At 36.3% G+C, this 115,343-nt stretch carries 115 protein-coding genes, 2 pseudogenes and 4 riboswitches (1 of these 121 running past the window's edge); of the genes and pseudogenes, 74 read left to right on the plus strand and 43 right to left on the minus strand.

Annotation, left to right across the window (positions count from 1 at the left end):
* A pseudogene (locus tag B9N79_RS26770) lies at positions 1-2,289 on the minus strand (hypothetical protein); the annotation flags it as partial.
* A 241-nt stretch (positions 2,290-2,530) separates the two neighbouring features.
* Here B9N79_RS26770 and B9N79_RS13540 point away from each other — a divergent pair.
* Entirely contained in the window at positions 2,531-2,734 is a 204-nt protein-coding gene (locus tag B9N79_RS13540) for an alpha/beta-type small acid-soluble spore protein (protein ID WP_026009588.1), read from the plus strand.
* Positions 2,735-2,809: 75 nt separating this feature from the next.
* On the opposite strand, the gene B9N79_RS13545 is transcribed toward B9N79_RS13540, so the two are convergent.
* Positions 2,810-3,400, minus strand: a complete 591-nt coding sequence (locus B9N79_RS13545; protein ID WP_019392828.1) for a YdbC family protein — start codon at positions 3,398-3,400, stop codon at positions 2,810-2,812.
* 204 nt (positions 3,401-3,604) lie between these two features.
* Here B9N79_RS13545 and B9N79_RS13550 point away from each other — a divergent pair, with 204 nt between their 5' ends.
* The 4 genes and pseudogenes from B9N79_RS13550 to B9N79_RS13570 all read left to right on the plus strand — a co-directional run bounded on the left by B9N79_RS13550 (position 3,605) and on the right by B9N79_RS13570 (position 9,520).
* Positions 3,605-4,231 (plus strand): MHYT domain-containing protein, encoded by a 627-nt coding sequence (locus B9N79_RS13550; RefSeq protein ID WP_048896704.1) that lies wholly within the window; start codon positions 3,605-3,607, stop codon positions 4,229-4,231.
* Positions 4,232-4,359: 128 nt separating this feature from the next.
* Positions 4,360-6,383: pseudogene (locus B9N79_RS26900) on the plus strand (PAS domain-containing protein); the annotation flags it as partial.
* 472 nt (positions 6,384-6,855) lie between these two features.
* Entirely contained in the window at positions 6,856-8,154 is a 1,299-nt protein-coding gene (locus B9N79_RS13565) for a glycosyltransferase family 2 protein (protein ID WP_019392832.1), read from the plus strand.
* Between the two features lie 16 nt (positions 8,155-8,170).
* Positions 8,171-9,520: a nucleotide sugar dehydrogenase gene (locus B9N79_RS13570; RefSeq protein ID WP_019392833.1), complete on the plus strand. Its 1,350-nt coding sequence runs from the start codon at positions 8,171-8,173 to the stop codon at positions 9,518-9,520.
* A 371-nt stretch (positions 9,521-9,891) separates the two neighbouring features.
* Here B9N79_RS13570 and B9N79_RS13575 read toward each other — a convergent pair whose 3' ends face one another.
* Positions 9,892-10,359 carry a VanZ family protein gene (locus B9N79_RS13575; protein WP_040058521.1) on the minus strand — a complete coding sequence of 156 codons (468 nt, stop codon included), beginning with the start codon at positions 10,357-10,359 and terminating at the stop codon, positions 9,892-9,894.
* 172 nt (positions 10,360-10,531) lie between these two features.
* Here B9N79_RS13575 and B9N79_RS13580 point away from each other — a divergent pair, with 172 nt between their 5' ends.
* From B9N79_RS13580 to qoxD, 11 genes are all read left to right on the plus strand, one after another.
* Complete coding sequence (locus B9N79_RS13580; RefSeq protein WP_142927551.1) at positions 10,532-11,260, plus strand: CpsB/CapC family capsule biosynthesis tyrosine phosphatase; 729 nt, start codon at positions 10,532-10,534, stop codon at positions 11,258-11,260.
* A 354-nt stretch (positions 11,261-11,614) separates the two neighbouring features.
* Positions 11,615-12,505, plus strand: a complete 891-nt coding sequence (gene galU, locus B9N79_RS13585) for a UTP--glucose-1-phosphate uridylyltransferase GalU (protein ID WP_019392836.1) — start codon at positions 11,615-11,617, stop codon at positions 12,503-12,505.
* A gap of 485 nt (positions 12,506-12,990) precedes the next feature.
* On the plus strand, positions 12,991-13,719 hold the full coding sequence (locus B9N79_RS13590; protein ID WP_019392837.1) for a YveK family protein: 729 nt from the start codon (positions 12,991-12,993) through the stop codon (positions 13,717-13,719).
* A complete protein-coding gene (locus B9N79_RS13595; protein ID WP_040058339.1) occupies positions 13,712-14,410 on the plus strand; it encodes a CpsD/CapB family tyrosine-protein kinase in 699 nt (232 codons plus the stop codon). Before B9N79_RS13590 ends, B9N79_RS13595 begins: the two co-directional genes overlap by 8 nt.
* A 97-nt stretch (positions 14,411-14,507) precedes the next feature.
* Complete coding sequence (locus B9N79_RS13600) at positions 14,508-16,265, plus strand: sensor histidine kinase (protein ID WP_040058338.1); 1,758 nt, start codon at positions 14,508-14,510, stop codon at positions 16,263-16,265.
* Entirely contained in the window at positions 16,240-16,977 is a 738-nt protein-coding gene (locus B9N79_RS13605) for a LytR/AlgR family response regulator transcription factor (protein WP_040058337.1), read from the plus strand. The genes B9N79_RS13600 and B9N79_RS13605 overlap by 26 nt, the downstream gene beginning before the upstream one ends.
* Before the next feature lie 132 nt (positions 16,978-17,109).
* The gene (gene cstA, locus B9N79_RS13610; protein ID WP_040058336.1) at positions 17,110-18,906 is read left to right on the plus strand and encodes a carbon starvation protein CstA; all 1,797 of its coding nucleotides are present in this window, start codon (positions 17,110-17,112) and stop codon (positions 18,904-18,906) included.
* Positions 18,907-19,195: 289 nt separating this feature from the next.
* Positions 19,196-20,101 (plus strand): cytochrome aa3 quinol oxidase subunit II, encoded by a 906-nt coding sequence (qoxA, locus tag B9N79_RS13615; RefSeq protein ID WP_085118635.1) that lies wholly within the window; start codon positions 19,196-19,198, stop codon positions 20,099-20,101.
* Positions 20,102-20,157: 56 nt separating this feature from the next.
* Positions 20,158-22,110, plus strand: a complete 1,953-nt coding sequence (gene qoxB / locus B9N79_RS13620) for a cytochrome aa3 quinol oxidase subunit I (protein WP_019392843.1) — start codon at positions 20,158-20,160, stop codon at positions 22,108-22,110.
* Positions 22,111-22,113: 3 nt separating this feature from the next.
* On the plus strand, positions 22,114-22,731 hold the full coding sequence (gene qoxC, locus B9N79_RS13625) for a cytochrome aa3 quinol oxidase subunit III (RefSeq protein ID WP_019392844.1): 618 nt from the start codon (positions 22,114-22,116) through the stop codon (positions 22,729-22,731).
* Positions 22,732-22,733: 2 nt separating this feature from the next.
* The gene (gene qoxD, locus B9N79_RS13630) at positions 22,734-23,051 is read left to right on the plus strand and encodes a cytochrome aa3 quinol oxidase subunit IV (RefSeq protein ID WP_019392845.1); all 318 of its coding nucleotides are present in this window, start codon (positions 22,734-22,736) and stop codon (positions 23,049-23,051) included.
* 132 nt (positions 23,052-23,183) lie between these two features.
* Here qoxD and B9N79_RS13635 read toward each other — a convergent pair whose 3' ends face one another.
* Together B9N79_RS13635 and tagU are read right to left on the minus strand one after the other, a co-directional pair.
* On the minus strand, positions 23,184-23,657 hold the full coding sequence (locus tag B9N79_RS13635) for a MarR family winged helix-turn-helix transcriptional regulator (RefSeq protein WP_040058334.1): 474 nt from the start codon (positions 23,655-23,657) through the stop codon (positions 23,184-23,186).
* Between the two features lie 171 nt (positions 23,658-23,828).
* Entirely contained in the window at positions 23,829-24,767 is a 939-nt protein-coding gene (tagU, locus tag B9N79_RS13640) for a polyisoprenyl-teichoic acid--peptidoglycan teichoic acid transferase TagU (protein WP_040058333.1), read from the minus strand.
* Positions 24,768-25,091: 324 nt separating this feature from the next.
* Here tagU and B9N79_RS13645 point away from each other — a divergent pair, with 324 nt between their 5' ends.
* Both B9N79_RS13645 and B9N79_RS13650 read left to right on the plus strand, forming a co-directional pair.
* Positions 25,092-25,481, plus strand: coding sequence for a tautomerase family protein (locus B9N79_RS13645; protein WP_040058332.1), 390 nt, complete (start codon positions 25,092-25,094; stop codon positions 25,479-25,481).
* Positions 25,482-25,592: 111 nt separating this feature from the next.
* The gene (locus B9N79_RS13650) at positions 25,593-26,357 is read left to right on the plus strand and encodes a MerR family transcriptional regulator (protein ID WP_040058331.1); all 765 of its coding nucleotides are present in this window, start codon (positions 25,593-25,595) and stop codon (positions 26,355-26,357) included.
* Between the two features lie 39 nt (positions 26,358-26,396).
* On the opposite strand, the gene B9N79_RS13655 is transcribed toward B9N79_RS13650, so the two are convergent.
* The 4 genes from B9N79_RS13655 to kynU all read right to left on the minus strand — a co-directional run bounded on the left by B9N79_RS13655 (position 26,397) and on the right by kynU (position 30,974).
* On the minus strand, positions 26,397-27,797 hold the full coding sequence (locus B9N79_RS13655; protein ID WP_046216745.1) for a DUF1565 domain-containing protein: 1,401 nt from the start codon (positions 27,795-27,797) through the stop codon (positions 26,397-26,399).
* 373 nt (positions 27,798-28,170) lie between these two features.
* Complete coding sequence (kynB, locus tag B9N79_RS13660; protein WP_040058329.1) at positions 28,171-28,794, minus strand: arylformamidase; 624 nt, start codon at positions 28,792-28,794, stop codon at positions 28,171-28,173.
* Positions 28,795-28,811: 17 nt separating this feature from the next.
* On the minus strand, positions 28,812-29,651 hold the full coding sequence (kynA, locus tag B9N79_RS13665; RefSeq protein WP_019392852.1) for a tryptophan 2,3-dioxygenase: 840 nt from the start codon (positions 29,649-29,651) through the stop codon (positions 28,812-28,814).
* Between the two features lie 36 nt (positions 29,652-29,687).
* The gene (kynU, locus tag B9N79_RS13670; protein ID WP_040058328.1) at positions 29,688-30,974 is read right to left on the minus strand and encodes a kynureninase; all 1,287 of its coding nucleotides are present in this window, start codon (positions 30,972-30,974) and stop codon (positions 29,688-29,690) included.
* A gap of 159 nt (positions 30,975-31,133) precedes the next feature.
* Here kynU and B9N79_RS13675 point away from each other — a divergent pair, with 159 nt between their 5' ends.
* Both B9N79_RS13675 and B9N79_RS13680 read left to right on the plus strand, forming a co-directional pair.
* A complete protein-coding gene (locus B9N79_RS13675) occupies positions 31,134-31,766 on the plus strand; it encodes a TetR/AcrR family transcriptional regulator (RefSeq protein ID WP_019392854.1) in 633 nt (210 codons plus the stop codon).
* Positions 31,763-32,281 (plus strand): hypothetical protein, encoded by a 519-nt coding sequence (locus tag B9N79_RS13680; RefSeq protein WP_040058327.1) that lies wholly within the window; start codon positions 31,763-31,765, stop codon positions 32,279-32,281. The genes B9N79_RS13675 and B9N79_RS13680 overlap by 4 nt, the downstream gene beginning before the upstream one ends.
* Positions 32,282-32,303: 22 nt before the next feature.
* Here the strand turns inward: B9N79_RS13680 and B9N79_RS13685 are convergent, their stop codons facing one another.
* Positions 32,304-32,594 carry a sigma factor-like helix-turn-helix DNA-binding protein gene (locus B9N79_RS13685; protein WP_048896709.1) on the minus strand — a complete coding sequence of 97 codons (291 nt, stop codon included), beginning with the start codon at positions 32,592-32,594 and terminating at the stop codon, positions 32,304-32,306.
* Positions 32,588-32,791: a sigma factor gene (locus B9N79_RS13690; protein ID WP_048896710.1), complete on the minus strand. Its 204-nt coding sequence runs from the start codon at positions 32,789-32,791 to the stop codon at positions 32,588-32,590. The genes B9N79_RS13685 and B9N79_RS13690 overlap by 7 nt, the downstream gene beginning before the upstream one ends.
* Before the next feature lie 490 nt (positions 32,792-33,281).
* On the opposite strand from B9N79_RS13690, the gene B9N79_RS13695 reads away from it, so the two are divergent.
* Both B9N79_RS13695 and B9N79_RS13700 read left to right on the plus strand, forming a co-directional pair.
* Positions 33,282-33,836, plus strand: coding sequence for an ion channel (locus tag B9N79_RS13695; protein WP_019392858.1), 555 nt, complete (start codon positions 33,282-33,284; stop codon positions 33,834-33,836).
* Between the two features lie 99 nt (positions 33,837-33,935).
* On the plus strand, positions 33,936-34,754 hold the full coding sequence (locus B9N79_RS13700; RefSeq protein ID WP_040058324.1) for a squalene/phytoene synthase family protein: 819 nt from the start codon (positions 33,936-33,938) through the stop codon (positions 34,752-34,754).
* Between the two features lie 30 nt (positions 34,755-34,784).
* Here B9N79_RS13700 and B9N79_RS13705 read toward each other — a convergent pair whose 3' ends face one another.
* From B9N79_RS13705 to B9N79_RS13730, 6 genes are all read right to left on the minus strand, one after another.
* A complete protein-coding gene (locus tag B9N79_RS13705) occupies positions 34,785-36,089 on the minus strand; it encodes an MFS transporter (RefSeq protein WP_046216747.1) in 1,305 nt (434 codons plus the stop codon).
* A gap of 110 nt (positions 36,090-36,199) precedes the next feature.
* Positions 36,200-36,478: a PilZ domain-containing protein gene (locus tag B9N79_RS13710; RefSeq protein ID WP_040058323.1), complete on the minus strand. Its 279-nt coding sequence runs from the start codon at positions 36,476-36,478 to the stop codon at positions 36,200-36,202.
* 164 nt (positions 36,479-36,642) lie between these two features.
* The gene (locus B9N79_RS13715) at positions 36,643-37,224 is read right to left on the minus strand and encodes a YiiX/YebB-like N1pC/P60 family cysteine hydrolase (protein WP_019392862.1); all 582 of its coding nucleotides are present in this window, start codon (positions 37,222-37,224) and stop codon (positions 36,643-36,645) included.
* 333 nt (positions 37,225-37,557) lie between these two features.
* Positions 37,558-38,121: a signal peptidase I gene (gene lepB, locus B9N79_RS13720; protein WP_040058322.1), complete on the minus strand. Its 564-nt coding sequence runs from the start codon at positions 38,119-38,121 to the stop codon at positions 37,558-37,560.
* 90 nt (positions 38,122-38,211) lie between these two features.
* Positions 38,212-38,568 (minus strand): LapA family protein, encoded by a 357-nt coding sequence (locus B9N79_RS13725; RefSeq protein ID WP_040058321.1) that lies wholly within the window; start codon positions 38,566-38,568, stop codon positions 38,212-38,214.
* 98 nt (positions 38,569-38,666) lie between these two features.
* A complete protein-coding gene (locus tag B9N79_RS13730; protein WP_040058320.1) occupies positions 38,667-39,392 on the minus strand; it encodes a YgjP-like metallopeptidase domain-containing protein in 726 nt (241 codons plus the stop codon).
* 237 nt (positions 39,393-39,629) lie between these two features.
* Positions 39,630-39,731: riboswitch (SAM riboswitch) on the plus strand.
* A gap of 86 nt (positions 39,732-39,817) precedes the next feature.
* On the opposite strand from B9N79_RS13730, the gene B9N79_RS13735 reads away from it, so the two are divergent.
* The 4 genes from B9N79_RS13735 (at position 39,818) to hpaB (ending at position 44,109) form a co-directional block, all read left to right on the plus strand.
* On the plus strand, positions 39,818-40,063 hold the full coding sequence (locus B9N79_RS13735) for a hypothetical protein (protein ID WP_019392866.1): 246 nt from the start codon (positions 39,818-39,820) through the stop codon (positions 40,061-40,063).
* A 426-nt stretch (positions 40,064-40,489) separates the two neighbouring features.
* Positions 40,490-42,115 carry a M20/M25/M40 family metallo-hydrolase gene (locus B9N79_RS13740; protein WP_040058319.1) on the plus strand — a complete coding sequence of 542 codons (1,626 nt, stop codon included), beginning with the start codon at positions 40,490-40,492 and terminating at the stop codon, positions 42,113-42,115.
* Between the two features lie 62 nt (positions 42,116-42,177).
* On the plus strand, positions 42,178-42,420 hold the full coding sequence (locus B9N79_RS13745; protein ID WP_019392868.1) for a DUF2164 domain-containing protein: 243 nt from the start codon (positions 42,178-42,180) through the stop codon (positions 42,418-42,420).
* A 255-nt stretch (positions 42,421-42,675) separates the two neighbouring features.
* Complete coding sequence (gene hpaB / locus B9N79_RS13750) at positions 42,676-44,109, plus strand: 4-hydroxyphenylacetate 3-monooxygenase, oxygenase component (protein ID WP_040058318.1); 1,434 nt, start codon at positions 42,676-42,678, stop codon at positions 44,107-44,109.
* A gap of 159 nt (positions 44,110-44,268) precedes the next feature.
* On the opposite strand, the gene B9N79_RS13755 is transcribed toward hpaB, so the two are convergent.
* The gene (locus tag B9N79_RS13755; protein ID WP_040058317.1) at positions 44,269-45,564 is read right to left on the minus strand and encodes an NCS2 family permease; all 1,296 of its coding nucleotides are present in this window, start codon (positions 45,562-45,564) and stop codon (positions 44,269-44,271) included.
* A gap of 451 nt (positions 45,565-46,015) precedes the next feature.
* On the opposite strand from B9N79_RS13755, the gene B9N79_RS13760 reads away from it, so the two are divergent.
* The 4 genes from B9N79_RS13760 to msrB all read left to right on the plus strand — a co-directional run bounded on the left by B9N79_RS13760 (position 46,016) and on the right by msrB (position 49,580).
* Positions 46,016-47,215, plus strand: coding sequence for a hypothetical protein (locus tag B9N79_RS13760; RefSeq protein ID WP_139814838.1), 1,200 nt, complete (start codon positions 46,016-46,018; stop codon positions 47,213-47,215).
* Between the two features lie 154 nt (positions 47,216-47,369).
* Positions 47,370-47,858 (plus strand): MerR family transcriptional regulator, encoded by a 489-nt coding sequence (locus B9N79_RS13765; RefSeq protein WP_040058315.1) that lies wholly within the window; start codon positions 47,370-47,372, stop codon positions 47,856-47,858.
* A gap of 191 nt (positions 47,859-48,049) precedes the next feature.
* Positions 48,050-48,475, plus strand: coding sequence for a MarR family winged helix-turn-helix transcriptional regulator (locus B9N79_RS13770; protein WP_019392873.1), 426 nt, complete (start codon positions 48,050-48,052; stop codon positions 48,473-48,475).
* Between the two features lie 145 nt (positions 48,476-48,620).
* Positions 48,621-49,580: a peptide-methionine (R)-S-oxide reductase MsrB gene (gene msrB / locus B9N79_RS13775; RefSeq protein ID WP_040058314.1), complete on the plus strand. Its 960-nt coding sequence runs from the start codon at positions 48,621-48,623 to the stop codon at positions 49,578-49,580.
* 16 nt (positions 49,581-49,596) lie between these two features.
* Here msrB and B9N79_RS13780 read toward each other — a convergent pair whose 3' ends face one another.
* From B9N79_RS13780 to B9N79_RS13790, 3 genes are read right to left on the minus strand one after another with little or no spacing between them, the layout of a single operon-like run.
* Positions 49,597-50,706 carry a GerAB/ArcD/ProY family transporter gene (locus B9N79_RS13780; protein WP_040058313.1) on the minus strand — a complete coding sequence of 370 codons (1,110 nt, stop codon included), beginning with the start codon at positions 50,704-50,706 and terminating at the stop codon, positions 49,597-49,599.
* A gap of 19 nt (positions 50,707-50,725) precedes the next feature.
* Complete coding sequence (locus B9N79_RS13785) at positions 50,726-51,808, minus strand: Ger(x)C family spore germination protein (protein WP_046217449.1); 1,083 nt, start codon at positions 51,806-51,808, stop codon at positions 50,726-50,728.
* 5 nt (positions 51,809-51,813) lie between these two features.
* On the minus strand, positions 51,814-53,322 hold the full coding sequence (locus B9N79_RS13790) for a spore germination protein (protein ID WP_019392877.1): 1,509 nt from the start codon (positions 53,320-53,322) through the stop codon (positions 51,814-51,816).
* Between the two features lie 216 nt (positions 53,323-53,538).
* On the opposite strand from B9N79_RS13790, the gene B9N79_RS13795 reads away from it, so the two are divergent.
* The 4 genes from B9N79_RS13795 (at position 53,539) to B9N79_RS13810 (ending at position 57,349) form a co-directional block, all read left to right on the plus strand.
* Positions 53,539-54,177 (plus strand): DedA family protein, encoded by a 639-nt coding sequence (locus tag B9N79_RS13795; RefSeq protein ID WP_040058312.1) that lies wholly within the window; start codon positions 53,539-53,541, stop codon positions 54,175-54,177.
* 279 nt (positions 54,178-54,456) lie between these two features.
* A complete protein-coding gene (locus B9N79_RS13800; protein ID WP_019392879.1) occupies positions 54,457-55,263 on the plus strand; it encodes a TerC family protein in 807 nt (268 codons plus the stop codon).
* 218 nt (positions 55,264-55,481) lie between these two features.
* Positions 55,482-56,213, plus strand: coding sequence for an RNA polymerase sigma factor SigI (gene sigI / locus B9N79_RS13805; RefSeq protein ID WP_026009593.1), 732 nt, complete (start codon positions 55,482-55,484; stop codon positions 56,211-56,213).
* Complete coding sequence (locus tag B9N79_RS13810; RefSeq protein ID WP_040058310.1) at positions 56,210-57,349, plus strand: anti-sigma factor domain-containing protein; 1,140 nt, start codon at positions 56,210-56,212, stop codon at positions 57,347-57,349. The genes sigI and B9N79_RS13810 overlap by 4 nt, the downstream gene beginning before the upstream one ends.
* A 55-nt stretch (positions 57,350-57,404) precedes the next feature.
* Here B9N79_RS13810 and B9N79_RS13815 read toward each other — a convergent pair whose 3' ends face one another.
* The 3 genes from B9N79_RS13815 to phaQ form a co-directional block, all read right to left on the minus strand.
* Positions 57,405-57,590, minus strand: a complete 186-nt coding sequence (locus B9N79_RS13815; RefSeq protein WP_019392882.1) for an alpha/beta-type small acid-soluble spore protein — start codon at positions 57,588-57,590, stop codon at positions 57,405-57,407.
* 106 nt (positions 57,591-57,696) lie between these two features.
* Entirely contained in the window at positions 57,697-58,209 is a 513-nt protein-coding gene (gene phaP / locus B9N79_RS13820; protein WP_040058309.1) for a polyhydroxyalkanoic acid inclusion protein PhaP, read from the minus strand.
* A gap of 115 nt (positions 58,210-58,324) precedes the next feature.
* On the minus strand, positions 58,325-58,771 hold the full coding sequence (phaQ, locus tag B9N79_RS13825; protein ID WP_040058308.1) for a poly-beta-hydroxybutyrate-responsive repressor: 447 nt from the start codon (positions 58,769-58,771) through the stop codon (positions 58,325-58,327).
* Between the two features lie 297 nt (positions 58,772-59,068).
* Here phaQ and phaR point away from each other — a divergent pair, with 297 nt between their 5' ends.
* The 3 genes from phaR to phaC all read left to right on the plus strand — a co-directional run bounded on the left by phaR (position 59,069) and on the right by phaC (position 61,772).
* Positions 59,069-59,785 carry a polyhydroxyalkanoic acid synthase subunit PhaR gene (gene phaR / locus B9N79_RS13830; RefSeq protein WP_019392885.1) on the plus strand — a complete coding sequence of 239 codons (717 nt, stop codon included), beginning with the start codon at positions 59,069-59,071 and terminating at the stop codon, positions 59,783-59,785.
* Positions 59,786-59,853: 68 nt separating this feature from the next.
* Positions 59,854-60,597 carry an acetoacetyl-CoA reductase gene (phbB, locus tag B9N79_RS13835; RefSeq protein ID WP_026009594.1) on the plus strand — a complete coding sequence of 248 codons (744 nt, stop codon included), beginning with the start codon at positions 59,854-59,856 and terminating at the stop codon, positions 60,595-60,597.
* 113 nt (positions 60,598-60,710) lie between these two features.
* Complete coding sequence (gene phaC, locus B9N79_RS13840; RefSeq protein WP_040058519.1) at positions 60,711-61,772, plus strand: class III poly(R)-hydroxyalkanoic acid synthase subunit PhaC; 1,062 nt, start codon at positions 60,711-60,713, stop codon at positions 61,770-61,772.
* Between the two features lie 17 nt (positions 61,773-61,789).
* On the opposite strand, the gene B9N79_RS13845 is transcribed toward phaC, so the two are convergent.
* Entirely contained in the window at positions 61,790-63,127 is a 1,338-nt protein-coding gene (locus B9N79_RS13845; protein ID WP_019392888.1) for a (Fe-S)-binding protein, read from the minus strand.
* The gene (glcD, locus tag B9N79_RS13850; RefSeq protein WP_046216749.1) at positions 63,124-64,536 is read right to left on the minus strand and encodes a glycolate oxidase subunit GlcD; all 1,413 of its coding nucleotides are present in this window, start codon (positions 64,534-64,536) and stop codon (positions 63,124-63,126) included. Before glcD ends, B9N79_RS13845 begins: the two co-directional genes overlap by 4 nt.
* A 187-nt stretch (positions 64,537-64,723) precedes the next feature.
* Between glcD and B9N79_RS13855 the strand changes: the two genes are divergently transcribed.
* From B9N79_RS13855 to B9N79_RS26155, 3 genes are all read left to right on the plus strand, one after another.
* Positions 64,724-66,085: a TrkH family potassium uptake protein gene (locus tag B9N79_RS13855; protein WP_019392890.1), complete on the plus strand. Its 1,362-nt coding sequence runs from the start codon at positions 64,724-64,726 to the stop codon at positions 66,083-66,085.
* Positions 66,086-66,199: 114 nt separating this feature from the next.
* Positions 66,200-66,376, plus strand: a complete 177-nt coding sequence (locus B9N79_RS26150; RefSeq protein WP_019392891.1) for a hypothetical protein — start codon at positions 66,200-66,202, stop codon at positions 66,374-66,376.
* Positions 66,369-66,515: a hypothetical protein gene (locus B9N79_RS26155; RefSeq protein ID WP_167555128.1), complete on the plus strand. Its 147-nt coding sequence runs from the start codon at positions 66,369-66,371 to the stop codon at positions 66,513-66,515. The genes B9N79_RS26150 and B9N79_RS26155 overlap by 8 nt, the downstream gene beginning before the upstream one ends.
* A 27-nt stretch (positions 66,516-66,542) precedes the next feature.
* Here the strand turns inward: B9N79_RS26155 and B9N79_RS13860 are convergent, their stop codons facing one another.
* On the minus strand, positions 66,543-68,312 hold the full coding sequence (locus tag B9N79_RS13860; protein WP_046216750.1) for a B12-binding domain-containing radical SAM protein: 1,770 nt from the start codon (positions 68,310-68,312) through the stop codon (positions 66,543-66,545).
* 210 nt (positions 68,313-68,522) lie between these two features.
* Here B9N79_RS13860 and B9N79_RS13865 point away from each other — a divergent pair, with 210 nt between their 5' ends.
* From B9N79_RS13865 to nadE, 3 genes are all read left to right on the plus strand, one after another.
* Positions 68,523-69,242 carry a FadR/GntR family transcriptional regulator gene (locus B9N79_RS13865; protein ID WP_040058304.1) on the plus strand — a complete coding sequence of 240 codons (720 nt, stop codon included), beginning with the start codon at positions 68,523-68,525 and terminating at the stop codon, positions 69,240-69,242.
* Positions 69,243-69,405: 163 nt separating this feature from the next.
* Positions 69,406-70,926, plus strand: coding sequence for a nicotinate phosphoribosyltransferase (locus tag B9N79_RS13870; protein WP_019392895.1), 1,521 nt, complete (start codon positions 69,406-69,408; stop codon positions 70,924-70,926).
* 92 nt (positions 70,927-71,018) lie between these two features.
* Positions 71,019-71,852 (plus strand): ammonia-dependent NAD(+) synthetase, encoded by an 834-nt coding sequence (nadE, locus tag B9N79_RS13875; protein WP_019392896.1) that lies wholly within the window; start codon positions 71,019-71,021, stop codon positions 71,850-71,852.
* Positions 71,853-71,888: 36 nt separating this feature from the next.
* On the opposite strand, the gene ytvA is transcribed toward nadE, so the two are convergent.
* Positions 71,889-72,668, minus strand: coding sequence for a YtvA family blue-light photoreceptor (ytvA, locus tag B9N79_RS13880; RefSeq protein ID WP_040058303.1), 780 nt, complete (start codon positions 72,666-72,668; stop codon positions 71,889-71,891).
* Positions 72,669-72,958: 290 nt separating this feature from the next.
* Here ytvA and B9N79_RS13885 point away from each other — a divergent pair, with 290 nt between their 5' ends.
* The 6 genes from B9N79_RS13885 (at position 72,959) to B9N79_RS13910 (ending at position 80,557) form a co-directional block, all read left to right on the plus strand.
* Positions 72,959-74,740, plus strand: coding sequence for an L-lactate permease (locus tag B9N79_RS13885; protein WP_085118638.1), 1,782 nt, complete (start codon positions 72,959-72,961; stop codon positions 74,738-74,740).
* 123 nt (positions 74,741-74,863) lie between these two features.
* Entirely contained in the window at positions 74,864-75,580 is a 717-nt protein-coding gene (locus B9N79_RS13890) for a (Fe-S)-binding protein (RefSeq protein WP_046216752.1), read from the plus strand.
* Between the two features lie 15 nt (positions 75,581-75,595).
* Positions 75,596-77,020 (plus strand): LutB/LldF family L-lactate oxidation iron-sulfur protein, encoded by a 1,425-nt coding sequence (locus tag B9N79_RS13895; protein WP_019392900.1) that lies wholly within the window; start codon positions 75,596-75,598, stop codon positions 77,018-77,020.
* Positions 77,017-77,718 carry a LutC/YkgG family protein gene (locus tag B9N79_RS13900; protein ID WP_048896713.1) on the plus strand — a complete coding sequence of 234 codons (702 nt, stop codon included), beginning with the start codon at positions 77,017-77,019 and terminating at the stop codon, positions 77,716-77,718. Before B9N79_RS13895 ends, B9N79_RS13900 begins: the two co-directional genes overlap by 4 nt.
* Before the next feature lie 143 nt (positions 77,719-77,861).
* Positions 77,862-80,060 (plus strand): PAS domain-containing sensor histidine kinase, encoded by a 2,199-nt coding sequence (locus B9N79_RS13905; RefSeq protein WP_019392902.1) that lies wholly within the window; start codon positions 77,862-77,864, stop codon positions 80,058-80,060.
* The gene (locus B9N79_RS13910) at positions 80,057-80,557 is read left to right on the plus strand and encodes a methylated-DNA--[protein]-cysteine S-methyltransferase (protein WP_085118641.1); all 501 of its coding nucleotides are present in this window, start codon (positions 80,057-80,059) and stop codon (positions 80,555-80,557) included. The genes B9N79_RS13905 and B9N79_RS13910 overlap by 4 nt, the downstream gene beginning before the upstream one ends.
* 25 nt (positions 80,558-80,582) lie before the next feature.
* Here the strand turns inward: B9N79_RS13910 and B9N79_RS26775 are convergent, their stop codons facing one another.
* From B9N79_RS26775 to mtnK, 3 genes are all read right to left on the minus strand, one after another.
* Positions 80,583-80,705, minus strand: a complete 123-nt coding sequence (locus tag B9N79_RS26775; protein WP_019392904.1) for a hypothetical protein — start codon at positions 80,703-80,705, stop codon at positions 80,583-80,585.
* A gap of 132 nt (positions 80,706-80,837) precedes the next feature.
* Positions 80,838-81,884: an S-methyl-5-thioribose-1-phosphate isomerase gene (gene mtnA, locus B9N79_RS13915; protein ID WP_046216754.1), complete on the minus strand. Its 1,047-nt coding sequence runs from the start codon at positions 81,882-81,884 to the stop codon at positions 80,838-80,840.
* Between the two features lie 16 nt (positions 81,885-81,900).
* On the minus strand, positions 81,901-83,112 hold the full coding sequence (gene mtnK, locus B9N79_RS13920; RefSeq protein ID WP_019392906.1) for an S-methyl-5-thioribose kinase: 1,212 nt from the start codon (positions 83,110-83,112) through the stop codon (positions 81,901-81,903).
* Positions 83,113-83,239: 127 nt separating this feature from the next.
* Positions 83,240-83,377, minus strand: a riboswitch (SAM riboswitch).
* Positions 83,378-83,582: 205 nt separating this feature from the next.
* Here mtnK and B9N79_RS13925 point away from each other — a divergent pair.
* From B9N79_RS13925 to B9N79_RS13950, 6 genes are all read left to right on the plus strand, one after another.
* Positions 83,583-84,755 carry a pyridoxal phosphate-dependent aminotransferase gene (locus tag B9N79_RS13925; protein ID WP_040058517.1) on the plus strand — a complete coding sequence of 391 codons (1,173 nt, stop codon included), beginning with the start codon at positions 83,583-83,585 and terminating at the stop codon, positions 84,753-84,755.
* A 76-nt stretch (positions 84,756-84,831) separates the two neighbouring features.
* Positions 84,832-84,930: riboswitch (SAM riboswitch) on the plus strand.
* Between the two features lie 71 nt (positions 84,931-85,001).
* Positions 85,002-86,219, plus strand: coding sequence for a 2,3-diketo-5-methylthiopentyl-1-phosphate enolase (locus tag B9N79_RS13930; protein WP_019392908.1), 1,218 nt, complete (start codon positions 85,002-85,004; stop codon positions 86,217-86,219).
* Positions 86,216-86,878 (plus strand): 2-hydroxy-3-keto-5-methylthiopentenyl-1-phosphate phosphatase, encoded by a 663-nt coding sequence (locus tag B9N79_RS13935; protein ID WP_040058296.1) that lies wholly within the window; start codon positions 86,216-86,218, stop codon positions 86,876-86,878. The genes B9N79_RS13930 and B9N79_RS13935 overlap by 4 nt, the downstream gene beginning before the upstream one ends.
* On the plus strand, positions 86,875-87,507 hold the full coding sequence (locus B9N79_RS13940) for a methylthioribulose 1-phosphate dehydratase (protein WP_019392910.1): 633 nt from the start codon (positions 86,875-86,877) through the stop codon (positions 87,505-87,507). The genes B9N79_RS13935 and B9N79_RS13940 overlap by 4 nt, the downstream gene beginning before the upstream one ends.
* A gap of 12 nt (positions 87,508-87,519) precedes the next feature.
* Positions 87,520-88,044 carry a cupin domain-containing protein gene (locus tag B9N79_RS13945; RefSeq protein ID WP_085118643.1) on the plus strand — a complete coding sequence of 175 codons (525 nt, stop codon included), beginning with the start codon at positions 87,520-87,522 and terminating at the stop codon, positions 88,042-88,044.
* 369 nt (positions 88,045-88,413) lie between these two features.
* On the plus strand, positions 88,414-88,668 hold the full coding sequence (locus B9N79_RS13950; RefSeq protein ID WP_019392912.1) for an aspartyl-phosphate phosphatase Spo0E family protein: 255 nt from the start codon (positions 88,414-88,416) through the stop codon (positions 88,666-88,668).
* A 154-nt stretch (positions 88,669-88,822) separates the two neighbouring features.
* Here the strand turns inward: B9N79_RS13950 and B9N79_RS13955 are convergent, their stop codons facing one another.
* From B9N79_RS13955 to B9N79_RS13965, 3 genes are all read right to left on the minus strand, one after another.
* The gene (locus B9N79_RS13955) at positions 88,823-89,554 is read right to left on the minus strand and encodes a ZIP family metal transporter (RefSeq protein WP_040058294.1); all 732 of its coding nucleotides are present in this window, start codon (positions 89,552-89,554) and stop codon (positions 88,823-88,825) included.
* Between the two features lie 133 nt (positions 89,555-89,687).
* Complete coding sequence (locus B9N79_RS13960) at positions 89,688-90,461, minus strand: DUF4931 domain-containing protein (RefSeq protein ID WP_040058293.1); 774 nt, start codon at positions 90,459-90,461, stop codon at positions 89,688-89,690.
* Positions 90,462-90,537: 76 nt separating this feature from the next.
* Positions 90,538-92,064, minus strand: coding sequence for a PAS domain-containing sensor histidine kinase (locus B9N79_RS13965; RefSeq protein WP_019392915.1), 1,527 nt, complete (start codon positions 92,062-92,064; stop codon positions 90,538-90,540).
* 247 nt (positions 92,065-92,311) lie between these two features.
* On the opposite strand from B9N79_RS13965, the gene B9N79_RS13970 reads away from it, so the two are divergent.
* Positions 92,312-92,770, plus strand: a complete 459-nt coding sequence (locus B9N79_RS13970; protein WP_019392916.1) for a MarR family winged helix-turn-helix transcriptional regulator — start codon at positions 92,312-92,314, stop codon at positions 92,768-92,770.
* 27 nt (positions 92,771-92,797) lie between these two features.
* Here B9N79_RS13970 and B9N79_RS13975 read toward each other — a convergent pair whose 3' ends face one another.
* A complete protein-coding gene (locus B9N79_RS13975; RefSeq protein WP_158512789.1) occupies positions 92,798-94,387 on the minus strand; it encodes a PAS domain S-box protein in 1,590 nt (529 codons plus the stop codon).
* A gap of 332 nt (positions 94,388-94,719) precedes the next feature.
* On the opposite strand from B9N79_RS13975, the gene B9N79_RS13980 reads away from it, so the two are divergent.
* Positions 94,720-95,088 carry a hypothetical protein gene (locus B9N79_RS13980; RefSeq protein WP_046216756.1) on the plus strand — a complete coding sequence of 123 codons (369 nt, stop codon included), beginning with the start codon at positions 94,720-94,722 and terminating at the stop codon, positions 95,086-95,088.
* Positions 95,089-95,129: 41 nt separating this feature from the next.
* On the opposite strand, the gene B9N79_RS13985 is transcribed toward B9N79_RS13980, so the two are convergent.
* On the minus strand, positions 95,130-97,247 hold the full coding sequence (locus B9N79_RS13985; protein WP_040058514.1) for an ATP-dependent Clp protease ATP-binding subunit: 2,118 nt from the start codon (positions 97,245-97,247) through the stop codon (positions 95,130-95,132).
* A gap of 414 nt (positions 97,248-97,661) precedes the next feature.
* Here B9N79_RS13985 and nhaC point away from each other — a divergent pair, with 414 nt between their 5' ends.
* Positions 97,662-99,041, plus strand: coding sequence for a Na+/H+ antiporter NhaC (gene nhaC, locus B9N79_RS13990; RefSeq protein ID WP_040058290.1), 1,380 nt, complete (start codon positions 97,662-97,664; stop codon positions 99,039-99,041).
* Positions 99,042-99,193: 152 nt separating this feature from the next.
* Entirely contained in the window at positions 99,194-100,069 is an 876-nt protein-coding gene (locus B9N79_RS13995) for an alpha/beta hydrolase family protein (RefSeq protein WP_019392921.1), read from the plus strand.
* Between the two features lie 23 nt (positions 100,070-100,092).
* Here the strand turns inward: B9N79_RS13995 and B9N79_RS14000 are convergent, their stop codons facing one another.
* Positions 100,093-100,515, minus strand: a complete 423-nt coding sequence (locus tag B9N79_RS14000) for a YkvA family protein (RefSeq protein ID WP_019392922.1) — start codon at positions 100,513-100,515, stop codon at positions 100,093-100,095.
* Positions 100,516-100,706: 191 nt separating this feature from the next.
* Here B9N79_RS14000 and B9N79_RS26595 point away from each other — a divergent pair, with 191 nt between their 5' ends.
* From B9N79_RS26595 to B9N79_RS14025, 6 genes are all read left to right on the plus strand, one after another.
* The gene (locus B9N79_RS26595) at positions 100,707-100,841 is read left to right on the plus strand and encodes a DUF6254 family protein (RefSeq protein WP_239695483.1); all 135 of its coding nucleotides are present in this window, start codon (positions 100,707-100,709) and stop codon (positions 100,839-100,841) included.
* 125 nt (positions 100,842-100,966) lie between these two features.
* Positions 100,967-101,010, plus strand: a riboswitch (PreQ1 riboswitch).
* Between the two features lie 154 nt (positions 101,011-101,164).
* The gene (gene queC / locus B9N79_RS14005) at positions 101,165-101,857 is read left to right on the plus strand and encodes a 7-cyano-7-deazaguanine synthase QueC (RefSeq protein WP_046216757.1); all 693 of its coding nucleotides are present in this window, start codon (positions 101,165-101,167) and stop codon (positions 101,855-101,857) included.
* Positions 101,823-102,266, plus strand: coding sequence for a 6-carboxytetrahydropterin synthase QueD (gene queD / locus B9N79_RS14010; protein ID WP_019392925.1), 444 nt, complete (start codon positions 101,823-101,825; stop codon positions 102,264-102,266). Before queC ends, queD begins: the two co-directional genes overlap by 35 nt.
* On the plus strand, positions 102,256-102,987 hold the full coding sequence (queE, locus tag B9N79_RS14015; protein ID WP_019392926.1) for a 7-carboxy-7-deazaguanine synthase QueE: 732 nt from the start codon (positions 102,256-102,258) through the stop codon (positions 102,985-102,987). Before queD ends, queE begins: the two co-directional genes overlap by 11 nt.
* A 96-nt stretch (positions 102,988-103,083) precedes the next feature.
* Positions 103,084-103,581 (plus strand): preQ(1) synthase, encoded by a 498-nt coding sequence (gene queF / locus B9N79_RS14020; protein WP_019392927.1) that lies wholly within the window; start codon positions 103,084-103,086, stop codon positions 103,579-103,581.
* 73 nt (positions 103,582-103,654) lie between these two features.
* A complete protein-coding gene (locus B9N79_RS14025) occupies positions 103,655-104,353 on the plus strand; it encodes an NAD-dependent epimerase/dehydratase family protein (protein ID WP_019392928.1) in 699 nt (232 codons plus the stop codon).
* Positions 104,354-104,599: 246 nt separating this feature from the next.
* On the opposite strand, the gene B9N79_RS14030 is transcribed toward B9N79_RS14025, so the two are convergent.
* A complete protein-coding gene (locus tag B9N79_RS14030) occupies positions 104,600-104,785 on the minus strand; it encodes a YkvS family protein (protein WP_019392930.1) in 186 nt (61 codons plus the stop codon).
* A gap of 285 nt (positions 104,786-105,070) precedes the next feature.
* Here B9N79_RS14030 and B9N79_RS14035 point away from each other — a divergent pair, with 285 nt between their 5' ends.
* The 4 genes from B9N79_RS14035 (at position 105,071) to B9N79_RS14050 (ending at position 107,530) form a co-directional block, all read left to right on the plus strand.
* Entirely contained in the window at positions 105,071-105,880 is an 810-nt protein-coding gene (locus B9N79_RS14035; protein WP_040058289.1) for an EcsC family protein, read from the plus strand.
* Between the two features lie 20 nt (positions 105,881-105,900).
* Positions 105,901-106,095, plus strand: coding sequence for a hypothetical protein (locus B9N79_RS14040; RefSeq protein ID WP_040058288.1), 195 nt, complete (start codon positions 105,901-105,903; stop codon positions 106,093-106,095).
* A gap of 66 nt (positions 106,096-106,161) precedes the next feature.
* Positions 106,162-106,476 (plus strand): hypothetical protein, encoded by a 315-nt coding sequence (locus B9N79_RS14045; protein ID WP_019392933.1) that lies wholly within the window; start codon positions 106,162-106,164, stop codon positions 106,474-106,476.
* Positions 106,477-106,666: 190 nt separating this feature from the next.
* Positions 106,667-107,530 (plus strand): cell wall hydrolase, encoded by an 864-nt coding sequence (locus B9N79_RS14050; protein ID WP_019392934.1) that lies wholly within the window; start codon positions 106,667-106,669, stop codon positions 107,528-107,530.
* A 44-nt stretch (positions 107,531-107,574) separates the two neighbouring features.
* Here B9N79_RS14050 and B9N79_RS14055 read toward each other — a convergent pair whose 3' ends face one another.
* Complete coding sequence (locus B9N79_RS14055; protein WP_019392935.1) at positions 107,575-107,943, minus strand: YueI family protein; 369 nt, start codon at positions 107,941-107,943, stop codon at positions 107,575-107,577.
* A gap of 56 nt (positions 107,944-107,999) precedes the next feature.
* Complete coding sequence (locus tag B9N79_RS14060; protein WP_048896714.1) at positions 108,000-109,067, minus strand: iron-containing alcohol dehydrogenase family protein; 1,068 nt, start codon at positions 109,065-109,067, stop codon at positions 108,000-108,002.
* A 195-nt stretch (positions 109,068-109,262) separates the two neighbouring features.
* On the opposite strand from B9N79_RS14060, the gene B9N79_RS14065 reads away from it, so the two are divergent.
* Positions 109,263-110,708 carry a bifunctional metallophosphatase/5'-nucleotidase gene (locus B9N79_RS14065; RefSeq protein ID WP_048896715.1) on the plus strand — a complete coding sequence of 482 codons (1,446 nt, stop codon included), beginning with the start codon at positions 109,263-109,265 and terminating at the stop codon, positions 110,706-110,708.
* A 34-nt stretch (positions 110,709-110,742) separates the two neighbouring features.
* On the opposite strand, the gene B9N79_RS14070 is transcribed toward B9N79_RS14065, so the two are convergent.
* Positions 110,743-111,519 (minus strand): 3-hydroxybutyrate dehydrogenase, encoded by a 777-nt coding sequence (locus B9N79_RS14070; protein WP_019392938.1) that lies wholly within the window; start codon positions 111,517-111,519, stop codon positions 110,743-110,745.
* A gap of 268 nt (positions 111,520-111,787) precedes the next feature.
* On the opposite strand from B9N79_RS14070, the gene B9N79_RS14075 reads away from it, so the two are divergent.
* The 4 genes from B9N79_RS14075 (at position 111,788) to B9N79_RS14090 (ending at position 114,032) form a co-directional block, all read left to right on the plus strand.
* Entirely contained in the window at positions 111,788-111,994 is a 207-nt protein-coding gene (locus tag B9N79_RS14075; RefSeq protein ID WP_420874882.1) for a hypothetical protein, read from the plus strand.
* A gap of 134 nt (positions 111,995-112,128) precedes the next feature.
* Positions 112,129-112,335, plus strand: a complete 207-nt coding sequence (locus tag B9N79_RS14080) for a hypothetical protein (RefSeq protein ID WP_019392940.1) — start codon at positions 112,129-112,131, stop codon at positions 112,333-112,335.
* Positions 112,332-113,651, plus strand: coding sequence for a short-chain fatty acid transporter (locus tag B9N79_RS14085; protein WP_040058285.1), 1,320 nt, complete (start codon positions 112,332-112,334; stop codon positions 113,649-113,651). The genes B9N79_RS14080 and B9N79_RS14085 overlap by 4 nt, the downstream gene beginning before the upstream one ends.
* Positions 113,652-113,771: 120 nt before the next feature.
* Positions 113,772-114,032: a hypothetical protein gene (locus B9N79_RS14090; RefSeq protein WP_019392942.1), complete on the plus strand. Its 261-nt coding sequence runs from the start codon at positions 113,772-113,774 to the stop codon at positions 114,030-114,032.
* A gap of 31 nt (positions 114,033-114,063) precedes the next feature.
* On the opposite strand, the gene B9N79_RS14095 is transcribed toward B9N79_RS14090, so the two are convergent.
* Positions 114,064-114,867: a Cof-type HAD-IIB family hydrolase gene (locus tag B9N79_RS14095; RefSeq protein WP_019392943.1), complete on the minus strand. Its 804-nt coding sequence runs from the start codon at positions 114,865-114,867 to the stop codon at positions 114,064-114,066.
* 111 nt (positions 114,868-114,978) lie between these two features.
* A protein-coding gene (gene metH, locus B9N79_RS14100; RefSeq protein ID WP_046216759.1) for a methionine synthase crosses the window boundary here: on the minus strand, positions 114,979-115,343 show its 3' portion. It continues 3,079 nt past the right edge of the window; 365 of the gene's 3,444 nt are visible here — the last part of the coding sequence; its start codon lies beyond the right edge, outside the window — the gene reads right to left on this strand; its stop codon occupies positions 114,979-114,981.

Genomic DNA, 115,343 nt, shown 5'->3' on the forward strand with positions numbered 1-115,343 from the left:
CGCAAGTCCCGTTGGCCCAGTAACACCTGTGACCCCCGTAAGACCCGTTGGTCCAGTAACACCTGTGACTCCCGCAAGTCCCGTTGGCCCAGTAACACCTGTGTCGCCCGTAAGACCTGTTGGCCCAGTAACGCCTGTGAGCCCTGTAAGTCCTGTTGGTCCGGTAACGCCTGTGACCCCTGTAAGTCCTATTGGTCCGGTAACGCCTGTGGCACCCGTAAGACCTGTTGGCCCGGTAACGCCTGTGAGCCCTGTAAGTCCTGTTGGTCCAGTAACACCTGTGACCCCCGCTGCAGCTAAAAGAGTATAGTCAGGGGACGTATCCGGTGTACCCGTCGGTCCGGCAATATCAGCAATATAAAGACTGCCGTTATAGGTAACAACTTGCCCCGCAGGATAAGAAGGAGAAGCCGCTAGATCGAACGGAACAACGCCGTCAAGCCCAATGCCCGTGGCGCCCGTAACCCCTGCAAGCCCTGTCGGTCCAGTAATACCCGTGGCGCCGCCTGCAGCTAAAAGAGTATAGTCCGGCGATGTATCCGGTGTACCCGTTGGTCCGGCAATATCAGCGATATAAAGACTGCCGTTATAGGTAACAACTTGCCCCGCAGGATAAGAAGGAGAAGCCACTGGATCGAACGGAACAACGCCGTCAAGCCCAATGCCCGTCGCACCTGTGACTCCCGCAAGTCCCGTTGGTCCGGTCACGCCCGTAACACCCGCAAGCCCTGTCGGTCCCGGAACCCCTGTCACGCCACTAGGTCCTTGAATGCCGGTCGGTCCAGTCACGCCTGTGGAGCCCGCTGCGGCTAAAAGAGTATAGTCCGGCGACGTATCCGGTATACCTGTAGGACCCTCGACCTCAGCAATATAAAGGCTGCCGTTGTAGGTAACAAGCTGTCCGGCAGGATAAGAAGGAGCAGCTGCTGGGTCGAACGGAACGACACCGTCAAGTCCAATGCCTGTGGCTCCAGTTGGTCCCGGAACCCCTGCCACGCCACTAGGTCCCTGAATGCCGGTCGGTCCAGTCACGCCCGCTGCGGCTAAAAGAGTATAGTCCGGCGATGTATCTGGTGTACCTGTAGGACCTGCAACCTCAGCAATATAAAGGCTGCCATTATAGGTAACAAGCTGTCCGGCAGGATAAGAAGGAGCAGCTGCTGGGTCGAACGGAATGACGCCGTCAAGTCCAATGCCCGTAGTCCCAGTTGGTCCAGGGCTGCCACTAGGTCCTTGAATGCCTGTTGGTCCGGTAACACCGGCTGCGGCTAAAAGAGTATAGTCCGGCGACGTATCTGGTGTACCTGTAGGACCCTCGACCTCAGCAATATAAAGGCTGCCGTTGTAGGTAACAAGCTGTCCGGCAGGATAAGAAGGAGCAGCTGCTGGGTCGAACGGAACGACACCGTCAAGTCCAATGCCTGTGGCTCCAGTTGGTCCCGGAACCCCTGTCACGCCACTAGGTCCCTGAATGCCGGTCGGTCCAGTCACGCCCGCTGCGGCTAAAAGAGTATAGTCCGGCGATGTATCTGGTGTACCTGTAGGACCTGCAACCTCAGCAATATAAAGGCTGCCATTATAGATAACAAGCTGTCCGGCAGGATAAGAAGGAGCAGCTGCTGGGTCGAACGGAATGACGCCGTCAAGTCCAATGCCCGTAGTCCCAGTTGGTCCAGGGCTGCCACTAGGTCCTTGAATGCCTGTTGGTCCGGTAACACCGGCTGCGGCTAAAAGAGTATAGTCCGGCGACGTATTCGGTGTACCTGTAGGACCTGCAACCTCAGCGATATAAAGGCTGCCATTATAGGTAACAACTTGCCCAGCTGGGTAGAAAGGTGCGCCAGTTACACTAAAAGGAATAACGCCGTCAAGTCCAATACCTGTTGTCCCGGTTGGCCCAGGTGCACCTGTATTTCCTGTTGGTCCATCTGAACCAGCTGAGGCAAGGAGCGTATAGTCTGAGGAAGTACTTGGTACACCGCTCGGTGAAGCAGTATCAGTAATATAAAGGCTTCCCATATAAGTAACAATTTGTCCTACTGGATAGAAGGTTGCTTCAGCCGGATCGAAAGGGACTACACCTTGTAGCCCAATCCCTTGAGGTCCTTGAGGTCCCCTAGAACCTGGTGGACCAGCCTCTCCTTGAGGTCCTCTAGGTCCTCTAGGTCCAGGTACTCCATTGACATCCTCACATCTAGGTTTACACTTATCTTTACCTCTTTGATTTCTTGGTTTGTAACATCCGCAAAATTCTTTTCTTCGTCTACAATTGTTGCAGCGAAATTCCATATATTCACCTCCAACAACATCGTATTCAAAGAACGTTAGGGGGTGTGTGAAAAAATGTATTTTATGAAATTACATATTATTGAGTTTTTAGTTGAAAGGTGAATTATATAAAGGAAAAGAGAAGTAGTTAGAATAGAGGATATATAAGATGCAAAATTTCCTTTTCATCCAAACATTACATAGTATTGAGGAAAGGAGAGAAAGACATATTAAAGGTATAGAAACAAAGGAGGTGAAAAACATGGCAAACAACAACAACAGCAGCAACAAACTTGTTGTAGCAGGTGCTGAACAAGCAATCGATCAAATGAAGTATGAAATTGCTAGCGAATTTGGTGTACAACTTGGAGCTGATACTACTGCTCGTGCTAACGGATCTGTAGGTGGAGAGATCACAAAGCGTTTAGTTGCTACTGCTCAATCACAATTAGCTGGTCATAAATAATATGATTTGTAACATCATTACAAAATCAAATATCATGGCTTAGGCTACCCGCTTAGCGGGTAGTCTTTATAATGTTTAAGAGGAAAAGGTTTGTAACACTGTCCATTCTTTTTCTAATTTATAGATGTTTTGTTGTTGAACAGGGATTTTATTTTTTTGCAAAATATGCTTTGTAGCATCAGGTGGCGCGTACCCAAAAAGGGATATGAATGTACTTGTATGCTCATCAGCAAAAACAAAGGTACTTAAACAGCGGTCTCTTTCTGAGATGAGAGTGAAAGGAGTAAGGCTTTTATCGTGATTGTTATGAGCAATAGAAGTAATCATCATATAGTTTGCTCCAACAATACTTGAGCGAGTGTGATGATAGATCCCTTTTACAAATTGACCATTTGAAGACAAAATAGTTTCTAATTTGTCGTATGAAGCTTTTTGTCCGTTTTTATAAAAAATATTATCGTGAACGTCATTCATAAAAGATCGATAGCTATCAGTGTCCTTCCATATACCAATAATACAAGCATCTGTTGGTTCTACAATATTCCACCCACCAAATTGACCTGAAAACCCTTCAATATGTGCAAGAGCGCTCCAATGTTTTTGTGAATAAGAAAAAGCATAGCGTTTATCTTGTTTTACGAAACTGTTTATCACTTTGATTAACATTATCATCACCTTTAGATACTTTCTAGATAATAATTAGGAACTCCTTCTCTTCTATACAGAAAAGTCTAGGATTTATAAACAGGATATAAGAATGATCTCAAATGTTTAACATGTACGTTAGGAGGAGTTTAATTCTTAACAATATCTTTTTCTGACCGATATAGAAGTTAGAAATTAGTGCAGGTTAAGAAAGGAACGAACAATATGAACGATGTTGGGCCTTTTCACGGTCACTATAATATGTGGCTTGTTTTTCTATCATTTGCTATTGCTATGGTTTCAGCCTACGTGTCCTTTAGTTTTGCAATCCAACTTAGGTTTCAATCGAAGCAAGGAGAGCAAATTTGGCTGTTGAGCGGATCTTGTGCGCTTGGAATAGGGATTTGGTCAATGCATTTTGTGAGAATGCTTGCTCATTCTCTACCTATAAATATGCATTATCATATAGGATATATCATTGTTTCAATTCTCTTTGCAACGGGTGGTTGTTACTTGGCTTTAACATATATTCATTATGGAAAAAACCCTTTATTTACTTTATTATTTGCAACTTTTTTTATGGGTAGTGGCATTGTTCTTATGCATTATATTGGAATGAGTGCGATGGCATCAGTTATAGTGTCATATACTTCCGCAAAAGTTTTATTCTCTATTTGTATTGCTTTCATAGCATCGTTTATTGCATTGAGGGTAGCATTTTATACTAACTATAAACTAACATGGAAAGTGAAACTAATGTGCGCGGCTTTCATGGCAATAGCCATTACAGTAATGCATTATATGGGAATGAACGCGGCTCATTTTTATCCAAAAAATTGGATACAGAGGTAGGTTCATATATCACTCCTGCTTTCTTTTCAGTTGTTATTGCTATTTTTATTATGACAATGTTTTTAATGATTTTCCTTACTATATATATGGACGAGCGGACTAAACACCAGCATACTCTTCAACAAGCTATTTTTCATTCTTTAACAGAAGCTATTTTCATTACGAATGAGGAAGGAAACATACTTAGTATAAATGAAAAAGGTGAAGAGTTTTTTCATATAAAAAAACAAGAAGTAAGTGGTAAACCTATTACTAATTTTTTGTCTTTTTTAACAAAGTTCTCATCCTCTCCTCAAGATCAGATGTATAGCACTGTATTTGTTAACGATAAACAATACCGAATTTGCGTTAACATTACGAAAGCAACTTTTGAATTTATGGAGCAGTATATTATTTCAGTAAGAGATGTAACCAAAGAACATTTACAAAAAAAACAGTTAGAAGAAGCAACGAATAGATATCGCAGTCTTTTTGATGTTTCTCCGCTTTCAATTGTGCTTCATAAGGGAGAGGAAATCATCTCTGTTAATGCTCGGTTCTTAAAAATGTTGCAATTTGAACATGGGAAGGAAATTGTCGGACGGAATATTACAGAATTTATAGATAAAAGTCAGCGTCAACATATTAAAAATCGAATTGATCAATTCATGAAATTAGAAGACGAGGATAGTTTTTTTATAGATGAAATGAAAGTGAAAACGAACCAGAATCATCAGCTTTCCGTTCAAGCAACGTCGATTGTAATTATTATAAATGGAGAAAATTATATTCAAACAATTACTCAAGATGTAACGGAAAATCATCGTGCTAAAGAGACACTCCAGTACTTGAACTCTCATGACAGTTTAACAGATCTACCAAATAGAACACTTTTTCATCAAATTGTTAAGCAAGATTTATGGAAAGTGGAACAAGAAAATAAACAAGCTTTTATGCTCTCAATTGATATTGATCGCTTTAAGCAAATTAACGATGCTATTGGTCATCATGGTGGAGATCAGGTATTAATTGAAGCAACAAGAAGAATAAAGAGCTGCTTGGGTAGCAATGATACGCTTTCTCGAATGGGGGAGATGAATTTATGCTGTATTCCCCACAAGCGAAAGAAGAAGTATTTCAGTTAGCAGATCGCCTTTTAGAGGTATTTGTGAAACCATTTATTGTTAATAAATACAAATTATATCACAGTATTAGTGTTGGAATAAGTGAGTTCCAAGAAGATGGAGTTACAGTCGAAACACTAGTACGAAACGCAGATCTTGCAATGAACGAGGTAAAGAAGTTAGGGAGAAACGGTTGGAAATGCTACGAGCCCCTTATGAAGACATATGTAAATAGAAGAATGGAAATTGAAGATGGGCTTAGACAAGCATTGAAAAAAAACGAGTTTGCGCTTCACTATCAGCCGAAAGTGAATATTATAAAGGGAAAAATCGTAGGAGTGGAAGCCCTTATTCGCTGGAATCATCCTGAAATAGGATTTTTATCTCCAGGCGAGTTTATTCCTATTGCAGAAGAAAGTGGACTTATTGTACCAATGACGCAGTGGGTACTCAGAGAAGCATGTTCTCAAGGAGTACGCTGGAAGGAAGAAGGTTTTTCTTCTTTAAAGATTAGCGTTAATATATCAAGTGTTGAGTTTGCAGAACCATCTTTTGTTGACATGATTCTTAATATTATAGAAGAAACAGGGTTTTCTCCAAACAAACTTGAACTAGAAATTACAGAAAGTGTAGCTATGAAACATGTAGATCTTGTAATTGAAAAGCTTGTGAAATTGAAGAAACATGGTATCTCTATTGCTATTGATGATTTCGGGGCAGGATATTCGTCCTTTAGTTATTTAAAAAGACTTCCTATCCATACGCTAAAGATTGACCGTTCTTTTATTCAAAATCTTTATACAGATTCAAGAGAGGCAGCTATTGTGAGTTCTATTATTTCACTTGCTAAAAGTCTTGATCTATCCATTGTTGCAGAAGGAGTCGAGGAAAGAGACCAAGCTCTTATTTTACATCAGGAGAAATGTGATGAAATTCAAGGGTACTATTTTTCACGTCCTATCCCCCCTAATGAATTGAAGAAAGTAGCTAGTGATATGTGGGGAAAGATTAAAGACTGCCAAAAAGAAAATGTTTCTTCACTTAGCTTATAGGTCCTAATGCTTCATACGTTTATCACTAAGAGAAGCAAAAACATCTGTAGTCTTAGTTAGAAAGATTTAGTTTATTACAAGCAATCTGCTCATTTATACGAAGAAATATTTTCATAGTAAGAAATAATATCGGAAGAAGTATGAAGGTTTAAAAAAGGGAGTTTTCCATCAAGGAGGAGCTCCCTTTTTCTATGTGTTGCAAGGAAAAGAAAGCTCTTAGAAAAATAAACAAAATTCTTTATATAATGTATTTTTATATAATAATTATACTTTATTAGTGGTTAAAAAAGGAAAAATTATTCCTTTTTTAACCACACATTCCAAAGGAAATTATGGGAATAATTACGTTCGTTTGTCTCGTTGACTATTTTTATCTCAGTATAATATATTGTTAGACATGAAAGTTGAGACCAAAACAGAGAAGTGTACTTTGTTTTGCGTATAAGCTTGTAAAGAGGAGGTTAAAGACGTGGATGTACAACCTTTAAAAAAAGAAAAAATGTTCAATTCTAATCGTGATACATATGCGCAAAAAACGATCGTAGTGGCGTTATTTATTGGACTTGTATGTGTATTGTTCTATGTAAATGCCACAATCAAAGGAGGATTCAACATTTTCCTTGGCATATATGGGAGCATTATGGTCACATATATGGTTGGAAAAATGGCTCTGTCTTTTTGGTACAATCCTAAAAAAGAAGAACCAATTGAGCAAAAAATCTCGGCAATTATTCCCTGCTACAATGAGAGTCCAGAGTCAGTTATGGCTACTGTAGATAGTCTTCTTAAACAGGATTATCCAATTGAAGAAATTATGATTATTGACGATGGAAGTAAAGATATATCTGCTTATAAAGCGATGGTGAATTTCAAGAAAGAATATGAGAAAACAGCTCACAATACAACTCTTATTGTCCATCGTCTAGAGAAAAATCAAGGGAAGCGTCATGCCCAAATTTGGGGATTCAAAAGGGCTAAAGGAAATATTATTGCAACAGTAGATTCTGATGCATATCTTTTTCCTGATGCTATTCGTGAACTTATTAAACCTTTCAATGACGAAAAAGTAATGGCCACAACAGGTCACGTAGGAGCCCGAAACCGAGAAGATAGTTTGTTTACAAGGCTAATAGATATGCGTTATGACAATGCTTTTCGTGTTGAGCGATCAGCGCAGTCTGTTACAGGAAATATTTTAGTATGTAGCGGGTGTTTTAGTGCTTACCGCACAGAAGTGATTTTAGAAAACATTGAACATTATGAAAATCAAATGTTTTTAGGGGAACCTGTTCAGTTTGGAGATGATCGCTGTCTTACAAACTATGCCATCTTAAAAGGAAAGACTATCTATCAATCAACAGCACGCTGTATTACAGATGTTCCATCAACGCTTAGACAATTTATTAAGCAACAAGTAAGGTGGAACAAGTCCTTTTTTAGAGAAAGTCTTATTGCATTAAAGATAGGGTTTAAAAAACCACGAACATTAATTTGGGTTCTTCTTGAACTTATTATGTGGTTTATGTTTGGTTTTGTCATTATCGGAAGTATTATCATTAAATCCGCTACAATGGGCTATATTTTGCTAGTTTATTATCTTTTCTATCTAAGCTTGTCAGCTTATGCAAGAAACGTTTTCTATGTTTTGCGCTATCCACATATCTTTTTGTTAGCACCAATATATGGGTTAATTCATATTTGCATTTTATATCCACTTCGACTTTATGCTTTAGCAACAATTAAGTCAAATGGTTGGGGAACAAGATGAAAAAGGAGGGCTTTTTATGGCTACAACTGAAAAGATGCTTTCTACACTAAATGAGAAAGCTCAAAATCATCATTACAAGCAATTATGGCAGAAAATTCAGTCTAAGGAAGCGAAGATTGGTATATTAGGACTTGGCTATGTTGGTTTACCAAATGCTGTAGCGAAAGCTGAGAACGGTTATTCTGTTATCGGGTTTGATTTAGATGAAATCAAAGTAGAGAAAGTAAACAGAGGGATAAGTTATATTAACGATGTAACTCAGGAGGAACTTCAAAAAGTTGTGCAGCACCGGTATTTGCAAGCTACTGATGATTTTTCTCAATTAAAAGAAGTGGACGTTGTTCATATTTGTGTTCCAACTCCTATTGATAAATATAAGCAGCCTGATTTAACATATGTAGAAAATTCATCACTTTCTATTGCTTCGCATGTTTCAAAAGGTACGCTTGTTATTTTAGAAAGTACAACGTATCCAGCAACAACGAGAGAATATGTTGTAAAAGCTCTTGAGGAAAAAGGCTTCCTCGTTGGAGAAGATATATTTGTAGCATATTCTCCAGAACGTATTGATCCAGCAAATACATCATTCAATGTTAAAAATACACCTCGTATTGTAGGGGGAGTAACAGAGAAATGTACACAACTCGCTTTAGAAGTACTTGGAGGAGAAGTGAGAGCTGTATCATCTCCCGAAGTTGCGGAAATGTCGAAGGTATTTGAAAACACATTCAGATACGTAAATATTGCACTTGCTAACGAGTTAGCTCTTGTATGTGAGCGAATGGGAATTGATGTATGGGAAGTAATTAATGCAGCAGCTACAAAACCGTATGGGTTTATGCCTTTTTATCCAACAGCAGGCGTTGGAGGTCATTGTATACCTGTTGATCCGCATTACTTGTCTTTTAAATCAAAGGAATATGGTTTTAATACAAGGATGATTGATTTAGCAAACGAAGTGAATGGCAGCATGATTCATTATACTGTACGACGCATTCTTGAAATCTTAAACAATGAAAATAAATTTCTAAAAGACAGCAATATTGTTATACTAGGTGCTTCTTATAAGAAGAATATAGGAGATGCACGAGAATCAGCTGTTTATATGTTATACGAAGAATTAAGTACATTAGCAGCAAATGTAAGCATTCAAGATAATCATGTTGAACTTATAAAGATAAATGATAGAGTAGTTGAAGTAGAAAATGTTAATTATGAAAAGATTAAACAAGGAGATCTTGTCATTATTTTAACGGATCATGATGATGTTGATTATGAACGAGTTGAGAAGAATGCTCAGATTATTTTTGATACGAAAAATGTGTATCAATCTAAAAAGAACAGTCCAACTTATTATAAATTGTAAAAAGTCGAGTTGAAAAACTCGACTTTTCTTGTTCATTATGTAACAAAAGTTTTGTGTGAAGTCCTTTTTACCTAGTTATCTGAAGGAATATTCATGGATCTTATTTACTAATTGTGACAAAAAAAGAATCTTTTTTCCTATCCCGTATTTATTCCTTATCCTATATTATAGTGATAGTAACCTGCAATTGAAGGAACTTAACGAGATTTAGAAAATGGGGCTCGTGCACTAAAAATATGGATAATAAATGATTAGCAAGCAAACTTTGTTAAAAAATAGAGAAGCTCGTAGAAATGAAATTCTTGTCGATAAATATCACAAAGAAAATCAATTTCAGAATTCGATATAAGCAAAAGGCTGCTAAGACATTTCTAGCAGTCTTTTGCTTTATGTATAGCTGAACTGCGTTTTTTTCTTATTTTTACGGCAATAAAGATAAACAAAAATGCCGCAAGAGAGTCAAAAACTACGTCCATTATTCTTCCATCTCTATTAATAATAAAGGCTTGATGGATCTCATCAGTGAAAGCAAAAAGAGCAGCAAAAACTGAGGCAAGCCAAGGTGCTTTCTTATTCGGTTTTAAATTCAAAAGAAAAAGCAAACCAACTGATCCAAAAAAGAGGAAATGAGCAAGCTTACGTGCAATAAATTCGGCACTACTATCTATTTCCCAAGGATCATAAAAATCACTTGGAGGAACGAGAATAGTTCCTAGCGTTGCATTGGGTTTGAGCGCCGGAGTGTGGACCCAAGTTGTTGGATCTGTGGCTTTAATCCCTGGTGTGTTTGAAGCATAAAAGATGCTAACTAATACGAGAAATAAAAGCAATTTACGCACGTTTTTCACAGCTTTCTATATAGAGTTTCCTTTCTATATTATCGATAAAAGTAAAAAAAAGCAATTTACAGAATTTGTCGAAAAAGAGAGATGGAAAACTAAGCTATAGTTTAGAGGTTCGTGATACGATAAGTTAAAAACAAATTTATATATTAAGAGGTTGATGTTGAAAATGATTGATACCAATTGTCTATTAATGAGTCACTCGAAAATGAAGTCTTGTTCAAATACAGAAATGATTTCGAATGCAAGAGAAATGATTCAAGAAGGAATAAAAAGCGCTATTGTAGTAGTGAAAAATGAAGAGGAGGCTTTGTCTGTAAAAGAGCTAAACAGACTGTTAGTAAAAGAATCACTTCCTCTAAAACTTGAAATCATTAGCTTGTGTGAGATGAACGAAGCTCTTTTTTATGAGGTGAAGCAGGGGAATGTTTATACGTTAGGAAAGAGAGAAAGCTATGTCTATATTGATTATGCAGTAGAGCAAAGTCAATTTGAAATTGAGAAAATTCTTTATGATCTGCAAATAAAAGGTATTGTTCCTATTATTCCTAATCCTGAAACAATGGAGATTTTTCAAAGTCAGCCGAATCTTCTTTATAAATATATTAAAAAAGGGGCACTTTCTCAAATTAGCATAGCAAGTTTACTTGGTAAAAATGGGCGCAAAGCAAAGAAGTTTGCTGTTAAATTCTTAAATGCTAACCTTGCTGATCTTGTTGGGACAGCTTATATGGACGAGTACATTTCCCTTCAGGAAGGATATGATCTTATAGCAAAAAAAATCGGGGAAAGTACTGCTATTAAACTTCAGCGTAATGCTTCATCAATACTTGTAGGAGAATCTATTATAAGAGAAGAGCCAGAGCGAATTTCTTCCAAGCGTTTGTTTATTCTCTAGTTGAATGTAAGGAAATAGTTTACAATAGAGAATGAATGGATGCTTTTATTACATAAGTTTTTGTGGTAGTATTAGTAATGTTTTGTTTGGTTCCTTTTTACTAGTTCAAACGTTTTGTATTTCAGGTTTATAATGTGAACAAATTAGGGATCTGGACATTTAAATACAAAACAATAGAGATGAGCAGTTTCACTTTTCTTCAGTAGAGAGATAAAATATAAAACATAATGCTAATACTTTTAAATGCATTTATTTTAAATTGCATTTCTTAATCTACATAATATAGAAGGGAAAATCCTTCATATTTAAAATGATAGATTCTGCTACAAAATACAGAGCTAATGGAGGAACATAATGAAAAAAGTCAGAAAAGCTATTATACCAGCTGCAGGCCTTGGAACAAGATTTTTGCCAGCTACAAAAGCGATGCCAAAAGAGATGCTTCCAATTGTAGATAAGCCGACAATTCAGTATATTGTTGAAGAAGCTATCGAATCAGGCATAGAAGATATCATTATTGTAACTGGTAAAGGGAAAAGAGCTATTGAAGATCACTTTGATAATGCTCCTGAACTTGAACGAAATTTAGAAGAAAAAGGGAAAAAAGAGCTGCTTGAAGAAGTTCGTAAAGCTTCTAATATAGTAGATATTCATTATATTAGACAAAAAGAGCCAAAGGGACTTGGTCATGCTGTATGGTGTGCGCGTAACTTTATTGGTGATGAGCCTTTTGCTGTTTTACTTGGTGATGATATTGTCCAGTCGCAAAAACCTTGCTTACGTCAGCTAATGGATGAATATGAACAAACACATTCTTCAGTTATTGGCGTTCAACAAGTCCCAGAGGAGCAAACTCATCGATATGGAATCGTTGATCCAATTTCAAGTTCTGGCCGACGCTATCAAGTAAAGAACTTTGTAGAAAAGCCAGTTCAAGGCACGGCTCCTTCAAATCTAGCTATTATGGGAAGATATATATTTACACCAGAAATTTTTATGTATCTTAAAAATCAAGAAGTTGGAGCAGGTGGTGAAATTCAATTAACAGATGCTATCCAAAAGTTAAATGAAATTCAACGCGTTTTTGCATATGACTTTGAAGGCAAACGTTATGATGTAGGAGAGAAGCTTGGATTTATCCAAACAACACTTGAATTTGCTTTACAAGATCCTGCCTTAAAAGAATCAATGTTAGAAACAATGGAACAGCTTTTACAAAAAGAGAAAATTAAAGTGAAAAAATAACCGTCCCTTACTTTTAAAACGGTGAAAAATGCACCCCTCCTTAGCAGCTATTCTCCGTTTTTTGTTTTAAGAGAAAATAGACTCCTCACTTTTATTTCGAAAAAGTAGGAGTCTATAAAACGCTTTATGAAAAGACTTATACATGTTATTTTCTCTCTCTATCCGTATTCTTTTTTATGTTTCTTAAAAAATATATTCTTTTTGTTACAATCTCACCTTATTTTCCTCCTCTTGAACAACCCAAAGAGGCCGAAGTTCGTCTACATATAATATGAAGAGAATGAAATACTGTAATAATAACAAAAAGAAGTAAAGTATTAGTATTTTAAAATTATAATTTATTTTTTGTAAACAAAATGAGAAGGTTGTCGATATTTAAGGTGTAGTAAAAAAGGGATTTACCTATACTTTATTTTCCTATAGCTATTCTACTAGGACTGGAGTATAATACGATGTGTAAATTTTAACAAAACTAGGAGGTTAACATGGAAGAAACGATTAGTCTTCGTGAGCTGTTTGCAACGTTGAAGAAAAGATTAAAACTAATCATTATTATTACGTTAGCAGCAGGTTTAATTAGTGCCATTATAAGCTATTTTGTTTTGACACCTGTGTATCAGAGTTCAACACAAATTTTAGTTAACCAATCAAAAGACGGTCAACAGCTCTATGAATCTTATCAAATTCAGACCAATTTACAGCTTGTGAATACATATACGGTTATCATGAAAAGCCCAGCTGTATTAGATAAAGTAAAGGAACAACTAGATTATCAAGGTAGTTTAGCAGGTAAAATTCAGGTTACATCAGAACAAGATTCCCAAGTTCTTTCTGTAACTGTGCAAGATAGTGATCCAGAACTTGCAGCCAAAATTGCGAGCACAACTGCGACTGTATTTAAATCAGAAATTGCAAAAATTATGAAGGTTGATAATGTTACGATCTTATCTGTTGCCCAAATCCCAGATTATCCAATTAAGCCTAATAAAATGCTAAATGTAGCTATTGCTCTTGTGGTAGGACTAATGGCAGGGGTTGGACTAGCCTTTTTACTAGAATACTTGGATAATACAATCAAGAATGAAAATGATATCGAAGAATTACTAGGACTTCCAGTAATGGGTGCTGTTGCAAAAGTAGATGGGAATGCTAATCCAACAAAGCAGCCAAAGTTAGGGCTTCGTAAGACAAGGGGGGAAACATACGGTGCTTAAAAGAAAAAAAGCTAATCTTCAGCAAACAACAAAGCGTAGCTTAGTTGCTCATACAAAACCAAAAGCACCAATTGCTGAGCAGTATAGAACAATTCGCACAAATATTGAATTTTCTAGCGTTGATCAAAATATCCGCTCTCTTATGATTACGTCAGCAAGCCCAAGTGAAGGGAAGTCAACAACAACAGCTAACTTAGCAACCGTATTTGCTCAGCAAGGAAAGAGAGTATTGCTTATTGATGCTGACCTTCGAAAACCAACTGCTCATTATACTTTTCGTGCAGAAAATTTCAAAGGATTAACCACTGTTTTAAGTAGAAAGTCTACATTAGCGGATGCTATTCAAACAACAGAAGTAGCTAATCTAGATTTCCTTTCAAGTGGACCTATTCCACCAAATCCATCTGAACTAATCAGCTCTCAAATGATGAAAAATATGCTAGAAGAAGCATATGAAAATTATGATTTTATTATCTTTGATACACCTCCTATCTTATCTGTGACAGATGCACAAATTTTAGCAAACCAATGTGATGCAACAATTCTGGTTGTAAAAAGCGGTAGCACGGTTATTGATACAGCACTGAAGGCAAAAGATCTTTTGCAAAATGCGAAAGGAAAACTGCTTGGAGTTGTACTAAATGAAAAGAAAGTAAACATTGGTGAATATTATTATTACGGCCAGAGCTAAAAGCTAGTCATATGACTAGCTTTTTTTATAATTAAAAGATTTATCTCCCTATATTTCGCAATTTTCGATAAACTAAAAAGGAAAGGAGATAATAAGATTGATTCATCTTGTTCCACTAATGATTGAGCGGGTTGGCGTTATTGTAATTGCTGCTTTCATTCTTGCTCAAATGAAGTCATTTCGGCAAATTGTTCAACATGAGCAAGGAATAAAAGAAAAGTTCTTCATTTTATTTATCTTTGGCGTCTTTGGAATAATTAGCAATTATACTGGAATTGAAGTTCATCAGCGTGAAATCACTACAAGAACATGGATTGATGAAATTGGAACAGAAAATGCAATTGCTAACACAAGAATTATGAATATTGTGATAGGAGGTATATTGGGCGGTCCTTTAGTTGGAGGAGGAGTCGGAATTATTGCCGGGTTTCATCGCTATTCACTTGGTGGCTATACAGCATTTTCTTGTGCTATTTCTTCCGTTATTGCCGGAGTCTTTGCTGGTATAGTAGGAAAGTATTTTAAAGAAAGAATTACAAAATCACCTTGGTTTGCTGTTACGATAAGTATGTTAATGGAAGTAATGCAAATGATTATTTTGTGGGGTTCTGGGTTTAGGAGACTTGTCGAAACAATTGGAGTTCCTATGATTTTATTAAACGGTCTTGGCGCTTTTCTCTTTATGCTAATTATTATTTCAATATTAAGAGAAGAAGAACGAACGAAAGCTTTTCAAACACATCAAGCTATGAAAATTGCTGAAGAAACCCTTCCCCATTTTAGAAAAGGACTTAATAAACAGTCTTGTAAAAGGGTAGCAGAAATTATGTTGAAGAGAACAGAGGCAGATGCAATAGCTGTTACAAATGAAAAAGAAGTGCTTGCACATGTAGGAGTAGCAGAGGATCATCACATTGCTCCGGGAGATTTTGCTACAGAATTAACAAAGAAAGTACTAAAAAGAGGTGAAATTTTAACAGCTCATAGTAAAAGAGATATTTTATGTTTTCATTCCCATTGTCCTTTACAAGCAGCAGTAGTTTTACCATTAAAACTTCATGGTGGAACAGTTGGAACATTGAAACTTTATTTTGTTAGGGCGAATAAGCTAAATAAAGTAGAAAGAGAGTTAGCCGAAGGTTTGGCAAATCTTTTCTCTGTTCAACTTGAGTTAGCTCAAGCAGAAACTCAAGGGAAACTTTTGAAGGATGCTGAAATTAAGGCTCTTCAAGCACAAGTTCATCCCCATTTTCTTTTTAATGCTATTAATACTATCTCAGCTCTTTGTCGTGTCGATGTGGAAAAAGCTAGAGCCCTTCTTTTAGAATTAAGTCGATATTTCAGAAGAAACTTACAAGGAGCGAGGCATATTCTTATTCCTTTTGAAAAAGAGCTTCAGCATGTTCGTGCCTACTTGTCGCTTGAGCAAGCACGTTTTCCAGACAAATATAAAATTAACTTTAATATTGAAGCTACTCTTAAAGAGGCCCTTATTCCGCCATTTATTCTTCAACCACTTGTTGAGAATGCTGTTCAGCATGCTTTGTCAGCGCGGAAGAATGGGGGAGAGATTATAATAGAAGCTTATACAGAACAAGGAAAAATGATCATTAGTGTTCAAGATAATGGGCATGGCATTTCAAGTGAAAGGTTGTATATGCTTGGAAAAGAACCAGTGCATTCAAGTGAAGGAACAGGCACAGCCCTTTACAATATTTCTGAAAGATTGCAAGGGATTTATAATGAAGAGGCTTTATTTCAAATTAAAAGCACGGAAAACGGCACAAAGGTTACAATCACTATACCAGTGAAAGGAGACTATAAAAAAGATGTTGAAAGCTTTTATTGTGGATGATGAACCTCTCGCTAGAGATGAGCTAGCGTATTTGTTAAAGCGAAGTCGAAAAGCAGAAGTTATTGGAGAGACAGACTGTTTCGAAGACGCAGTAGAGAAAATTAAAGAGCTCGCTCCAGACGTTGTTTTTTTAGACATTGAACTAACTGAAAAAAGCGGTCTTGAGTTAGCGAACAAACTTCAATCTTTCAGTAAAATTCCAGCTATTATTTTTGCGACCGCATATGATGAATATGCACTACAGGCCTTTGATTTAAGCGCTTCTGATTATATATTAAAGCCTTTTGAAGAGGCACGTATTCATCAAGCATTAGACAAACTTGTGAAAAACTATGCTGCCGGAGATTTAATAGTAGAAGAGTCAATCTCTCATTCTTTGAAGAATTCCGGCAAAATAGCGGTTTTAGAAGAGGAACGTATCATTCTATTAGATTTTAAAGAGATTATATATATAGGTGCTCTTGATGGTAAAACGATTGTAAAGACGTTTAATGATCAATTTGTTACAAGTGAGACGCTTGTTTCACTTGAAAAAAAAACAGCTGCCTTTTCCTTTATTAGAGTACATAGAAGCTATCTTGTAAACTTTCAACATATTGTGGAAATACAGCCTTGGTTCAACTCTACTTATAATCTTTTAATGAAGGAGCATTCAACTATTCCTGTTAGCCGTACTTATGTGCGACAGCTTAGAGCACTTTTAGGTTTTTAATATGTATTTCATAACGCTTTTTTGCTTTTTTATTTCCTGTTTAGAGCGTTTCAGCATGAAAGTCTAATGAATGCGTTTTCATTTAGTATGATATATTTATATTATATGAGAAGGCAAGAGGGGGATGAAGAAATGAATGCGATTACAATTATGATTGCTTCCATTTGTATTTTAATGATTGCTTACCGTTTATACGGTACATTTATTGCTGTAAAGGTTTTGAAACTAAATGATGATAAGCCAACACCAGCATATACAGAAGAAGATGGAAAAGACTACGTTCCTACAAATAGGTGGGTCACATTTGGTCATCATTTTGCCGCTATTGCTGCAGCAGGGCCGCTTGTAGGTCCTATACTAGCAGCACAGTTTGGCTATTTACCAAGTATGATTTGGTTGCTTGTTGGCGCTGTGATTGGGGGAGCTGTCCATGATGCAGTTGTATTGTTTGCTTCAATGCGTAAAAAAGGTCAATCTCTTTCAGAAGTAGCAAAGGCAGAATTAGGACCTGTAGCAGGGTTTTGTACAGGACTTGCGATGCTTTTTATTATTACTATTACAATGGCAGGACTTTCAATGGTCGTTCTTCACGCACTTGAACGCAATCCGTGGGGAACATTTGCAGTTGGCATTACAATTCCGATTGCAATGGGAGTTGGGTTGTACCATAAGAAGACTGGAAATTTAAAAGGTGCTGCAACACTTGGCTTTATTCTTATCATGATTGGTGTATTTATTGGACCCTCGCTCCAAAATACAGCTATTGGTGATTTTTTAACACTTGATATGAATACGCTTGCTATTATTTTACCTATTTATGCTTTTTTTGCAGCAGCACTTCCTGTTTGGTTATTGCTTGCTCCTCGCGATTATTTGAGTAGCTTTATGAAAATTGGAGTGTTTTTAGCCCTTATTATAGGAGTATTTATTGTTAATCCAACTATTCCTTTTCCAGCCGTAACAGAGTTTATCCATGGCGGAGGGCCAGTTGTGGCCGGACCTGTGTGGCCATTTATTTCGATTACAATCGCTTGTGGAGCTATTTCTGGGTTTCATGCCTTTATAAGCTCTGGCACAACACCAAAAATGCTTGATCGTTGGAGTGATATTAAAGTAGTTGGATTTGGGGCAATGCTTGTAGAATGTGTTGTAGCTATTATGGCTTTAATTGCTGCTATTTCTCTTCAGCCTGGTGACTATTTTGCGATTAATTCTACACCTGAAATGTTTGCAACACTCGGGATGAGCGTTGAAAATCTACCACAGCTTAGTCAAGCGGTTGGACTTGATCTTGAAGGAAGAACAGGTGGAGCTGTCACACTTGCTGTTGGTATGACGTATATTTTTACAGAAGTTCCTTGGTTTAGCAACCTTGCTTCTTACTTTTTCCAATTCGTTATTATGTTTGAAGCAGTTTTCATTTTAACGGCAATTGATGCTGGAACTCGTGTTGCGCGCTATCTAATTCAAGACTTTTTTGGTGAATTTTATAAACCATTAAAACGAGTAGACTGGCTACCAGGATCTATTTTTGCAAGTGCATTAGCATGTGTTATGTGGGGATATCTTCTTTTCTCAGGAGACATTAGTTCTGTGTGGGCTCTGTTCGGAGTTTCAAATCAGCTTATGGCTTCCATTGGATTAATTGTTGGAGCAACGGTCATTTTAAAAATCGCGGACAAACGCTGGTATATGCTAACATGCCTCGTTCCACTTGCTTACTTATATGTTACTGTTAACTATGCAGGATACTGGATGGTGAAGAATGTTTATCTGAACCCAGATGCGACAGGATACAGTGTTTTAAATGCCATCCTTTCAATTATTATGCTTGTTCTTGGGATTGTTATTGTTGTTACAGCAATCAAGAAGTGGATGGAGCTGTGGAACAATCCAAATCTGAAGGCGAATATCAAATCTGCAATGTGATAAAAGATTTTCATTATAAGAAGAATATTTTTAATAAGATAGAGATTCTTTAGCCTATGCTAAAGAATCTTTTTTTATTTTTTTCAACGATCAAACTTTAGAGACCAAATCTATCGATTCGGTCTTTTCTTGATTTGTGGTATAAAAAGTCTCTAATTAGACAATTATGATTACCATTCGTGAACATTCAGTAAAATATTTAGTTTCATCATTACTTTCTATCTTTCGGCATCTAAAAACTAAAGGAATTCATTTCACCATTTTTTATATAAGGAAAGGAGACACATCAATGAAAAGGTTTCAAAGCATAAGTCGAAAGAGAGATTTAGTAGCAGCGTTAGCTTTTGTTTTATTATTAAGCGGCTGTGACATAAGGATGGGAGTATTAAATCCCAAAGGACCTGTAGCTCAAACTCAATATGATCTTATTATATGGTCCATTATCTTTATGCTTATTATCGTAGTGGTGGTTTTCGTTTTGTTTACTGTCATTCTTATTAAGTATCGGGAAAGACCGGACAATATGGATTACGAACCACCTGAAATGCATGGAAACAAACTTTTGGAAGTTATATGGACAGGAATTCCGATTATTATTGTTATTGCTCTTTCTATTCCAACTGTTCAAGCTATATTTGAACTGGAAGAACCACCCAAAACGTCAGCAGAAGAGCAACAAAAGCCTTTAGTCATTCACGCTACGTCAGCAGACTGGAAATGGATTTTTAGCTATCCTGAACAAGGTATTGAGACGGTCAATTATGTAAATATTCCAGAAGATCGACCAGTTGAATTTAGATTAACATCCACAAGTTCAATAACGGCTTTATGGATTCCAGAGCTTGGTGGACAGAAATATGCAATGGCTGGGATGGAAACAAGACTTTATCTACTGGCTGATAACCCAGGAACATATATGGGACGTAATGCAAATTTTAATGGAGAAGGGTTCGCTAAGATGGAGTTTGAAGTAGAGTCTCAAACAGATAAAGATTTCAAAGATTGGGTAGCAGAAGTTCAAGATACAGCTCCAAAGCTTACAAAAACAACCTATAGCAAAATTTTAGAGCAAAGTCATGTTGGACGTATGACCTATTCAAATACCCACTTAGATTGGGTTAATCATGCAGCACAAAAAACTTATTACAAAGATAAGGGAGAACATGACCCACATAAAAGTCATATGGATCATTGATTTCCCTCCATATAATCGAATGCCTTGATAACACAAGGGTAGGAGGAAGCTATAAAATGAAGCTTGATGAATTTTTTGTCACAGGTGAACCTTTAATCTACGGTGCTTATGTTTCCATTGCTGTGGCAACTTTAGGGATTATCTTCGTTTTAACCTATTTTAAAAAATGGAAATGGCTTTGGACAGAATGGATTCCAACAGTAGATCATAAAAAGATTGGTATTATGTACATCATTGCCTCGCTTCTTATGCTTTTTCGCGGTGGTATAGATGGTATGTTAATGCGTACACAGCTCGCACTGCCGGAATTAAAAGTCTTAAGTTCCTCACATTATAATGAAATTTTTACAACGCATGGAACAATTATGATTTTATTTATGGCTATGCCCTTTCTCATTGGGTTAATGAATATCGTTGTACCCCTTCAAATTGGAGCACGTGATGTAGCCTTTCCATTTTTAAATGCTATTAGTTTTTGGTCATTTTTTATGGGAGCAATGCTCTTTAATATTTCCTTTGTTATTGGAGGATCGCCTGATGCAGGATGGACAGCTTATATGCCACTAGCTGGGAATGAGTTAAGTCCAGGGCCAGGTCAAAATTATTATTTATTAGGATTACAACTTTCAGGGATTGGTACGTTAGCTACGGGGATCAACTTCTTAGTCACTATCTTAAGAATGCGAGCTCCAGGTATGACATTAATGAAAATGCCAATCTTTACATGGTCTACGCTTATTACTTCAATCATTATTGTTTTTGCCTTTCCAGTGTTAACAGTAGCATTAGCATTGATGACTTTTGATAGATTGTTTGGTTCTCACTTCTTTACTTTGGCAAACGGCGGTATGCCAATGATGTGGGCAAACTTGTTCTGGATTTGGGGACATCCTGAAGTTTATATTGTAATCTTACCGGCATTTGGTATATTCTCTGAAATTATTTGTACTTTTGCCCGTAAAACGTTATTTGGTTACAAAGCTATGGTGTTTTCAATGATTGCAATTGCAGGATTAAGTTTTATTGTATGGGTCCATCACTTTTTCACAATGGGGGCTGGAGCGGGAGTTAACTCATTTTTCTCCATAACGACAATGGCTATTTCTGTTCCAACAGGTGTTAAGATATTTAACTGGCTTTTAACCCTTTATAAAGGGCGTATTAAGATGACTGTTGCCATGATGTGGTCACTAGCGTTTATTCCAAACTTTGTTATTGGTGGGATAACAGGAGTTATGCTTGCCATGGCATCAGCTGATTACCAATATCATAATACATACTTTTTAGTAGCCCATTTTCATTATGTATTAGTCGCAGGAACTGTTTTTGCTTGTTTTGCAGGGCTTTATTATTGGTATCCAAAAGCATTTGGGCACATGCTTAATGAACGTTTAGGCAAGATTAGTTTTTGGTTGTTTATGATTGGGTTTAATGTCTGTTTCTTCCCCTTATATTTTGTAGGATTGATGGGAATGGCGCGTCGTATGTACACCTATTCACCAGGACTTGGATGGACAGGCATAAATATTGTAGCAACAATTGGAGCATTTGGAATGGGATTAGGATTTATTGTATTAGTGTATAGCATCTATTACAGTGCACGCTACGGAAAGCATGATGTAACGGGTGATCCATGGGATGGGCGTACATTTGAATGGATGATTCCATCACCACCACCACATTATAATTTTGCTAAAATACCGCAAGTAAGCCGTCTAGATGAATATTGGTACTTGAAAAAGGAAAAAGGCTTCAAGGAAGCACGTGAAGTGAAAGAGGAAGAGTTAAAACCGATTCACATGCCTAACAAATCTCATGTACCAGCCATAATGTCAGTATTCTTTTTTATTGCTGGATTTGGTCTTGTTTGGGAATGGTATTGGATGGCCATCCCAGGTCTAATTGGAGTTCTCGCTTGCATGGTTGTTCGTTCCTTTGATTATAATGATGGATTTTATTTAAGTGTTGAAGAAGTTAAAGAAGCACATAAAGTTGGGGAGGGCAATTAGCGTATGGCAGAGTCTACACAAATACATGACAAGAATGTCCCACTTGAATATTCAAAAGCCGAAGATCGGATGACGATCCTAGGCTTTTGGATCTTCCTTGGAGCTGAGGTTGTATTATTTTCAACTTTATTTGCGACATATTTAGTGTTACATTCACGTCCTGCAGATGGTCCCACTTCTGCTGAGTTATTTAAGCCGGAAATTGTTCTGATTATGACATTTCTCTTGTTAACAAGCAGCTTTACAGGAAGTATGGCTATTCATTATTTACGTGCTCAGAAGATGAAGAAAATGATGGTTTGGTTGTTACTCACGATGTTGCTTGGACTTGGTTTTTTAGGATGTGAAATTTATGAATTTCATGAATACATTGCCCTTGAAGGTGTATCAATTAAGACAAGCGCCTTCCTATCTGGATTTTTTGTGCTCGTTGGAACACATGGACTTCATGTAACGCTTGGAATTGGTTGGTTAACGCTTATTTTAATCCAATTAACACAACGTGGATTTACACCGAGAACAGCTCGTAAAGTCTTTATAATTGGTCTTTACTGGCATTTTTTAGATATTGTTTGGTTGTTTATCTTTACGCTAGTTTACTTATCAGGGATGGTGTTGTAACTGTGAATGAAAAAGAAAATATACAAGAGAGTCATGAGCGTTTTCCTTGGAAACTTGTAGTTGGTTTTGTGTTATCAATCGTTCTAACACTTTTGACAGTATGGGTAGCCTTTAGGTCTGGTTTTCAAGACAAAATGGTTCTTTCTCTTATGTTACTGTTGGCCTTTTTACAAGCGGGAATGCAACTTGTACTGTTCATGCATGTAAGAGAAGGATATGGAACTGTGCAAGTTAGCAACATGGTTCATGCCTTTTTTACAGCTATTATTATTGTAGCGGGTTCTGTTTGGGTAATGTCATTTGGGATGCATAATCATTAAAAACTTTCATCAATGTAAAAGAGTTGAGGTTGTTAGTAAGAGTAATATAACAAATGTAGTGTATATCTAACAATTAAGAAATAAAAAGCCCCTTGCCATGTTGCAAGGGGCTTCCCTTTGTTATGGAATATCTCATCTCAGCTTTACCTGATCTTTTTCTCTTTCCCCTTCAAGAAGAGAAGAGAGCATGGCTATGAGTGTTTCTTGTTCGTTATTGATGTTACCAAAAAACTCTTCATCAACAGCTTCTACAATAGGCAAAACATCTTTTACTTTTTGAGTCCCTTGCTTTGTTGTAGACAAGATCATCTCACGTTTGTCAGATGGGTTCTTTGAACGGATAATAAGTCCTTTTGTCTGAAGCGTTCTTACTACATCAGATACCATCATAATATTCGTTCCAGTAAAATCTGAAAGCTTTTTTTGCGTTACATTTTCTCCATGCGCACTTAAAAATTCATTCGCAGATAGCAGAATGAACTGCACATGAGTTAAATTAAAGGGACTAAGTTTTTTCGTAATTAGTCTCTGCCAAGCTCCAGTTACTTTCCACATCAGAAATCCGGGCCTTTCCTTCGGCACATTCAAGCGTGATTCCTCATTCACGTGATTTATCACCACTGTCTCTACAAATGTCATACAATCATTACGATAAAGTGAGATAAGGTTTATTCCAGTATGACAATATACCCTATTATTTATTTATTAAACTACTTTTTAAAAATCTTTGTATGCTAAATAATAAAAAAGATCTCTAGAAAAGAGATCTTCCTTTTATTATTTAATATTCAAGTGTTCTTTGAGTTCTGTTGCAAGCTTTTCACGTTCTGTCTCTGGAACAACGTAGTAGTAAACGCCGTCTACTTTTTGTCCTTCTCCACTTACTTGAAGCTGTTCTAAGCTGTGTCTAGCTTCCTTGTAGTTGCTTTGGATATCTTTCATATCATCAAAGGTTAAGTTCGTTTTAATATTTTTTCCGATAGTATCTAGAATATCTCCATAGTTGGCAAGGGTATTAAAACTAGCTCCTTTTTTAATTACTGCTTGAATGATTTGACGCTGACGTTCTTGGCGTCCAAAGTCACCACGTGGATCTTCATAACGCATGCGTGAGAATTTTAATGCTTCTTCACCATTTAGAGAAATTTGCCCTTTTTTGAAATGAACCCCATCATACGTAAAATCAAGGGAGTTATTTACCGTTACTCCTCCTACAGCATCAACGATATCTTTGAAACTTTCCATATTCACTTGTACATAATAATCAACAGGAACATCTAAAAAGTTTTCAACTGTATCAACGGCCATATTAACCCCACCATAAGCATAAGCATGGTTAATCTTATCTGTTGTACCATGGCCAATAATCTCAGTTCTTGTGTCGCGCGGAATGCTGACCATTTTCATTGATTTTGTATCAGGGTTCACCGTCATTAAAATCATGGAATCTGAGCGACCTCTGTCACCTTCACGCTCATCTACCCCTAGTAAAAGAATAGAGAGTGGATCTTTTTCAGAAAATTTTACACCTTCATCTCGTTTCTCAGAAACTTTACGATGTAGTGCTTGATGTGTGCCATCAAGTGTATTTGCAAGTGAATGGTACATATAATAAGCAAATCCAAGTCCGCCTAAAATCAGAAGAATAAAAATAATGATGATTGTCTTTAAAAGCGTTCTTTTTTTCTTTGGTTTCTTCTTTGCTCTGCTTTCCATTATGTGTTAAGCCCTCATCTTTCCTATAGGTAGAAACAAATTCTTTTTTATTATATTACAAGACTTCCTAAAAAAGAAAGAAGTTTATATAGGTATAAAGAATGTGTATTTTGTACTTTTTTACAAGTGTGAAGCTGAATACGTTAAAAAAGACATTTTTAATAGCTTATTTAACGAAAAATAAATTCCTTTTAAAAGAAAGAAGGATAGTAAGGGATGAGGTTAGAATAGTAGATAAAGAGGGAAGTTCTGTTAGTTAGAAACACTTTCGTTTTTATATGTGGAACATCTTTCATCATGGGACAAACATATAGGAGGTTTACAATGCCATTACTTAAATTTGACGTTATTGAAGGAAGAGATGAACAAAGTTTAAAAAATCTACTCGATGCAGCTCATCGTGCTATGTTAGAAGCATTTGGCGTACCTGAGCGCGATCGTTATCAAATTGTCCATCAACATCCACCACATGAATTGATTATTCAAGATACAGGGTTAGGATTCGAACGTAGCCACGACCTTGTTGTTATTACAGTTACAAGTAAAGAACGCACAGAAGAGCAAAAACAAAAGTTATATAAACTTTTAGCACAAGAACTTCATGAAAGCTGTGGAATTCGTCCAGAAGATATTATGGTTTCAATTGTAACTAATGGAGATGCAGACTGGAGCTTCGGAATGGGTGAAGCGCAGTTTTTAACAGGTAAGTTATAAATAAAGAGTATGAAAGAAGAAACGTTCATCGTTTCTTCTTTTTTTATATAAAATACTTTGACATTCACGCAACGTCAAAGTGTATCGTTAATTTGCAAGGAGGGAGAAGAAATGGAATATACCGTTCAAAAGTTAGCCCGCTTAGCTGGTGTAAGTGCAAGAACACTTCGATATTATGATGAAATTAATCTTTTGAAACCAGCGCGCATAAATTCCTCAGGATATCGAATTTATGGGGAACATGAAATCAATCAACTGCAGCAAATCCTATTTTATAGAGAGCTAGGTCTTCATTTGGAAAAGATTAAAGAGATTGTAGTTTCTCCAGCTTTTGATCGTTACAAAGCATTAAAAGAACACCATCTTGGGCTTCTTGAAGAAAAAGAACGGATAAACAAACTTATTCAAAATGTAGAAAAAACAATATATGCAGAGGAGCGAAATGAGAAGATGAATGACAAAGAGAAGTTTGAAGGATTTAAAAAAGAGCTTGTTGAAGAGAATGAGAGAAAATATGGAAAAGAAATTCGTCAAAAGTATGGAGGAAAGGAAGTAGAACATTCAAATCAAAAAGTACTAAATATGACAGAAGAGCAATATAAAGAACTAACGGCTACTGAGAAGGAAATGTTCGAAAAATTAAAAAAAGCGTTTGAAGAAGGCGACCCGCAGAATGAAAATGCATTAAAAGCAGCAGAGCTCCATAAAAAATGGCTTCTTTATTACTGGAATAGCTATAGTAAGGAAGCTCATAGAGGTCTTGGTGAGATGTATGTATCAGATGAGCGATTTAAGCAATACTATGATCAACATGGTGATGGATTAGCTGAGTTTTTAAGAGATGCCATTTATGCGTACACGAAAATAGAAAAATAGGAAAGCTAAAAAACGGACACAATTTTTGTGTCCGTTTTTCTAATGGATAAGGAGATCTGCTTTTGTTCCTTTTTTAAGTGAAAAGTTAAATCCTTTTTCATCCTTATAATGAGGATTAGTGAAAATGGACTTTGCATCGCTATTTGTTAGCCTTTTAAATTGGGAAAGAGAATAAACTTCTTTCTTCTTCCAAGTCCAAATAGCATCCTCACCAATTCTAGAGTCATATACGTTACGACTCAAATGATTGTTTTTATTTTCTTTAAAATCATTGCTAATAAAAATACCTGAAGAACTTGCTGAAAAGACATTGTTCTCAATCTTATTGCCTTTCGTATTATATTGAAGAAGAAGTTGCCCACCGCCTAATTCTTTAAGGTCGTTCTTATATAAAACATTGTGAGTGATTAAAGAGTTTTTAGTACCTCCACGTTTCTTGTCATATCCACCAATAGAGATTCCTGTGTAGTCATTATTATATAGGGTATTATAAGAAATCGTAATATCCTGAGCATCTTTCCCTTTATGCTCTGAAGTAGCTTCAATGCCAATATCGCTTTTGTAAACGACGTTGTTGTTGACTGTAAGATGATGTCCTCCATCAATATAAATTCCACCAGCTGCATAATCCTCACCATAAGCAGGATTACCATAACTTGAAATATGATGCACAATATTATTTTCGATTTTTCCGTTTCTTACATAGTCATGTTTTTTGGCAGTTCCTTCATAGCCAATTAAATCAATGCCAATATTATCAGAATATCTTACTGTATTGTTTGAAACAGAGAAGTTTGAAACGTTTCCATTTAATGCAAGTGATTCACTTGATCCAAGTGTTAGATGTTCTAGTAAGTTTTCTTTAATAGTAAGGTTTGTAATCTCTTTTGTTCCATAAACTGCAATACCGTGAGCATTGCCATCTTGTCCTGTTGTTCCTATATGGTGAACTTTGTTAAATAGCAGTTTAATTCCTGTTCCTTCCCCAGCAATATAAACTCCCATAGGAATTTGATTTGTGAGAGAAGTAGATAAGTTGCAAATCTCAAGACCTTGAATCGTTATGTAGCTCTTATCTTGAATTTTAACTAGTGCTGTTTCTTCTTCTTTCTCGGGAATATCACTGCCATCCAAAATGACGCGTTCTTTTTTATAAGGGCGAAATACGATAGGAGATGTAGATGTACCACTATGTTTAATCTTTAAGGCCTCTTTATATGTCCCACCTCGAATAAAGACCGTTGTTCCTTTTGTTGCTTCCTCGCTTGCTTTTTGAAACGTTTTAAAAGGATGAGCTTTTGTTCCTTTATTATGATCATCTCCCTCAGCTGAAACATATAAGCTGTGTGTTTCAGCTGAGGAAGATTGGCGCTTATTTGAAATGATAATAATACTAATAATAAGGGCGATTAATACGATAAAAAACAGGCTCTTTTTCATTCATAAAATTCCTTCCTTGAATTTTTTAATCTCTTCATATTCTCACAACTTATTTCTCTTGGCTATGTTTTTTGAGAGAATAAAAAAACGGTAGAGTTATTACTCTATCGGTTTTAATACGATTCAAGAAGTAATCAGTACGAATATCTTCATTTGGGTAATGATTACGCTCATTAATAATAGCGTACAATGATAGAAGTAATCTTCGGAATTCTCAGTTAAAAACAAACGGGGAGTGAATGATCTAAACTAGTTGGATAAGTGGCTTCTTTTAATCTTTAGAATCTCTAGTGAATTGAAAATGTGAGGGGAGTTAGTGCAGAAACAAAGGGATAGGAAAAGAAAAAATTCTATTTCCTATCCCTTCAGAACTCTACTTTTTCTCTTTTTTTAATAAGGCACGCACAGGGCTACCGTCTCCTTCTACCAGAGGGAGGGGAAGGGCGATAAGCTGATAGTGTCCATAAGGAATATCATCCAATACGAGTCCTTCTAAAATATGAATACCGGAGCTTGCTAGCTTATGGTGATTAGGCAGTGTTTTACTTTCCATATGATCCACAGAAGGCAAGTCAAAACCAATAAGAAGCACTCCTATACTAGCGAGATATTCAATGGCTTCTGACTCAAGCGTTGGAATTTCTTCTGGATAGACAGTACGATTCTGCCATGCATCAGTACGGATTAGGAGTCGTGTTACATTATCTAAATTTAATTTTTCTAATTCTTCTTTTTGTATTAATTGCCGATTTGGTAAGTGAACAACAACTGCAGAACCAATATATAAGTTAATGTCTAAATCTATTACTTTTTTCCCTTCATTATCAAAATGAAAAGGTGCATCAATATGAGTGCCTGTATGAGTGCTCAAAGTTAGTTTGCCGATATTAACGGACCCACTTTCTTCTTTTGATACATCCACTTCGTATGAAAAAGGGGTATCTCCTGGCCATACAGCTATATTGTTATCAAGGCGCTGTGAAACATCTATCCACATAACAAATCCTCCATCTTCTAAATTTTTGTGCGAAGGCTCCACAGTTCAGGGAAGAAATGCTGATCAAGTGCTCTTTTTAAGTACGTTACCCCAGAAGACCCTCCTGTTCCAGTTTTATGACCGATAATTCTCTCAACTGTTGTCACATGATTGAAGCGCCACAATTGCTGTTGGCTTCCAATGTCAACTAGCTTTTCAGCTAGCTCATATAAATCCCAATATTGGTTAACATTGCGATAAACTTCAAGCCAAGCCAATTCGATGCTTTCATTTGGCTCATATTGTTCGGAATAGTCTCTGTTCAGACATTGCTCGTTAATTGGTAAGCCACGCCTAAACATAGCTTTGACTGCTTCATCATATATACTTGGCTCATGAAGTGCTTGCTGCATTTGATTGAAAAGGTTTTTATCATGTTTATAGACAGCTAGAGTATGAGCATTTTTGTTTCCTAAAGAAAATTCAATAAGCCGATTTTGGTATGATTGAAATCCAGAAGACTTTCCAAGATCGTCTCTAAATTCCATATATTCAGCAGGTGTTAAAGTCGAGAGGATGTTCCAAGATTGAATGAGCTGTTGTTGAATACGAGAAACACGAGAAAGCATTTTGAAAGAGGCTTCTAAATTATCATTGCGTATGCAGCTAATAGCGGCCTTCACTTCGTGCAAAATAAGCTTCATCCATAGTTCACTTGTCTGATGAATAATAATAAATAACATTTCGTCGTGATGACCAGAAAGTCTTTGCTGACTATCTAAGATTTTATGAAGATGAAGATAGTCACCATAAGACATTTCCTTTTGAAAGTCAGTTTGAATATTTTGCTCTGGGCGAGAATTGTTTTTTGACGTCATATTTTTCATTCCTCCTATGAAATTCAGCAATTGATATTAAGCAATAATTTCACGTTCATTTTTATATTGTTTATAATGCTCTTTTTGCATAATTTCTTTTAATGTTTGAACAACATTCCATATTTCTTCATAGGAGGTATAGAGCGCAACAGGAGCAAGACGAATGATATTTGGTGACCTAAAGTCAGGTATGATGCTGTATTCTTTAAGGGATTTACAAATGCGAGCGGCTTCTTTATGCTCAAGACTTAGATGACCTCCGCGTTCATTAGCATTTTCAGGACTTCCCATAGTGAAAGAAAAGGGTAATAAATAATGATTTACGAGTTTGATAAGGTAGTCTGTCATGGCTACCGACTTTTCACGAATCTTTTCAATACCAGCTTCATGGAAGATTTCAAGAGACCCAATTAAAGGGGCGAGGCTTAGCAGGTGAGGAGTGCCAATCTGGTAAGCGCTAGCTGTGTCAGCTGGTGTCAATGTATGCTCCATATCAAACTGTTTTTCTTTATTAGAACTAAACCAACCAGCAAGACCTGGAGAAGTGCCAAGATGTTTATGATTTACATATAAACCTCCAACAGCTCCTGGTCCGCCATTAAGATGTTTATAATTACACCAATAGGCAAAATCAATGTCCCATTTATTGAAAAGATGAGGAATAGCACCAATAGAGTGACAAGCATCAAATCCAACTAAAATGCCGCGTTTATGAGCTTCTTTTGTTAATGTCTTCATATCTAGAATTTGGCCGCTTCGATATAGGACAGTAGGGAGAATCATAATTGCAATATCCTCAGTCATCAATTCGATAATGTCTTCAGTATATAAAAAACGACCGTCTCTGCTTTTTACTCTAATAAGATGTGTTTCAGGGTCATAACCATGTGTACGCAGTTGACTTTGAATAGCGTAAATATCGGAAGGGAAATTAAGTTCATCAGCTAAGATTTTAGTTCGTGTTCCTTTTGGATGATAAAATGTAGAGAGCAACTGATGAAGGTTAACGGTTGTTGAGCCTGTTACAATCACTTCTTCAGCAGAGGCACCTATGAGTGGAGCAAGTTTTTTACCGAGGTTTTCTGATAATGTAAACCAAGGATGCTTGCCTGATGACCAACCATCAATCCCTAAGTTCTTCCAATCATTAACAACTTCCAAAAGAGTTCTCTCAGCTCTTTTAGAGAGAAGACCCAATGAATTTCCATCCATATAAATAGAGTCTTCCTTTAAATAGAATTCTTGTCTAAAAGAAGCTAGAATATCCTGTTCGTCAAGGTTTTTAGCATATTCGAGTGTGGGTTGAAACGAAGAGAAAGGCATGATTAATCAATCTCCTTGCTACATTATTTTTAGAAATCATATCAACAATATGACACGATGTCAATTTAATTTTCAGAAAAGTTATTTTATTTTTGAGCTTCCTATACTTTTCTTTTATTTGTGAAACTTATATGCTAATAGAAAGAGGAGGAAAGTACGATGAAAGAGTATGAAATAGAAGATAAGCGTCATCTTCGATCGCTTGTTACACGCCAAAAAATTTTAGAAGCGTCAAAATATATATTTTTGCAGGAAGGATTTCAAAAAACGACAATTTCACAAGTAATAAAAAGAGCAAAAGTAGGATATGGAACAGCATATGTTCATTTTAATGGAAAAGAAGCGTTGCTTTCTGTGTTAATAGAGGAAGTAATGACTCAATTTTATGAAATTGCAGAAATGCCTTTTTTTCCAAAAACAAAACAAGAAGCTAAAGAAATTATCGAAAAACAAGCATATCGTTTTCTCAAGATGGCTGAAACAGAGCGAGGGATTATGAGAGTTTTTCAAGAAGCTATTGGTATGTCAGATGTTATTGCACATCAGTGGAAAGATATCCGAAAACAGTTTATTGAAGGCATATCAAAAGACATTCTTTACGTTCAGGAACATCATTTAGCACGAAGTGATGTGAAGGCACATATTGTTGCAAAAGGCTGGTTTTTTATGAATGAAATGTATTTATGGGAAATCGTTCAAAATGAACATCATGGAAGTGTGGAAGAAATTTCACAAACTATTTCTTCTTTATATGTTGATGGTCTATACAGTGAAAAGGAGGAAAAGAAATGAACATTAGTCAAAAAGTGATAAAAGAAAGAAAAAGAGAAGTAATAGAAGCGATCTTAGACATGAAACAAAAAGAAGTTCATCGGCTTCGAGCTCGAATCCCTATAGAATATGCATCAGAATTTTGTCTTTATAGAGCATCTAAAAAGAAATTTCATGATGAACTAGATGCTTATAGTACACTTTGGGTTCAAATGTTGGACGATGATGAAGAATGGACATATAAGATAGGTGAAGAGGTTGCAAATGGAATTTATACATATTGGATTCAAAACGAGAAGAAAGACTATACATTTCAAAGACTAGATGTAAAAGAAGTAGAAGAGTATATTTTAGGTGGAGCAGCAGTGATGATTAAAAGTGAAAATATAGAATATGAATATGGAAGGACATCTCCCTCTTTTAGGCTAAATGGGGCCATCATTTCCTCATTAGAACTTCGCCATGTGATGAGTTATGCAGGGTATAGAGAAATTCTTTTTGAGTCAGAACAAGAGTACGGGCTTTTTGTAGAATAAAAAGACCTGTACTCTTATTTGATTATTTTTTATATTTATTTCGAAGCTTTCTTTTGGCAAGCTTTCCCCATGTTTTTACAGTTTGAGGGGAAACATTATAGCGGGATGCAATATCTTCAAAGCTCCTATCGTTTATAATCCTCTCTTCAACATAAACTTTCTCACGAGGGGTTAGGCATGTACAGTATTCGGCAAGGAGAAGTTTTTGAAGAATCTGATCTTGAGCAGGTTCTGCTATCAGTTCTAGAGTATCGTGTTCCATTTGGACGCTTCGCTGTAGAAGGAGGCTTTGTTTATAAAGTATCTTTAACACTTCCCCACGTATTGTCGTGTAAGCAAATGTTGAAAAATTTCCTTTTTTTTTTCAAATCGATTTGTTGCATACCAAAGGCCGATAAGAGCAGTTTGATAATACTCTTCATAATCCAATTTGATGTGTAACTTGTGTAAGATAGAATGAATCATTGGATCATATTCTTCTTTTAACGTTTGAAATTTGTTGTTCTCCACTGCTAAACTCCTTCAGTGCAAAAGCTTTTGCATATATTGCCGCGGTAATTTCACTGTACGTAATAAAAGGTGAAAAAGCTAAAAAGATAAAAAATGTTAAAAATGTTATTGTTAAAAACAAAATTATGTAATAAATACGTACATTAAAGGCCAAGAGTGAAGGAAATGATACGAAATTTGCTTTTTAGCAAAAAATTATTCTTTACTTTGAAAGCGTTTTCAAATATAATGGTTATAGGTTGGGTAGCATGCGTGGCTACCATGGCATATGGCGAAGGCGGAGCCAATGCACGAGTTAGACGTAAGAAAAATCTTCTACTTATTTCCTACATTACGTAACACTGCAGGTTTAAACCTTCTCATTTCTCATGGAAAAGTCCTCTGATAACGCTCATCAGAGGGCTTTTCGTCATTGTCTAAAGTTGCTGTTTTGCATAAAAAAAGAAAAGTAGGAAAAGATACAAAAAAAAGTATATAGTTGAGGATGTATATGATAAGAAAACTATTTATGAAGCGGGAGTTCAATCGGAAAAAACTGTGGCTTTATTTTATCCTTAATATTGTAGCATTAGCTTTACTTATCTTAAATTCATTTATAAAGGTTCCACCCGGTTTTTGGGGGACTAGTTTATTAATATTTTTTCTTTTGCTTTTAGGATTATGTCTTTTTTTACTTGCTGAATTTGCCATTCTTATTCCAAAAACTAATGAACCGCTCCCTAGCATTTTTATTGGTTCAGCATTAGTGATTTTATTAATGATTATTACGTATGCAGATATTTATTTGCAAATTTATTATCTAAAAGGTGGGCGAACCTTTTCGGGAACGTATCTTACAGGTGAAGATTTTCTTTACTATAGCATTACAACATTTACAACAACAGGATATGGCGATGTCTCATCATCACATATTGTTTCAAATGCTGTTGCTTCTCTTGAAATGATGACAGGTTTTATGAGCAATACTCTCTTAATGGGGGTATTGACAGCAAAGCTTCTTAATAAAGGAATCAAGGTTAAAGGAGACGATCGTTCTAAAGAATAGCAGATGATGCATAAAGATAATAAATGTTTGTTAATCTGTTCACCTATAAATGATACAATAGAGAGAATGGAGCATATTGAGAAAGGGAGATAATTAAAGATGAGTGAAAACATACGTTTACATAAAGATGCGATTGAAATGCTTAAGGAGACGAGCCGTACCTTTTTTATTCCAATTACGTACTTGTCAGAAGGTTTAAAAGAAGCTGTCGGCTCTGCCTACTTATGTATGAGAGCAATTGATGAAATTGAAGATCACCCTGAATTGGAAAAGAAAGCAAAAGCAACACTGCTTCGTTCTGTAAGTTCTCTTTTACGAAAGGGTGTTTCTAAAGAAGAATTAGCAAAGCTTTTCGCTCCTTATCAAAATATTCTTCCTGAAGTTACACTTAGGTTAGCAGACTGGATTGAATATTGTCCTAAAAATGTTGTAGATCAAGTGCTAGATGCAACGGCCATTATGGGAGAAGGAATGGCTGATTGGGCTTTGAAAGATTGGGAGATTAAAAGTGAACAAGACTTAGATGACTATACGTACTATGTAGCAGGCTTGGTTGGCGTTATGCTTTCAGACATTTGGAAGTGGCATTCTGATATCGAAACAGATAAAGATCTAGCAATCGGGTTTGGACGTGGGCTGCAGTCAGTGAACATTCTAAGAAATAGAAGTGAAGATTTACAAAGGGGCGGCATTGATTTCTTTCCAGAAGGTTGGGAAGTCGCAGATATGTTTGCATATGCTCGTCGCAATTTAAAGCTTGGTGAGGAGTATACAAAAGCAATCAAATCTGGGCCAATTCTAGATTTTTGTAAAATTCCACTTGCTCTTGCAAAGGCTACACTTCAAGCATTAGAAGAAGGAAAAGAAAAGATGACGAGACAGGATGTTAACAGTGTTGTAAATCGAGTTGTTGAGTAAAAAAGGAACCCAGGCTCTGGGTTCCTTTTTTTATGTGCTATTGTCAATACCATCTTGGTGAATTGGCTTTTTGGCTGTTTCAGGAACAAATAAAAGCCCAATCACGGCTATAATAGCAACTCCTACAAGAAAGAAGGAAGGAGTAAGCGAACTTTGAGATAAGGAAGTAAGAGCTGTAATAATAAAAGGTGCTCCTCCTCCGAATATAGCTGTGGAGATATTATACGAAAACGAATATCCGCTGTTGCGAACCCGACTTGGAAATAAAGGCGGAAGAGCTGAAGGCTGAGCACCAACGAAAAGCGAAACAAGAATTCCTAATAATAAAAAGCCAAAGAGAGGTCCGAAGTTTCCTCCATCCCTGATGAGCCAAAAAATAGGCACAGCACTTATGATAGCTAGGATGCTTGATAAAAACATAAAAAGTTTGCGTCCAAAATGATCGCTTAAAACGCCAATAAAGGGAATAAGAAAAATCATAAAGATCATTCCGATGATTGTTATAAGTAAGGAACTACTTGCCGAAAGTCCAATTTCGGTTTCAAAATAAGAAGGGAGATAAGTTAAAAGGGTGTAGTATGCTCCATTTGCAAAAGCAATACAGCAAAAAGTTGTCAAGAGAGGTTTCCGAGCAGTTGAGAACATTTCTTTAAACGGTTTTTTGGATAAAGAATCTTCCTTCTGTAATTTAGAAAAAACGGGTGTGTCATCTACTTTTGTACGTAAATACATACCAATTAAAGCTAAAGGTAGAGATAAGATAAACGGGAGGCGCCACCCCCATAGATTCATAGCATCTGCACTTAAGATGGAGGTAAGAAGAGCAACAGAGCTTGCTCCAATGATATAACCAAAAAGTACACCAGATTCAAGGAAACTTGTAAATAAACCTCTTTTTTTGTATGGAGCAGATTCTGTCATAAAAACGGTAGCTGCTCCATATTCTCCCCCTGCAGCTAGACCTTGAACCATTCGCATTACAACTAACAAAATAGTAGCCCCCATTCCAAATGATTCATAACTAGGAATAATTCCAATAGCTGCTGTTGAAAGTGACATAAGAACGATTGTTATTGTCAAAATCTTTTTTCGACCTAATCGATCTCCAATAGACCCGAAAATAATACCACCAAGCGGTCTAAAAAAGAAGGAAATTGCAAAAAGAGCAAAAGCATATAAAAAGGCAGTTGTTGTGCTGCCAGAAGGGAAGAACTGAGTACCGATAATTCCTGCTGTGTAGCTATATACGCCATACTCATACCATTCTACAACGTTTCCCATAGCAGTAGCTATCGTTGCTTTTTTCATTTTTGTGTTCGCCTGATTTTTGACCATTTCTCCTTTCTCCTTTCAATTGCCTTTCTTGTTATTTAGCCTTATAGACCAATTAATAAACAGAAAAATCAAAAAATAGTAATGAGCAAAACTTTTAGCTTTGTCCACTACTATTTTTTTAAGCGTTTTTGATAAAGTTTAATTTCATTAATAATTTCTTGGCGTTCATCTTCCTCATTTTTAAGTAAAATGCCATATTGAAAACTTTCTTGAACAGGTCTTTTCCAAAGGATTGTCCCATTGTAAGAAAGCTTAGTACTATTTATTGTGAAGGAAACGTTAATTTCAATTTTTTGATTAGTTTCAATAGGAAGTTCTAATGGAGATTGAAGGAGTAGTCCGCTTGGGCTTATGTCAATAGCTGTGATGCTGCCGCTTCTGCTTTGCACCTGTTTACCATTCCGCCGAATAATGGAAAAAAGCCCTTTTACCGGTTTTTTGAATTGAAAGCGAAAACCTTCATTACGTCAATACTGCATCTAGTTATTCCTCCCGCTACTCTACTCACTCTTTATTATAAAAGAGTAGGGAAGAAAAAGGAATTTATTTTCTTTTACAGAAGGCGAAAGAGAAATGTAATACTTTTATCTTTCACAATATGCTCTGGAAAAAGAGGGCGACTCTGTAATGGGGCAAGGGTAATATTTGCTTCTTTGTAAAGGATATCAATATGCTCAGAGCAAATATATTGGTTGTTTTGTTTATAGTTAGGAACTTTAAATACAATACGAAGTAGAATTTTTAGAATTTCAAATTTATCATAGTGTCTATTTAGAAGGGAAATCCCTTTATCAATTAGTTTCTTTTGCTCTTCTTCTGAGACGTTATTGCTCATAAATTCATCATGTCTAGCGATAAATAGTTTGCCTCTATAGCTTTCATTTTTATTTTCGTAATTTTTAAAGTAGTGAGAGAGGGGCACAATACGTACACCATCATCCTCAACACTTTCCATTACTAGAATACGATCTTCCCATTTGACAATAACCCCAACATGACTGAAAGAAGAACGTGAAAAAAATCCAATGAGACGACTTATTATATAATGACCAGAGCAAAGTAAGATATCGCCTGTCTGAACTTTTGATAAAGCTTCTTCATAAGAATAAAAAGGTAAATTTTGAATAATAATCATCTCCTTTGCTGTATTATATCGATTTTTTCATATTTGGTATGGGGAAAATGGAAACAATATATAGAAGAAAAAAACCATTCATATTGAATGGCTTTCTTTATATAGAGCTTATTTTTAATTTCGTAAATAAGGTGTTTTTCATTGGAATAGAGCCGTTTTCAGGAAGCTAAGCAGTCAGAAAACAGATTACTAAAAACGCAATAAGGGAGCGGAAAAGTAGCATTAAAATTCCTCCTTGCTCTAATTGCTTTTGCTACTTTTAGTATAAAGGAAAAACGTAAATTCGGTATCAAAATAATATTACAGTTATGTAAAAAAACAAGGAGGTGAGCGTTAATGCATAAAAGTGATCTCATTCAGTGGCCAATATCTCATGTTCACTTCTCCAACAATATTGTCGATTTTAATAAGCCCAAAATGGCGGCCATCATTGCTTATAGGACGATTATCGCCTAATACAAGTACATAGTCTTTAGGAATCTTAGCTAGGCCTACTATTTCTTTTAGGGTGAAATCATTCGTTACTTGTTCATATGGTAATTTTTCTTGCTTTGCTTTGTTTAAATAAGGTTCGGCTGTTTTTTGTCCATTTACATAAAGAACATCGTTTTTGAACGAGATATTTTCACCCGGCAGGCCAACGATCCGCTTTACAAGATATTCTTCCTTGTGCTCGGGAGATTTTAAAACGACGAGATCTGATCGCTGGGGCTTTCCATACTTATAGTTTACTTTATTGACCACAATTTTGTTTCCATCTTGTAAGTTAGGTAGCATTGAATCCCCTTTTACTGTATAAGGTTGGAAGAAGAAATGTTGAATAAAAAAGGATAAAATAATAGCTAATATGATGGTTTTTACATAAGACCAAAGTTCGCTTTTTGTACTTTTTGTCAAGCTACAATTCGCTCCTTTTAATAAAGATAGTTGGATGCTATGCAACAAAAAGAAGGCTAGTACATTTCCCTGTACTAACCTTCTACATCTTTATTTATTTAGCCTGCTCTTTATACCAACATTTTTATTTTCAGAAGAAGATAATTCTTTTTCTTTCTTTTTTGCGGCTGTTGTATTGTCTTTGTCAGCTTCAACAGAAGGAGGTACTGATGCTCCATTTTTTTGAAGTTGACGGATTTGACTCTGAAGACGAATGATTTTAACCAAACTTAATGATACAGCTACAACGCCACCAAATACGGCAGAGCCAAGAATAACGAGAATTAGTGGCCAGTCTTGTGTACCAAATACGTAGTTAAACTGAACGGGTTCATCATTTACAATAGCTAAAATAGCAACGATAAGAGCAAAAACAAGAGCTAAAATAAAATAGCGTTGTCCTTTCATAAAAAACTCTCCTTTTTAAATGGATCAGTATCAGTATTTTTATGTTTATACCCTCAACTATAAGTATGAAACCATTTCAGTTTTACTACTTCTTTAATTTATAGAGAGAGCGTATGTTCTTTTAGCCACTCTAAGCGTTCATTATAGTCTTCAAAAAGGGAAGAAGGATTTTGTTCCACTTCTTTGGCGATAACAGCTTCAATTGTTGCCATTGGAGCCATAAGCAAATGCCAATCTGCTTTTACATCTCCGTTGTTGTAAGAAACCAGGTTAGGCGATTCTTCCCATGTGATAGAAGCTACATCGTTTGTTAAAAGAGGGGTAAGGCTTTTTAAAATATCTTTTGTTTTATCATGGCCTTTTGTTATGTACCACTCTTTTAACATAGTAAAGATTTCTTCATTCGTTTTTGCTTCATCCCAGCTTGTTGGAATTTGTGCTGTGAACTTTGAATATTTAAAAGCGAAAGATGGAGTATCTTCAGTTGTTTCGATGTTTAAACGGTACTGACGTCCAAGGTAAAAGAAACGCTCTCCAGATTGAAACGATTTCTTTTCATCAGATTTAACAACGTTTTCTGCTTCTGTTATCTTTTCTTCATCTTGAGTATGATTTTCCTCAGAAGTTTGAACGTCTCCTAGCTGCTCAGCAATCCAGTCAGCTTTACGAGCTAATACAAATTGAAGGTTGCTTTTTGTGAAACTTTTCGGTACAGTAAGCAGAACCCCTTCATCTTTGCAAACTGAAATTTGAACGTTTGTTGTATTTTGAACTTGGTGAATCGTGTAATTGAAACTATGCTTTTTTGTTTTAAAATGATACATATTGAAACTCCTTTCTACAAATTTTCATTGTATATGTAAACTAAGGTGAAGGTCAAGGTTACACCGATAACTTCTTATTAATAATATCAGGAAATTGACACATATGCTCAAACTGTTCTTTCATTTTTCCTTAAAATGCTCATTTACAAAATAAAGAATAGTTGGTATAATTCCATTATTCACAAACATATATTGTTTATTAAGACAGTCAACTTTATTAACAATAGAAAAATATACAACTTATCAAGAGTGGATAAGAGAACTGGCTCAATGATTCCACAGCAACCTGCGTATGCAAGGTGCTACTACCAGCAAAGCAAACGCTTTGAGTGATAAATGTGCAGAGAAAAGATGCCAATCGCTTTTAGCGATTGGCATTTTTCTTTTGCCTTTGTCGAAAAGTATATTAAAAGGAGAGAGATAAAATGAAACATGTCGAGTGGAAGGCTTATGTTGAAAAAAATTTAGAAAATGTGGTGTCAGAAGTTTATATTCATTCCCTTGAGACATTTATTCAAATTATCGCTAAAGATTGTGACTGTACATATTCAGTAGCTATTGATTACAAGGAACTACAGAGAAGTGATGATGAGAAAGTGTCTAACCTTCTCTTAGAAAAGCTTCAGAGAGTAGGATTTGAGCATAAAGAAAGAGTGCTTGCCTCTTATTAGAAAGAGAGAACAAATCTAGTATTCATAACGTATAATAAAGTGAGCAAACTACCTCTATAGGATGTTTGTAAGAACACTATGAGTAGCACAAAATGAATTTGTCAAAATTTTTTAAAAAATATACATCCTAAATAGTCAAAAACTGTGTTATCTTATATAAAAGGTAAATTGAGGAAGGGGCGACGTTCATGGATTATTCCATTGAATATGGAAGTGATCAAAGTAGTGAAGAACTAATTGATCACATCTTGGACTATTTAGAAGCAAAATAAGAAAAAAGAGCAGCCTACAAGTGAAAGAGCTGCTCTTTTTATTTGGTTTTCTTTCTTTAAAAAGTGGTTGACGTAAAAAGGAAGATAGCGGAGAATGGGCTTAATTATAGCAGCATAAACATTGCTTTCTAAAAAGTCGAACAGGGGGGAGAACATGAAAGGGCAAACTTACTTTCAAACAAAACAACAGCTCATCGACCTTCTTTGTGAACTTGTGTCCGTTCCGAGTATTACTGGAAGCTCTGCAGAAGGAGAGATGGCCAAGTTTATTCATCGTAAGTTTCTACAGCTTCCATATTTCAGAAAACACCCTTCTTATGCTCAATTACATGATACGGAAGACGGAAGATTTATTGTAACTGCATTTGTAAAAGGTCAAAAAACAAATAAAACGGTTATTCTTGTTAATCATCATGATGTTGTTGGAGTTGAGGGATATGGGATTTGGAAAGATGCCGCCTTTAACCCCATTGAACTAACAAAACGATTTTATGGACAGCGTGAGCTTGTACCATTTGAAGTCCGCCAAGACTTAGATCGAGGAGAATGGCTTTTTGGACGTGGAATTATGGATATGAAAAGCGGAATGGTGACCCAAATGTCTCTCATTGAACGAGCGTCAAATGGGGAATTTGAAGGAAATCTGTTGTTTTTATCTGTTCCAGATGAAGAAGTAAGTTCGATAGGAATGAGAAGCGCAGTACCTGTTTTGCTTGATCTTGCAAAACAACACAGTTTTCAATATTCTCTTGTCTTGAATGGAGAACCGATGTTCAGTCGTTATCCTGGTGATACGAGAGATTATTTATATGTTGGATCGATTGGAAAGGTATTGCCAGGTTTCTTTTGCTATGGAAAAGAAAGTCATGTTGGAGAGCCTTTTGCAGGTCTTAACGCTAATTTACTTGTTAGTGAGCTTACAAGAGCATTAGAGCTTAATACAGACTATTGTGAGGTGATTGAAGGGGAAGTAAGTCCTCCTCCAACTATTTTGTCTCAGGGAGATTTAAAGAAAGAGTATTCAACACAAACACCAAACAGAGCGCTATCTCTTTATAATTTCTTAGTGATGAAGAAGCCAATGGATAAGTTTGTTTCTTCTCTATTAGAAAGTGCTCAGCAAGCAGCTCGTGAAGTAGAGAAGCACTATAATAATCGCGCTTTTCACTATGGAATGATGCAATCTTCTACTCCAAGGTCTGTAAATGTTCACGTTTTTACGTATGAGAAACTTTATAAATATGGAGTGGATACTTACGGGAAGGAGCATGTTGATAGTTTAATTAAGAAGGTACAACATGAGACGTCCTCTCTCGATCATAGAGAACAAACAACGGCTATTTTGAATGAGCTTGCTCTTTTATGCAAAGAGCTTTCACCAATGATTATTCTTTTTTTCGCACCACCATACTATCCTGCTGTATGTACAGATGATCATCCGCTTGTAAAAAAACTTGTTCAAATACTAACAAAAACAGGTGTAGAAAAGTATGGGATAGTGTTTCATAAGCAGCTTTACTTTGGAGGCATTTCAGACCTTAGCTATGTTGGACTTGATCATGCATTAGAAACTTTCTTGCCGCTCGTTCACAACATGCCATTGTGGAAGAAAGGCTATGATATCCCATTTTCTGACCTAGAACAGTTTAAAGTACCTGTCTTTAACTTAGGTCCTAGAGGGAGAGACGCGCATCAGTGGACAGAACGACTTGATGTTAATTATTCATTTGGCCCTCTTATGGATTTGCTACAAATGACTATAAAAGAATGTTTTAAATAAACGAGATTCCTGGTACATTGAAGAGAACATAGTAGAAAGCTAGAAAAGAGAGGTTACACGGTATGGAAATTTTATTATCAAAAGAACAAAAGGCAGAAGTGATTAATGAAATTCAACGCTTTTTCCTAGAAGAACGAGGAGAAGAGATCGGAGAACTTGCCGCTGAAACAGTTTTTTACTTTATAAAAGAAAATGTCGGAGCTTATTTTTATAACAAGGGAATTGAAGACAGCAAAACGATTGTAGAGCAGAAAATATTTTCTGTAGAGGAAGATTTAGAAGCTCTAAAAAGAATCAAAAGATGAAAATAAACCAAAAGAAGAACAGATTTTAAATGATGTTCTTCTTTTTTATGTTCACTTGGTAAACATATTTATAAGTGAACTTTTATAAAGTCTGCTTCATCATTTTTCTTCTTTTAAAGATAAAGACTTATAGGTTCTTGACTATCTTTTTTGTTTGAAATGCTCTCTATCTTATTTAGGTTATATATCCTGTTTCTTTTTTTAAAAGAGTGAATACGATATAAAAGACCATAAAGAGAAGAGGAGCGATTTTCTTTGGGAACCATAGATGGAAAAGAGTTTGTGACAAGATTAAATCTGTTAAAAAATGATGTATGGGTAAAAGGAGAAAAAGTCAAAGGAGCCATTAGTGAGCACAGTGCTTTTCAAGGAGTTGTAAAAAGCAAAGCGGCGCTTTATGACATGCAAACTGGTGAGCATAAATCAGTCCTTACTCATACTGAACAAGGAATAACGTACGGAACATCTTTTATGAAACCGAAAACAAAGGAAGATTTAGAAAAGAGAAGAAATGCCACACAGCTTTGGGCTAGGAAATCAGGTGGGATGATGGGAAGGGCCCCTGATTATATGAACACAGCTATTATGGCTTTTTCTTCAGGAGCGTCATTAATTGAAAAGAAGCATAAAAAAGGCAGTGAGAACCTTGTTCAGCTATATGAGAAAGCAAAGAATTTGGATTTATCTTTTACACACACATATGTAAGTCCACAGGTTAATAGAGGCTCTTTCTATTATGAGGATTGGGAAGAGGAGCCCATTGCAGCGCAGGCGGTGAAGAAAACAAAGGATGGTCTTTTATTTAAAGGAGCAAGATTACTTGCTACACAAGGCGGTCTTACGGATGAACTTCTCGTTTTTTCAACGGGTGTAAAAGGACTGGATGAAAAAGGTGCTTTTGCTTTTTCGATTCCTAGTAATACAGAAGGACTTACGTTCTTGTGCAGAGAACCATTTTCTTATCATTCTTCCTCTTTTAATTATCCATTGAGTTCGCGTTTTGATGAGCTTGATGCCATTGTTATATTTAATAATGTTTTAGTTCCATGGGAAAATCTCTTTTTCTACGAAGATAAACAAGCAGCGGAAAGTCTTTTTTTGAGAAGCAGCTATGTTTCCCTTATTCTTCATCAAGTTGTATCCCGTCAAGTTGTTAAGCTGGAATTTACATTAGGTGTAGCACAGTCAATTGTAGATACTATTAATATTAGTGAATATCAGCACGTGCAAGCTAAGATAAGTGAAATTGTGATTGCTTTAGAAACAATGAGAGGATTGCTGTTGACATCAGAAAAAGAAGCTCAAAAGGATCAGTTTGGTATCATGGCTCCGAGCGTACATCCTCTCTATGTTGCTGTAACTCTTTTTTCTAACACATATCCCCGCTTAACTGAAATAGTAGAATTGCTTGGTGCGAGCGGTCTTATTACCCTTCCAACAGAAGCTGATTTTGATTCTGAAATGGGAGAAAAGCTTAATTATTATTTGCAAAGTTTCTCAAAAGGAGGATATGAACGTGTCAAACTCTTCCGTCTCGCATGGGATATGACTCTAAGTGCTTTTGGTACACGTCAAACATTGTATGAACGTTTCTTTTTTGGCGATCCTATTCGCCTTCTTAGCAATATGTATCGTTCATATCCAAGAAGAAACTATCAAGAATTTGTAGAAAATTTTTTAGACCAATAAAAGGCGGAGGATCCTCTGCTTTTTTATTTAGTTTGGTCGCTGTAGTGAAAAAGTGTTTCCGAGTTTTGCGTAGTCAAACAATTGTTATCTGTGGAAGTTTAGATGAATGGTTATATAAAAAAAGACAAACGGACCGCAGAACGGCTCGTTTGTCTTTTTTTAATGGGAAAAGAACATAAGTTGAATAAAGAATAAAAGGGCGAAAATATAAACAAGAGGGTGAACATTTTTTCCTTTCCCTTTTACTAGTTTAATTAATGGATAAGAAATGAACCCCAGTGCAATACCTGTTGCAATGCTTGATGTTAAAGGCATGCTTAAAATAACAAGAAAGGCTGGAAAAGCTTCATCAAGTTCTTTCCATTCAATCTTAGCAACAGATTCCATCATTAAACTTCCAACAATAATTAAAGCAGGTGATGTAATCGCAGCAATTCCTGAAACAGCTCCTACAAGAGGACTGAAGAAAGCAGCAACAATGAACAAAATGCCAACAGTTAGTGTTGTTAGCCCTGTACGACCTCCAGCAGCAACTCCTGAAGATGATTCAACAAAGGCTGTTGTTGGACTTGTACCGAACATCGCTCCAAATGTTGTTCCAAATGAATCAGAAAGAAGTGCTTGACGCAGGCGAGGCATTTTTCCCTCTTTCATAAGTCCTGCTTTTTGAGCAACGCCAACCATTGTGCCTGTTGTATCGAAAATCGTAACAAGCAAGAAAGAGAATACAACAGCATAAAGGCCGTGTGTAATGACATCGTTCAGTGCTGTAATAGGATTAAAAACAATAAGTCCTTCTGGTAACGATGGGAAAGAGAAAAATCCCTCTTTAAATGAAAGTTGCCCTGTGCACAGAGCAATAATTGCAGTTGCAATCATTCCAAGGAAAAGGGCTGCATTTATACGTAATGCCATTAAAAGAAGCGTAATGGCAAGTCCAACAATGGTAAGGAAAGTGCCTGGTTCTGTTAAATCTCCTAGTTTTACGAGGTTTGTTGGATCATCAACAATGATGTGAGCATTTCGTAAACCGATAAAAGCAATGAAAAGACCAATTCCAGTTGTGATAGCGTTTTTTAAACTATCTGGAATTGCATCAATTAATTTTTCTCGAAAAGAAGTTAGAGAAAGGATAAGAAAAATAAGACCAGCGATAAATACCGCAGAAAACGCTGTTGTATACGTTATGCCTTCCTGTGAGCAAATAACAGCAAAATAAGCATTCAAACCCATGCCTGGAGCAATTGCAACAGGATAATTAGCTGCAAGGGCCATCCAAAGGGTTCCAATTACAGCTGAAATAATGGTAGCTGTAAAAACTTGCTCAAAAGGAACGCCTGCACTTGATAATACGACAGGGTTAACAATTACGATATATACCATTGTAAGGAACGTTGTAAGCCCTGCTGATAGCTCTGTACGAACGCTCGTATTTGCTTCTTGTAATTTAAACATGTTTACCTCCAAATTACGAACATTTTTTATGAAACAACATCCATAATATTCGTTTTTTGAGTATAGTGCAAGAGTTTTTCATATTTCTAATAGAAATATGAAAAACATTCTTTTGTAATTAGTAATGACCAATTTAAAGAAAAATATTTTTGAAACCGAATGAATTCTGTCCCGTAAATATAAGTACAGTACAGAAAGTTTATTACTTTTGGAGAAGAATTCTGGAATAAGAATTCCTGATAAGTTTTTAATTTGAAGTTTTTCCAATATTAACCAAGGGTAATAAAGAACTAGATAAGTAGAAATTTTTGTGAAGTATAAGACCTATTTCTTCCAAAAAATATTGACGTTAATTTTGTCTTTATGTTTTAGTAGAAGTAGTGCAAAATGGAGATTGGGAAATCGAGAGGAGGTAAGAAGCTACAATATATATGCAGTAGCTTCGAACTATATGAAAAAACGTAAATTACTTATTACAAACACAGCTTTACTTGGTACAGCAGCAATCGCTTTAACAGCGTGTAATAGCGCTCCAGGAGAACAATTAACAAAAGCATACAGCAATCTGGAAACGGTTAAATCTTTTGAAGCGACAACAAAATTATCTTTCAAAGATATTAAAATTGACGCAGCTGAGTCTGATCCAGAGATGCAGCAAGTAGTTGACGTGTTGAAAAACTCTTCTTTAACAATGGATACGAAGTATGATCAAAAAACGAAGAAACAAGAAGTGGTATTAAACATTAAAGCAAAAATGGGTATGATGGCTCTAGATGCTAAAGTACCAATGCTTTTTGATGAGAAAGCAAATACATTCTATATTGAGGCAGATAGCCTTGTTGATAACATTTCGCCATTCCTACAAGGATCTGGAATCGATATTAGCAAATTCAAAGGAAAAACAATTTCTATTGACCTTAATGAGTTAGCAAAAGACGATCCAGAGCTTCAAAAAGAACTTGATGCAATGAAAAATTCTCAAGACACAGCACAGCTTCAAGAAAATATGCGTAAAGAACTTGAAAAACTTTTAAAAGATAAATCAGAAGATGATTTTAAAGAAGAAGACGGGAAAATTACAGTTAACTTCTCTGATAAAGAGGTTAAAGGTCTTATTGATAATTACCTTAAAGAAGCAGACTTAACAGCTGAAGAGCGTGAAGAGTTTGATAAAGCGTTAAATGATTCAAATGCAAAATTCAGCGGTCTTACATTAACAAGTGAAGTTGATGGAGACCAGCTTGTATCTGATTCTGGCAAATTCTCTATGACTGCTGAGCCAGAAGGTGACAAAGTCTCAATGGACTTTACGTTCTCTTCTAAATATAATGATAATCTTCCGAAGTCTTCAAATGTTAAAGTAAACATGAACGTTGAATCAGAAGATGGCGGCGGTACATTTGCAATCGATACGAAAACAAACTACAAGTCTGTAAACAAAGATGTGAAATTTACAGTTGATACAAAGAAAGAAAATTTAATTACAACAGATGAACTTGAGCAATACTTTATGCCAGCAACACCAGAAGTTCCAGCAACTGGTGAAGAAACACCGGCAACACCAGAAGCTCCAGCAACTGGTGAAGAAACACCGGCAACACCAGAAGCTCCAGCAACTGGTGAAGAAACACCAGCAACATCTGCTCAATAATTTACAAAAAAGTCCTGCTCCTTGTAGCGGGGCTTTTTTGTAATATCTCTTCTTTTTTTGGCGAATTCATACTAGTTTTGTCAAACAGAAAGGGATTCATCATTTCCGCTCGAATGTAGTTTCGTAAGGAGAAGAAACGAAGGGGTGAGCGGATATGAAGACACATGAAGCTGCACGTGAACTTGGAGTTAGTTCTCAAACCGTTATAAAATGGATTCGGCATTACAATATTGATTGTGCTAAAAACGAGCGCGGTCATTTTGATATTTCAAAAGAGAATATTAAGCAAATCCGGGAAGCTCATAACATTCAGCCGCGCTCTTCAGCTAGAAAAGGACACGTTCAGAGTTCTACAGATTTTGATGCTGTAGAAGCGCAAATTCAAGAGATGTGTAAACAGATGGGAAGTATGATGGGAAGAATCGCAGAAAATGATCGTCGAATTGAAGAAAAAGCAGGTGAAGTTGTTACCTTCCAAGTCCTAGAGCACCGAACTGAGATTACGAATTTGCAAAAGAAGATATATGAGCTAGAAGAACGTTTGGCAATGGTAGAGGAACAGTTAGAAAAGAAAGAAGGATTTATTGCAAATAAGAAACTCCCAAGGTGGAAGACGCTCTTTATGAACTTATGGAGTTTGTAGCTTGATAGCTTGCATTGCTATCAAGTCTTTTTTTATTTAAAAGTCTTTTATTTTCTCCTTTGGTAAGTAGTAGAGGAATTATTGTAATAACAGTGGTACAATTAAATAAAGAACGATGGTTACTAGATGTATGATGTAGCTAGTAACAAGCGGGCTTCAAGTTTACGATAAGAAAAAGAGGAGGCGATTGTATGGAACGTCATACGATGATGGTTGATTTAGAAAAATCAATGCGTCGCGTATTTCGACAAATCCGCTATGAAATCAACGATCTATTGCAATCGGAAATGACAAGCAGTGAATTTGCAATTTTACGTCTTTTATCAGAAGGCGGAGGTAAAAAGGCAACAGAGCTGTCCAAAGCACTTGGTGTATCTGCTAGTCATATTACAGCGGTAACCGATACAATGATTGATAAAGAGTACATTACAAGACGGAGATCCCCAAATGACCGTCGCGTTGTTGAGATTGTGTTAACAGAAAAAGGGGAAGAAATATTTAAGGAGTTTGGAGATAAAAAACTTAAGTATTTAACCGAGAAATTTGAAGTAATCAGCGATGAAGAACTTCAACAACTTATTAATGCCTTACACCGACTAGATCGGTTCAAAGAATAGACCAAAAAAGCGAAGACAGTATTCTGTTTTCGCTTTTTTGTATGAATGAGAAAAAGAGAGTGCATGCTGAAAATAGCATATTGTTTTGAAAGTGAACAAGGAGACGATATAATAAGAAAACAAAGCTTATAAAGGAGCTGAAATTATGACAAGTCACAATCATATTGCTACATTTGCAGGTGGCTGCTTCTGGTGTATGGTTAAACCATTCGACGAACAGCCAGGCATTGAAAAAGTCGTTTCAGGATATACGGGCGGCCATAAAGAAAACCCAACATATGAAGAAGTATGTTCAGATACAACAGGACATGTTGAAGCTGTTCAAATTACTTTTAATCCAGAGATTTTTCCATATGAAAAACTTGTAGAATTATTTTGGCAACAAATTGATCCAACGGACGAAGGCGGACAGTTTGCTGATCGAGGAGAATCATATAAAACAGCTATCTTCTATCATAGTGAAGAGCAACGTCAAATTGCTGAAAAGTCAAAAGAGAACCTAGCAAAAAGCGGTCGATTTTCGAAACCTATCGTTACGCCTATAATAGAAGCTAAGCCGTTTTATCCAGCTGAAGAATATCATCAAGATTATCATAAAAAACATCCAATTCGCTACAAAATGTATCGAAAAGGTTCTGGACGTGAAGGATTTTTAAAAGAAGCTTGGAGCAATAAAGAACAGCAAAAAGAGCTTCGCAATCGCCTTACCCCAATGCAATATGAAGTAACTCAAAACAATGGGACTGAGCCTCCTTTCCGTAATGAGTATTGGGACAATAAAGAAGAGGGGATTTACGTTAACATTGTATCAGGTGAGCCTCTTTTTAGTTCACAGGATCAATACGATGCAGGATGTGGATGGCCTTCTTTTACAAAACCAATTGATAAAAGTGTTGTGGAAGAGGAAACTGACACATCGCACGGCATGATTCGCACTGAGGTACGTAGCAAGGGAGGAAATGCTCACTTAGGACACGTATTTGATGATGGACCTTCTTCACATGGTGGTCTACGTTATTGTATCAACTCAGCAGCGCTTCGTTTTATTCCAAAATCAGATCTTGAAAAAGAAGGGTATGGGGAATACAAAAAGTTATTTTCATAAAAAACAAAAGGAAGCGTTATGCTTCCTTTTGTTTATTTTTCATTTTTTGCCATTTTCGCTTAAGCATTGTTAAAATGCTGAGCAGTGGAATGTACAAAATGAAGAGGAAAAGACCCACGAAACTTGAATATTTCCCGAGTGAATTAATTTCATAACGGGTATCAAAAAAAAGAGCTCCAGCAAAAAGACAGGCAAAAAAGAAAGGTAGAAATCGAGATGGACGCAGAGAGAAGCTTCTCTTACAAAGACGTGCACAGCACCAAGTTGAAATGGAAATCCCAGGAATAATAACAAGGAACCAAAGGGAAATCACAATATATTCAAAACGTTGAATGAATGGAATTTCAATAATTTTAGCCATTGAAAGCGTAGGATAAATAGTGTGCTGAAGTTCGTCTTTATTAAAATAAACAAGTGAAACAAGAAGAATAATGAAATAAGTAAAAAACGTCAGAGCATTTGCTCCATGAGCAAACTTTTGAGATTTATGGGCTTTCTTTATAAAAGGATAAAAAATAAGCAACAGTTCAAATCCACTAAACTCAAACATAAAAACTTTTGAAGCCATCAATATATCTTGGACAGAATGATCCCAAACAGGAAGTAAATTTCGGTAATTTGCAAACTGAAGAGGGAAAATGAGCATCACCCATAAAAAAGCTGGCAGAATGACGCTGAAAAAAGCAACACCTGTTACAATTCGAAATCCAGAAGTAAGAATGTAGTAGGTAATAGCAATGATAACAAGGGAAAGAACCCAAGTTGGGAGAAGGGGAAACATCCATAATTGCAATACTTCTATATAAGTTCGAAAGATTGTTAAACAAATGAGAAAAATATAGACTAAAAAAGCAAAATCTAATAGTTTGCTTAACCATTTTCCAAATAAAAACTGATGAACAGCAATGATGTCAGGTTGCTCTTCAGAAAGCATTTTATACGAAAACCAAATCACAATATGAATTGCAAAGGAAGCTAGGCAAAGGGAAATCCATGAATCTTGCTCTGCATATTTGGCAACTAATCGTTGAAAAGCTAAAATGCCAACCCCAATTTGAAAGCCGTGAATAAGAAAGAAAACTAGAAAAGGGGAAACTTGAAACTTTTCATCCACAAGCTTAGACATATTGCATTGCCTCCTTTCTTTATTCACCAATTCCTGTTTGAGTAAGCTTTACATCTATGTTTACTTTAATATCCATTTCTGGATAATGGTTGTGAAAATCCTTCCAATCGAAGTGACGCGTTTTGCTTCTTGCAAAATCCTCAAATCCAATTGGATCAACTTGCAGTTTTTGCATGTCTTTAACAATTCTATTTCCATTTTTGGTGAGTTCATCTTTAATTTGATCTTCAATATCGTGCACTTGTTTTCTTTCTTTTGCATTTACCCAAGCAGGATATTCTTTTAGAAGGCCGTTAATGTGGACATCGACTTTAATTGAGTTGTTCTTTTTTGAATATGTCATAGACTGTTTGGCATATAAATTGCGAAGAACAACCGCTCCTTTTTTTCCTTCTGCTTTAATAAATGTATGATAAAGACCATTTTTAGAGCCGCTGCGAATGAGTTTAAATAAAAACGTTTCTTTCATATTTAACGTTGTAACAAGTCTTTCTTTATCAAAAATGGCTAGCCCCTTCAACTTGATTTCGTCTTTTTCGCCCCCTAAATAAGGAAGAAAAACATCTCGCCCTTTTCCATAGTAATTTGAGAAAAAAACATGAAGGTTTGTATATGGCAAGTTTTCTGTATGGATGTTTTGTTCAATTAAATCTGTAATGTAAAGCGATTCCTTTACATCTTTTTTTGTTACGGCTTGTAACATTGTTTCTGCTTTTCCATCCACAACAGCTACATGTACGCGCCGACCGAGAGAAGGACTTCTTGAGAAACTATGAATGATTTCTTCTATATTATGTTTAGCATAAGCTTTTCCAAATAAAAGGATACGCGTTTGACCTTCTACCAATCGAAGGGCCGATTTTTCATTGATTTTTTGTAAAATATTATACGTATTATCAGTTGTAACACTAATTGTACTCGGTTCCTCTGTTGTGCTTTCTCGGAAAAGAGGAAAAAGAGCAGTCCCACGAATCTTTCCATCCTTTGTATAATCTAGGCCTATTCCTTGAACAACTAAAACATCATCAATAACAAAGGAAGAGCAACTTGATAAAAAAAGGATAGAAAACATCAAAAGAACGAGTAGGGATCTTTTCTTCATCTTGTTCATTCCTTGTCTATATCTTTTGTTTTATTTCCTCTTTTCGGATTATATCTCCATTTGGAAAGAGGTCTTAAATAAGCTGGTCTCGCAGTTGAGAAGTTGTACGGTGGGCGAAACAGAAATCCCCACATATCTTTTGAACGAAACGGATATAGTGGAGCGAGATAAGGACTTGTGAGCGACTGAAGGCGCATTAAGTGAACGAGTAAAAAGACAATTCCGATCACAATTCCTAATCCACCTAAAAAAGCGGCTAAAATAATGAAAGGGAAACGTAATAGACGAATTGTATTAGACATGCGTGAAGTAGGTGTTGTGAAAGAAGCGAGAGCTGCTAGGGCAACGATAATTAACAACACACTACTTGTTAGGGATGCTTCAACAGACGCTTGTCCGATTACAATACCTCCAACGATACCAAGCGTTTGACCGATTTTAGTAGGTAACCGTGCTCCTGCTTCACGAAGGAGCTCGATGGTAATTTCTAAAAAGAGTACTTCAAGTACAGGGGGAAATGGAACGTTTGCTCTTGAATAAACAAGAGGACCAAGCAGGTCTTTTGGAATCATTTCGTAGTGAAACGTTAATACGGCAACATACATAGCACTAGCAAAAATGGAAAAAGCTACAGCAAAAAAACGGGTCACTCTTAGAAAAGAGCCGATCATCCAAGGTAAATAATAGTCTTCAGGTGAAATGAAAAAATCAAATAGAGATGAAGGACCTGTAATGGCATAAGGTGAACCGCTTGTGAAAATAACAATCTGGCCATTTATGAGCGTCTGGATGGCACGATCAATCCGTTCTGTTCCAAGGAAAAGTGGAAAAGGGGTATTTTGGTTATCTGAAAGAAGTTGATCAAGAAGAGAGCCATCAAACACAACATCAAAATCAATATTGTTGATTCGCTCTGTTGCATTTTCAATATGCTTCTCATTTGTAATTCCTTCTACATAAACAATGACAATACGTGATTTGGATAAATTCCCAAGAGAAACTTCTTTAAATGATAGCCTTTCTGTTACGAAAGTCTTCCGTAACATATATAGGTTCATATCAAGGTCTTCCACAAATCCAAGCTTTGGGCCTGTTACACTAAATTCATTTTCAGTATCGTTTTCAGTTCGAAATCCGCCTTCAATATTCAGAACTTTAATAAGTGCACATTCTTTTTGTTCTGTATGTATTTGAAAAGCAATATAGCCTTCAAGCAACTTATCCATTACTTTTTTTCCATCTGATGTAATAGAGACATCTTCATATGGGATATATGTCTTTAAATCTTTGAGTGTTTTGATATCATCGCGAGCGCGTTTTACACTACAAATAAACTGCTCTTGTAAATCTTGAGCATCAATGAGAGATTTATAATAAGACAAAACAAATGTGTTTTCATCCTCTCCAATTGAAACAGGTAAAAAATCACTTGATGAACGGAGAATTTCGAACGCTTGTGGAACAGAAAGTCTTATTTCTTCTTTTTTGGATGAGCCTCTAAGCCATGAAAACATATAAAATCCCCCGTTATATTTATCATTGGCTATATTCTTTGTTGCTTTTTTCTTCCTTATACAAAATATAGAGAAAAGAATAAAAAAGTTGTCAACATTTGAAGATAAAAGCGAAACTTTCTTTCATCCTGTTCGTTTTATAGCTTGTATATTAAGAAACTTTTCTTTATGATAAATATTGGATTTTAAATAAAATAGGTGGTGAATGTTTCCTTCATGGAGCAGATGATTTTAGATTTTATTGAGTATTTTAAAAGTCTTTCCTACTTCGGAATTATGCTTGCTTTGACATTTGAATTCGTACCAGCAGAGCTTGTTTTACCTTTAGCAGGAACATGGGTACAAGATGGAGATATGAATTTATGGTTGACCGTTTTGGCTGGAACAATTGGAGGAGTAACAGGTCCACTTACTCTATACGCTGTAGGTCGATACGGAGGCCGCCCTTTTCTGCAAAGGTTTGGCAGGTTCTTTTTTATTAAAGACAAACAGATTAATGCAGCAGATGCTTTTTTCCAAAAGCATGGAGCAATTGTTGCCTTTACAGGACGATTTCTTCCGGGAATTCGAACATTGATTTCCATTCCTTGTGGGATGGCAAAAATGAACGTTTGGGTGTTTAGCGTTTATACCTTCTTAGCGATGCTTCCGACAACATTCTTTTATGTATATATTGGCTACAAGTTCGGAGATCAAGGTAAAGAGATTGCTTCTAAACTTCTTGATGAATATAAGTGGGAAGTTATTCTTGGCGTGATCGTTCTTATTGTTATTTATGCTCTTATTAAAAAGAAGCGAAAGAAAGCTTATGAAAAATACAATGTAAAAGACTTCACGTCTAAAAAAACAGAATAAATAAAAAAGCCTATATTTTTTGTTGACATGTAAGTCATATCCATTTAGAATAAAATTATAATAAAATATAAATTCCTTCCACGTAAAGGGGAGTAGCGTCAGGGAAACCTGAAATATAGTCGTCATTACATGAACATTGTGTTCATCGGCTGTATTGGCATATATATGCTTAGCAAGACCTTTGCCATATTTGGCAAAGGTCTTTTTTATGTGTTTTAAACCTTTACGTCGGGAATAGCAACTATAGATAGAAAGGCAAAAAAGAGAGGAGCAAAAGGATTGGATACATCACTATTACTTGAGTATGGCTGGGTGTTACTTGTCTTAATTGTTTTAGAAGGAGTATTGGCAGCAGATAATGCACTTGTGCTTGCTATTATGGTTAAGCACTTGCCTGATGATCAACGCAAAAAAGCATTGTTTTATGGATTAGCGGGGGCCTTTGTTTTCCGTCTTGGTTCATTATTCATTATTTCTTTCCTTGTTGATGTTTGGCAAGTTCAAGCAATTGGAGCGATTTACTTATTGTTTATTGCATTTAACCATTTGTTTAAGAAATTTGTTAAGAAGAAAAGCGATGAACATGAAGAATCAGATGAGGAAACGCTTAATAAGAAGCGAGCAAAATCTGGTTTCTGGGTTACAGTCTTAAAAGTTGAACTTGCAGACATTGCGTTTGCTGTTGATTCGATCTTAGCTGCAGTAGCTTTAGCGGTAACGTTACCTCCAACAACTTTCCCTGAAATTGGAGGCCTTGACGGAGGACAATTTGCTATCATCTTCCTCGGAGGATTAATTGGTTTAATTATTATGCGTTTTGCTGCAAATGCATTTGTTAAGCTTCTGAAAACACGTCCAGGTCTCGAGACAGCTGCCTTTCTAATCGTAGGCTGGGTTGGTGTGAAACTTGCTGTTTATACATTGGCACACCCAGAGTTAGGGATCATTAATGAACACTTCCCTGAATCAAAACTATGGAAAATTTCATTCTGGATTGTATTAGTTTTAATTGGTCTTGGTGGATGGTTCTTATCTAAAAAAGAGCCTTCACATGAAAAGGATCAGAAAAAGGAAGCAACATACTAACTTCATTTAAGGAAGTTATTTATAAAAGATAGTGAAAGAGAGCAATGAGTATGCTAAGTAAAAAAGCATGTGTCATTACTCTCTTTTTTTATGTGAGATTGTGGAAAAAGCACATCTTTTTGCGTATAGTCACCTTTTAAGTGTTAATGTATAATAAACAATTACTTGGAATATACCCTGAAATAGGACATTAGTCGCGAATACTTTATGAAAAGAAGGTGAGATCAATGCTGAGCATTCTATTTGGAGTGAAACGGAAACACACGGTAGAAGAGCTTGTTACGCAGGCTCAGAGTGGTGATGATATTGTGCAGAACGAGCTTTTAGAACAGTATAAGCCGTTTATTGCAAAAACGGTGTCAAGCGTGTGCAAGCGCTACATATATGAAACAGACGATGAATTTAGTATTGGTCTCATTGCTTTTCACGAAGCTATCGAAAAATATACCGTTGCAAAAGGAAGTTCTTTCTTAAGTTTCTGCGAATTAGTGATAAAAAGGCGTGTTATTGACTATATACGCAAAGAAGTTCGTTCACGTCAGCTGCATGACCCATCAATTGATGATAGTACACAATATGATGCAGATTTGTCGATAAGCTACCATTCACAAAAGCTTGAGCAAGAAATGAGAAAGGAAGAAATCATTCACTACAATGAGCAGTTAAAGCTTTTTAGTCTCTCATTGGAGGAAATTGTGAATGAAACACCAAAGCATAAACAGGCAAGAAAAAATGCAATGGAAGTTGCGGAGTGGATTGTTCGTCATCCTGATGTACTAGAAGCGCTCTTTTTGAAAAAAAGGCTTCAAATTGGGAAGATCGAAAAAGGTGTTCATGTTAGCCGGAAAACCATTGAGCGCAACCGAAAATATATTATTGCAATGACGATAGTTTTAGCAGGAGAGTACGTGTATTTAAAAGACTATATAAAAGGGGTGCTCACATCTTGAAAAAAGGTATTGTGATGGATATAAACCGTGAGTATATTGTTGTACTAACCCCTGATGGTGAATTTGCAAAAGCGAAGCGAGAAAAAGCGACGTATGAGCTTGGCGAAGAAGTTCCCGTTAAGCTTTATTCATCAAGAAAATGGCAAAATCAGCAAAGGCAACGTTCAAAGTGGAGAAGGACGGCTTTTACAAGCTTAGTAATTGCAGCCGCTCTTTTATTATTTTTCATTCCCTTTGGTCAAAACAAACAAGAAGTGTTCGCTTATGTATCAATCGATATTAACCCAAGCATTGAAATAGGGGTTAATCCGTCATACGAAGTAATTTCACTAACAGGATATAATAAAGAAGGAAAAGAGATTATTGCAAAGTTAAAAAGGAAATGGAAATATGAGTCCTTTAAAATGGTAGCAAATCGAATTTTAAAGAAAAGCGAAGAAGAGGGCTATCTTCATAAAAATAAGGAAATTATTGTAACAACTTCTTATAGAGATGAAGCTAGTAAAGAGAAGGAAGACTTTTCAAAAGTTGTTAAAGACTCAACAAAGACATGGCGGGAGTCAGAATATAAATTTGTTCAAAAAGATTGTTCCTTTAAGAAGCGAAATGAAGCTCAAAAGAAAGGACTCTCAGCAGGCAAATATATAGAAGAAAAAGATCCGGAAAAAGACCTAAAAGATCAGAAACTCGAAGAGGACGATCAGGTGTCAACCGAAGAAACGGAAGAAGATGAAAAAACAGAAGAAGAGAATGTAGAAGAAGAAAATGATGTGGAAGAAGAACCTACATCTTCAGAAGAGGGTGAGGATGTAGAAAAAGATGAACAAGAAACAAAGCCAGAGGAAACAGAGCAAGATTCTAATCAAGAAACAGACGAGGATGAAGAAGAAAAAGAAACAGACGAGGATAATGCTCAACCAACAAAACCAAATGAAAATCAAAGTGAAGCAAATAATGAAGAGGAACCAGAAGTTCCCCATTCAACACCAGAGGATGAGAATCAAAAACCAGCTGTACCTTCTAAGCAGCAAGGAAAAGAAGACCAAACTGTACCGCCTCATGCTGGATCAAAAGGGCCTCCACCTCATGCTGAAAACGAGCATAACAATCAAACGGAAGAAACAGAAGAAGAATAGCACAAATGCGCAAATGAAAGGCACAAGCAATCGCTTGTGCCTTTTGCCATTTATATTATTTTAGGTTGTTTTGCTGTGCTTGTGCAATAAGGCGTTTTGTGATTTCGCCACCAACAGAGCCGTTAGCACGAGCTGCTGTATCAGATCCTAGCGTTACACCAAACTCTTGAGCAATTTCATATTTATATTGATCAAGAAAGCTTTCAACACCCGGTACAAGTAATTTATTTCGACGAGCCATCTCGTTCACTCCTTTTATACATTTACAGCTCTCAGGCTGTATCTATAGTATAGGAGTTACAATACGAAAAATACCTGTTATCGCTTTCCAAGCAAGGAATAAATGCTTATTTTACTACTGTATAAGGCTCAATTGATTGAAGAAATGTTTTTTGGAATGATTTAAGTTGATCCATATAATTTTCAGATGCTGATTGCATCTCAATACGAAGCTTATGATGTTCGTTCACAAATTGTTGAACAGATGCTTCATATTGTTCTTGAGCTTGTTTGATAAAATTATAACCAGCTTTTTGTTGTTCAGAAGAAAGCTGCTTCATTTTTACCATTGCTTCATTTACACGTTGGATCCATTGGTCATAAGACTGAGCAACACTTTCTCCTGCTGTTTTGCGGATATTTTCAACTGTTTGAGCTTGAACTTCATGAAGTTCTTGTTGCCATTGCTCGTCTGTTTGTTCCACTTGTTCCATTGCTTTTTCAACAAATTGCTTTTGACCAGAAAGAGCCTTAAGCGTCCATTCTTCGAAGTTTTTGCTACCTTCTAGAAGGCTGTTAAATCCTTTAGACCATTGATCCCACATCATATCGATTACTGCATCATACTTAACGTTTGCCATTGCGTATTTCCTCCTTTGGATAATGAAAAAGTAAGCGGAGCGTGAAGGTGCAATAATCTAAAAAGAACAATCATAGTTGTTTATCTCACGATCCATTGTATCTAGAAACACAGCGTTAAACCTGTGAATCTTCTTTCGATTGCTTTTCTTCTTCTTTTTCTTTTTCTGCTTTTTTTGAAGAATTGAAAGGGAAAAACATGTTTGCGTAAAGATCGAAAAATGAATTTAACATGCTTTGGTATTGCTCAAGAGACTTAGCCCAGATTGTTAAATACTGTTCCCCAGCTTCTGTTATAGAATAAATGCGTCTTGCTGGGCCGTCTGAGGAAGTATCCCATTCAGACTTTACGAGTTCGTCTTTTTCTAACTGACGAAGAGTACGATAAACGTTCCCTTGATCAATTGATGTAAATCCAAAATTCATAAGCTGTTGAATAAGCTTATAGCCATGTAGATTCCATCCCCGCAAACTCAGGAGTAAAAACGGAATCATTAAATTTTTTGGCGCTCCACCTAACGATTTGTCAGCCTCTTTTTTCGGTTTTGTTTCTTTCGATGACATCGTACCCCCCCAATCTAGAATAATAAGCTGGTATGAGTAGATGGAATGTTTTTCTATGTCTATAAGTGTAATTTACACCTACATGATGTTAGTGTCAATAAAAAAATTCTGAAGTTTAACAATTAATTGAAGAGTTTCGACAATATTCTCCAAAGAACGTCAAAATATATCAAAAATTTAGAATTGTTTATTGTTAAAAAGGATTCTATAATGAATATATACCCTTTCCACATATTTTAGATTGTTCAATTTTTCTCAAGGAAAGGTCATCATCGAGAAAAGAAGGGAGTGGAGAAAATGGATCAGCAAAAATTATTCGACCCGTTTTTAGCATGGAAGGATATGTATGACAAGACTGAATCATACTGGGGAAAGGTTTTAGGAGAAAACATGAAGAAGGATGAATTCTCTGACTGGATGGGAAAAGTATTAAACTTAAATCTTCAGTACCAGCAAGCTGTTAATGAAGTAACAACAAAATGCTTGGAACATATTAATATTCCTTCAAAAGAAGACATTGCAAATGTAGCAACTCTTGTTGTAAATGTGGAAGAAAAGGTGGATTTTCTTGAAGAGCGCTTTGATAATCTCGAAGATGAGCAAAGCAATGCGCCAAACTTCAAACGAGAATTTACAAAAATTAAATCTGATGTGAAAGCATTAGATAAGAAGCTTGACCAAGTAGTTCAACTCCTACAAGCGCAACAACAATTACAGGAAACGTTGCCAGAAACGTTGCGGGAGGAACTTTCTTCTCAAAACGAAAAGATTAAAAAGCTTGACCAAGTAATGGAACTTCTACAAGCGCAACAGCAACTACAGGAAGCGTTGCCAGAAACATTACGAGAGGAACTTTCTTCTCAAAACGAACAAATTCAGTCTGCTATTAAAGATAATGTGAAGCAATCTGCAGGAGCAGAAACGGCTGCATCTTCTGAAAAGGGAGAAGCAAAAAATCAAAAACAGGCTGGAAATTCACCAAAGCAACAACAGCAACCTTCATCAAAGAAATAAAGTTAAGTATAAAAACGTCAAGATAAAGAGAAAAAAACAACTAGTTTAAAACAAAGGGGAGAATGATGTTGACTTCATTAAAGGGAAAAGTAGCAGTCGTAACAGGTGGATCTAAAGGAATCGGAGCAGCTATTTCAAAGGAATTAGCGAAAAACGGAGTGAAGGTTGTTGTCAACTATAACAGCAACAAAGAAAGTGCAGAAGAGATTGTAAAGCAAATTGAAGCAGAAGGTGGAGCAGCGGTTGCTATTGGAGCCGATGTTTCTTATAGTGAACAAGCTAAACGCCTTATTGAAGAAACGAAAGAAGCATTTGGACAGCTTGATATTTTAGTAAACAATGCGGGCATTACACGCGATAGAACGTTTAAGAAGCTTGGGGAAGAGGATTGGAGAAAAGTTATTGATGTGAACTTAAATAGCGTCTACAACACTACTTCCGCAGCACTTACATACCTTTTAGAATCAGAAGGTGGGCGAGTAATTAACATTTCTTCCATTATTGGACAAGCGGGAGGATTTGGTCAAACAAACTATGCTGCTGCGAAAGCTGGTTTGTTAGGGTTTACAAAATCTCTAGCTTTAGAGCTTGCACGCACAGGCGTAACAGTAAACTCAATTTGTCCAGGATTCATTGAGACAGAAATGGTAATGGCTATGCCTGAAAATGTACGTGAACAAGTTATTTCAAAAATCCCTGCGCGTCGTCTCGGTCATTCAGAAGAAATTGCTCGTGGCGTTTTATACTTATGCCAAGATGGAGCTTATATTACAGGTCAAGAGCTAAGCATTAACGGCGGTTTATATATGTAAGTGACCATCAAGACGTTGTCTGCAACATGATAGCGTCTTTCCGTTAGGTTATATAAAAAAATGAAAAGGAGTGAGTACGTGTGTCAATTGGAACTAGACCATATGCAGAGCAGATGGAAAAATTGTTAGCTACGATGCCGAAGGAGTATAAACATTCTGCTAGACGCTTTAAACGGGCTGTGGAAATTTTAACAACAGAACCCGAGCCTGAAGTAGGGTTAACTCCTAAGGAGACCATTTGGAAAAAGAATAAAGCAAAACTTTATAGATATGTGCCAAAACAAGAAACTACTCATCGTACACCTATCTTAATGGTATACGCTCTTATCAATAAACCGTATATTCTTGATTTGACAAAGGGGAACAGTCTTGTAGAATATCTTCTTGATCGCGGATTTGACGTGTATCTATTAGATTGGGGCACTCCTGGGCTTGAAGACCAAGATATGAAGCTTGATGATTATATCTTAGACTACATTCCAAGAGCAGTGAAAAAAGTGTTGCGTACGTCAGGAGCTAGTGATTTGTCCATCTTAGGATATTGTATGGGTGGAACGATGACGTCTATATTTGCTTCTCTACATGATGATTTACCAATTAAGAACCTTATTTTTATGACTAGTCCTTTTGATTTCTCAGAAACAGGACTTTATGGAGTATTCTTAGATGAACGTTACTTTAATCTTGATAAAGTAGTTGATACACTTGGCAATATTCCTCCTGATATGATTGATTTTGGGAATAAGATGCTTAAACCGATTACGAACTTCTATGGTCCATACGTAACGCTTATGGATCGGTCAGAAAATCAGCGTTTTGTTGAAAGCTGGAAACTGATGCAGAAGTGGGTAGGAGATGGTATTCCATTCCCAGGTGAAGCTTATCGTCAGTGGATTCGCGATTTTTATCAACAAAACAAGCTAATCAAAGGGGAACTCACTGTAAGAGGTCGAAAAGTAGACTTGTCTAAAATTAAAGCAAGCGTTTTAAATATTGCGGCAGATCGAGATCATATTGCAATGCCGCAGCAAGTAGAATCATTAATGAACGTTATTTCCAGCAAGGACAAAGAATTTAAGCTTCTAAATACAGGGCATGTTTCAGTTGTATTTGGACCAAAAGCTGTAAAGGAAACATATCCTTGCATTGGAGACTGGTTAGTGAAACGTTCGTAACACAAAAAGCATGCTCTTTAAAGAGCATGCTTTTTATATTCCAAAGCTTCTTTTAATAAATCGACTAAGTGAACAGCTCTTATTTTATCACTAAGTCCTTCCCGTTCAATACCGAGCTTCATTTGGAGCAGACAGCCAGGGTTTGTTGTTACAACAGTTTGACAATGTGTTTTTTGCACAGAGCTCATTTTGCGGTCTAGAATTTGCATTGACATTTCTGATTCTAAAATATTATAGATGCCAGCAGAACCACAGCAGCTTTCTGCGTTCTCCATTTCGATATAAGAAACGTTAGTGAGAGAGCGTAATAGCTTTCTTGGTTCCTCATGTGTGTTCATTACATTGCGTAAGTGACAAGAATCTTGATACGTAATCATTTGAGGTGGGAGGGCAAGCTCTTTTTTATGGAAGTCCAGTTCTACTAAGAGGGAAGAGATATCTTTTAGTTTATGAACGAAAGACTGAGCTCGCTTTTTCCATTCTTCTTCATCTTGAAGGAGATGAGCATAATCAATAAGAAAACCTCCACACCCTCCAGCATTTGTAATAATATAGTCTACGTTCTCTTTTTCAAAAGCCTCGATGTTTCTTTTAGCAAGTTGTTTAGCACCGTCTTTTTCCCCACTGTGCCCGTGAAGAGCTCCACAGCAGACTTGAGTAGAGGGAATTATTACTTCACACCCGGCGAGCTGCAGAAGTTCAGTTGTTGCTTGATTAGTTTTTAAAAACATAGTATCCATTAAGCAACCTGAAAAAAAGGCTACACGCTTTTTAGCGTATCCAACAGCATGCAAATGACGAGGTCTTTTCATTATTTCTTTTCGTGTTGGAACTTCAGGCAATACTTTTTCCATTGTTCTTAGCTGCTCGGGAAGAAGGTTAATTAATTGGGTTTTTCGGGCCAGCTTTTGCAGGCCTGACTTTTGGTATATATGAAGAAGTCCAGTTGCTTGGCTTATCCTCTCTTGGTGTGGGAAAAGTTCATTGAAGACAAATTTTCGGACTGTTTTTTCTTTGAAAGATTTTTTCTTTGTTTGGTTTATAATGTACCGTGCATCTTCTAGGAGATGACCATATTTTACTCCAGAAGGACATACAGGTTCGCAAGCTCTGCAGCCAAGGCATAGATCTAATGAGCGCTGAACATCTTGATCAGGTTCTATCATTCCATCTGAGACAGCTTTCATTAAAGCAATACGACCGCGTGGTGAGTGTGTTTCTTTATAATCTGATTCAATATATGTTGGACATGAAGGAAGACAAAATCCGCACCGCATACAGTTAAGAAGTTCATCATTATCCATTTCTTTCGCAAAGCGCTCCATCATTTCAGTTATCCGTAATGTTTTATTCATGAGGAAATAACCACCCGTTTTTTTGTGTCTTTAGCAAACAGTTTACCAGGATTTAAAATGTTTTGAGGATCAAAGCTTTTCTTCAAATTTTGCATCGCTTTTATTCCTTCTTCTCCAAGTTTCCATTCTAAATAGGGAGCCTTCATTTCACCTACTCCATGTTCTCCTGTAATTGTTCCGCCAAGTTCAAGAGCGCGCGCGAAAATGTCTTCAAAAGCTTGTTCAACACGGTACATTTCTTCTTTGTTTCGTACATCAGTAAGGCAAGTAGGGTGAAGATTACCATCCCCTGCATGACCAAATGTGCAAATTGTAAGATTATATTTTTGAGCAATTTCTTTAATCGAAAGGACCATTTTCGCTACTTGTGAGCGTGGAACTGTTGCATCTTCTAGAATAGTTGTTGGCTTAAGACGCGCTAAAGCGCTGAGAGCAGAACGACGGGCTGTTCTTAAAGCTTCTGCATGCTCTTCTGAAGATGCCACGTCAACAGAAATGGCGCCGTGAGCTTGACATAGAGAAGCAATGCTATCCATTTCTTTTTCTACAGTATGTAGGGGACCATCTTGTTCAATGAGCAGAACAGCTTCCACATTTGTAGGAAGACCAATATGAGCAAAATCTTCTACAACTTGAAGGGTTGGCTGATCTAGAAATTCAAGCGTTGTAGGAATGATTTTATGGGCAATAATACTTGATACAGAGCGTGCAGCACTTTCTAAATCATTATAAAGAGCAAGTGCAGTCTTTTTACTTTGAGGTTTTGGGATGAGCTTTAATGTGGCTTCTGTAACAATGCCAAGTGTTCCTTCAGATCCAACAAAAAGGCGTGTTAAATCGTATCCAGCAACGTCTTTTGCAAGCTTACCACCAGTTTTGATGATATCTCCGTTAGCAAGCACAACTTCGAGACCTAATACATAATCTCGTGTAACACCGTACTTTAAGCCGCGAAGACCTCCAGAATTTTCGCTGATGTTGCCACCGAGTGTAGAAATTTTCATAGAGCTCGGATCTGGCGGATAGAAAAGTCCTTTTTTTTCTACTTCCGTAATAAAATTCAAAGTAATAACACCAGGTTGAACAGTGGCGGTTAAATTATCTTCATCAATTTCTAAAATTTTGTTCATCTTATGGAAGAGAAGAACAATGCCTCCTTGAGTTGGACAGGTACCCGCGCAAAGGTTAGTTCCTGAGCCCCTTGGTACGATTGGAATGTTATAAGAAGAACAAACTTCTACAACTTTTTTGACGTCTTCTGTACATGATGGGGCTAGGACAGCATCTGGAAGAGCTTGAAAACCAGGAGTAGCATCATATGAATAGGCAAGAAGGTCTGCTTTTGAATCGTAATAACTTTCTTGGCCAACAATAGAGATAAATCGTTGTCTAGCTTCCGATAAAATCATATGTTTTTTCCCTCCATTTACAATCCACAAGAAATTGAATTCTTATGGTAATAGATGTTAACGAAACGATTACTTATGAAAGCGCATTACATTATAATTGTAACTTAAATTTATGTAAAAAGTCTTTTAATAAGAAAGAAAGTGTGGTAATAATGTTGCAGTGGGTTTGAAGAAAGAAGGTCAAAAAATGTTATTAAGAAAATATAATAAAACCGTACGGGAATTTTCACCTGCACAAATTATTGTGCTTTTTTACATAGTCGCAGTCACCATTTCTTTTTTGCTATTGAGTCTACCAATTGCTCATAAACAAGGGGTACATGTTGCAACAATTGATACTCTTTTTGTAGCAATCAGCGCTGTGAGTGTAACAGGACTTTCTCCCATCTCAACCGTTGATACGTTCAGCACAACAGGAATGTTTATATTGATGTTTGTATTTCAATTTGGTGGCCTTGGTGTTATGATGTTGAGCACGTTTATTTGGTTAATCGCAAGAAAGAAGATTGGACTGAAACAGCGCCAGCTTATTATGACTGATCAAAATCAATCGAATTTATCAGGATTAGTAAACTTAATGAGACAAATCTTATTTATCATTATTATTGTTGAGTTGATTGGTGCTCTTCTTTTAGGAATTCATTTCTATCTATATTATTATCACAGTCTTCCTGAAGCACTGTTAAGAGGGCTTTTCTCGTCTGTTAGTGCGACAACAAATGCAGGCTTCGATATTACAGGGAACTCTCTCGTTCCATATGCAGATGATTATTATGTACAAATGATTCATATCTTCCTTATTGCTCTTGGAGCTATCGGTTTTCCTGTTTTAATTGAAATTAAACAATTTTTTCTAAACGTAAAATCAAAGCGAAAGTTCCGCTTCTCGCTGTTTACAAAGCTTACGTCTTCTATGTTTCTTTTACTTCTTGTGATTGGTACGATTGCTATTCTTCTCCTTGAAGGAAATCATTTCTTAAAAGGAGAATCATGGCATAAAAGTTTTTTCTATGCTCTTTTTCAGTCATCTTCAACAAGAAGTGGAGGACTTGCTACAATGGACGTTTCAGAGTTCACAACTTCAACTCTTCTTGTTTTAAGTGCGCTCATGTTTATTGGGGCTTCTCCAAGTTCAGTAGGAGGAGGTATTCGAACAACAACATTTGCTCTTAATATCCTGTTTATATATAACTATGCACGTGGAAAAAAGCAAGTTCGTATCTTTAAAAGAGAATTGCATGAAGAAGATATTATAAAATCACTTGTTGTAACAATTATAGGAGTTGGACTTTGCTCTATTTCAGTTATTATATTAAGCGTCCTTGAGCCGTTTCCGCTTGTGAATATTATGTTTGAAGTTTGTTCAGCTTTTGGAACAACAGGGCTTTCAACAGGGATTACAGGAGACCTGAGTAATATTGGCAAGATTATTATTATGATTTTAATGTTTATTGGTCGCGTTGGGATTTTACTTTGCTTGTTTATTTTAAGAGGAAAAGGTGCTCAACCTGATTTCCATTATCCGAAAGAACGAGTTATTATTGGATAAAAAAAGCCGAAAAAAGGGAGATTCTTTTTTCGGCTTTTTTCTATTTATTTCATCTTATGATTTCCTCTTCACTGCTCCAAACTAAAAGTAGAATCTAAAAAAGAAGGTGAAAAAATGCCAAAGCGTAAAGTTTCTTTTGACGCAGCAAAGACAAACAATCAAACTCCTACTGAAAGCATGCCAGACACTGAATTCTCTGCAGAGTATAGTGGAGAAGACAGCCACAAAGCAGCAAATCGTAACTCTAAGAAAGGCCGAAAAGGTAAAAAAGGGAGTTTTCATGATGAATAAGAATGAAAAACATTCAAGGGATGAAAAAGAAAGTGCTATGCATGAAGAATTTGGTCCTGAGCTTGGGGACTATAACTTCATGAAGCCTTATGAGGGAAGCATTGAACGAAAAGCGGAATGCGAACGTAAGAAAAAGTAAAAGAAGCAGCATGCTGCTTCTTTTTAATTATCCTACGCTGGATAAATTGAAGGAATCAAGCGTGCTCATATATAGTTTTGTTTTCTGTTGTTTTTGATCATAATACACCATTACAAGTGTTTTTTGTTTTGTTAAAACCCCTGTTTTTTGATATTTAGTGTAATCAAATGGTAAAACTTCAAGAACAGTATGCTTGTACAAATCTTTTTCATCAAGTTTTTCTTCCTGAAATTCTTCGCCTAGTAGGAGTGGGTTTTGCAATATTTGTTGGTAATACTTTGAACGATGACTTTTTGCTACACTAGAGGTCCACCAGGGCTTTCTTGGCTTGTAGCGCTGGTTTGCTAAATAGTCTATTTTCATAAATCCTAGTACTACGTCTTCTTCAGGAAAATCTTCAGTTAGTAAATATTCTTGAAGACGTTTAAATAAATCTTCAAGCTGATGGCCAATACGACTCCATCCTTTTTCCTCCCAGAACGTTCCAAATCTTTGGAAGAAATCAAATGGGGTTTCATAATGGTGATTCACTAAGTAATGAATAGTTTCATCCATACGATGGGCATTCCAATACTTTTCTAAAATATCTTCTACTTGTTTAATACGTACAACTTCATCAAAAGAAAGAACATTGTTTGAGAGCATTTCATAAGGAGCTTGATCCATATACACATATCCATATTTTGAAGCCTCTAGGCGCAGTCCTGTTCCTCTCAGCAATTTTAAAAAGCCAAGCTGTAGCTCTTCTGGATGAAGTTGAAAAACATCATTAAACGTATTGCGAAAAGATTCGTAATTCTCATCTGGGAGTCCTGCAATTAAGTCTAAATGCTGATCAACTTTTCTTCCTTCTTTCACCATGGTAACTGTTCTTGTAAGCTTAGCAAAGTTTTGTTTTCTCTTTACAAGTTCATTAACTGCATCGTTTGTAGATTGAACGCCAATCTCAAAGCGAAACAGTCCTTTCGGAGCGTTATCATTTAAAAACTGAATAACTTCAGGTCTCATAATATCTGCTGTTATTTCAAATTGAAAAACTGTTCCAGGTAGGTGCTCATCAATTAAAAACTGGAACATTTCCATTGCGTAGCTTCTGCTAATGTTAAAGGTACGGTCTACAAACTTAATCGTTTTGGCTCCATTTTTCATAAGATAACGAATATCGTCTTTTATCTTTTCTCGATCAAAATAGCGCACGCCAACTTCAATAGAAGAAAGACAAAACTGACAGCTAAAGGGACAACCACGGCTTGTCTCAATGTACACGACGCGCTTTGAAAGATTTTCAACATCTTCTTCAAACCGGTATGGAGAAGGCATTTCACGCAAATCTACTTTATTACGTTGTGGGCTTATATGATAGCTTCCATTTTTTTTAAATGCAATACCGCTCACATCTGTGAAGTTTTCTTGCCCATGAAGTTCATCAAGAAGATGTTTAAACGTTTTTTCTCCTTCACCAATAACAATAAAATCAACATCAGAAAGTCGATCAAGCCAATATGTAACATCATAGGTTACTTCAGGACCACCTAAAATAATTTTAGTGTGGGGACTAATTTTTTTAATCATGCTTATTACTTTAATGGTTTCTTCAATATTCCAAATGTAGCAGCTGAATCCGATAATATCAGGTTTCTTTTGGTAAAGATCAGTCACAATGTTCATTGGAGGATCTTTAATGGTATATTCAGCCATTTCCACAGTATAATCAGGTTCTGCATACGCTTTCAAATAGCGTAGCGCAAGGTTGGTATGAATGAATTTAGCATTTAATGTTGCGACAATAATGTTCACAAGAAAGAAACTCCTCCTTAGAATTAGGGTGAAATTCGCGTTGACAAATGGTAAACTAATTCCTATCAATAGTTCATTTTATCACATTTTAGCCTTGTAACGTTGTTTTCTATACGTGCAATCATCTTTCCTTCTTACTTTTAAGTCGTGATTGTATGATGGACATGTTTTCGTTACAATAAGGGCAGTAACAAGGCAGAGGTGACGGCTTTGGAATATAAAAAAATTAAACCAAGGAAAATTTATGAACAAGTAGCAGAAGAGCTGCTTTTAAATATAAAAAATGGGGATTTGAAACCTGGTGACAAGTTAGATTCTGTATGGCAACTTGCTGAAAACTTTCAAGTTGGCCGTTCTGCTATTCGTGAAGCACTAAGTGCCTTAAGAGCAATGGGACTTATTGAAATGAGACAAGGTGAAGGCACCTTTGTCAGGGAATTTGATCCATCTATGATTTCTCTCCCTATTACAACAGCCGTTCTTATGAAGAAAGAAGATATTGAAAACCTGCTAGAAGTTCGAAAAGTGCTAGAAGTTGGGGCATCAGGGGCTGCAGCATCAAAGCGAACAGAAGAAGATTTAACAAATATGAAAAACATATTAGAAAAAATGCTGAATTCTGTTGGTGATGAGGAACTTGGTGAGAAAGTTGATTTTCAATTTCATCTTGCTGTTGCGAAAGCTTCACAAAACCCCCTTTTAGTAGGCCTTATGAACAATGTAGGGGAAATGATGCTTCAATCAATGAGGGAAACAAGGAGAGTATGGCTGTATTCTAAAGAAACCACTTCTCAGCGCCTTTATGATGAGCATATGCAAATTTATAAGGCTATTGAAGCAATGGATGTCAGGCGAGCCCAAGATTTGATGATTTCTCATTTAATGAGTGTTGAAGCTGTTTTACTAGAAAATGTTGTTGAGGAGAAGTAAAATAGCATGTGGGAAAAATAATGCAATTAGTTCGATTTAAAAAGAGTTCAGCTTTTTTTATATAGTAGCAAGTTTAGCATTCTTCTAATTATAGAGGAAATAGGTTGCACTCACCATGAACTATGTGAACGAAAATAACCAATTGTCGGTGGAGGAACAGGAAATGGGTAAATGCTACCAAGATGATAGTTTAGCACTTCATACAGATTTATATGAAATTAATATGGCGAAATCGTATTTCAAAAACAACATGCACAATCGTCGAGCTGTTTTTGAAACGTTTTTCCGCAAAATGCCTTTTGGGGGAGGATACGCAGTTTTTGCGGGTCTTGAACGCGTAATTGATTATTTAGCAAATTTTCGTTTTAGTGAGACAGATCTTGATTATTTATATAATGTACTAGGATTTGAGGAAGAGTTTATTGATTATTTGAAGGGCGTACGTTTTTCTGGGGACGTTCAGTCTGTTGTAGAAGGAGAGATTATTTTTGCCAATGAGCCAATTATGCGAATTGATGCTCCTCTTTTAGAAGGGCAGCTTATTGAAACGCCGCTTCTTAATATCTTAAACTTCCATCCCCTTATTGCGACAAAAGCATCACGCATCAGGTTAGCTGTAGGAGCAGATACGCTTATTGAAGGAGAAAATGCGCCAGCGCTTATGGAATTTGGCTCAAGGCGGGCTCATGAATTAGATGCCGCTCTTTATGGAACAAGAGCAGCCTATATTGGTGGGTTTGATTCAACAAGTAATTTGCGCGCTGGAAAGATCTTCGGCATCCCTGTTTCAGGTACTCACGCACATGCCCTTGTTCAAGTGTATCGTAATGAGTATGAAGCTTTCAAACATTATGCTGAAACGCACAAAGACTGCGTATTTTTAGTTGACACATATAATACGCTCCGCTCTGGTGTGCCAAACGCTATTCGCGTTGCAAAAGAAATGGGTGACCGTATTAACTTTATTGGTATCCGTCTTGATAGTGGAAAGCTTCAATATTTATCTAAACAGGCTCGAGCAATGCTTGATGAAGCAGGGTTTCCAAATGCGAAAATCTTTGCTTCAAACGACCTTGATGAGTATTCCATAACAGACTTAAAAGCTCAAGGCGCTAAGATTGATGGCTGGGGGGTTGGAACAAAGCTGATTACCTCTTATCAACAGCCAGCATTAGGAGCTGTATATAAGCTTGTTTCAATTGAAGATGAAAACGGGAATATGGTAGATACAATTAAGCTGTCAGAAAACCCAGAGAAAATTTCAACTCCAGGTTTAAAAAGCGTATATCGTATTGCAAATACGATGAATGGCAAATGGGAAGGCGATTACATTGCAATGGAAAATGAAAAGCCAAACGAAGAAGATCATTTAAAAATGTTCCATCCTGTACATACACATGTAAGTAAATATGTTACAGACTTTAGAGCAACAAACATTCATCAAAACATCTTTGCTGGAGGCGAGCTTATTTATAAAGAGCCGTCCATTGAACAAATGAGAGCGTACTGTCTGCAGAATCTCCAATATTTGTGGGACGATTATAAAATTATCTCAAAATCAGATGAAGATGTATCAAGACCAACAGAATATCCAGTTGATTTAAGCACAGAATGTTGGCAGAACAAAATGCACAATATTGAGGAAACGCGCAGAGAAGCGACAAGAGTCATGCAAACTCGTTAATGAGTTTAAAAAACTTTCCAATGTGTTACAAAAGAAATAGGGAACATTAATAAGAACTATCGTGAAAAGCTGGAAGGGGAGTTAAGAAAACTATGAGTGATTTACAAAAACGTATTATTGAAGAAATGGATACAAAACCATCTATTGATGTACAAGAAGAAATTCGTAAGAGTGTAGACTTTTTAAAAGACTATATGAAACAATACGACTTTTTACAAACATTTGTCTTAGGAATCTCTGGTGGACAAGACTCTACATTAGCAGGAAAGCTTGCTCAGATGGCAGTAGACGAGCTAAATGAAGAAGTTGGAGAAGGAAAGTATGAGTTTATCGCAGTTCGTCTTCCATATGGAACACAAATGGATGAAGAAGATTGTCAAGATGCGCTTAAATTTATTCAACCTAGCCGCATAGTCACAGTGAATATTAAAGGCGCTGTTGATCAAATGCTTGTTGCTGTTGAAACAGATACGGGTGATTCAGTTTCTGACTTTAACAAAGGGAATGTGAAGGCAAGGCAGCGTATGATTGCTCAATATACAATTGCGGGTATGTATAGCGGAGTTGTAATTGGAACAGATCATTCTGCTGAAGCTGTAACAGGTTTCTATACAAAATATGGTGACGGTGGCGCGGATCTTGTCCCTCTATTTCGTTTAAATAAACGTCAAGGTAAGATGCTGTTAAAAGAGCTAGGCTGTCCAGAGCATCTTTATAATAAGAAGCCTACAGCAGATCTTGAAGAAGATCGCCCACAGCTTCCTGATGAAGAAGCACTTGGTGTCACATATGATCAAATTGATGATTATCTAGAAGGAAAAGACGTAGGAAAAGAAGCAGCAGAAAAAATTCAAACGCATTTCCTTAAAACAGAGCATAAACGTCATCTACCAATTACTGTTTATGATGACTTCTGGAAGAAATAAAAAAACCAGCGGAGAAGTACCTCTTCGCTGGTTTTTTTAACTTTTAAGCTGTTTGATTGCATCTTTTACATTTAGGAACGTTTGAAGGGATGAAAAATCAAGATTGAGTTGCTCTGTTTTAATAGCAAGCTCCGGTTTTATTCCAGTTAAAATGAGATCTGTTCCCATTAACTTAAGAAGTTCATGAAATTTAAAGATTTTATGGGCGGCATGTGTATCAATCCCGATGAGACCTGATAAATCCATCACAAGCACATCATCTTTAGCAGTCGTTAAGTAATGGCTTACTTGGGTAATCATTTCTTCATAGCGTTCTTCTGTAAGTGTTCCGATAATAGGAAGAACAGAGATTTTCTCAGCAATTGGAACAATAGGGGTTGAGAGAACAGTTAGTTCTTTTAAAGCTTCTTCTAGAAGCTGTTTATAGTTTTCTTGCTCCGTAATATCTTTTTGTATTCCAACAAAATACCATTTTTGATCTTCCTCAGAATAAACAGGATCAATCGCAAGCTCATTCCAAAATCTACTTCCATCTCTTCGATAGTTTTGGATTTCAATAGATATTGGTTTTTTTTGTTGAATGGCTTTTCTAACTTTTTGAACTGTTTCTCTATTTGTAGCTTCTCCTTGTAGGAAACGACAGTTTCTTCCGATAACATCTTCTTCACCGTAGCCTGTTAGATTCAAAAATGCCTGGTTTGTGTAAACAATAGGATTATCAGGAAGTGAAGGATCTGTAATAACGACACCCACACGTGTATAATCAATTGCTTTTGAAATTAAGTTATTCTTCAACTGGGGTTGATTGTTTTCCATAAATATACGAGAACCCTCCTTAATAGCCTAGTTTTATTATAACGATTTTATATCATTCATAAAAGCTTAACGATGCTATAGCTAGAAAAGAAAATAGGATAGATAATCAGATAATGAGAAGAAAAAACCCTTCGTTTCTTCTCATTATTTCCCATTGATATATTTTTAGAATAAAAAGGAAAAATCATTTTTTAGTGTTGTTTTTTGTAAGCGTTTTCTAATATAATTATATATGATTACGTTTAGTCATCTGATGACCGTATGTTATAAGGAGAGGGAGGAATTTAGCAATGAGCATGGGGATGCTATCACTGCTAGCGGTTGTACCTATTTTTTCAGTTTTCTTGTTTCTTGTTGTTTTGCGTTGGCCAGCAAATAAGGCAATGCCTTTATCCTTACTCATTACAGCAGTAATGAGCTATGGAGTATGGAAGGTGCCGCTAACAGATATTTTGGCTGCAAGTGTAAAGGGAGTTGTATCTGCTCTTGAAGTTGGTATTATCGTTTTTGGAGCTATTCTCCTCTTAAATATGTTGAAGGAAAGTGGAGCAGTATATACTATTCGTCAAGGTTTTATGGGGATTACGCCTGATCGGCGTATTCAGGCAATCATTATAGCCTGGTTTTTTGGCTCATTTTTAGAAGGAGCAGCAGGGTGGGGATCACCAGCAACTGTTATTGCTCCACTTCTTGTAGCCGTTGGATTTCCTGCACTTGCAGCTGTAATGGTAGCCCTTATTATTCAATCAACACCTGTTTCTTTCGGAGCAGTGGGAACGCCAATTTTAACAGGAGTTGGAACAGGATTAAGCGGTTCAGAGCTTGTTGATAAGCATATTGCAACTCTTGGGACAACATATGAGCGCTATCTTATTGATCTTGGAGGACAAGTAGCAATAATTCATAGTATTGCAGGAATTTTTATTCCACTTTTCTTAACTGCTATGCTTACGAAATTTTTTGGTAAGAAAAAATCATTTAGAGAAGGTTTTGCAGTTTGGAAGTTTGCTCTTTTTGCAGGACTTTCATTTACGGTTCCATATATGCTTGTAGCGGTCTTTCTAGGTCCTGAGTTTCCTTCCCTTATTGGAGGACTTGTCGGACTAGCCATTGTAATTCCTGCAGTTAAAAAAGGTTTGTTTGCACCAAAAGAAACTTGGGATTTTGAACATAAGGAAAAATGGAATAAAGAATGGAGCGGAACGCTACAAATAAAAAATGAAAAGCCTGGTCGCTTTATTTCACCCCTTTTAGCATGGGTTCCTTATGTTATTGTAGCTGTGCTTTTAGTTATGACAAGAGTTAACTTTTTGCCATTCTCCTCTTGGTTGAAAAGTTGGGAAGTGGGAATAGACCATTTATTTGGAAGTGAGATTGGTTTTTCTACAGTTCCGCTTAATATTCCTGGAGTTGTGTTTTTATTTACAAGCTTTATCGTATTCTTTCTTCATAAGATGGAATGGAAACGTGCTAAAAAAGCAATAGGGGAATCAGGAAAGACAGTAAGTGCAGCTATGGTTGCTTTAATCTTTTCCGTGCCAATGGTTCAGGTTTTTATTAATACAGGAGGAAGTTTAGAAGGATATATGAGTATGCCGCTCACAATAGCAGAGGGAATTTCAGGGGTTTTCAATGAGAACTGGCCTCTAATTTCACCATCGATAGGGGCACTTGGAGCTTTCGTAGCTGGAAGTAACACAATCAGCAATATGATGTTTGCTCTTTTTCAATTTGGAGTAGCAGACAATATTGGCGCAACTCCAAGCGTTGTTGTCGCTTTGCAAGCTGTAGGAGGAGCTGCTGGGAATATGATATGTGTGCATAATGTTGTAGCTGCATCAGCTGCCGCAGGTTTAGTTGGCAAAGAAGGTTCACTGATTCGCAAGCTTCTTTTACCACTGACTTTCTACGTCTTCATTACAGGAGCAGCAGGGTATATGATTTTATATGGAATTGGTTTTAATATTGGAACTCTATTATTTGGAGGAATTGTAGCAGGCCTTATTATCGCCATCATTTTGCAAACAAGAAAAACAAGGGTATATGAAAAAGAAGAACGTAAAAGTATATAAAAAGTAGCTTAATTCATAAATTAGCAGTATGATTATGGTAAAATATAGATTGCGAATATTCTTATATTTAAATAAGTTAAACATAAGTCATCAGATGACCTGTTTAATGCGGAGGGGTAAAAAATGAAAGTATCCATATTTGCAACGTGCCTTGTCGACATGTTTCAAACAGAAGTAGGAAGAGCAACAGTGGAGCTTTTAGAAAGATTAGGATGTGAACTTGATTTCCCGACTACGCAATTGTGTTGTGGGCAGCCTGCTTATAATAGCGGATACGTCAAGGAAGCGCGAGAAGCAATGAAAAATATGATTCGGACATTTGAGCATGCCCAGTATGTTGTTACACCATCAGGATCTTGTGCAACGATGTTTCGCGACTATCCTCACGTTTTTAAAAATGACAGCGAGTGGTGTGAAAAAGCTGAGAGCTTAGCAGCTAAAACGTATGAGCTTACTCAGTTTATTGTTGAAGTATTAGGAGTCGAGGATGTAGGAGCAAAGCTACAAGGAAAAGCGACTTACCATACCTCTTGTCACATGACTCGGCTTTTAAAAGTTGGAGACGCCCCGTTTAAGCTTTTACAGCATGTAGAAGGTCTAGAAGTTAAACCGCTCGTTAATTCACACAACTGCTGTGGTTTCGGTGGAACATTTGCAGTGAAAATGGGAGATATCTCTGAAAGAATGGTAGATGAAAAAGTCAACCATATTGACGAGACAGAAGTAGATTATTTAATTGGTGGAGACTGTGGCTGTTTGATGAACATTGGCGGAAGGATAGAACGGAGAGGAAAGGAAATCAAAGTGCTTCACATTGCAGAAGTGCTGAATAGTCATTAGAAGGAGGTAGAACATATGGGGATGAAAATTGGAGAAAAGCAGTTTAAAGAACGTGTTGGTGATGGTCTTCAAGATGATTTTATGCGTTCCGCCGTGTCAAGTGCTCAGGAACGTTTAAGAGCTAGACGCTTACACGCGGCCCAAGAGTTAGGACATTGGGAAAAGTGGCGTTCACTAGGAGAAGAAATCCGGAAACATACGCTTGATCATCTTGACTATTATTTAGAAATGCTAAGTAATAATGTTGCTAAAAGAGGCGGAAATGTCTTTTTTGCTAAAACAAGTGAAGAAGCAAATAAGTATATCCAAAATATTGTAAAGCGTAAAGAAGCTAAGAAGATTGTGAAATCAAAGTCAATGGTAACAGAAGAAATTAGCATGAACGAAGGATTAGAGAGTATAGGATGTGAAGTGATTGAAACAGATTTAGGAGAATACATTCTTCAGCTAGATGAACACGATCCGCCCTCACATATTGTGGCACCTGCTCTCCATAAAAATAAAGAGCAAATTCGCGAAGTGTTTAAGGAAAAGTTATCTTACTTGAAAAGTGAGAAGCCAGAAGAACTTGCACTTCATGCGCGTGAAATGTTACGCAAAGAATTTTTAAAAGCTGATATTGGTATTACAGGATGTAATTTTGCTATAGCAGAATCAGGCTCTATTGGTCTTGTTACAAATGAAGGGAACGCTCGGCTTGTCTCGAGTATTCCTAAAACTCAGATTACAGTAATGGGAATGGAAAGGATTGTGCCAACGTTTGAAGAATTTGAGGTTCTTGTTAGTTTATTAACAAGAAGTGCTGTTGGACAACGCTTAACAAGCTATGTTACAGCTTTAACAGGTGCAAGAGGTGAAGAAGATGTAGACGGGCCGGAAGAATTTCATCTCGTAATTGTTGACAACGGAAGGTCTAACATTCTCGGTACTGAATTTCAATCTGTTTTACAGTGCATTCGCTGTGCAGCCTGTATAAATGTTTGTCCTGTTTATCGACATGTTGGTGGCCATTCCTATGGGTCTATTTATCCAGGACCAATAGGAGCTGTTTTATCTCCACTTTTAGGTGGCTATGATGATTATAAAGAACTTCCATATGCTTCTACCCTTTGTGCAGCATGTACAGAAGCATGTCCTGTTAAGATTCCGCTTCATGAACTTTTGCACAAGCATAGAGAAGTCATTGTAGAAAGAGAAGGACGTGCTCCTATTTCAGAGAAGATGGCTATGAAAGTCTTTGGATTAGGGGCATCAATTCCTAAACTATATAATTTGGGTGGTAAGGTGGCCAAGTCTGCACTAAGCCCTTTTGCAACAGATGACAAAATATCAAAAGGGCCTGGACCGCTTAAAGCCTGGACTAATATACGAGAATTTCCAGCTCCAAACAAAGAGCGATTCAGAGATTGGTTTCAGGAAAGAAAGGGGGAAAACAAATGAGCTATGGAACAATTCAAAATAGAGATTCTTTCCTGAATGATATTGCTAAGCAGCTTGGAAGGAAAAGAAGTAAACAGATAGAACGTCCAACATGGACGCACTCTCCCCAACAATATGTTTTTCAAGATGCTTCGAATGATGAACTAGCAGATCATCTTGAAGAATACTGTGAGCAGATTCATACAGAATGTATTCGCACCGCATCCATAAGCTTGCAAGAAGTAGTAGAAAAAGTAATTGAAACAAATGGAGGCGGAGAGGTTATTGTATGGGATGACCCTCGTTTTTCTCAATATGGTCTATCTACCCTTCTAGATAGACAAAATGTTCATATATGGGACACAGATAAACGAGAAGAGAATATCCAAAAAGCAGCACAAGCTAATGTTGGAATTACATTTAGCGATATAACTTTATCAGAATCAGGAACAGTTGTTTTATTTAACGGAGGAGGAAAGGGACGTTCAGTTAGCCTTCTTCCTACAACATATATTGCTATTATTCCTAAGAGTACAATCGTGCCGAGAATGACGCAAGCTGCGCAGTATATTCATCAAAAAGTTGAAGAAGGACAAGATATTTCTTCTTGCATTAATTTTATTACAGGACCGAGTAACTCAGCAGATATTGAAATGAACCTTGTCGTCGGTGTTCATGGTCCTGTCAAAGCAACCTATATTATTGTTGAAGACTGTTAAAGAGATGCTTGGCTAGAGAAATCTAGTCAAGCATCTTTTCCTGTCTATTCAAAAAGAGATAGGAGGAATTTGGAGTAATATGTAGAATAACCATAAGATAATAAGAAAGCTGTCACTATATATGTGTGAAAGGAGCAACGTTTATGTCGGCTGAAGGATCACTTCAAGCAACTGAGAAAAGTCGAGATGAAACAGCAGAATTGGAGCAGCTTAGAATCGTATTTGACAGAGCACGGGATGCAATGATTGTATTTAATGGTGATTTGCGCGTTACAGACGTCAATCAAGCAGCCTGTCGCTTGTTTGAATGTGCAAAAGAGGAGCTCCTCTCACTTCATGTGCGAGATTTTTTGGAAATGATGTCAAGTGAGGCATTAGAGCGGTATGACTATTCTCTTACAAGCGGAGACCACTTTTATTTTGAGGGTCCCTTATATTTGCCGAATGGCTCGATAAAGTATATTGAATTTCAGTCAGAAAAGCATGATGGAGAAAATGCTATTTTAATGACAACGTTTCGGGATATTACAAAGACAAAGAACTTAGAAAATGAGCGGTTTATTAGTCAAGAAATGTTTCAAGATATTTTTAATCAAGCGATTGATGGTATTTTGATTTTTGACAAGAAAGGGCGAATTATTGATGCGAACCCGTCCCTTTGCCGAAGGATTGGCTACACTAAAAATGAACTGCTTGTTCAAACATTAAGTGAGCTTGTTCTTCCGATTTATCATTATAAGATTGAGCGTCTTTGGCATGCGCTAAAAAGGAATGGGAAATCACAAGGAGAACTTCCTATTCAAACTAGACAAGGAGAAGAAGTGTACTTTGATTTTACAACAACAGCCCATATTAATAGTGATTATTATATGTCTATTATGCGTGATGTTACGGAAAAGAGAGACATGGAGCAAGAGCTAGCTAAAAGTGAAAAGAAATTTAGGGAAATCTTTGAAAGCGCTGTTGATGCTATCATTATTTGGAATGAAGATTGGACAGTTGTTGATGCGAATCCCTCTTCCTCTCGTACATTTGAGCTTCCTCTTCATCAACTCATTGGAAGTAATTTAGAAGAATTTTTAGATTTATCACAGCCAAAAACAAAAGAAATTACAAATCGTTTTTATGATTTTAATGCGATAAGAGAAGAGCTTCCTTTCTATATGCCAAATGGTGAAAAGAAAGATTTAGAGTTTACAGCAAAACAAGGTATTATAAAAGGGCATAATCTAACTATTTTCCGTAATATAAGTGAACGAAAAAAGATGGAACAAGAGTTAAGAGAAAGTGAGCAAAAATTTAGAACGATTTTCAATGGATCTGTCGATGGTGTTCTGCTTTGGAATGAAAATTTAAAGATTATGGATGCTAACTCTGTTTTGTGTGATTTCGTTGAATTAACAAAAGAAGAAGTATGCTCATTGAACGTGCGAAATCTGTTAGATGAAGGGAACAAAAAGGTATTAGATGCTCATTTATCGTTTCTTAAGGAATACAGAGAGCATGAAGGTGAGTTAACTTACACAATGAAGAGCGGTCGCAAGCGAACCATTGAATATTCAACGAAGAAAGATATTATTCCAGGGGTCTATATGACAATGCTACGAGATGTCACTGAAAAGAAAGAGATGGAAGAGCAAATCCGAAAATCAGATACTCTACAAGTTGTAGGGCAGCTTGCCGCAGGAATTGCTCATGAAATTCGAAATCCAATGACAGCATTGAAAGGATTTATTCAGCTTTTACAAAATAGTATTGATCATGAAGAGAAAGATGATTTTTCTCTATATTTTGACGTCATTACGTCAGAACTTCAGCGTATTGAAAACATTATTACAGATTTTCTTGTATTAGCAAAACCTCAGGCAATTAAACACGAGCAAAAAGATATTATTCAAATTGTCCAAGAAACAATGGACTTATTAACAGCACAAGCAACGCTTGTAAACGTGCAGTTTCATACAGAATTTGAGCCTTCGTTACCGCTTCTTTACTGTGAACCGAATCAGCTAAAACAGGTATTTATTAACATTATGAAAAATGCGTTGGAAGTTATGCCTATAGGTGGTACCCTAACTGTAAGTGTACATGCTAAAGATGAAAAGTTTATTGTAGTCTCTATTAAAGATGAAGGGGAAGGCATGCCTGAAGAGCGAATTAAGCGTCTTGGCGAGCCTTTTTATACAACAAAAGAAAAAGGTACAGGTCTGGGTCTTATGGTGTCATATAAAATTATTGAGGAACATGGAGGTTATATTGACGTTCATAGTGAGATAGGACTTGGCACAACTTTTTCCATCATCTTACCAATCAATTCAAGTGAGGAGAATAAGAAAGAATGAACAAATATTATAGCATCCTTGTTCATGAGATGCTTGGCAATATTGTCATCCGTTCAAACGACAAAGGCGTGACAGCTCTTTCCATTGGAGAAGAGCTTGTTATTGAAAAAGATGAAATTAAAAATCAGGGTTGGGCGTTTACTGCTAAGCAACAGCTTGAAGAGTATTTTAAAGGAGAACGACAAACGTTTAATTTACCGCTGTGCATTGAAAAAGGTACGCTATTTCAGCGGGAAGTGTGGAATACATTATCAAAAATTCCTTATGGAAGCTTCTGGTCTTACAGTGATGTTGCAGTAGATGTACAGCGTCCAAAAGCAGTAAGAGCAGTTGGCGGGGCTAATAGAGCTAATCCTTTGCCTATTATTATTCCGTGTCACCGTGTGATAGGAAAAGATGCATCTTTAACAGGATATGCGGGAAATAAAACACATCAAAAAGAACTTCTGTTAACTGTTGAAGGATTAACAGTTCAGAATGGCACAGTAAAAATATAAAAGCTAAGCGATACATTCGCTTAGCTTATTCACTTTCCTCTTCTTTCCACCCTTGTCCTTCTATAAAAACGAGATCAACAGACTGTTGTTCATCTGTTTCGTGCATGGAGCTTTCGGATTCTGTGAATTCTTTCTCATTTTTTTTCACTTTCTTGTCCTCCTTACACTTTTTAAAAATTTCATTATTATAATAAGCAGTTGAAGAGAAGAATATGTTTTCTACAATGAAATGTTACACTTCTGTAAAAAACAAAGAAGAAGCATTAATGCTTCTTCTCTTTTATAAGCTTTTTGTTGTAAATAAGTCAGGGATTTTATCGAATTCAGTTCCATGTATAATACCTTGTTCTGTAATAATACCTGAGATAAGTTCTGCAGGAGTCACATCAAAAGCAGGATTATAAACAGATGTGTTTTTAGGTGCAACCCACTCATGTCCTACTTTAAGTATTTCTTCCTCTTTTCGTTCTTCAATTGGAATTTCATCTCCATTTTTAAGAGAAATATCGAACGTTGATAAAGGAGCCGCAACATAAAATGGAATTCCATGCTGTTTTGCCAAAATAGCTAATCCATAGGTTCCAATCTTATTAGCTGTATCTCCATTTGCAGAAATGCGGTCGGCTCCAACAATAACAGCGTCGACTTTCTTTTTTTTCATTGTATGTGCAGCCATGCTATCAGTAATTAATGTAACATTTACCCCGCTTTGTAACAGTTCCCACGTTGTTAATCGTGCACCTTGTAAGAGAGGGCGAGTTTCACAAGCAAATACATGGATAGGGAAGTCAACTTCTGCTGCGAGATGGAAAGGAGCTAACGCTGTACCATAATAAGCGGTGGCAATTGATCCTGCGTTACAGATGGTCATTACAGAATCATTCTTATTAAAAAGTGACAAAGCATGCTGTCCAATGTTATAACAGATATTTTCATCCTCAACGCTAATCAAAATAGCCTCATGAACAAGATTTGTTTTTGCTTCATTGACAGAAGCTGCATGCTCAATTTTATTTTGTAAACGATGAAGGGCCCATGTTAAATTAACGGCCGTTGGGCGAGAAGAAGCAAGGTATAAGCTTTTTTCACGAATATGTGTATGAAATTCTTGTAAGTCCTCTCCTTCAAATTTTGATCCAGCTAGGGCTAATCCAAAAGCAGCGGCAATTCCAATTGCTGGTGCTCCACGTACTTTTAAAGTTTTAATAGCATCCCATACATCTTCAATTGTTTCTAAAGTTAGAAATTCAACAGAATTGGGAATAAGTTGTTGATTTAAAATTTTAATAGAATCCTCTTTCCATTCTACCGATCTCGGTATGGCCATTTTTCTTTCATCCTTTCTAAACAGTTCTAGCATTATTTCCTAAAAATTCATTATTTTCAATATAAAACTCATGCAAGTCTTGAACATTTTTAATCTCTACTCGATTTAAAATAAGAGATCTTCCTATATCTAAAGCAATCTCTTTTGTACGAATACGAAGCTCACTTTCTTCAATCGTATCAAGATCTGCTACATGAGCAAGCCCAATTGTTCGGCGGATCATTTCACATCCTGCAAAACCTAATGCATCTTGCCAAACGGTGCGGAGTGTATAGTCAAGATAGCCGTTAACTTGTAGAAAAGGATTGTTTTTATCCTCTTTCCAAAGAGACGTAAATACAGAGGAAAAAGTTTCCCATGTATCATGAATAAAGCCAAAAAGCTCAGTTTGAGCTGGAGGACGACGGAGGGCATTAAACAATAAATTTGCGATAAAATGACCTAAGTCAAAACCAAAAGGGCCATAAAAAGCAAATTCAGGATCGATAATTTTTGTTTCATGCTCGCTAGCAAAAATACTTCCTGTATGTAAATCACCATGAATAAGGGCATCGCCGTTTGTTAAAAACAGCCTCTTCAATTTAGCTACTTCAAGCTTAAGTTCATCTTCTTTCCAAAGTTGTTCTACTTTTTCTGATAGTTCCGGTTCAAAATCATTTGTATCATGATCAAAGAATGGGTCTGTAAAAACGAGGTCTTCTGTTATTTTACAAAGCTCAGGGTTTGAAAATTGCTGTGCTTTTTCTTTCTTTTCAGTTGGACTTAGTCCTAAATCAGATGTTTTAAAGAGAATGTGAGCTAAAAAGGTGCCAATATCTTTTCCTAAATTCGGATAAGAGTCACCTTTAATAAGTCCTGTTCTGGCAATGGAAAGATGCGATAAATCCTCCATAATTGTTAGTGCGAGCGTCTCATTACTGTACAACACCTCAGGAACAAGGTGAGGGGTGAATTTTGCAAATTGCAACAAAGCTTCGCTTTCAATTTTGGCTCGCTTCAGCGTTAATGGCCAGCTTTCTCCCACAACTTTAGCGTATGGTAAAGCTTGCTTTACAATCCATTTTTTCGTGCTGCCTTGAGTGCTCATTTGAAAAACAAGGTTAAGGTTCCCATCGCCAATTTCACGGCATGTTACATGTTCATCTTCAGCAAAAAAATGAAGTTTTTTTAAAAGGGATATAGCGCTTTCTTCTGTTAACGGTTTATAAACATCAAATTGAAAAGTCATAAGAGAAGTAAACCTCCAAAATAGATTTGTTTAATCGGAATTAAGAAGTGAAAGGGAGTAGGGGTGCTTATTCAACAATGAAAAAGCCCCTTTCCTTTATGAAAGAGGCTTGAAGATATGGTCAAACCTCTTATCTTTCAGAAAGGATATTCTTTCTGTTGGAAGTAGCACCGTGCCACTTTTGCGTTCATTTTACACATAATGAACAAATGGTCGGTTGCTGGGCGTCAAAGGGCCAATTCCCTCAGCCAACTCTTGATAAGAGTATATGTGATTTTAAATTGGAAATGAAATAACACTGTTTGAAAAGTATACTAGCAACGATTGTAGATTTTGTCAACACGTAAATTTAAAATTAGGTTGTTTGTTTAGAGCGAGAAAAACTTTTCTTTTTTCATCTTTACAGAAATGAAAGAAGCATATATCATGAATCATTAGAATTTGTAGAATTTTTCGAGAGGTTGTTTATGATGAAAATATTTCAGCAGTCAGATCGTTTAAAAGGTTTACCAGAACAGTTTTTTGCTTCTCTTGTTAAAAAAGTAGCAAAAGAGGCAAGTGAAGGACATGACTTAATTAATTTTGGTCAGGGAAATCCAGATAAGCCGACTCCTGAGCATATTGTAAAGGCGCTTCAAGAAGCAAGTAATAATCCTCACTTTCACGGTTATCCACCTTTTCAAGGCCACGGTTTTTTAAAAGAGGCTGCAGCCTCTTTTTATAAACAAGAATATGGAGTAACAATCGATCCAACAAAAGAAGTAGCCATTTTATTTGGCGGAAAAGCAGGATTGGTTGAAATTCCCCAGTGTTTGCTTAATAAAGGGGATGGTGTCCTTATTCCAGATCCGGGTTATCCGGACTATTTATCAGGGGTTGCGCTAGCTGGCGCAACATTAACTAAAATGCCTTTAACAGAGCAAAATGATTTTTTACCTGACTATAGTTCGCTGTCAGAGGAAGATAAGCAACGTGCTAAGCTGATGTTTTTAAACTATCCAAATAATCCCACAGGTGCTGTTGCTTCAAAAGAGTTTTTTGAAGATACGGTGAGCTTTGCCGACAAAAATGATATCTGTGTTGTTCACGATTTTGCTTATGGAGCAATCGGATTTGATGGCAAGAAGCCAAGAAGTTTTTTGCAAACTGAAGGAGCAAAAGACGTTGGGATTGAGATTTATACGTTTTCTAAAACATTTAATATGGCAGGATGGCGCATTGCTTTTGCAGTTGGAAACGAGAGTGTTATTAAAGCAATTGAACTTTTACAAGATCACCTTTATGTTAGTATTTTTAGTCCTATTCAAAAAGCGGCCGAAGTTGCGCTTCTGCATAGTCATAAAAGTGTTCAGGACCTTTTGTCTCTTTATGAGAGAAGACGTGAAGTTTGGGTAGGAGGATTGCAAAATATCGGATGGGATGTAAAAGCTCCAGCAGGCTCTTTTTTTGCTTGGCTTCGTGTCCCTAAAGGATATACATCAACGGAATTTTCCGATCTACTCTTGAAGAAAGCACATGTTGTGGTAGCTCCTGGAATTGGTTTTGGCGAGCATGGCGAAGGATATGTACGAACAGGATTGCTAACAGAGGAAACGCGAATCCGAGAAGCTATTAAGCGAATTAAGGGATTAGGAATTTTCTAAAAATTATTGACAATCTTTTCTTTGAATGTCATAATCCAAAGTGAATTGACTCATAAACAACTAAACATAAATATAATTCTTATCAAGAGTAGGTGGAGGGAATAAGCCCTGTGAAGCCCGGCAACCGGCTATAAAGTACGGTGCTAAATCTTACAGCAATGCTGAGAGATAAGAGGACCATACAAAACCTCTCTTCAATCAGTGATTGAAGAGAGGTTTTATTTTTACATAAAGAGGTGACGCTACATGAGCGAAGTAATTGCAATATATCATAGCATTTTAAAAAATAGAAAAGTCGAAGAACAGGCAGAAAAGATAGCGTTAGGTCTTACTGTTGGTTCATGGACAGACTTGCCTCTTTTAGAAAGAGAGCAGTTAAAACAACACAAAGGTCGCGTTGTGTATTCAGAAATCATTGGAGAAGAAGAGGGAGGTTATAAAGCAGAAATGGCTATTGCTTATCCTTCTGCTAACTTTTCTCATGACATACCAGCTATTTTAACAACAGTTTTTGGAAAACTTTCTTTAGACGGGAAGATTAAACTTGTTGATCTAAAACTTTCAGAAGAACTAACAAAAGTATTTCCAGGACCTCGCTTTGGCATTGAAGAAATACGTACAAAAATTAATGTGCACAATCGTCCTCTAGTGATGAGTATTTTTAAAGGTGTGATTGGACGTGACATGTCCTATTTAAAAAATCAGCTGAAAAACCAGGCATTAGGTGGCGTAGATTTAATTAAGGATGATGAGATTTTATTTGAAAATAAACTCACACCTTTTGAAAATCGAATTAGTGAAGGGAAGAAAGTACTTGATGATGTTTATGAACAAACAGGGAAAAGAACGCTTTATGCTGTAAACTTATCTGGTAAAACATTCGAACTAAAAGATAAAGCAAAGCGTGCTAAAGAACTTAGAGCAGATGCTCTTTTGTTTAACGTGTACTCATATGGCTTAGATGTTTTGCAAGCTCTTCGAGAAGATGAAGAAATCGGGCTGCCAATTATGGCGCACCCAGCGTTCAGTGGTGCAATGACTTCATCACCTTTTTACGGAGTAAGTGCTTCATTGCTTTTTGGAAAGCTTAATCGTTTAGCAGGAGCTGATTTCTCCCTTTTTCCTTCCCCATATGGAAGTGTTGCCCTTGATCATCGTGAGGCAATTAAAACCCATGAATATCTAACAGAAAATAGCTCTTTGAAAAAAGGATGGTCTGTTCCATCAGCTGGGATTCATCCAGGCCTTGTACCTCTTATTTATGATGATTTTGGAAAAGATACAATCATTAATGCTGGTGGAGGCGTACATGGACACCCAAATGGAGCAGTCGGTGGAGGGAAAGCGTTCAGAGCAGCCATTGACGCTGCGGTATCTGGAGTAACATTACAAGAAGCTTCAGAAACAAGCGAAGACCTCAAAGAAGCGATTGAGCTTTGGGGAGCTAAAGAGGTTGTGAAATGAAGAATTTGATCTTGTTTTGTGATTTTGATGGAACGGTTACATTTAAAGATAACATTATTGAAATTATGAAAAAATTTGCGCCGAAAGAATGGGTTTCATTAAAAGATCAAGTGCTTGCTGAAGAAATCCCGATTAAAGATGGAGTTGGAAAGATGTTTAATCTTTTACCATCTTCTCTTAAAGAAGACATGACAGAGTATGTATTAGAAAATGCGCAGATTCGCAATGGCTTCAGTGAGTTTGTTTTGTATGTGAAAGAACATAACATTCCTCTTTATATCGTAAGTGGAGGTATTGATTTTTTTGTTCATCCTATTCTCTCTCCTTATATAGAAAAAGATTTTATCTATTGCAATAAAGGAGATTTTAGCGGAGAGAATGTACAAATTCGCTGGCCACATAGCTGTGATAGTCAGTGCGATAACGGTTGCGGGTGCTGTAAACCATCGCTGTTAAGAACGTTGCAAAAAGATGATGCATTTACAATTGTTATTGGCGACTCTGTCACAGATTTTCAAGCTGCAAAGCAAGCTGATTTCGTAATTGCTAGAGATTACTTGTTAGAGAAATGTGAAACATTAAAGCTACCACATGCTTCATTTGACACGTTTTATGATGTTATCTCTGAGATTAAGCGGGTGAGGGAGGAACTAAAATGAGTGGGTACGAAGAAAAGTGGCTTGAATTAGCTGATATCAAGGATGAATTGGCAGAAAGAGACTGGTTTTTCGGCACAAGCGGTAACTTATCAATTAGAGTAACAGAAAGTCCTACAACATTTCTTGTTACAGCAAGCGGAAAAGATAAGCGCAAACGTACAAATGAAGACTTTTTACTTGTAGATCAACATGGGCTTTCTGTAGAAGAAACAGGGCTTAAACCTTCTGCAGAAACTGTTCTCCATACGGCTATTTATGAGAAAACGAAAGCAGGATGCGTTTTGCATGTGCATACAGTTGATAACAACGTTGTTTCAGAACTTTATGGTGATCAGGGGAAAGTTGTGTTTACAAAGCAGGAGATTATTAAAGCATTAGGACTTTGGGAAGAAGATGCGAAAGTAGAGATTCCAATCATCCCAAATTTTGCGGATTTACAAAAACTTGGAGATGTATTTGAAAAGCATATTAAGGAAGATACAGGAGCTGTATTAATTCGCAATCACGGAATCACAGTATGGGGGAAAACTGCTTTTGAAGCTAAACGTCATTTAGAAGCATATGAGTTTTTATGTAGCTATTTATTAAAGCTTAAGCTTTTTGCAAAACAGATAGAGTTTACAAACTAAGGAGGAGAAAACATGGCAAACATTCGTTTACATAAAACAAATGAGCGTGTTGAAAATCAAGAGGAAGTTGCGGTATTTTTACAAAGTCAAGAAGTAATCTATGAGAATTGGGATATTTCAAAGTTACCTATTCACCTGCAAGAGAATTATCGTTTAAAAGAAGAAGAAAAAGAAGAGATTTTAGCAACATTTAAAGAAGAGATTGCAGACATCTCGGCTCGTCGTGGCTATAAAGCTCAGGATGTTATTTCTTTATCTGCTGCCACTCCAAATCTAGATGAACTGCTAAATAACTTTCAGCGTGAACACCATCATACAGATGATGAAGTTCGATTTATTGTAAGTGGACACGGCATTTTTGTTATCCAAGGAAAAGATGGCCACTTTTTCGATGTTGAGCTTGAACCTGGCGATCTTATTTCCGTTCCTGAAAATATTCAGCATTACTTTACACTTATGGATGACAGAAAAGTTGTTGCAATCCGTATTTTTGTTACAACAGAAGGATGGGTACCAATCTACGCTGATACTAAATAATATACTCTTAAGGAAATGATTTCTGCAAAAATGCAGAAATCATTTTTTATTTAAGTAGGCACACTTTCCTATATAATATATTTATGTTTAGGCGGTATTTTGTGGGGTATTGTTCCAATAAATACTATCATTTTACAAAATCAAAATATACTGTTAATCTAAACAAAAGAATATAGCTATACTCTTAGTAGCTTTTCATATACGTCTTTTTGTATATCACATCTATGCTGTAACATTATGTGAATCATGTTATTTACGACATTTGTTTTACAAAGCTGTTAAGAAGTAATGAAAAAGTTTTTTTTCTTATTGCAAACCTGTTTACAATTTTAGTAGAATTTGTAATGAAGCATAAGGGGGTTACTTTTAATGGCAAGGGAGGATAAAATGTTGCAAACGTATAGTGATGGTAAAGCAGAGGCACTGCTGGGCGAAATTTTACACAAAAGACAAGAGATGTGTAAACTTGCTGAGCAAAAAGGTTATACACATAAAGATACCATTTTCTGCAGCCAAGAATTGGACGAGCTATTAAATAGATATCAGCGATGTCTTGAACAAAAGCAGGAAGACAAGAGGCCTTTCTTTACTATTTTACCAACGTCACTTGCTTTTTCTAAATAAATGATTTGTTTTATCGTTTTTCAACATAGAGAAGAGAAAAGCTTAACAACTAAGAGTTTATGATTATTATAGAATATACTGAGAACATTTGTATAAAAAATGTATATAAAAAGCCTGATTGAATGGATCGTAATTCAATCAGGCTTTTTATAATTTAAAACAAATTGATGAGCAGAATCATGGAAAGAACACCAATAATAAAAGAATGAGTGGATGTCTGTTCATTCCCATCTCCATGACTTTCTGGAATCAGTTCTTTATAAATGATATAAAGCATCGCTCCTGCTGCAAAAGCAAGGCCATAGGAAACAAGAGAATCGAAGAAAGATGTAAGATAAAAGCCAAGAAGACCCGCAACTATTTCTACAGTACCTGTTAGTGTTGCTATAATAAAAGCTTTGAAACGGTGCATTTTTTGTTGCACTAAAAATAAAGCAACAAGCAACCCTTCAGGCGCGTTTTGTAACCCGATGGCAAGCGCGATTAAGTTACCTGTATTATCCACATCAGAAGCATAGCTAACTCCAACGGAAAGACCTTCTGGAATGTTGTGCAAAGTAATCGCTGCAACGATCAGAAAAGCTTTCTCATCAAACTGAATGCCTGTTTTTTGGTGTTCTAAATTAATATGAGGAATATTCCGTTCAAGTAATGTTAAAGCAAGGGTTCCTAACAATAATCCAATCGTTAAAGGGAAAAGACCGCCTGTTTGTAAAGACTCTGGAATAAGACTCATTGTAGCAGCAGCTGTCATAACACCGGCTGTAAAAGCTAATAAAATATCACGCCATTTGTGTGTTAAGAGATGTTGAATAAATAAGATTGGAAGAGCTCCTAAGCCTGTTGAAAGAGCTGATAAAATGCTCCCGATTAAAACTTCCTTCATAAATGTTTAAGCTCCTTTAATAGTCGTCAATGATCAGAGAGAGTCACTTTTTTACCATATGCATAAGAAGGGCTGTCTTGTGCTGTAATAATAAGCTATATTCCGTTCAAAGAAGGAATATAGCTTATTTAAGTTATTTTTTTTGAGAAAAGTACAGTTCTTGAACTTGGTGGACGACGTCTGAGAGCTTGTTAGAAACTTGAGCAATATCGTAGCCCATAAAAAGAGGAGATGTTGAAAATCGCGGTAGAATTTTCACAACAACTTCCTTATTTCGAAGGGGATAGAAAAATAAATTATAACTCGTACAATTTCTATGAAAATGATGTAATACATAGTGAACAGCCGTTTGTAGCAAATCAGCAAATATTGTTTGTTCTCCGTCTTGTTTTAAGTGAACATTAAATTCGAAAAAACCAACTCTTGGGAGAGTAGAAAGATTAAATATTATCCCGTTCTCCTCATGAATAGTTAATCCTTCGAACTGTCGCTCGTCTAATTCTCTATAAGCATCAACATTTTTAAGTCCTACAATTTGCATGTGTGGATGACGTAAAGAACCTCCAGACATAGGACCATGGTTTTTGAAAAACAGAACAGATTTATATTCGCTATTTTCCTGCATTTCTTTCCACTTTTCCAACGCAAAATCGATGAGCTTATGAAGGTGTTCTTTTGAATATAAAGAAAGCTCTGAGGTGCATTCATCTGTTTCAATAATGACGGTTTGAAATGCATCTTGTAAAACTGGATACTTGTTCTCAAGCCAAATAATGGAGTCTTTTTGGTCCATAATGTGAGTGAGAGCTTCTACATTACAAAACGGACAAGGATTTTGTCTGTTAACAATTGTTTCGGGTTTTTGTTTTCCAATAGATGAATCAAAAATAAGATGTGATCGTGTCATATTTTCACCACTAACCTATACATAGATTTCTTTTATTATCGCAAATGAGAGAGTAAAACGAAAGCAACATGAATTTTTAGCTTTCGGTATGCTCTGTTTGAATTGGGATTGTGACAATAACATTTGTTCCTTTTCCTACTGTACTATCGATTTCAATTGTCCCATCAATAGCTTCAATAATTCGTTTGCAAACAACAAGTCCAAGTCCAGTTCCTGTATCTTTCATCGTAAAGAAAGGGTGGAAAATTTTCGAAAGTATTTCTTTGGATATCCCAGTCCCTGTATCTTGGACATGCAAGATGGCAACTTCTTGTCTTTTGGAAAGAGAAAGGGTTAATGTTCCTCCCTCTGGCATTGAATCTAAGGCATTTTTTGCTAAATTCAGAACAACTTGTTTTAAATGATCTCTTGTACAAAGAACATAAAGAGGCTCTGGAGGAAGAGTTGTTATGACCTCGATATTATGTAAGTTGGCTTCTGATTTTATAATAGGTGTAACATCGGATAGTATTTGTTGTAGATGATAGTATCCTTGTTTTTCTACGACAGGTTTGCCAAGAATAAGAAATTCACTAACAATTTCATTGATTCGTTCAATTTCTGTTTGTATAACTGAAAAATAAAACTGATCTTGTTCTCCTTTATGTTTTTCGCTTAAAAGGGCCACAAGACCTTTAATTCCTGTTAAGGGATTTCGAATTTCATGTGCAGTACTTGCTGCAAGAGTTCCGACAAGTTCAAGTTTTTGAGCTTCATTTTGGATTCTTTCTTGAAGCGCCTGTCTTTTTAGCATCCTAATTCTAAAATTTAAAAAAAGAACGCTCATCACAATAAAAGAACCAAAAAAGGAAAAAGCAAAGAATGGGCCAAAGGTTCCTTGGTTAACATTAGAAGTAGCTACAGAAACTGTCCACGGTACTCGCTCAAGCTGGGTATCTATTGTTGTTTTATGTTCGGTTTTTAGGTCTTTCCCTGTATGAAAAATTTCTTTATTGTTTTCATCAAGCAGCTTTACACTTTCATCTGGTGTAAGCTCTTCTAAAACGGTTGCTACATACCGAACACGCAAATTTGCTGCGATTACAGCTTTAATTTCTCCTTGATCATCAAGTAATGGAGTAGCAATTGTAATAATATATCGGCCTGTTGTTGGCTCGTAATATGCATTTGAAATCGTTGTATTTCTAGTTTCTAGGAGTTCTTTAAAAAAGGGATGATCACTTACATTAAAAGGTTGCAGCAGAGCATTTGAACCAAACTTTGTATTTCCATCTATATCGTAATAGTAAATACCGGATAACCTTGCGTCCTTTTGCTGTGCTCTTTCAAAGATAGCTTGAAGCTGTTCAAAAGACTGATCTTCAGCATAAGAAGAGATTGCCATTGTTTCAATACTCGTAATAATTTCACTAATAAAGCGATCCACGTAATTTTTATGCAGAGATGCAATATGAAGCGCTTGTTTTGTTTCTTGTTCTTGTAAAACATTTATCCGCCATTGGGTTGCAACTGTACTGATAAGAAGGGAAGGAATTAATACAATAACTAAATATAAAAGTAAATGAGACGTTCGCCATTTAGAAAAAAGTGATCGAAGTATCAAACTCGAATAGCTCCTTTATACAATATCCATTTTTTGATTATATCAAATGAAAAAGAGTAAAACTATCTTTGTATACGTTTCATAAGAGTGGGAAGAGGGGAAAATTTCTTGTATAATGGATATTAAAGGTAAATGGAAAGCTAAGAGAAGAAAGTAGAATAAATTGTAAGGTAAGGTTTGACAAATAAATTTCTAATTTAGTATGATTATATCTTGAAGTTGAGATAAATAGAGGGTGAGTTTAGAGATGGGAAATGAATTAACAAATAAAGAGCTTGACCAATCGTTAAAGCTTTTTATCGTTTTATCTAGAGCAAGTAGATCAATAAATGATCAAGTACAACACATTATTCAAGGTTATGGTATGAACCCAACAGAGTTTGCGGTATTAGAACTTCTTTATCATAAAGGAGGACAGCCACTTCAACAAATAGGAGGAAAAATTTTATTAGCTAGCGGTAGTATTACCTATGTTGTAGATAAGTTAGAAAAGAAGGGGTTTTTAAAACGTGTAGCATGTCCAACAGATAGACGTGTTACATATGCAGAAATTACTGATGAAGGTAAGGAGATTATTGAAGATATTTTTAAACCTCATGCTGAGAGAATCCATGAACTTTTCAATCCTTTATCACAAGATGAAAAAGAAACTGCTATTGAGCTTTTAAAAAAGGTAGGACTTCACGCAAGTTCTTTTCATAAATAAAAAGACGCTAGTTTTAGCGCCTTTTTACTATGAAATATTTATAACAGGTAAACGAACTCTTACTGTTGTTCCTTCATTTATCTTTGAATCATAAATGACAAATGATCCTTGATGTTGATGAAGAATATTTTGAATAATGACAAGTCCAAGCCCTGTGCCTTTTTCTTTTGTTGTGAAAAAGGGTTCTTGAATTTTAGAAAGAAGGGCTTTGGAAATTCCAACTCCGTTATCTTTAATAAATATATCCACAAAGCCATCTTCTGTAGTCTTTGGAGTGATGATGATTTTCCCTCCGTTAGGCATAGCTTCAAGCGAGTTTTTGAGCAAATTGATAAAAACTTGTTTAAGCTGATTTGTGTCTCCTTGAATATAAGCAGGTTCTTGAAATGGTTCAAGAGAGATTGAAATATTATTTAAAGCACCTTCTGTTTTAAAAAGGAGAGTAACATCTGACAATACTTTTTCAAGAAGACCAATTTCCATATGAAGGGACTGAGGCTTTGCAAGCAAAAGAAATTCTCCTACGATATCATTAATTCGCTTTAATTCTGAGAGCATAATTGTTGTATATGTTCTATGCTTTGAATCTGTCTCATGAATAAGCTGAATAAACCCGTTCAAGGATGTGAGCGGATTACGTACCTCATGTGCTACTCCAGCAGCCATTTCTCCAGCTAAGACAAGCTTATCACGCTGTCTTAAAAGTTCTTCCGTTGCTTTCCTTTCCGTAATATCCCGACAAATCTCAGAAAGAGCAATCACCTTCCCAAACTGGTCACAAATGGGAGATATCGTAATTTCTACATGGATGAGCGTTCCATCTTTACATATGTCGACAGTTTCAAATCCGATGATTCGCTCTCCCTTTTCAACACGACAAAAGCGCTGCTTCGCTTCTTTTATATGTGTTTCCGGAATGGAAGGGAGAAACTCCCCTAAAATATCTTCTTTTTTCCATCCATAAATGCGTTCATAAGCCGGATTTACGTTAATAACATTTCCTAGTAAATCTACAACAACCATTGCATCATTGTTATACATAAAAAAAGCTTGAAAATGCTCTTGTGCTGAGTGAAGCGCTTCCTCTTTCTCTTTGACTTCGCTAAATACTTTTAACCATAGTCGATTGGTAAAACGAGCATAGTATCCATATAAAATAGCTGAAAATATGATAAATAGAATGAAATAAATAACATCAAACTTTGTCATGGATTCTACTATGATAGAAAACTGAGTTGTATAAAAGTATCCAAGTAACAAAATGGATGCAATTGATGACAAAACGATTAATTTTCCATCTTGATAAAAGAAGCAAATCATAATGCCGAGTAGTAGAAAAAGGTAATTTACCAAAGAAGGGTTAGACATAATCAGATATACGATATAAATATAAAATGCTGTAATGATGCTATACATTGTTATCGCATGATTTTTACAATAGAGAATAAGTGCAGATAATGGAATAAGCAAACATAATCCCACAATTGCTGAAAATCCGATAAAAGTATACACAACCTCTACTTTCGAATTAACAGTAAAAATGGCAATAAGATCTGCCATAAAGAAGAACCACAATAGCTTTACTAAAATCGTATTTCGATTTTGGATCAACTTCATACTTTCTGACATCCTACATCGACCTTTCACAAATATTCGACAAATGTTTAACATTCCCATCATACCATAATAAAGGATAAGTTTTGATAAAGTTAAAAAAAACGATGTAAAAAATATAAGAGGTTTTTTCTAATTGTTAAGATTGTTAAGAAAGACAGCTCTATTTTCCTATGTAGTGTAGACGCAATGTAAATGAATGAAGAAGCTGTAAAGATTGAATGATAAAATGGTAAAATACTCCTTTCGACAAAGAGAATTATATATAATTTCTGTAGGGCGGACAACTTATCATGTATTGCCCAAAATCTGAATTAGAAAAGGGGAGCTTGCATATGAAAAACAAGAGTTTATTAATCAAATTAGTTGGTTCTGCTTTAGCTCTAATGCTTGTGACAGCTTGTAACGCAAATGGAGAAGACGAAACGGAAAACAACACAGACAACACTGAAGAAACAGAAACAAGCGGTACTGGCGAAGATACTTCTAGTACAGAAGAGGAGACTTCAACAGACGAAGATGCTTCAACAGAAGAGGATGCTTCTACTGAGGAAGAAACTTCCACAGATGAAGGTACCTCTACAGAAGAGGAGCCAGCTGAGGATGATACAACAGATGATGCAACTGACACTGAAGAAGGAAATACAGATGATAATAGTGATGATCAAACTGAAGGCGAAGACAACGCAGACGATCAGCAATAATATAAAAAAATCCCCTCTTAGCTAAGAGGGGATTTTTTTATTTATGCTTTAACTGCAATATCATCATTCTCAATAATAATATTCAGTGTTTTCACGTCAGGCTCATCAAGAATACGGTCTGTAATAGCATCTTCAAGATGTTCTTCAATTGCTCGACGTAGTGGACGAGCTCCGAATTCTGGATGATATCCAAGTTCAGCAATTTTTTCTTTAACTTCTTGTGAAATAGTAACATCAATATCTTGTTCTTTTAGCGTTTCATTCAGTTCTTCAACCATTAAATCTACAATTTTAATAAGATCTTCTTTTTCAAGATGATTGAATTCAACAATGCTATCAAAGCGGTTAAGAAACTCTGGTTTGAAGTAAGCAGAAAGTGACTCAAGAACAGAAGTATCTTTTATAGCGCTATTTTCAAATCCAACCGTAATTTTCTTAACGCCAGCACCTGCATTACTTGTCATAATAATAACGGTATCTTTAAAGCTTACTGTTCGTCCTTGGCTGTCTGTCAGACGGCCATCTTCCATGATTTGCAAGAACATGTGTTGAACATCTGGATGTGCTTTTTCAATTTCATCAAGCAAAATTAGTGAATATGGATTACGACGCACTTTTTCAGTAAGCTGACCAGCTTCTTCATGTCCAACATAACCAGGAGGTGAACCGATAAGTTTAGATACGGCATGTTTCTCCATGTATTCACTCATATCAAGCCGAATCATTGAATCTTTCGTACCGAACAGCTCTTTTGCAAGTGTTTTTGTAAGCTCAGTTTTCCCAACACCTGTTGGTCCTACAAAGAGGAAAGAACCAATTGGACGGTGTTTTGCTTTCAGCCCAGCTCTTGAACGACGGATTGCTTTAGCAATTTTAGAAACAGCTTCTTTTTGGCCAATCACGTGGCTATTTAAGCTGTCAGCTAAGTTGTTCATTTTATTTGCTTCATTTTCTTGAAGTTTTCCAACTGGAATGCCTGTTTTCTTCTCGACAATTTCTTCAATGTGAGAAATCTCAATAGTAAGTGAATCGTTACTATCGCCTTTGAGAGAAGAGTCTAGTCTCACTTCTTCATCGCGAAGTTTAGCTGCAACTTCGTATTTTTCTTCCTTCAGCGCTGCTTCTTTTTCCTTTGCAATCTCAGCTAGACGAGCTTCAACTTCCTTATGATCTTGCACGCCAGCTTTTAAGTTCATTTTTGAACCAGCTTCATCAAGAAGGTCGATTGCTTTATCAGGTAAGAAGCGGTCCTGGATGTAACGATGTGAAAGAGATACACATGCTTTTAGCGCTTCATCTGTAAACGTTACTCCATGATATTGTTCATATTTTTCTTTGATACCTTGAAGAATAGCAAAGGCTTCCTCTTCAGAAGGTTCATGAACCATTACTGGTTGGAATCGACGCTCTAGCGCAGCATCTTTTTCAATGTTGCGATACTCTTTTAGCGTTGTTGCTCCGATAAGTTGAAGCTCACCGCGAGCAAGAGCAGGTTTTAAGATGTTAGCCGCATCCATTGAACCTTCCGCAGAACCAGCGCCAACAAGTAAGTGGATTTCATCCACAAAGAGAATAATATTTTTACGAGACTGGAGTTCTGTAATTAGCGATTTAATGCGTTCTTCAAATTGACCTCTAATTCCTGTATTTGCAACAAGAGATGCCACATCAAGAAGAATAACTTCCTTATTCATTAGCTTGCTTGGTACATCACCATTTGCAATTTTTAAAGCAAGACCTTCAGCAATGGCTGTTTTACCAACACCAGGTTCTCCAATTAAAACCGGATTGTTTTTATTTCTTCTATTTAAAATCTCACTTACACGTTCTACTTCTTCGTCACGACCAATGACTGGATCAATAAGGCCAGCTTTCGCTGCATTTGTAATATTTCTTCCATATTGATCTAGGAAGCCTCCCCCACCATTTTGTGAAGATGGTGGATTGTTCTGTTGCTCAGGTTGTGAAGATGATGATGCTAAATGTTTAAATAAGTCATCAATGTTCATAAATCCACCTCCAGATCCTGCAGGAGTCTTATGTTTTTGTTGTAGTTCTTGATAGCATGTATGACAAAGTTGATATTGATTACGTTCACCATTAATTTGAAGATTTAGCTGAATATTGGCTTTGTTGTGACCACAGTTTTGACATAACATCATATATCTGCCTCCTATATATCTGTCTCTATAAAACCAATAGTAATTTTAAAAGTTATATCAAAAATAGAGTGATAAAGTCAAAAATTTTGCTTTGACTTTGACTATCTTTGACCTTTGTAAGGCTATTGTACACCTTTTAATTTTGTTTATCAAGAGTTTTGTTTGACTATCTTTGACCTTTGTGGTTCTTATCATACACTTTACTCGTGAGGATAACAAGAAATTGGCTCTGCTTTTTTTGAGAAATTAATATTAAATGGTGAAGTTCAGTATAAATCTTCCCGTTTTTTTACGCAAGTAAACTGCTCTTAAAAACTGAAATAAAAGAAAATTTACAGAAGACAGTGGAAGACGTTATAATTTACTCTGTTGCACAAAAGCGTTGAAGTAGAAAAGGAGTCTCGTATTAGCATGAAAAAGAAATTATCATTTATAGAAGCACTCGGAATTATTGTTCTTATATTAGCCCTCATTTTTGTTTGTTTATTTATTTTTAAAGTTCCTCCTCATATTCCTATTCTAGGTAGCGTTATCCTTTTAGGCTTTTTTGGCTTTATAAAGGGTATCAAATGGAAAGAACTTGAAAAAGGAATTATAGAGGGGATTTCATTAGGTATTAAACCCATTCTAATCCTTTCATTAGTAGGTGTATTAATTTCTGTATGGATGATGAGCGGTACAATTCCAACGATTCTTTATTTTGGATTTGACTTTTTGTCTCCGCACTATTTCTTAGTAAGTAGTTTATTTATTACGATTTTAATTTCTACTTTTACAGGAAGTACGTTTACAACAGTTAGTACTGTTGGAGTAGCACTTATGGGTATTTCTTCTGTAATGGGCGTCGATCCTGCCCTTGCTGCTGGAGCTATTATTTCAGGAGCTGCATTTGGAGATAAAATGTCTCCTCTTTCAGACACCACTAATTTTGCAGCAGGGATTGTAGAAGTCGATATGTTCACACATATTCGTCATATGATGTGGACGACGGTGCCAAGTTTGTTATTAAGCTCTGTTCTCTTTTTAGTCCTAGGGCTGCAAGGAAATGCTGCAGAAAATCTTGATTACGAGCAGATTGCAGCTGTTAAAGAGGTTTTATCAAATGAATTTACGTTGAGCTTGTTAACATTAATTTCTCCCCTTATTGTTCTCTTCTTATCTATTAGAAGAAAAGATGTTATTCCAACTCTCATTATTGGTATTTTAACAGCTTTTATCACAACTGTTCTTGTGCAACCTCAGTTTGCAATAGGAGAAGTATTGCTAGCATTGCAAGATGGTGTAAGCATTGATTCAGGTAATAAAATTGTAGACGGTATTGTAAATAGAGGCGGTCTTCAATCAATGATGAGTTCTGTGTCTCTCGTTATGATTGCTTTATCACTTGGGGGATTAATGAAGACTGTTGGCGTTATTACTGCCTTCCTTGAAGGAATTATTTCACTAATAAAGCGAAGCGGAGACGTTATTTTTTCAACAGCTCTAGCTAGTATTGGTGTTAACCTTATTACAGGAGAACAATATTTATCAGTCTTACTTCCAGGTCAAACTTTCAAGCCTTTATATAATAAGTACGGATTAGAAAATAAAAACTTAGCTCGTACATTAGAAGACGCAGGAACGCTTGTAAATCCCCTTATTCCGTGGGGAGTAAGCGGTGCATTCATTTCTCAGGTCCTAGGCGTCTCTGTACAAACGTATGTTCCGTGGGCTTTTTTCCTATTGTTCTGTCCATTATTTTCAATTATATTTGCTTATACAGGGATTGGAGTAGCTAAAAAATCTTCATAAGAAAGAAATTAGAACTATATTAAATCCTTTTTCTTACTGAAAAGATTCATAAGAACCAATCTTTGTAAAAAGTTTCACTTTATTACCAACTATAAAATCATCATTGTTAAGCACATACTATAAACACCATTTTGAGCATAGGAGAGAAGAACATGAAAAAAGCAATCCTACTACTTGTAGGAGTTGTCATCTGTAGCTTTTTGCTTTTTGTTGGAACAAGAGGAGAGGGAAGCAATGATATTCAACGTAAAATTCACGTTTCCTCTTCATATCAAAATAGCGTTGATACGTATGAACTAACATATCCTAGCGATGAGCTGAAAATCAAAGGATATTTGCTAAAGCCAAAAGGAACGGAAGGAAAGTGGCCTATTCTTGTATATAATAGAGGCGGTCATGGTCATTATAGCCAAATTAATGAGGAAAGGTTAGCTTACCTCGCCTCATGGGCAAGTAGAGGATATGTTGTAATTGCAAGTCAATATCGTGGCAACGGTGGAAGTGAAGGAACCGAAACATATGGAGGACAAGATATTCATGATGTTATAAATCTTTTAAATTATGCTGAAGGTCTTCCATATACGGATGAAAATCACAAAGTTGCGCTTGGATATTCAAGAGGCGGTATGATGACATATCTTTTAATGAAGAATAATATAAAGTTTGATGCAGTCGTTGTTAAATCAGGCATTACAGATATGTTTCAGTTTTATGATCAGCGCGGTCCTAAAATGAAAGAAGTATTAGATCAAATTGTTGGTCCCCCCCAAGAAAGCAAAGATGCTTATAGATCTCGCTCTGTTGTATATTGGCCTGACAAAGTGAATTCTCCACTGTTGCTTTTGCATGGAACAAATGACAAGCTTGTTCACTATACACAAGCAGAGAAGCTTGTGAAGAAGTTACAAGATGAGAGCAAGGAAGTGAAGCTTGTTATTTACCCAAATGGAGATCATCCATTAAGTCAATATGAAAAAGAAACAGATGCAGAGATTCAAAACTGGTTTCAAGCTCATTTAAAAAAATAAGCTACTTTTACAGTAGCTTATTTTTATTTTGTAGAAGAAATAGTATCTTCCGGTAGCTCAAGAGGTCGCTTTTGACTTTGAAACCAGGCTTTGTACTGGTTAATATCTTTTTCAATTTGTTTCATTGCAAAACTGATGACAGCAAAATCATCTAAGACACCAATCAGAAATAAAAAATCTGGAACAAGGTCAATAGGAGACAGAACATAAAGAAGAGTGCCTGCTACAGTGAGTAATGTGCGTTTAGGGATATTAGGATAGTCTCCTTTAATCCAGTCCCTAAACATATTGATAAGCCATGTAAGCTCTTCTTTGCTTTGTTTGAAAGAACGTTTTTTTACTTTGTGAATAACTCCTGTTAAAAGAGACGCGCTACGCTTTTTATTTTTAACAAATGGAATAGCTTTTGACATATAGCGTGTTAACATTCTTTTGCCGATGCCCATAATTTCACCTTCTCTGCCGTAAGTAAATTGCATGTATGGATAAAAATCCTTTTCTTTACTATTTTACACTATGAGTTTCCTTCAAACCTTTTTTTGCAGGAAATCTTCCTTATTATATAAAAAGGAAGCGGATAAAATACGAGGAAAAGTGTAGTCTAATAAAGGAATGGATAGAGAAAGGAATGAGAAGTTTGACAAAGTCAAAGCATGAACAAGAGCGTCAATGGAATGTCCGAAAGCAAACTCAACAGCCACATGGGAAAGTGAAAACATTCGAAGAGCTTGCTTCAGAAACAAGTCCTTATCCAAACAAAAAGGAAAAATAATAGTATTGTAAAAAAGCTAACACATTTGTTAGCTTTTTTGATGAGATATAAATAAAAACCTGTCCTCAGTAAAAAAGATATGCTATAGTAGGATAGAAAAATATATTGAAAATCCATGCCCTTGCATGGGAGAGGTTCGCAAACTCCCTCGATAAAAAACTAAGCAACACGATAGCTCCGCTTTTTGAACAGGGGAAAGCTATGGTCTTTTTTCGGTTGCTCTAGTTATATTTAGGTATTTTTTTACAATGATAAGTGAAGCGAACTTTTTAAAAGTTCGCTTTTTTTGTGCATAAATTAAGTTTGTTAAGGAGTTGTTCGTGTTGAAAAATGAGAAAGCAGTTGTTGTATTTAGTGGTGGACAAGATAGCACAACGTGTCTATTTTGGGCACTTGAAAACTTTGAAGAAGTTGAGACGGTGACGTTTCATTATGGACAAAGACACAATAAAGAAATAGAAGTTGCGGAAGAAATTGCAAAAGATCTTGGTGTAGAAAATACAGTGCTTGATATGTCTTTATTAAATCAGCTTGCTCCAAATGCTCTTACGCGATCTGATATTGAAATAGAGGAGAAGGAAGGAGAGCTTCCAACAACGTTTGTGGACGGCCGAAACTTGCTCTTCTTATCATTTGCTTCGATTATGGCAAAAGGGAAGGGTGCGCGCCATCTTGTAACAGGGGTTTGTGAAACAGACTTCTCGGGATACCCAGATTGCCGAGATATTTTTGTTAAATCATTAAATGTTACGCTTAACTTATCAATGGATCATAACTTTGTAATTCATACGCCACTAATGTGGATTGATAAAAAAGATACGTGGAAATTAGCTGATGAGCTTGGTGCTCTCGATTATATTCGCTATAACACGCTTACATGTTATAACGGCATCAAAGCTGATGGCTGTGGAGAATGCCCAGCATGTAAACTAAGAAAAAATGGGCTTGATCAATACTTGGCTGAGAAAGAGGAGGAGAAAAATGCTACAGCAAATTTATCCGAGCGTCGCTCATGATTTTAGCTATGAACTAAACAAAGATATGCATTTTGCATCAGCTCACTTTGTTCCTCATGAAAGTGCAGGAGCATGTCAAAACATGCACGGTCACACGTACTTTGCTAACGTGACTATCGCAGGTGACGAGCTTGATGAAACAGGATTTTTAGTAAATTTTCAAAGTTTGAAAAAACTTGTGGCAAAAGAGTTTGATCATACGTTGTTAAATGATCATGAAGCATTTGATGACCGTGATCCTAACTTCTTTCCGACAACAGAGGTTGTTGCACGTACAATTTATGAGCGCATTCAAAAGCATTTAGATACATTAGAAAACAAACCAGTTTGTTTGCAAGTCTTCTTGCGAGAAACGCCAACAAGTTATGTTGTGTATCGTCCGAAAAGAGGGAAGAAAAGTGAGTCATAAAATTCCCGTCTTAGAAATATTCGGTCCAACCATTCAAGGGGAAGGAATGGTCGTTGGGCGTAAGACTATGTTTGTGCGTACAGCAGGTTGTGATTACTCCTGCGCTTGGTGCGATTCCTCTTTTACATGGGACGGTTCTGCAAAAGAAGATATTAAAATGATGGAGGCTTCAGAAATTTTACAGAAGTTGTTTGACATAGGTGGAGAGCACTTTAATCATGTAACAATCTCTGGAGGGAATCCAGCGCTCTTAAAACATTTAGATGAACTTATTGACCTTCTTTCACAAAAAGGAATTGAAACAGGTCTTGAAACACAAGGAAGTCGCTATCAAGACTGGTTTTTGAAAATCAATGATCTAACAATCTCTCCAAAACCTCCAAGTTCTAAGATGAAACCAAACTTGGAAGTTCTTGATGAAGTGATGGAGCGACTTAAACAAGGAGAACGTCTTAACCATGTAAGTTTGAAAGTGGTTGTTTTTAATGATGAAGACTTTGAATTTGCGGAAGCTATTCACAGTCGCTATCCCGACGTTTCTTTTTATTTGCAGGTTGGAAACGATGATGTGACAACAGCAAATGATGAGGACTTACTGAACAATCTTCTCGTAAAGTATGAGTGGCTTATTGATAAAGCCGTGGGATCTAAAAAAATGAATCATGCCCGTGTTTTGCCTCAACTTCATACTCTTGTGTGGGGAAACAAGCGCGGTGTATAAAAGGAAAAAAATTTTTAATAAAAAATATGCACAGAACTATTCACAAAAATGAAAAACGCTGTTAGAATGACTAGCGTAGAAAGTGGGGAACGACAATTGACTGGTCGTAAAAATGAAGAACTTGAAGGTGTAACATTACTAGGAAATCAGGGAACAGAATATACTTTTCACTATTCTCCAGAAGTGCTGGAATCGTTTGATAATAAACATCCAAATCGCGATTATTTTGTAAAGTTTAACTGTCCTGAGTTTACAAGTCTTTGTCCTAAAACAAATCAACCAGATTTTGCTACAATTTATATTAGCTATATTCCAGATCAAAAGATGGTTGAAAGTAAATCATTAAAACTGTATTTATTTAGTTTCAGAAATCATGGAGATTTTCATGAAGACTGCATGAATATCATTATGAACGATTTAATCGAGCTTATGGATCCACGTTACATTGAAGTATGGGGGAAATTTACACCACGTGGTGGTATTTCAATTGACCCGTATGTAAACTATGGAAAACCAGGGACAAAATACGAACGTATTGCCGAACATCGTCTAATGAATCATGATCTTTATCCAGAGAAAATTGATAACCGTTAACGTATAAGTGACACTTTTCATAAGTGTCACTTAAGTATTCTCTAGGGAAAAATGGTATAAGAAGGTGAGAGCAGTGGAACAACGTTCAGCAGTGTTGCTTGGCGCTGAGGGTCTTATTGGAAAAGAGCTTTTGCACCTTTTATTAGACAACAAGCTGTATGAAAAAGTAACGGTATTTGTACAAAAAACATTACCTATTCAACATGAAAAACTTCGTCAAATCCGCACGAGTTTTGATGACTTAAAAGAGTATGAGAAGGAATTTGAAGTTGACCATGTTTTTTGCTGTATTGGATCAACAATGAAACAATCAGGGACAAAAGCACAGTTTTTAAAAGCGGATTATGAGTACCCTCTTGCTGCAGCAAAATGTGCAGAAAGTCAAAAGGCTCGAAGCTTTTTAGCAGTAACCTCAATAGGTGCTAATCTGCGCTCACCTTTTTTCTACATTAAAGTAAAAGGGCAGGCAGAGGAAGACATTTGTCAGCTTTATATTCGATCTACCCATTTTTTCCGTCCATCAGTTCTGATCGGAAAAAGAGAACGGATAGGATTATATGAGAAAACAATCTTTAGTTTAATGAGACTGTTCTCTTTTGCTTTTGTAGGAAAATATCGTAAATATAAACCAATTAAATGTGAAAATGTTGCAAAAGCAATGGTTGCAGCAGCATTAGTTGAACAAAATGGGGTTCATGTTCACGAAAGTGATGAAATTTTTAATGGCCATTGTAATGAAGTAGTGAACCAACAATCTGTACAACATATGTAAGCTAGAGCAAAAGCTCTAGCTTTTTTTCTTGCTTTTTGAAAAGGGCTTGGTTTATTATTGCGTTAAGGAAACTTTTTTTACCTCTGCCATATAATAGAGTAAAAAGGAGCGAAATACGGTGAACAAAGTTCAGAAATACGCTTATTTATTTTATAAAATCGGCATTTTAACAAAAGAGCAAAAGAAACAGGTTATAGATAAACACAGTAAAAAAACGCGGTAGAGACTCTACTGCGTTTTTTTAATCTATAGGGTTTCTTCAATAATTTGATAGTTTTTATGGTTCACAACGGTTTTATGTTCTAAATCTAATTCTCGAAAGTTGCTCATGTACGTAAGATCAACGATAACAGAGTTTTCGTTTACTTTTTCTACAATTCCTTTCAATCCATCCTTAAACTGAATAACGTTTCCAATCTCCGCAATCTTCATGCTCTCTCCCCTTTACAAAAGCGTTTTAATAACATTAACGATTACTGATTAAAAAAAGTTTCATTTTTTTGAAAATTACTTTTTTAAATATTTTGCCTTAAAAAACAAAATCAGTAAAGACATTTCTATAAAAATAGCACATTTGAACTGACATTGTAAGTAATTTGGGGTATAGTTTTGGTTAAGATAAAAAAGGGAAAGAAGCCCTATTTAAGTTGAAACTTTATCTCTGTTTTAAACGTATTATGATGAAAGCTGAAGTTTTTGAAAGTAAGGAGAGAGCGGATGGAAAATAGAGAAACACTTCAAGAGATGTTAAAAGAAATTGAAGAATGGGAAAAAGATCAAAAGGGCTTATGGTTTTGGGAACGTTTCAGCCGTATTCCTTTTAAAATTATAGATAAATTAACGCCTGCTTTTATTCAAAAGAAAATTGGTTCTTTGCTAGATGAGCTAGGAAGCTTTGTTCAAAGTGGAGGAAAGTATTTAACAAGTGAAAAGGGCGTACTAAAACGTTTGCGTGAGCAAAATAATGGAATTAATCCAGAAACAATAGAAGACATAGACAAAGTTCCTGTAGCTGTAATGAATGCTGTAAGTGAAAGCATTCAAAAAAACAGAGGGAATATGGCAACAGTTCAAGGAGCAACCACAGGTTTTGGGGGAGTATTTACCCTTGCTGTTGATATTCCTGCCTTGCTTGGGCTGTCACTTAAAACGCTTCAAGATATAGCAGTTTGCTATGGATATGATCCAAATGATAAAAAAGAGCGGGCTTTTATCGTAAAATGCCTGCAATTTTCTTCTGCTGATGTTGTTGGAAAAAAAGCTATTCTAGAGGATTTAGCTCTTTACCGTAACGGAGAATATGAATATGCTGCAATGGCTTCACAGCTGCAAGGATGGCGTGAGGTAGTCTACACGTATAGAGATAACTTTGGATGGAAGAAACTTTTTCAACTTGTCCCTATTGCAGGTGTTTTTTTTGGAGCATTTATTAATAAGTCAATGATGCAGGACGTTGCAGAAGCTGGTATAATGCTATATCAGAAGCGCCGTATTTTAGAGCGTATGAATAAGAAAGATGAGCTATAAGTATAAAAGAGGTGTTTTTAGTGGATAGAGAAGAAGCAAATGAGCAGCTTGACGCATTGAAAAAGGGAGAGATAGATGAACTTGTAGTTGAAAAAGAACATTTTCTCTTATTTCAACCTCTTCTTGTTCAAAGGGAAGACTTTAAACATTTTAGAGGAATTGCAAAGCAAGGTGGTAAAATTATTTATCACTATTTAGAAGCTCCACGCAGTTAGCACTGAAAAACTTTTCAGTGCCTTTTCTTATGCTAGACTTCTTGAGATATGAACGGAGGGAAGAGTATGAAAAATAAAACTCCATTTTATTTTGCAGACTACGTATGGAGAAACGAAAAAGGTCACATTACGTATGGCATGCTAATAACGAAGCGTCCTGAAGATAAAGGTCTTAAACGTCTGCATGAAATCTTGCAAGATGCTTTTATTCATCATAAAAAAGTAGCTATTAAGACAGTTTATGATAACAGAGAACAATCGCTTGATGGATATGTTATTCATCTTTCAAAAGAAGAAGATATATTTACATTTATGGATATAAACGGCTCTAAAATTGTCATTGATTTCTATGATGTTGTAGACATTTGTCTTCAAGATTAAAAAAATATATTGTATAAAGTCCCAGTTTTATTACAAATGAAACTGGGACTTTTTATTGTGTTTAAAGCTTTCTCGGTTTCTTTTGTAATAGTTTTTAAAGATTATGCAATAAACTTAATCTATTTTTTCAATGCATTGTAGAAAAAGCTGTGATAGATTTAGGAACATAGTTTTCTACAGGAGGGGCATCATGAAGAAAAAAAATATGAAAAAGTGGGCTGTTGTATCAGCAGCAATCGCATTCTTATTCGTTGGAAAAGGAACAGCTTCTGCTGCAACAAACCATCAAGTTCAAAAAGGGGATACCCTTTGGAAGCTTGGAGAAGATTATCATATTTCAATTGATGATATTAAAAAAGCGAATGATCGTCGAAATGACATTATTTATATTGGTGAGTCACTATTTATTCCAACAAATGATGATGACTTATATAAAATTAAAAAAGGCGATACATTATCTAGTATTGCAAAGAACTATGGAGTTTCCATTGAAGAGTTGCAACAAGCAAACAACCTAACAGGAAACTTGATTTATGCGCAAGCAATGCTTACAATTCCAAATAAAGAAACGGCACAGCCTGCTCAAACAAAAGAAGTTAAAGCAGCAGAAACAAATGTAGCTACACAGCCAAATACAGCTGAACAAACAAGTGCATCACCAGAAAATCAAGGACAAGCTCAAGCTGTTTCACCAGAAGAGCGTGACCTTTTAGAACGTGTTGTTGAGGCTGAAGCAAAAGGGGAGCCTTATGAAGGCAAAGTAGCAGTAGCAAACGTTGTATTAAACCGAGTGGCTTCAAGCGAGTTTCCGGATACAATTACAGAGGTTATTAATCAAAAGATTCCAGGGGGAAGCTATGCCTTCACACCTGTTCAAAACGGTTCAATTAACAATCCAGCTTCAGAAGAATCAAAGAAAGCCGTAAACGAAGCTATTACAAATCGTGCTCAAAAAGAAACGCTGTTTTTCTACAACCCGGATATTGCAACAAGTGATTGGTTAAAATCTCGTCCTGTTGTAGCGCGTATTGGTGATCATGTATTTATGAAATAATAATAAGTACTCTAGAGATTAAAAAGCAGGCAAAAGCCTGCTTTTTAATTTTGGATAAAAATATCTTTATCTTCACTTCCGTTGCTACCTGTCAAAACAAGACCAATATCTGTTTCACTATGATGATTTTGGACAATTGTAAAAGGTACATTCTCTTGATTAGCTATTTTAATATATTTAGACAGATGAGGATAGCTAATTTCTCCATTTAAATAAAGATGTCCATTTCGCACATTTTTAATGTTTGCTACTACTTGTTCGTAAGGAGATGTTCTCATAACCTGTCCTTTTTTCAAAGCAACTTCAATTCTTTCTCTTAGTGCTGTTAAATAATAGCGTCGTTCTTCAGGTTTTGTTTCTTTTACTCCGTACATTCCACGATCTAAATACTCTTCAATATTTTCTTTGGCCAAACCTTTCATCTCCCATTTCATCAACTTACTTATTAGTGTAACCGAATTTCATTCAATTATAAAACAGGTACACGCTCGTTTTGCTGAATATGATGAAGTAGGGCTTGAATACTGTCTGCTGCTTCCTGTTGAGTAAGCGATGGAAAAAGAACATGCACTCTTTTGTCCTGAGCAATGCAAGAAGCGAGCTTTTCTATCATTTCTATATTTTCTCCATACGGAAATTTAATTTGACGATAAAAAGGAAGAATGCGATCTATTTCATCCCAATTTTCTTCAAGAGCCAGCTGAATGAAAATCCCATAGGCCGCTTTTTCACCAAGTAACAGGGGCGAAGAAGCATTGAGGGAAATACTATTTTGAAAAAGCGTCGCTGTTTCGTGTTGAGAATTAAAACTTGAAGCTATTCCTCCGCCCATTATAATAATTTCAATTGTTTTAAGAAGAGATGGACTGAGTTTTACAGTGGCTAAATCAATAAGTGCCTGCTTACCGTGTGCAAGAAGTAATGTATGACTATTATGAGCAATTTGATGAGCGAGCTCCATTGCATACGTTTTGTTTTCTTCTTTAGCCATTAGAGCGTCTAATTCATACCACTTTGCAAGCGTATTGCTAATACCAGAGCGTAAATAGGCTACAGGAGAGTGAAGAATAATTCTTGGTTCAATCAAAACCATAAGCGTTTGTTTTGGATGAGAAAGAGCGCTATGAAACTGCCCGTCCTTGTACATAAGACTTTTTGGCGTCCAAGCCGAACATGTAGAAGCAAGCGTTGGTATGAGAATTACTTCACAATCAACCACATTCGCAACAGCCTTTCCAAGATCCAATACGTTGCCACCTCCAAGTGAAATAATAACGTCTGCTCCAAACTTTGCTGCTTTACTAGCGAGGCGATCTCGTTCTTTTATGCTGCATTTCTCTTCATAAGATACAAAAAGTGATTGAATGTAATGAAATTGAGGCAAGAAGGGCTGTGCAGCCTCAAGGCTTTTCTTGCCATGAATCCACAAGGCTTTTTTATAATTTAATGTACTAAGCCTTTCCTCAAGTGAAGACAGCACATCCTTTTGACACTCATAGTAATTAGGGCCACTGCGAACTTCCAGATTTTTTTGCATATATAATCCTCCTTCTCAAAGCCAAAAAAATATTTCCTCTTCGTTGATAAGAATAGCACCATATAGAATAGAACATTTTAAATGATGATAAAGCTTACCTTATTCAATGTCAATAATGGTTTTTGATATTTTAAAATATTCTCACATTCTTACAACAAGATAGTACTCAAACATTATGAGGGGGAGAAAGAAGTTATGCTAAAAAAATGTCTTTTTTCACTAATTTTATTTACATCTTTTCTAGGATGGAAAGACACTTATGGCACTGAAAAAGACAGCATTGTTATTTTACATACGAATGATATGCACGGACATGTGATAGAAGGAGTAAATGGTGAGCTCGGTTATGCGAAGATAGCTTATCTAATTAAAACAATGCGTGCTTCTTATCCATCTCTTATATTAGTTGATACAGGAGACGTTTTGCATGGGACGAACTTTGTTTCTTTATTTAAAGGTGAATCTGCTGTTATGATCATGAACAAGCTAAAATATGATGCAATGACGCCTGGAAATCATGATTTTAATTATGGCATGCATCTGCGCAAGTTAGAAAACATGATGAACTTCCCTATCTTAAATGCTAACATTACAAAAAAAGGAGAACCTATTTTTAAACCGTATATGATTAAGTCTGTAAAAAACAAAAAGATTGCTTTTATTGGAGTGACATCAACTGAAACAAAGACAGCTACAAGTTTTAGTAATACAAAAGGATTAGCTTTTAAAGATGAGAGAAAAACGGTACAACATATAGTGAATGATGTGAGTAAAAAGGCAGATGCCGTTGTCCTCCTTTCTCATAGTGGTATTACAAAGGATCGAGAGATAGGGGATTATGTAAAAGGTATTGATCTTATTATTGGAGGACATAGTCATACTTGTCTTGAAGACCTTGAAAAAAGACAGTATGCTGCAATTGCGCAAGCATGTGAACATGGAAAAGCGTTAGGAAAAGTTGAGCTAACTTTTAATGGAAAAACCCTTTCGTCTATACATGGGGAACTTTTAAAAAAGAAACATTGGGTTGAAAAAGATGAAAGTATAAATATCCTTATATCAAGGTACAACAAGAAAGTAGAAAAGCATTTTAATAAGAAAGTGGGATACTCTTCTTCAGCTTTTAAAGGAGAACGAAAAACGCTGCGTACAAAAGGAACGCCACTTGGTTATTATTTAGCTGATATTTTAAAGCAGCGTACAGGTGCAGATATCGGTTTCATTAATGGGGGAGCGATTAGAGATGGGTGGCCTCAAGGTGTGCTGACGCGAGGAGATATTTATAACGTTATCCCATTTGAAGATAGAATGGTCACGTTTCAAGCAGAAGGGGCTGATATAAAGAAGGCCCTTGAGAACGGCGTGTCACGCTATCCTAAAGAGCATGGCGGTTTTCTTCATGCGTCAGGATTATCCTTCGCTTTTAAGCCTGAGTATCCAAAAGGAAAACGAGTGAGAAATGTGAAAGTTGGAGGTATTCCCCTTCAAGAAAAAGAAAGCTATCTTATTTCCACAACCTCATTTCTTGCCAACGGAGGAGATGGCATTTTTACAGGAACGAAAAAAATTCACGATAAAGGCGCTCTTCAAGAGGAAATTATTGATTACTTATCAAGTCAAGTAAGAAGTAGAAATAAATAAAAAACACAGTGAGACGTCTCACTGTGTTTTTTATTTATTGAGCCGTATATCCACCATCAAGAAGAACAGCTTGCCCTGTTACTCCTTTTGCTTTTTCACTTGCTAAAAAGAGAGCATAGTCTGCAATTTCTTCTACAGAGAGCAATCGTTTCTGTGGAACGAGTGGGTAAATAACTTGTTCAAGTACTTGTTCAAGTGCAACATTACGCGTTGAGGCGAGATCTTTAAGCTGATTACGCACAAGTGGAGTATCAACATATCCAGGGCAGAGAGCATTTACCGTTACCCCATGTTCAGCTCCTTCAAGTGCAGCTACTTTTGTAAGACCAATAACTCCATGTTTTGCACTATTGTAAGCAGATTTCCCAGAAAATCCGATAACGCCATTAATAGAAGCCATATTAATGATACGGCCGTTTTTTTGTGTTTTCATAATAGGCAATGCATGTTTAATAGCTATAAATGGGGCCGTTAGCATAATTTTAATAAGAAGTTCAAACCGCTCTGTTGGAAAGTCTTCAAGAGGAGAAACATATTGCATACCTGCATTATTAATAAGCACGTCAAGGGATCCAAAATGTCTAACTGTTTCATTTATTGTGTTTTGAATGTCTGTTTCTTTTGTAACATCACACTTTAATCCGATTGCTTCTAATCCTTTTTCTTGTAAGGAAGCAGCTGCATTTTTGACTCCATCTTCGTTAATATCTGTTAATGCTACTTTACTTCCGTTTTTTGCGAAATGTTCAGCCATCTGAAAGCCAATTCCCTGTGCAGCTCCTGTAATATAAACAACTTTATTTTCTACCATTGTTATGCCCCCTATATTTTTGGTAGCGCTGTCATTTTATATCTCTGCGCATATTGAAAAGCATTTAAAACCATTTAAAACCATTTAAAACCATTTCCTTAAACCCATTATAGTTTTATTTTACCAGAAAATTCTTAAAATAAAAGCGTATGCTCTCTGCTTTTGCTTAATAACTTCTAAAGAAAAGTCTCTTCCCTTAGGGTAAATGCCTACGCAACTATGTACATTTGTCATATGTTGAAGTGTAATCAGTTTTTTAAGGGAGGAAATAATGATGTATCATCACATTTCACCACATGATGTTCGTCGTCCATATGGCCGCCGACCATTTGGCCGTCCTTTCAGTTATGGATTTGGCTATGGATTTGGAGGTCCTTTTATTGGAGGAGTACTTGGGGGAGTTTTAGGAAGTGCACTTATAGGTCGTCCCTACTATTACCCGCCATATCCTTATCCGTATTATCCATATTACTAAGATGAGAGCAGCTTTTAAAAGCTGCTTTTTATTTTTAATACATTTATAAAAGGTATTTATAAATGTATGTGGAAAAAAGATACATATCGTAAGTTTCGAAAAGATCGGAATTTAGAAAGGGGAGGGGCTTGGAAGTGAAAAAGTATCTAATTTTTATCTATAGTATAATGTTAGCTTGTGGCGCAGTATGGTCTACTTTTTTGACTTTTAATCTTCAAATTATTGAATATGCCATTCCTTTCAGTTTACTTTCTTTTGGAGCCGTTTTGCTTTGTACAACAAGTTTTCTTTATCTCGGGGCAGAAAATGAAAATATTGTTTATAGGGAGGGAGAAAAATGAGGGTACTTGTTTCTTTATCAAACAGGCTTATGCAAAGATACTTACCAGATCCTTTAATTTTTGTTTTTCTACTTACTTTTCTTGTCTTTGGATGTGCTATTATTTTCACTCCAACAACAGCTACGCAACTTTTTAATTACTGGGGTGAAGGGTTTTGGGGACTTTTGTCGTTTACAATGCAAATGGTTCTTGTTTTATTAACAGGACATGTACTAGCAAGCAGTCACCTTTTTAAAGTTTGGTTAGGAGCCCTTGCAAGTATTCCAAAGAGTCCTGGTAAAGCTATCATTTTAGTTACGTTTATATCAATGCTTGCAAGTTTTATTAACTGGGGATTTGGGCTTGTTATTGGCGCTCTGTTTGCCAAGGAAGTTGCTAAAAAGATAGAAAATGTTGATTATCGCCTTCTTATTGCAAGTGCCTATAGTGGATTTGTAATTTGGCATGGAGGGTTATCTGGATCCATCCCTTTAACAATTTCAACCCCAGGTCACTTTTCAGAAGAATTAATAGGAATCGTTTCAACAAGTGATACCATTTTTTCTACGTATAATTTAGTTATCGTCATTGCATTATTTATAATCATTCCTGCTACAAATCGCTTCTTAATGCCTTCTCGAAAAGACACTATCACAATTGATCCAAAACTTTTAGAAGAACGAGCTTCTTTTGAAGCAGCTTCAATCGAAGAACAGACACCAGCAACTAAGCTTGAAAATAGTCGATTCATCTCTTTAATAATAGGTGGGACAGGACTTGTTTTTTTAGGAATATATGTAGGTGAAAATGGCCTTGAACTTAATTTAGATATTGTGAATTTTCTCTTTCTCTTTCTTGGTATCCTTTTTCATGGGACACCAAAAAAGTTTTTGAATGCGGTTACAGAGGCTGTGAAAGGAACAGGCGGAATTATTGTTCAATTTCCTTTTTATGCAGGATTAATGGGAGTTATGCAGTCCTCTGGGTTAGCGACAGCTGTTTCAGAAGCATTTGTGTCGATTTCAACTGAATCTACTTTTTTTGTTTTCACATTCTGGAGCGCCGGACTTGTGAATTTATTTATTCCATCAGGTGGAGGGCAATGGGCTATACAAGCTCCAATTATGCTAGAAGCAGCAGAAAACTTGGGTGTCTCACTTCCGAAGACAGCGATGTCTGTTGCTTGGGGAGATGCGTGGACAAATATGATTCAACCATTTTGGGCTCTTCCTGCCTTAGCTATCGCTGGTTTGAAGGCAAGAGATATTATGGGATTTTGCGTATTTATTCTTCTTGTAAGTGGAGCAGTTATTTCATTGGGGCTTTTCTTCCTATAGGTATTAATTGGTATGTTTTAAGAAAAATAGGAATAATATAAAATAGTAAAAGGATATCAATCAATACTGTGGAATATGAACAATAGAAGAGCAGTTCAAAGTTGGAAGGAGTGAAGCACTGTGGAAGAAAGAGTAAAATTAATTCGTATACGAGAGCTTGCATACGAGATTTTACACTGCCGTTTACAAGATCAAACTGCTTATCGTCAGCAAGATTTGCAGGAAGTAGTAGAGCTTCTTGCAAGAGTTGTGGTTGATTTGACGAACACGCAGTTAAGGGAAGATGCAGATCCGCCAACATCTTTAAAAGCAACTGTTTCGAAAACACGAATGGCTTATAATACAATGATGGTAAAGCAAAGGGATGTAAAAGTACAGTAAAAAAGACGTGTTCAAAACACGTCTTTTTTGCTTATTTTACGCTTGTTTTTGCATTGTAGTCTAAGATGTATTGAGCAACATCTTTTACAGAAGAAACGACATGAGTAGTGAGTTTTTGAACCTCAGGTTCTCCACCTTTCATCGCAAAACTATGCGGAGTGATGTTAAACATGGGAATATCATTAAAAGAGTCACCAACACAGGCAATTTCTTCTTCTTTTAAATTTAAGTGGGAGAGAAGAATGCGTAGTGAATGTCCTTTGCTAATATTCTTAGGCATAATATCTAAACATCCTGGAGCTGAGACGTAGCAATCCACTTCATTGGAAAACTGCTCAATGATGGCTTTTTCAATAGCAAAAATCTCGTCAGGAAAGCTAATGACAGAAATTTTAGAAGGAAAAAGTGATTGACCAAACTCACGGCTCATGTTCGGTTCTTTCTCAATAGGGAAGAAGAGAAATTTTTGAATCTCCGCTAGCGCTTCATGATCTTGTTCAACAAAATTTGTATGATTTGAGCAAACAAGCGTAATTGTTTCAGGATTTTTAACTGTATTATAAACGTTTCTCGCAATTTCTTCGGAAAATACTTTTTCATAAAGTGTTTCACGCTCGCGTGTTATAACATATGCTCCATTTTGACTTATTTGATGAAAATCACCTTGAAGCATAAGAGCCACCTTAGCCATTTCATTATCCATTCGACCAGACGCAAGGCAAATATCAACTCCGCTTTCTTTTAAGTCCTTAATTGCCTTTAAATCAGCAGGCGTTACTTTTTTCTCGGCGCTTAATAGTGTTCCATCTAAATCACTTACAAGTAGCTTAATCAATCTATTGTGTCTCTCCTTTTCCAACCAATAGGTTTTGTTGTCTATATTGTAGCAATGTTTTTTTTAGGATGCACATAAAAAGAGCTAAGCAGTTATGCTTAGCTCTTTTTATTATAGTACGTTAAAGTAGCGTGCTTGTGGATGAGAGAAAACGAGCGCTGTTACAGATGCTTCAGGCTCCATCATAAATCCGTCTGTTAATTGAATTCCAATCTCTTCTGGTTGTAGCAATTTAAAAAGCTTTTCTTGATCTTCTAGATTTGGACATGCAGGATAGCCAAATGAAAAGCGTTGACCTTGGTATTTAGCTGTGAAACGTTCCTGCATTGTAAAGTCAGGAGAATCTGGAAAACCCCATTGATCACGAATTTGTTGGTGCATACGTTCTGCAAGGCCCTCAGCTGTTTCAAGAGCAAGAGCTTGAAGCGCGTGGCTTTTTAAGAAATCTCCGTTATCTTTAAACGTTTTTGAAAGCT

The organism is Priestia filamentosa (assembly GCF_900177535.1).
GTDB classification, from domain to species: domain Bacteria; phylum Bacillota; class Bacilli; order Bacillales; family Bacillaceae_H; genus Bacillus_I; species Bacillus_I filamentosa.

Excerpts from the sequence above, each read along its gene's own strand:
- queD (WP_019392925.1), top strand. The coding sequence starts at position 101,823 with ATGCTACAGCAAATTTATCCGAGCGTCGCTCATGATTTTAGCTATGAA.
- B9N79_RS14085 (WP_040058285.1), top strand. The coding sequence starts at position 112,332 with ATGAGGGTACTTGTTTCTTTATCAAACAGGCTTATGCAAAGATACTTA.
- ytvA (WP_040058303.1), bottom strand. The coding sequence starts at position 72,668 with ATGGAAAACAATCAACCCCAGTTGAAGAATAACTTAATTTCAAAAGCA.
- B9N79_RS13645 (WP_040058332.1), top strand. The coding sequence starts at position 25,092 with ATGCCATTACTTAAATTTGACGTTATTGAAGGAAGAGATGAACAAAGT.
- B9N79_RS13975 (WP_158512789.1), bottom strand. The coding sequence starts at position 94,387 with ATGAAGTTGATCCAAAATCGAAATACGATTTTAGTAAAGCTATTGTGG.
- galU (WP_019392836.1), top strand. The coding sequence starts at position 11,615 with ATGAAAAAAGTCAGAAAAGCTATTATACCAGCTGCAGGCCTTGGAACA.
- B9N79_RS13705 (WP_046216747.1), bottom strand. The coding sequence starts at position 36,089 with ATGGTCAAAAATCAGGCGAACACAAAAATGAAAAAAGCAACGATAGCT.
- B9N79_RS14030 (WP_019392930.1), bottom strand. The coding sequence starts at position 104,785 with ATGAAGATTGCGGAGATTGGAAACGTTATTCAGTTTAAGGATGGATTG.
- phaC (WP_040058519.1), top strand. The coding sequence starts at position 60,711 with ATGGAAAAATTGTTAGCTACGATGCCGAAGGAGTATAAACATTCTGCT.
- B9N79_RS13900 (WP_048896713.1), top strand. The coding sequence starts at position 77,017 with ATGAGCTATGGAACAATTCAAAATAGAGATTCTTTCCTGAATGATATT.
- B9N79_RS14045 (WP_019392933.1), top strand. The coding sequence starts at position 106,162 with ATGAAAAATAAAACTCCATTTTATTTTGCAGACTACGTATGGAGAAAC.
- B9N79_RS13960 (WP_040058293.1), bottom strand. The coding sequence starts at position 90,461 with ATGACACGATCACATCTTATTTTTGATTCATCTATTGGAAAACAAAAA.
- B9N79_RS13740 (WP_040058319.1), top strand. The coding sequence starts at position 40,490 with ATGAAAGGGCAAACTTACTTTCAAACAAAACAACAGCTCATCGACCTT.
- B9N79_RS26155 (WP_167555128.1), top strand. The coding sequence starts at position 66,369 with ATGAATAAGAATGAAAAACATTCAAGGGATGAAAAAGAAAGTGCTATG.
- B9N79_RS13925 (WP_040058517.1), top strand. The coding sequence starts at position 83,583 with ATGAAAATATTTCAGCAGTCAGATCGTTTAAAAGGTTTACCAGAACAG.
- B9N79_RS13550 (WP_048896704.1), top strand. The coding sequence starts at position 3,605 with ATGAACGATGTTGGGCCTTTTCACGGTCACTATAATATGTGGCTTGTT.
- B9N79_RS13735 (WP_019392866.1), top strand. The coding sequence starts at position 39,818 with ATGAAACATGTCGAGTGGAAGGCTTATGTTGAAAAAAATTTAGAAAAT.
- B9N79_RS14070 (WP_019392938.1), bottom strand. The coding sequence starts at position 111,519 with ATGGTAGAAAATAAAGTTGTTTATATTACAGGAGCTGCACAGGGAATT.
- qoxA (WP_085118635.1), top strand. The coding sequence starts at position 19,196 with ATGAAAAGGTTTCAAAGCATAAGTCGAAAGAGAGATTTAGTAGCAGCG.
- B9N79_RS13755 (WP_040058317.1), bottom strand. The coding sequence starts at position 45,564 with ATGTTTAAATTACAAGAAGCAAATACGAGCGTTCGTACAGAGCTATCA.
- B9N79_RS13985 (WP_040058514.1), bottom strand. The coding sequence starts at position 97,247 with ATGTTATGTCAAAACTGTGGTCACAACAAAGCCAATATTCAGCTAAAT.
- B9N79_RS13700 (WP_040058324.1), top strand. The coding sequence starts at position 33,936 with ATGAGTGAAAACATACGTTTACATAAAGATGCGATTGAAATGCTTAAG.
- B9N79_RS13980 (WP_046216756.1), top strand. The coding sequence starts at position 94,720 with ATGAAAAACAAGAGTTTATTAATCAAATTAGTTGGTTCTGCTTTAGCT.
- nhaC (WP_040058290.1), top strand. The coding sequence starts at position 97,662 with ATGAAAAAGAAATTATCATTTATAGAAGCACTCGGAATTATTGTTCTT.
- B9N79_RS13790 (WP_019392877.1), bottom strand. The coding sequence starts at position 53,322 with ATGTTTTCATGGCTTAGAGGCTCATCCAAAAAAGAAGAAATAAGACTT.
- nadE (WP_019392896.1), top strand. The coding sequence starts at position 71,019 with ATGAGTGATTTACAAAAACGTATTATTGAAGAAATGGATACAAAACCA.
- phaP (WP_040058309.1), bottom strand. The coding sequence starts at position 58,209 with ATGGCAAACGTTAAGTATGATGCAGTAATCGATATGATGTGGGATCAA.
- B9N79_RS13930 (WP_019392908.1), top strand. The coding sequence starts at position 85,002 with ATGAGCGAAGTAATTGCAATATATCATAGCATTTTAAAAAATAGAAAA.
- B9N79_RS13935 (WP_040058296.1), top strand. The coding sequence starts at position 86,216 with ATGAAGAATTTGATCTTGTTTTGTGATTTTGATGGAACGGTTACATTT.
- B9N79_RS13545 (WP_019392828.1), bottom strand. The coding sequence starts at position 3,400 with ATGTTAATCAAAGTGATAAACAGTTTCGTAAAACAAGATAAACGCTAT.
- cstA (WP_040058336.1), top strand. The coding sequence starts at position 17,110 with ATGAATGCGATTACAATTATGATTGCTTCCATTTGTATTTTAATGATT.
- B9N79_RS13655 (WP_046216745.1), bottom strand. The coding sequence starts at position 27,797 with ATGAAAAAGAGCCTGTTTTTTATCGTATTAATCGCCCTTATTATTAGT.
- B9N79_RS13945 (WP_085118643.1), top strand. The coding sequence starts at position 87,520 with ATGGCAAACATTCGTTTACATAAAACAAATGAGCGTGTTGAAAATCAA.
- B9N79_RS13955 (WP_040058294.1), bottom strand. The coding sequence starts at position 89,554 with ATGAAGGAAGTTTTAATCGGGAGCATTTTATCAGCTCTTTCAACAGGC.
- mtnA (WP_046216754.1), bottom strand. The coding sequence starts at position 81,884 with ATGGCCATACCGAGATCGGTAGAATGGAAAGAGGATTCTATTAAAATT.
- B9N79_RS13845 (WP_019392888.1), bottom strand. The coding sequence starts at position 63,127 with ATGAATAAAACATTACGGATAACTGAAATGATGGAGCGCTTTGCGAAA.
- B9N79_RS13745 (WP_019392868.1), top strand. The coding sequence starts at position 42,178 with ATGGAAATTTTATTATCAAAAGAACAAAAGGCAGAAGTGATTAATGAA.
- tagU (WP_040058333.1), bottom strand. The coding sequence starts at position 24,767 with ATGGAAAGCAGAGCAAAGAAGAAACCAAAGAAAAAAAGAACGCTTTTA.
- B9N79_RS14050 (WP_019392934.1), top strand. The coding sequence starts at position 106,667 with ATGAAGAAAAAAAATATGAAAAAGTGGGCTGTTGTATCAGCAGCAATC.
- qoxB (WP_019392843.1), top strand. The coding sequence starts at position 20,158 with ATGAAGCTTGATGAATTTTTTGTCACAGGTGAACCTTTAATCTACGGT.
- B9N79_RS13815 (WP_019392882.1), bottom strand. The coding sequence starts at position 57,590 with ATGGCTCGTCGAAATAAATTACTTGTACCGGGTGTTGAAAGCTTTCTT.
- B9N79_RS13895 (WP_019392900.1), top strand. The coding sequence starts at position 75,596 with ATGGGGATGAAAATTGGAGAAAAGCAGTTTAAAGAACGTGTTGGTGAT.
- B9N79_RS13950 (WP_019392912.1), top strand. The coding sequence starts at position 88,414 with ATGGCAAGGGAGGATAAAATGTTGCAAACGTATAGTGATGGTAAAGCA.
- B9N79_RS13540 (WP_026009588.1), top strand. The coding sequence starts at position 2,531 with ATGGCAAACAACAACAACAGCAGCAACAAACTTGTTGTAGCAGGTGCT.
- kynB (WP_040058329.1), bottom strand. The coding sequence starts at position 28,794 with ATGTGGATAGATGTTTCACAGCGCCTTGATAACAATATAGCTGTATGG.
- B9N79_RS13715 (WP_019392862.1), bottom strand. The coding sequence starts at position 37,224 with ATGATTATTATTCAAAATTTACCTTTTTATTCTTATGAAGAAGCTTTA.
- phaR (WP_019392885.1), top strand. The coding sequence starts at position 59,069 with ATGGATCAGCAAAAATTATTCGACCCGTTTTTAGCATGGAAGGATATG.
- B9N79_RS13910 (WP_085118641.1), top strand. The coding sequence starts at position 80,057 with ATGAACAAATATTATAGCATCCTTGTTCATGAGATGCTTGGCAATATT.
- B9N79_RS13855 (WP_019392890.1), top strand. The coding sequence starts at position 64,724 with ATGTTATTAAGAAAATATAATAAAACCGTACGGGAATTTTCACCTGCA.
- B9N79_RS13995 (WP_019392921.1), top strand. The coding sequence starts at position 99,194 with ATGAAAAAAGCAATCCTACTACTTGTAGGAGTTGTCATCTGTAGCTTT.
- B9N79_RS14060 (WP_048896714.1), bottom strand. The coding sequence starts at position 109,067 with ATGCAAAAAAATCTGGAAGTTCGCAGTGGCCCTAATTACTATGAGTGT.
- kynU (WP_040058328.1), bottom strand. The coding sequence starts at position 30,974 with ATGCCTTTCTCTTCGTTTCAACCCACACTCGAATATGCTAAAAACCTT.
- kynA (WP_019392852.1), bottom strand. The coding sequence starts at position 29,651 with ATGACGTCAAAAAACAATTCTCGCCCAGAGCAAAATATTCAAACTGAC.
- B9N79_RS13760 (WP_139814838.1), top strand. The coding sequence starts at position 46,016 with ATGAAAAAACGTAAATTACTTATTACAAACACAGCTTTACTTGGTACA.
- phaQ (WP_040058308.1), bottom strand. The coding sequence starts at position 58,771 with ATGTCATCGAAAGAAACAAAACCGAAAAAAGAGGCTGACAAATCGTTA.
- B9N79_RS13590 (WP_019392837.1), top strand. The coding sequence starts at position 12,991 with ATGGAAGAAACGATTAGTCTTCGTGAGCTGTTTGCAACGTTGAAGAAA.
- B9N79_RS13785 (WP_046217449.1), bottom strand. The coding sequence starts at position 51,808 with ATGAAGAAAAGATCCCTACTCGTTCTTTTGATGTTTTCTATCCTTTTT.
- B9N79_RS13580 (WP_142927551.1), top strand. The coding sequence starts at position 10,532 with ATGATTGATACCAATTGTCTATTAATGAGTCACTCGAAAATGAAGTCT.
- B9N79_RS14035 (WP_040058289.1), top strand. The coding sequence starts at position 105,071 with ATGGAAAATAGAGAAACACTTCAAGAGATGTTAAAAGAAATTGAAGAA.
- B9N79_RS13890 (WP_046216752.1), top strand. The coding sequence starts at position 74,864 with ATGAAAGTATCCATATTTGCAACGTGCCTTGTCGACATGTTTCAAACA.
- B9N79_RS13970 (WP_019392916.1), top strand. The coding sequence starts at position 92,312 with ATGGGAAATGAATTAACAAATAAAGAGCTTGACCAATCGTTAAAGCTT.
- B9N79_RS13885 (WP_085118638.1), top strand. The coding sequence starts at position 72,959 with ATGAGCATGGGGATGCTATCACTGCTAGCGGTTGTACCTATTTTTTCA.
- B9N79_RS14000 (WP_019392922.1), bottom strand. The coding sequence starts at position 100,515 with ATGGGCATCGGCAAAAGAATGTTAACACGCTATATGTCAAAAGCTATT.
- B9N79_RS26150 (WP_019392891.1), top strand. The coding sequence starts at position 66,200 with ATGCCAAAGCGTAAAGTTTCTTTTGACGCAGCAAAGACAAACAATCAA.
- B9N79_RS13765 (WP_040058315.1), top strand. The coding sequence starts at position 47,370 with ATGAAGACACATGAAGCTGCACGTGAACTTGGAGTTAGTTCTCAAACC.
- B9N79_RS13770 (WP_019392873.1), top strand. The coding sequence starts at position 48,050 with ATGGAACGTCATACGATGATGGTTGATTTAGAAAAATCAATGCGTCGC.
- B9N79_RS13940 (WP_019392910.1), top strand. The coding sequence starts at position 86,875 with ATGAGTGGGTACGAAGAAAAGTGGCTTGAATTAGCTGATATCAAGGAT.
- B9N79_RS13695 (WP_019392858.1), top strand. The coding sequence starts at position 33,282 with ATGATAAGAAAACTATTTATGAAGCGGGAGTTCAATCGGAAAAAACTG.
- B9N79_RS13725 (WP_040058321.1), bottom strand. The coding sequence starts at position 38,568 with ATGAAAGGACAACGCTATTTTATTTTAGCTCTTGTTTTTGCTCTTATC.
- B9N79_RS13730 (WP_040058320.1), bottom strand. The coding sequence starts at position 39,392 with ATGTATCATTTTAAAACAAAAAAGCATAGTTTCAATTACACGATTCAC.
- B9N79_RS13680 (WP_040058327.1), top strand. The coding sequence starts at position 31,763 with ATGAACATTAGTCAAAAAGTGATAAAAGAAAGAAAAAGAGAAGTAATA.
- glcD (WP_046216749.1), bottom strand. The coding sequence starts at position 64,536 with ATGATTTTATCGGAAGCTAGACAACGATTTATCTCTATTGTTGGCCAA.
- qoxC (WP_019392844.1), top strand. The coding sequence starts at position 22,114 with ATGGCAGAGTCTACACAAATACATGACAAGAATGTCCCACTTGAATAT.
- B9N79_RS14065 (WP_048896715.1), top strand. The coding sequence starts at position 109,263 with ATGCTAAAAAAATGTCTTTTTTCACTAATTTTATTTACATCTTTTCTA.
- msrB (WP_040058314.1), top strand. The coding sequence starts at position 48,621 with ATGACAAGTCACAATCATATTGCTACATTTGCAGGTGGCTGCTTCTGG.
- mtnK (WP_019392906.1), bottom strand. The coding sequence starts at position 83,112 with ATGACTTTTCAATTTGATGTTTATAAACCGTTAACAGAAGAAAGCGCT.
- B9N79_RS13780 (WP_040058313.1), bottom strand. The coding sequence starts at position 50,706 with ATGTCTAAGCTTGTGGATGAAAAGTTTCAAGTTTCCCCTTTTCTAGTT.
- B9N79_RS13650 (WP_040058331.1), top strand. The coding sequence starts at position 25,593 with ATGGAATATACCGTTCAAAAGTTAGCCCGCTTAGCTGGTGTAAGTGCA.
- B9N79_RS13570 (WP_019392833.1), top strand. The coding sequence starts at position 8,171 with ATGGCTACAACTGAAAAGATGCTTTCTACACTAAATGAGAAAGCTCAA.
- B9N79_RS13605 (WP_040058337.1), top strand. The coding sequence starts at position 16,240 with ATGTTGAAAGCTTTTATTGTGGATGATGAACCTCTCGCTAGAGATGAG.
- B9N79_RS13870 (WP_019392895.1), top strand. The coding sequence starts at position 69,406 with ATGGGTAAATGCTACCAAGATGATAGTTTAGCACTTCATACAGATTTA.
- B9N79_RS13905 (WP_019392902.1), top strand. The coding sequence starts at position 77,862 with ATGTCGGCTGAAGGATCACTTCAAGCAACTGAGAAAAGTCGAGATGAA.
- B9N79_RS13675 (WP_019392854.1), top strand. The coding sequence starts at position 31,134 with ATGAAAGAGTATGAAATAGAAGATAAGCGTCATCTTCGATCGCTTGTT.
- B9N79_RS13795 (WP_040058312.1), top strand. The coding sequence starts at position 53,539 with ATGGAGCAGATGATTTTAGATTTTATTGAGTATTTTAAAAGTCTTTCC.